General features: G+C 74.0%; 93 protein-coding genes and 1 riboswitch (2 of these 94 cut by a window edge). Of the genes, 51 read left to right on the top strand and 42 right to left on the bottom strand.

All coding sequences use genetic code 11. The features are described from left to right. Positions 1 to 906 carry the 5' portion of a family 43 glycosylhydrolase gene (locus tag ACH4S9_RS21865; protein ID WP_398373607.1) on the bottom strand. It extends 207 nt beyond the left edge of the window, so 906 of the gene's 1,113 nt are visible here — the first part of the coding sequence; its start codon is at positions 904 to 906; its stop codon lies beyond the left edge, outside the window. A gap of 223 nt (positions 907 to 1,129) precedes the next feature. Here ACH4S9_RS21865 and ACH4S9_RS21860 point away from each other — a divergent pair, with 223 nt between their 5' ends. The 5 genes from ACH4S9_RS21860 to ACH4S9_RS21840 all read left to right on the top strand — a co-directional run bounded on the left by ACH4S9_RS21860 (position 1,130) and on the right by ACH4S9_RS21840 (position 6,866). Beyond that, complete coding sequence (locus ACH4S9_RS21860; RefSeq protein WP_385349428.1) at positions 1,130 to 3,106, top strand: glycoside hydrolase family 127 protein; 1,977 nt, start codon at positions 1,130 to 1,132, stop codon at positions 3,104 to 3,106. Between the two features lie 128 nt (positions 3,107 to 3,234). Next, the gene (locus ACH4S9_RS21855; RefSeq protein WP_311728710.1) at positions 3,235 to 3,471 is read left to right on the top strand and encodes a hypothetical protein; all 237 of its coding nucleotides are present in this window, start codon (positions 3,235 to 3,237) and stop codon (positions 3,469 to 3,471) included. Between the two features lie 201 nt (positions 3,472 to 3,672). Next, entirely contained in the window at positions 3,673 to 4,497 is an 825-nt protein-coding gene (locus ACH4S9_RS21850; protein ID WP_385349463.1) for a hypothetical protein, read from the top strand. Between the two features lie 218 nt (positions 4,498 to 4,715). Next, positions 4,716 to 5,759, top strand: coding sequence for a LacI family DNA-binding transcriptional regulator (locus ACH4S9_RS21845; RefSeq protein ID WP_311728711.1), 1,044 nt, complete (start codon positions 4,716 to 4,718; stop codon positions 5,757 to 5,759). 138 nt (positions 5,760 to 5,897) lie between these two features. Beyond that, a complete protein-coding gene (locus ACH4S9_RS21840) occupies positions 5,898 to 6,866 on the top strand; it encodes an acetylxylan esterase (RefSeq protein WP_398373606.1) in 969 nt (322 codons plus the stop codon). 72 nt (positions 6,867 to 6,938) lie between these two features. Here ACH4S9_RS21840 and ACH4S9_RS21835 read toward each other — a convergent pair whose 3' ends face one another. Continuing rightward, the gene (locus tag ACH4S9_RS21835) at positions 6,939 to 8,741 is read right to left on the bottom strand and encodes an ABC transporter ATP-binding protein (RefSeq protein WP_398373605.1); all 1,803 of its coding nucleotides are present in this window, start codon (positions 8,739 to 8,741) and stop codon (positions 6,939 to 6,941) included. Positions 8,742 to 8,855: 114 nt separating this feature from the next. Between ACH4S9_RS21835 and ACH4S9_RS21830 the strand changes: the two genes are divergently transcribed. Further along, on the top strand, positions 8,856 to 9,299 hold the full coding sequence (locus tag ACH4S9_RS21830; protein WP_311728714.1) for a MarR family transcriptional regulator: 444 nt from the start codon (positions 8,856 to 8,858) through the stop codon (positions 9,297 to 9,299). Between the two features lie 75 nt (positions 9,300 to 9,374). Here ACH4S9_RS21830 and ACH4S9_RS21825 read toward each other — a convergent pair whose 3' ends face one another. After that, positions 9,375 to 10,748, bottom strand: a complete 1,374-nt coding sequence (locus ACH4S9_RS21825) for a cation:dicarboxylate symporter family transporter (RefSeq protein ID WP_385349435.1) — start codon at positions 10,746 to 10,748, stop codon at positions 9,375 to 9,377. Between the two features lie 198 nt (positions 10,749 to 10,946). Between ACH4S9_RS21825 and ACH4S9_RS21820 the strand changes: the two genes are divergently transcribed. Further along, on the top strand, positions 10,947 to 11,600 hold the full coding sequence (locus ACH4S9_RS21820) for a phosphoribosyltransferase (protein WP_398373604.1): 654 nt from the start codon (positions 10,947 to 10,949) through the stop codon (positions 11,598 to 11,600). 36 nt (positions 11,601 to 11,636) lie between these two features. On the opposite strand, the gene ACH4S9_RS21815 is transcribed toward ACH4S9_RS21820, so the two are convergent. After that, a complete protein-coding gene (locus tag ACH4S9_RS21815) occupies positions 11,637 to 12,374 on the bottom strand; it encodes a L,D-transpeptidase family protein (protein WP_311728719.1) in 738 nt (245 codons plus the stop codon). 157 nt (positions 12,375 to 12,531) lie between these two features. Between ACH4S9_RS21815 and ACH4S9_RS21810 the strand changes: the two genes are divergently transcribed. Further along, entirely contained in the window at positions 12,532 to 14,418 is a 1,887-nt protein-coding gene (locus ACH4S9_RS21810) for an ABC transporter ATP-binding protein (RefSeq protein WP_398373657.1), read from the top strand. Then, positions 14,415 to 16,196: an ABC transporter ATP-binding protein gene (locus tag ACH4S9_RS21805; protein WP_311728720.1), complete on the top strand. Its 1,782-nt coding sequence runs from the start codon at positions 14,415 to 14,417 to the stop codon at positions 16,194 to 16,196. Before ACH4S9_RS21810 ends, ACH4S9_RS21805 begins: the two co-directional genes overlap by 4 nt. 55 nt (positions 16,197 to 16,251) lie before the next feature. On the opposite strand, the gene ACH4S9_RS21800 is transcribed toward ACH4S9_RS21805, so the two are convergent. Beyond that, positions 16,252 to 17,043, bottom strand: a complete 792-nt coding sequence (locus ACH4S9_RS21800; RefSeq protein WP_311728721.1) for a metal-dependent hydrolase — start codon at positions 17,041 to 17,043, stop codon at positions 16,252 to 16,254. A 271-nt stretch (positions 17,044 to 17,314) separates the two neighbouring features. On the opposite strand from ACH4S9_RS21800, the gene ACH4S9_RS21795 reads away from it, so the two are divergent. Together ACH4S9_RS21795 and ACH4S9_RS21790 are read left to right on the top strand one after the other, a co-directional pair. Next, on the top strand, positions 17,315 to 19,828 hold the full coding sequence (locus tag ACH4S9_RS21795; protein WP_311728722.1) for a DUF3516 domain-containing protein: 2,514 nt from the start codon (positions 17,315 to 17,317) through the stop codon (positions 19,826 to 19,828). A gap of 106 nt (positions 19,829 to 19,934) precedes the next feature. Then, positions 19,935 to 20,795, top strand: coding sequence for an acyl-CoA thioesterase II (locus tag ACH4S9_RS21790; protein ID WP_311728723.1), 861 nt, complete (start codon positions 19,935 to 19,937; stop codon positions 20,793 to 20,795). Here ACH4S9_RS21790 and ACH4S9_RS21785 read toward each other — a convergent pair. Together ACH4S9_RS21785 and ACH4S9_RS21780 are read right to left on the bottom strand one after the other, a co-directional pair. Beyond that, positions 20,732 to 21,736 (bottom strand): DUF6397 family protein, encoded by a 1,005-nt coding sequence (locus ACH4S9_RS21785; protein ID WP_398373603.1) that lies wholly within the window; start codon positions 21,734 to 21,736, stop codon positions 20,732 to 20,734. The two genes, ACH4S9_RS21790 and ACH4S9_RS21785, sit on opposite strands and share 64 nt — an antisense overlap. A 190-nt stretch (positions 21,737 to 21,926) precedes the next feature. After that, positions 21,927 to 22,337 carry a roadblock/LC7 domain-containing protein gene (locus ACH4S9_RS21780; protein WP_352131514.1) on the bottom strand — a complete coding sequence of 137 codons (411 nt, stop codon included), beginning with the start codon at positions 22,335 to 22,337 and terminating at the stop codon, positions 21,927 to 21,929. A gap of 124 nt (positions 22,338 to 22,461) precedes the next feature. On the opposite strand from ACH4S9_RS21780, the gene ACH4S9_RS21775 reads away from it, so the two are divergent. After that, positions 22,462 to 22,890, top strand: a complete 429-nt coding sequence (locus ACH4S9_RS21775) for a PPOX class F420-dependent oxidoreductase (protein WP_311728727.1) — start codon at positions 22,462 to 22,464, stop codon at positions 22,888 to 22,890. Between the two features lie 29 nt (positions 22,891 to 22,919). On the opposite strand, the gene ACH4S9_RS21770 is transcribed toward ACH4S9_RS21775, so the two are convergent. Beyond that, a complete protein-coding gene (locus tag ACH4S9_RS21770) occupies positions 22,920 to 23,372 on the bottom strand; it encodes a YbhB/YbcL family Raf kinase inhibitor-like protein (protein WP_311728728.1) in 453 nt (150 codons plus the stop codon). A 94-nt stretch (positions 23,373 to 23,466) separates the two neighbouring features. Then, positions 23,467 to 23,901 carry a roadblock/LC7 domain-containing protein gene (locus ACH4S9_RS21765; protein ID WP_398373602.1) on the bottom strand — a complete coding sequence of 145 codons (435 nt, stop codon included), beginning with the start codon at positions 23,899 to 23,901 and terminating at the stop codon, positions 23,467 to 23,469. 225 nt (positions 23,902 to 24,126) lie between these two features. Between ACH4S9_RS21765 and ACH4S9_RS21760 the strand changes: the two genes are divergently transcribed. Both ACH4S9_RS21760 and ACH4S9_RS21755 read left to right on the top strand, forming a co-directional pair. Then, positions 24,127 to 24,744: a class I SAM-dependent methyltransferase gene (locus tag ACH4S9_RS21760; protein WP_398373601.1), complete on the top strand. Its 618-nt coding sequence runs from the start codon at positions 24,127 to 24,129 to the stop codon at positions 24,742 to 24,744. Between the two features lie 113 nt (positions 24,745 to 24,857). After that, a complete protein-coding gene (locus tag ACH4S9_RS21755; protein ID WP_311728732.1) occupies positions 24,858 to 25,394 on the top strand; it encodes a PadR family transcriptional regulator in 537 nt (178 codons plus the stop codon). A gap of 86 nt (positions 25,395 to 25,480) precedes the next feature. On the opposite strand, the gene ACH4S9_RS21750 is transcribed toward ACH4S9_RS21755, so the two are convergent. Both ACH4S9_RS21750 and ACH4S9_RS21745 read right to left on the bottom strand, forming a co-directional pair. Beyond that, positions 25,481 to 29,257, bottom strand: a complete 3,777-nt coding sequence (locus ACH4S9_RS21750) for a hypothetical protein (protein WP_398373600.1) — start codon at positions 29,255 to 29,257, stop codon at positions 25,481 to 25,483. A 266-nt stretch (positions 29,258 to 29,523) separates the two neighbouring features. Beyond that, on the bottom strand, positions 29,524 to 29,709 hold the full coding sequence (locus tag ACH4S9_RS21745) for a hypothetical protein (protein ID WP_311728735.1): 186 nt from the start codon (positions 29,707 to 29,709) through the stop codon (positions 29,524 to 29,526). Between the two features lie 202 nt (positions 29,710 to 29,911). Here ACH4S9_RS21745 and ACH4S9_RS21740 point away from each other — a divergent pair, with 202 nt between their 5' ends. The 3 genes from ACH4S9_RS21740 to ACH4S9_RS21730 all read left to right on the top strand — a co-directional run bounded on the left by ACH4S9_RS21740 (position 29,912) and on the right by ACH4S9_RS21730 (position 35,879). Further along, on the top strand, positions 29,912 to 32,914 hold the full coding sequence (locus tag ACH4S9_RS21740; RefSeq protein ID WP_398373599.1) for an SNF2-related protein: 3,003 nt from the start codon (positions 29,912 to 29,914) through the stop codon (positions 32,912 to 32,914). Further along, positions 32,911 to 34,263, top strand: coding sequence for an SWF or SNF family helicase (locus ACH4S9_RS21735; protein WP_398373598.1), 1,353 nt, complete (start codon positions 32,911 to 32,913; stop codon positions 34,261 to 34,263). Before ACH4S9_RS21740 ends, ACH4S9_RS21735 begins: the two co-directional genes overlap by 4 nt. A 548-nt stretch (positions 34,264 to 34,811) precedes the next feature. Next, a complete protein-coding gene (locus ACH4S9_RS21730) occupies positions 34,812 to 35,879 on the top strand; it encodes a pectinesterase family protein (RefSeq protein ID WP_398373597.1) in 1,068 nt (355 codons plus the stop codon). 200 nt (positions 35,880 to 36,079) lie between these two features. On the opposite strand, the gene xylA is transcribed toward ACH4S9_RS21730, so the two are convergent. Continuing rightward, positions 36,080 to 37,252, bottom strand: coding sequence for a xylose isomerase (gene xylA / locus ACH4S9_RS21725; protein ID WP_358842445.1), 1,173 nt, complete (start codon positions 37,250 to 37,252; stop codon positions 36,080 to 36,082). 105 nt (positions 37,253 to 37,357) lie between these two features. Here xylA and xylB point away from each other — a divergent pair, with 105 nt between their 5' ends. Further along, on the top strand, positions 37,358 to 38,821 hold the full coding sequence (xylB, locus tag ACH4S9_RS21720) for a xylulokinase (protein ID WP_398373596.1): 1,464 nt from the start codon (positions 37,358 to 37,360) through the stop codon (positions 38,819 to 38,821). A gap of 78 nt (positions 38,822 to 38,899) precedes the next feature. Next, a complete protein-coding gene (locus tag ACH4S9_RS21715; RefSeq protein ID WP_398373595.1) occupies positions 38,900 to 40,132 on the top strand; it encodes an ROK family protein in 1,233 nt (410 codons plus the stop codon). 116 nt (positions 40,133 to 40,248) lie between these two features. Here the strand turns inward: ACH4S9_RS21715 and ACH4S9_RS21710 are convergent, their stop codons facing one another. Next, positions 40,249 to 41,109 (bottom strand): phosphatidylinositol-specific phospholipase C/glycerophosphodiester phosphodiesterase family protein, encoded by an 861-nt coding sequence (locus ACH4S9_RS21710; protein WP_311728742.1) that lies wholly within the window; start codon positions 41,107 to 41,109, stop codon positions 40,249 to 40,251. A gap of 257 nt (positions 41,110 to 41,366) precedes the next feature. On the opposite strand from ACH4S9_RS21710, the gene ACH4S9_RS21705 reads away from it, so the two are divergent. Together ACH4S9_RS21705 and ACH4S9_RS21700 are read left to right on the top strand one after the other, a co-directional pair. Further along, on the top strand, positions 41,367 to 42,620 hold the full coding sequence (locus ACH4S9_RS21705; RefSeq protein ID WP_385351720.1) for a phosphodiester glycosidase family protein: 1,254 nt from the start codon (positions 41,367 to 41,369) through the stop codon (positions 42,618 to 42,620). A gap of 71 nt (positions 42,621 to 42,691) precedes the next feature. Continuing rightward, on the top strand, positions 42,692 to 43,510 hold the full coding sequence (locus tag ACH4S9_RS21700; protein WP_385351741.1) for an ATP-grasp domain-containing protein: 819 nt from the start codon (positions 42,692 to 42,694) through the stop codon (positions 43,508 to 43,510). Here ACH4S9_RS21700 and ACH4S9_RS21695 read toward each other — a convergent pair. From ACH4S9_RS21695 to ACH4S9_RS21680, 4 genes are all read right to left on the bottom strand, one after another. Then, complete coding sequence (locus ACH4S9_RS21695; RefSeq protein ID WP_311728743.1) at positions 43,491 to 43,685, bottom strand: hypothetical protein; 195 nt, start codon at positions 43,683 to 43,685, stop codon at positions 43,491 to 43,493. The genes ACH4S9_RS21700 and ACH4S9_RS21695 overlap by 20 nt on opposite strands. 197 nt (positions 43,686 to 43,882) lie before the next feature. Continuing rightward, positions 43,883 to 45,031 (bottom strand): acyl-CoA dehydrogenase family protein, encoded by a 1,149-nt coding sequence (locus tag ACH4S9_RS21690; RefSeq protein ID WP_398373594.1) that lies wholly within the window; start codon positions 45,029 to 45,031, stop codon positions 43,883 to 43,885. Continuing rightward, positions 45,028 to 46,233: an acyl-CoA dehydrogenase family protein gene (locus tag ACH4S9_RS21685; protein ID WP_398373593.1), complete on the bottom strand. Its 1,206-nt coding sequence runs from the start codon at positions 46,231 to 46,233 to the stop codon at positions 45,028 to 45,030. Before ACH4S9_RS21685 ends, ACH4S9_RS21690 begins: the two co-directional genes overlap by 4 nt. Next, complete coding sequence (locus ACH4S9_RS21680; protein WP_398373592.1) at positions 46,230 to 47,234, bottom strand: NADPH:quinone oxidoreductase family protein; 1,005 nt, start codon at positions 47,232 to 47,234, stop codon at positions 46,230 to 46,232. The genes ACH4S9_RS21685 and ACH4S9_RS21680 overlap by 4 nt, the downstream gene beginning before the upstream one ends. A 290-nt stretch (positions 47,235 to 47,524) precedes the next feature. Here ACH4S9_RS21680 and egtA point away from each other — a divergent pair, with 290 nt between their 5' ends. From egtA to ACH4S9_RS21655, 5 genes are all read left to right on the top strand, one after another. Beyond that, positions 47,525 to 48,778, top strand: a complete 1,254-nt coding sequence (gene egtA, locus ACH4S9_RS21675) for an ergothioneine biosynthesis glutamate--cysteine ligase EgtA (protein WP_398373591.1) — start codon at positions 47,525 to 47,527, stop codon at positions 48,776 to 48,778. Continuing rightward, entirely contained in the window at positions 48,775 to 50,112 is a 1,338-nt protein-coding gene (egtB, locus tag ACH4S9_RS21670; protein ID WP_398373590.1) for an ergothioneine biosynthesis protein EgtB, read from the top strand. Before egtA ends, egtB begins: the two co-directional genes overlap by 4 nt. Before the next feature lie 46 nt (positions 50,113 to 50,158). Further along, a complete protein-coding gene (gene egtC, locus ACH4S9_RS21665; protein WP_311728748.1) occupies positions 50,159 to 50,914 on the top strand; it encodes an ergothioneine biosynthesis protein EgtC in 756 nt (251 codons plus the stop codon). After that, positions 50,911 to 51,876: an L-histidine N(alpha)-methyltransferase gene (gene egtD, locus ACH4S9_RS21660; RefSeq protein WP_358842455.1), complete on the top strand. Its 966-nt coding sequence runs from the start codon at positions 50,911 to 50,913 to the stop codon at positions 51,874 to 51,876. Before egtC ends, egtD begins: the two co-directional genes overlap by 4 nt. A 290-nt stretch (positions 51,877 to 52,166) precedes the next feature. Next, entirely contained in the window at positions 52,167 to 53,417 is a 1,251-nt protein-coding gene (locus tag ACH4S9_RS21655; protein WP_385347409.1) for a transglycosylase family protein, read from the top strand. Here ACH4S9_RS21655 and ACH4S9_RS21650 read toward each other — a convergent pair. After that, positions 53,407 to 53,979 carry a TIGR00730 family Rossman fold protein gene (locus tag ACH4S9_RS21650; RefSeq protein WP_358842457.1) on the bottom strand — a complete coding sequence of 191 codons (573 nt, stop codon included), beginning with the start codon at positions 53,977 to 53,979 and terminating at the stop codon, positions 53,407 to 53,409. The genes ACH4S9_RS21655 and ACH4S9_RS21650 overlap by 11 nt on opposite strands. Further along, positions 53,976 to 54,719, bottom strand: a complete 744-nt coding sequence (locus ACH4S9_RS21645) for an isopentenyl transferase family protein (RefSeq protein WP_398373589.1) — start codon at positions 54,717 to 54,719, stop codon at positions 53,976 to 53,978. Before ACH4S9_RS21645 ends, ACH4S9_RS21650 begins: the two co-directional genes overlap by 4 nt. A 209-nt stretch (positions 54,720 to 54,928) precedes the next feature. On the opposite strand from ACH4S9_RS21645, the gene ACH4S9_RS21640 reads away from it, so the two are divergent. After that, on the top strand, positions 54,929 to 55,651 hold the full coding sequence (locus ACH4S9_RS21640; RefSeq protein ID WP_398373588.1) for a transketolase: 723 nt from the start codon (positions 54,929 to 54,931) through the stop codon (positions 55,649 to 55,651). 38 nt (positions 55,652 to 55,689) lie between these two features. After that, positions 55,690 to 57,330 (top strand): B12-binding domain-containing radical SAM protein, encoded by a 1,641-nt coding sequence (locus ACH4S9_RS21635; protein ID WP_398373587.1) that lies wholly within the window; start codon positions 55,690 to 55,692, stop codon positions 57,328 to 57,330. Here ACH4S9_RS21635 and ACH4S9_RS21630 read toward each other — a convergent pair. Next, the gene (locus ACH4S9_RS21630) at positions 57,317 to 59,251 is read right to left on the bottom strand and encodes an ABC transporter ATP-binding protein (protein WP_398373586.1); all 1,935 of its coding nucleotides are present in this window, start codon (positions 59,249 to 59,251) and stop codon (positions 57,317 to 57,319) included. The two genes, ACH4S9_RS21635 and ACH4S9_RS21630, sit on opposite strands and share 14 nt — an antisense overlap. A 180-nt stretch (positions 59,252 to 59,431) precedes the next feature. Here ACH4S9_RS21630 and ACH4S9_RS21625 point away from each other — a divergent pair, with 180 nt between their 5' ends. Beyond that, complete coding sequence (locus ACH4S9_RS21625; protein ID WP_385347419.1) at positions 59,432 to 60,502, top strand: SGNH/GDSL hydrolase family protein; 1,071 nt, start codon at positions 59,432 to 59,434, stop codon at positions 60,500 to 60,502. On the opposite strand, the gene ACH4S9_RS21620 is transcribed toward ACH4S9_RS21625, so the two are convergent. Both ACH4S9_RS21620 and ACH4S9_RS21615 read right to left on the bottom strand, forming a co-directional pair. Continuing rightward, a complete protein-coding gene (locus tag ACH4S9_RS21620) occupies positions 60,497 to 61,420 on the bottom strand; it encodes an SDR family oxidoreductase (protein WP_311728757.1) in 924 nt (307 codons plus the stop codon). The genes ACH4S9_RS21625 and ACH4S9_RS21620 overlap by 6 nt on opposite strands. Beyond that, entirely contained in the window at positions 61,417 to 62,208 is a 792-nt protein-coding gene (locus tag ACH4S9_RS21615; protein WP_361185468.1) for an SDR family oxidoreductase, read from the bottom strand. The genes ACH4S9_RS21620 and ACH4S9_RS21615 overlap by 4 nt, the downstream gene beginning before the upstream one ends. A 79-nt stretch (positions 62,209 to 62,287) precedes the next feature. Between ACH4S9_RS21615 and ACH4S9_RS21610 the strand changes: the two genes are divergently transcribed. The 4 genes from ACH4S9_RS21610 to ACH4S9_RS21595 are packed head-to-tail and all read left to right on the top strand — an operon-like array spanning position 62,288 to position 65,704. Further along, a complete protein-coding gene (locus tag ACH4S9_RS21610; RefSeq protein WP_311728760.1) occupies positions 62,288 to 63,052 on the top strand; it encodes an enoyl-CoA hydratase family protein in 765 nt (254 codons plus the stop codon). A 20-nt stretch (positions 63,053 to 63,072) separates the two neighbouring features. Continuing rightward, positions 63,073 to 63,921 carry a CoA-transferase gene (locus ACH4S9_RS21605; protein WP_311728761.1) on the top strand — a complete coding sequence of 283 codons (849 nt, stop codon included), beginning with the start codon at positions 63,073 to 63,075 and terminating at the stop codon, positions 63,919 to 63,921. Beyond that, a complete protein-coding gene (locus ACH4S9_RS21600) occupies positions 63,918 to 64,655 on the top strand; it encodes a CoA-transferase (RefSeq protein WP_311728762.1) in 738 nt (245 codons plus the stop codon). Before ACH4S9_RS21605 ends, ACH4S9_RS21600 begins: the two co-directional genes overlap by 4 nt. Continuing rightward, the gene (locus ACH4S9_RS21595) at positions 64,655 to 65,704 is read left to right on the top strand and encodes a nitronate monooxygenase (RefSeq protein WP_311728763.1); all 1,050 of its coding nucleotides are present in this window, start codon (positions 64,655 to 64,657) and stop codon (positions 65,702 to 65,704) included. The genes ACH4S9_RS21600 and ACH4S9_RS21595 overlap by 1 nt, the downstream gene beginning before the upstream one ends. On the opposite strand, the gene ACH4S9_RS21590 is transcribed toward ACH4S9_RS21595, so the two are convergent. From ACH4S9_RS21590 to ACH4S9_RS21580, 3 genes are read right to left on the bottom strand one after another with little or no spacing between them, the layout of a single operon-like run. After that, on the bottom strand, positions 65,688 to 66,845 hold the full coding sequence (locus tag ACH4S9_RS21590) for an acetyl-CoA C-acetyltransferase (protein WP_358842467.1): 1,158 nt from the start codon (positions 66,843 to 66,845) through the stop codon (positions 65,688 to 65,690). The two genes, ACH4S9_RS21595 and ACH4S9_RS21590, sit on opposite strands and share 17 nt — an antisense overlap. A 30-nt stretch (positions 66,846 to 66,875) precedes the next feature. Then, on the bottom strand, positions 66,876 to 67,499 hold the full coding sequence (locus ACH4S9_RS21585) for a TetR/AcrR family transcriptional regulator (RefSeq protein WP_311728765.1): 624 nt from the start codon (positions 67,497 to 67,499) through the stop codon (positions 66,876 to 66,878). 26 nt (positions 67,500 to 67,525) lie between these two features. Beyond that, entirely contained in the window at positions 67,526 to 68,335 is an 810-nt protein-coding gene (locus ACH4S9_RS21580; RefSeq protein WP_398373585.1) for an SDR family oxidoreductase, read from the bottom strand. A 59-nt stretch (positions 68,336 to 68,394) separates the two neighbouring features. On the opposite strand from ACH4S9_RS21580, the gene ACH4S9_RS21575 reads away from it, so the two are divergent. The 4 genes from ACH4S9_RS21575 (at position 68,395) to ACH4S9_RS21560 (ending at position 75,489) form a co-directional block, all read left to right on the top strand. Continuing rightward, positions 68,395 to 69,567, top strand: coding sequence for an acyl-CoA dehydrogenase family protein (locus ACH4S9_RS21575; protein WP_398373584.1), 1,173 nt, complete (start codon positions 68,395 to 68,397; stop codon positions 69,565 to 69,567). A gap of 43 nt (positions 69,568 to 69,610) precedes the next feature. Then, a complete protein-coding gene (locus ACH4S9_RS21570; RefSeq protein WP_361185453.1) occupies positions 69,611 to 70,615 on the top strand; it encodes an acyl-CoA dehydrogenase family protein in 1,005 nt (334 codons plus the stop codon). Between the two features lie 145 nt (positions 70,616 to 70,760). Then, positions 70,761 to 71,765, top strand: a complete 1,005-nt coding sequence (locus ACH4S9_RS21565; protein ID WP_311728769.1) for a LacI family DNA-binding transcriptional regulator — start codon at positions 70,761 to 70,763, stop codon at positions 71,763 to 71,765. Between the two features lie 184 nt (positions 71,766 to 71,949). Continuing rightward, positions 71,950 to 75,489, top strand: coding sequence for a BTAD domain-containing putative transcriptional regulator (locus ACH4S9_RS21560; RefSeq protein ID WP_398373583.1), 3,540 nt, complete (start codon positions 71,950 to 71,952; stop codon positions 75,487 to 75,489). On the opposite strand, the gene ACH4S9_RS21555 is transcribed toward ACH4S9_RS21560, so the two are convergent. Next, on the bottom strand, positions 75,474 to 76,286 hold the full coding sequence (locus ACH4S9_RS21555; protein WP_398373582.1) for a PaaX family transcriptional regulator C-terminal domain-containing protein: 813 nt from the start codon (positions 76,284 to 76,286) through the stop codon (positions 75,474 to 75,476). The two genes, ACH4S9_RS21560 and ACH4S9_RS21555, sit on opposite strands and share 16 nt — an antisense overlap. Positions 76,287 to 76,373: 87 nt before the next feature. On the opposite strand from ACH4S9_RS21555, the gene ACH4S9_RS21550 reads away from it, so the two are divergent. From ACH4S9_RS21550 to ACH4S9_RS21540, 3 genes are all read left to right on the top strand, one after another. Then, positions 76,374 to 78,020 carry an acyl-CoA dehydrogenase family protein gene (locus ACH4S9_RS21550; protein ID WP_398373581.1) on the top strand — a complete coding sequence of 549 codons (1,647 nt, stop codon included), beginning with the start codon at positions 76,374 to 76,376 and terminating at the stop codon, positions 78,018 to 78,020. Positions 78,021 to 78,125: 105 nt separating this feature from the next. Continuing rightward, entirely contained in the window at positions 78,126 to 78,812 is a 687-nt protein-coding gene (locus ACH4S9_RS21545) for a hypothetical protein (protein WP_398373580.1), read from the top strand. A 32-nt stretch (positions 78,813 to 78,844) separates the two neighbouring features. Next, positions 78,845 to 79,600, top strand: a complete 756-nt coding sequence (locus ACH4S9_RS21540) for a hypothetical protein (RefSeq protein ID WP_311729056.1) — start codon at positions 78,845 to 78,847, stop codon at positions 79,598 to 79,600. Here ACH4S9_RS21540 and ACH4S9_RS21535 read toward each other — a convergent pair. Together ACH4S9_RS21535 and ACH4S9_RS21530 are read right to left on the bottom strand one after the other, a co-directional pair. Continuing rightward, entirely contained in the window at positions 79,578 to 80,867 is a 1,290-nt protein-coding gene (locus ACH4S9_RS21535; RefSeq protein WP_385347444.1) for a cytochrome P450, read from the bottom strand. The genes ACH4S9_RS21540 and ACH4S9_RS21535 overlap by 23 nt on opposite strands. 65 nt (positions 80,868 to 80,932) lie before the next feature. Further along, positions 80,933 to 81,784 carry a metallophosphoesterase family protein gene (locus ACH4S9_RS21530; protein ID WP_385347446.1) on the bottom strand — a complete coding sequence of 284 codons (852 nt, stop codon included), beginning with the start codon at positions 81,782 to 81,784 and terminating at the stop codon, positions 80,933 to 80,935. A gap of 105 nt (positions 81,785 to 81,889) precedes the next feature. Here ACH4S9_RS21530 and ACH4S9_RS21525 point away from each other — a divergent pair, with 105 nt between their 5' ends. Further along, positions 81,890 to 82,351 (top strand): universal stress protein, encoded by a 462-nt coding sequence (locus ACH4S9_RS21525; protein ID WP_398373579.1) that lies wholly within the window; start codon positions 81,890 to 81,892, stop codon positions 82,349 to 82,351. Positions 82,352 to 82,407: 56 nt separating this feature from the next. Here ACH4S9_RS21525 and ACH4S9_RS21520 read toward each other — a convergent pair whose 3' ends face one another. Then, positions 82,408 to 82,626: a dodecin gene (locus ACH4S9_RS21520; protein ID WP_361185439.1), complete on the bottom strand. Its 219-nt coding sequence runs from the start codon at positions 82,624 to 82,626 to the stop codon at positions 82,408 to 82,410. 221 nt (positions 82,627 to 82,847) lie between these two features. Here ACH4S9_RS21520 and ACH4S9_RS21515 point away from each other — a divergent pair, with 221 nt between their 5' ends. Beyond that, complete coding sequence (locus tag ACH4S9_RS21515; RefSeq protein WP_398373578.1) at positions 82,848 to 84,851, top strand: toxin C-terminal domain-containing protein; 2,004 nt, start codon at positions 82,848 to 82,850, stop codon at positions 84,849 to 84,851. Then, the gene (locus tag ACH4S9_RS21510) at positions 84,836 to 85,717 is read left to right on the top strand and encodes a hypothetical protein (RefSeq protein WP_385347451.1); all 882 of its coding nucleotides are present in this window, start codon (positions 84,836 to 84,838) and stop codon (positions 85,715 to 85,717) included. Before ACH4S9_RS21515 ends, ACH4S9_RS21510 begins: the two co-directional genes overlap by 16 nt. 10 nt (positions 85,718 to 85,727) lie before the next feature. Here ACH4S9_RS21510 and ACH4S9_RS21505 read toward each other — a convergent pair whose 3' ends face one another. From ACH4S9_RS21505 to ACH4S9_RS21485, 5 genes are all read right to left on the bottom strand, one after another. Further along, the gene (locus ACH4S9_RS21505; protein ID WP_385347453.1) at positions 85,728 to 86,762 is read right to left on the bottom strand and encodes an NAD-dependent epimerase/dehydratase family protein; all 1,035 of its coding nucleotides are present in this window, start codon (positions 86,760 to 86,762) and stop codon (positions 85,728 to 85,730) included. A gap of 37 nt (positions 86,763 to 86,799) precedes the next feature. Continuing rightward, a complete protein-coding gene (locus ACH4S9_RS21500; protein WP_361185433.1) occupies positions 86,800 to 88,647 on the bottom strand; it encodes a transketolase in 1,848 nt (615 codons plus the stop codon). Positions 88,648 to 88,666: 19 nt separating this feature from the next. Then, positions 88,667 to 89,992 carry an NAD(P)/FAD-dependent oxidoreductase gene (locus ACH4S9_RS21495; protein WP_398373577.1) on the bottom strand — a complete coding sequence of 442 codons (1,326 nt, stop codon included), beginning with the start codon at positions 89,990 to 89,992 and terminating at the stop codon, positions 88,667 to 88,669. Between the two features lie 129 nt (positions 89,993 to 90,121). Next, positions 90,122 to 91,336, bottom strand: a complete 1,215-nt coding sequence (locus ACH4S9_RS21490) for an FAD-dependent monooxygenase (protein WP_311729046.1) — start codon at positions 91,334 to 91,336, stop codon at positions 90,122 to 90,124. Between the two features lie 820 nt (positions 91,337 to 92,156). Beyond that, complete coding sequence (locus tag ACH4S9_RS21485; RefSeq protein WP_398373576.1) at positions 92,157 to 93,023, bottom strand: Fpg/Nei family DNA glycosylase; 867 nt, start codon at positions 93,021 to 93,023, stop codon at positions 92,157 to 92,159. Positions 93,024 to 93,234: 211 nt separating this feature from the next. Here ACH4S9_RS21485 and ACH4S9_RS21480 point away from each other — a divergent pair, with 211 nt between their 5' ends. From ACH4S9_RS21480 to ACH4S9_RS21470, 3 genes are all read left to right on the top strand, one after another. Beyond that, complete coding sequence (locus ACH4S9_RS21480) at positions 93,235 to 94,422, top strand: hypothetical protein (RefSeq protein ID WP_398373575.1); 1,188 nt, start codon at positions 93,235 to 93,237, stop codon at positions 94,420 to 94,422. Positions 94,423 to 94,529: 107 nt separating this feature from the next. Beyond that, complete coding sequence (locus tag ACH4S9_RS21475) at positions 94,530 to 95,576, top strand: LacI family DNA-binding transcriptional regulator (protein ID WP_398373574.1); 1,047 nt, start codon at positions 94,530 to 94,532, stop codon at positions 95,574 to 95,576. 145 nt (positions 95,577 to 95,721) lie between these two features. Continuing rightward, positions 95,722 to 97,179, top strand: coding sequence for a lipase maturation factor family protein (locus tag ACH4S9_RS21470; protein WP_398373573.1), 1,458 nt, complete (start codon positions 95,722 to 95,724; stop codon positions 97,177 to 97,179). Positions 97,180 to 97,195: 16 nt separating this feature from the next. Here ACH4S9_RS21470 and ACH4S9_RS21465 read toward each other — a convergent pair whose 3' ends face one another. Beyond that, the gene (locus ACH4S9_RS21465; RefSeq protein WP_398373572.1) at positions 97,196 to 99,040 is read right to left on the bottom strand and encodes a BTAD domain-containing putative transcriptional regulator; all 1,845 of its coding nucleotides are present in this window, start codon (positions 99,038 to 99,040) and stop codon (positions 97,196 to 97,198) included. Positions 99,041 to 99,346: 306 nt separating this feature from the next. Between ACH4S9_RS21465 and ACH4S9_RS21460 the strand changes: the two genes are divergently transcribed. Then, complete coding sequence (locus ACH4S9_RS21460) at positions 99,347 to 99,598, top strand: hypothetical protein (RefSeq protein ID WP_311729040.1); 252 nt, start codon at positions 99,347 to 99,349, stop codon at positions 99,596 to 99,598. Between the two features lie 13 nt (positions 99,599 to 99,611). On the opposite strand, the gene ACH4S9_RS21455 is transcribed toward ACH4S9_RS21460, so the two are convergent. Both ACH4S9_RS21455 and cobN read right to left on the bottom strand, forming a co-directional pair. Next, positions 99,612 to 100,067 carry an NUDIX domain-containing protein gene (locus ACH4S9_RS21455; RefSeq protein ID WP_398373571.1) on the bottom strand — a complete coding sequence of 152 codons (456 nt, stop codon included), beginning with the start codon at positions 100,065 to 100,067 and terminating at the stop codon, positions 99,612 to 99,614. Then, positions 100,064 to 103,702 carry a cobaltochelatase subunit CobN gene (gene cobN, locus ACH4S9_RS21450; protein WP_398373570.1) on the bottom strand — a complete coding sequence of 1,213 codons (3,639 nt, stop codon included), beginning with the start codon at positions 103,700 to 103,702 and terminating at the stop codon, positions 100,064 to 100,066. Before cobN ends, ACH4S9_RS21455 begins: the two co-directional genes overlap by 4 nt. A gap of 31 nt (positions 103,703 to 103,733) precedes the next feature. Beyond that, positions 103,734 to 103,893, bottom strand: a riboswitch (cobalamin riboswitch). Positions 103,894 to 103,944: 51 nt separating this feature from the next. Between cobN and ACH4S9_RS21445 the strand changes: the two genes are divergently transcribed. Genes ACH4S9_RS21445 through ACH4S9_RS21435 form a run of 3 tightly spaced genes read left to right on the top strand, consistent with a single transcriptional unit; the run spans position 103,945 to position 107,707 of the window. After that, a complete protein-coding gene (locus tag ACH4S9_RS21445) occupies positions 103,945 to 105,567 on the top strand; it encodes a nitrite reductase (RefSeq protein WP_398373656.1) in 1,623 nt (540 codons plus the stop codon). Further along, on the top strand, positions 105,564 to 106,214 hold the full coding sequence (locus tag ACH4S9_RS21440; protein WP_398373569.1) for a precorrin-8X methylmutase: 651 nt from the start codon (positions 105,564 to 105,566) through the stop codon (positions 106,212 to 106,214). The genes ACH4S9_RS21445 and ACH4S9_RS21440 overlap by 4 nt, the downstream gene beginning before the upstream one ends. After that, the gene (locus ACH4S9_RS21435) at positions 106,211 to 107,707 is read left to right on the top strand and encodes a precorrin-2 C(20)-methyltransferase (protein ID WP_398373568.1); all 1,497 of its coding nucleotides are present in this window, start codon (positions 106,211 to 106,213) and stop codon (positions 107,705 to 107,707) included. Before ACH4S9_RS21440 ends, ACH4S9_RS21435 begins: the two co-directional genes overlap by 4 nt. 48 nt (positions 107,708 to 107,755) lie before the next feature. Here the strand turns inward: ACH4S9_RS21435 and ACH4S9_RS21430 are convergent, their stop codons facing one another. Then, positions 107,756 to 108,514, bottom strand: a complete 759-nt coding sequence (locus ACH4S9_RS21430) for a cobalt-precorrin-6A reductase (RefSeq protein WP_398373567.1) — start codon at positions 108,512 to 108,514, stop codon at positions 107,756 to 107,758. 53 nt (positions 108,515 to 108,567) lie between these two features. Between ACH4S9_RS21430 and ACH4S9_RS21425 the strand changes: the two genes are divergently transcribed. Next, complete coding sequence (locus ACH4S9_RS21425) at positions 108,568 to 109,719, top strand: cobalt-precorrin-5B (C(1))-methyltransferase (protein ID WP_398373566.1); 1,152 nt, start codon at positions 108,568 to 108,570, stop codon at positions 109,717 to 109,719. 560 nt (positions 109,720 to 110,279) lie between these two features. Here the strand turns inward: ACH4S9_RS21425 and cobM are convergent. The 4 genes in view from cobM to ACH4S9_RS21405 are tightly spaced (at most 59 nt apart) and all read right to left on the bottom strand, a layout consistent with a single transcriptional unit that may run on beyond the window. Next, positions 110,280 to 111,023, bottom strand: coding sequence for a precorrin-4 C(11)-methyltransferase (gene cobM / locus ACH4S9_RS21420; protein WP_311729032.1), 744 nt, complete (start codon positions 111,021 to 111,023; stop codon positions 110,280 to 110,282). Continuing rightward, complete coding sequence (gene cbiE, locus ACH4S9_RS21415) at positions 111,020 to 112,240, bottom strand: precorrin-6y C5,15-methyltransferase (decarboxylating) subunit CbiE (protein ID WP_398373565.1); 1,221 nt, start codon at positions 112,238 to 112,240, stop codon at positions 111,020 to 111,022. Before cbiE ends, cobM begins: the two co-directional genes overlap by 4 nt. Before the next feature lie 59 nt (positions 112,241 to 112,299). Then, positions 112,300 to 113,085: an acyltransferase gene (locus ACH4S9_RS21410; RefSeq protein WP_358842495.1), complete on the bottom strand. Its 786-nt coding sequence runs from the start codon at positions 113,083 to 113,085 to the stop codon at positions 112,300 to 112,302. A 38-nt stretch (positions 113,086 to 113,123) separates the two neighbouring features. Continuing rightward, positions 113,124 to 113,563, bottom strand: partial view of a (2Fe-2S)-binding protein gene (locus ACH4S9_RS21405; RefSeq protein WP_398373564.1) — the 3' portion only. The gene runs 295 nt beyond the window's last position; the window shows 440 of its 735 coding nt (coding positions 296–735); its start codon lies beyond the right edge, outside the window; the stop codon is at positions 113,124 to 113,126.

Here is a 113,563-nt window from a genome sequence, read left to right as displayed (position 1 = left end):
GACCGTGAAGGAGTTGTGTCCAGGGCCGTACTGCTTGGTGGTGTCATTGCTGGTGAAGACCGGTGTCGGGCTCTTGGCCCAGGACGCGGGGGCCAGCAGGTCACTGCCCGCGGAGGCGGTCAGCAGCCCCATGCAGTAGTTGCTGTCGGTGGCGCTCGCGGAGTACGTCAGAAACACCCGGCCGTTCCGCTGGAGGACCGAAGGGCCTTCGTTGACCTTGTAGCCGCGGGTCTCCCAGTCGTATGTCGGGCGTGAGATCTCCACCTGCGGGCCGGTGATGGTCCACGGGTTCGCCATCCGGGCGATGTAGAGGCTGGAGTTGTTGCCGACGTCCGGGTTGGACTGGGCCCAGACCAGATGGCGGGTGCCCTGGTGGACGAAGGTGGAGGCGTCGAGGGAGAAGGTGTCCAGCGGGGTGGCGATCCGGCCCTTCTCGGTCCAGGTGCCGGTCACCGGGTTGGCGCTCGCGTTCTCCAGCACCCACATCCGGATCTTCCAGACGTCGTTGGCGGGCGCGGCGGCGAAGTAGACGTACCACTTGCCGTCGATGAAGTGGATCTCCGGCGCCCAGATGTGGGCGCCCATGTCGCCGCTCGCGTGCTTCCTCCAGATCACCGACTCGGCGGCGGTGGCCAGGCCGTTCAGGGTTCTGGAACGGCGCAGGACGATGCGGTCGTACTCGGGTGCGGTGGCGGTGAAGTAGTAGTAGCCGTCGGTGTGCCTGACGATGTGCGGGTCGGCCCGCTGGAGGACGAGGGGATTGCGGTACGGCTCCGCCCGGCGCCCGCCCGGCGCGGCGTCCCGGTCCGCGGCATGGGCCAGGCCGGGCGCGCCCACGACGGCGCCCACGGCGAGGGCGCCTTTGAGGACCAGCCGGCGGCCGGGTTGCTGTTCACTGCGGCTCATGTCTGTCTCCCGATGACGGACCCCCGTGATCGATTTTGTTCGGAGATTAAGGCTTCTGATGAGTTCTGACAGGCCCTGTGGGAGGTGCGAAACTTTCGAAAACACTGTGGATCGGCCTCAGTTCACTCGTCGAGACTGAAGGCTTGTTGCGGAGACCAGGCTTACCTAGGCTCGCCGCAACAACCGGTTTCCAGAGCTGTGACCAGGAAGAAGTGGTGGGCAGATGACCGCAGGACCGATCCGGCTCTCCGAGGGGGCGCACACCGCGCTGCGCCCGGCCACCGCGGCCCGTATCACCGGCGGCTTCTGGGCGGCCAGGCGCCGCGTCAACGCCGAGGTGAGCATCGCGCAGGGGCCGCGCAGGCTCGAGGAGGCCGGCAACCTGGACAATCTGCGCGCGGCCGCCGGGGCGAAGTCGCCGGGGTTCACCGGCGACTTCCAGTTCCAGGACTCCGATGTGCACAAGTGGCTGGAGGCCGCGTCCTGGCAGCTGGCCGACGGGGCGGCGGGCGCGGCCGGGACGGCAGGGACGGTCGGCGGGGAACTGGCCCGGGAGGTCGGCCGGTTGATCGAGCTGGTGGCGGCCGCGCAGGACACCGACGGCTACCTCCAGACGTACTACCAGGTCAGACCGGGCGCCCAGCGCTGGTCCGAACTGCACTGGGGACATGAGCTGTACTGCGCGGGCCATCTCATCCAGGCCGCGGTCGCCCACCACCGGGCCACCGGAGGCGCCGAACTGCTCGATGTGGCGGTGCGGTTCGCCGATCACATCGACGCCACCTTCGGCCCCGGCAAGCCGGTGGACGCGGTGTGCGGACACCCGGAGATCGAGACCGCGCTGGTCGAGCTGTACCGGGAGACGGGCGAGCGGCGCCATCTCGACCTCGCCGCCTACTTCATGGACCGGCGGGGACAGGGCACCCTCGGCGACGGCGCCGAGGACCGGGAGGCCGACCGCCGCCCCGGCGCCCCCTATTGGCAGGACCACGCCCCGGTGCGGGACGCGACCGAGGTCACCGGGCACGCCGTGCGCCAGTTGTATCTGCTCGCCGGGGCCGCGGATCTGGCGGCCGAGACCGGCGACGCGCGGCTACGGGAGGCGCTGGTGCGGCTGTGGGAGGACATGGCCGCCACGAAGGCCTATCTGACCGGCGGCGTCGGCTCCCGGCACGACCTGGAGGCGTTCGGCGACGCGTACGAACTGCCGCCGGACCGGGCGTACGCCGAGACCTGCGCGGCCATCGCCTCGATCCAGTTCGGCTGGCGCATGGCGCTGCTGACGGGCGAGGCCCGCTACAGCGATCTGATCGAGCGCACCCTGTACAACGGATTCCTGTCGGGCGTCTCGCTGGACGGGGACCGCTGGCTGTACGTCAATCCGCTCCAGGTCCGCGAGGACTACACCGGCCCGCACGGCGACCAGGGGGCGCGCCGCACGGAGTGGTTCCGCTGCGCCTGCTGCCCGCCGAACGTGATGCGGCTGCTGGCCTCGCTGCCGCACTACGTGGCCAGCGGCGACGCGGACGGCCTTCAGCTGCACCAGTACGCCTCGGGCTCATACGCGGCGGGCGGCGGAGCGGTGCGGGTGGGCACCGGCTACCCCTGGGAGGGCCGGATCGCGGTCGTGGTGGACGAGGTCCCCGGAGACGGCGAGTGGACTCTGTCGCTGCGCGTCCCGCACTGGGCGGACAAGTACGGCGTGACGGTGAACGGCGAGCCGGTGGCCCCGCGCGCCGAGAACGGCTGGCTGCGGCTGCGGCGTCGCTGGCGGCCGGGCGAGACGGTGGTGCTCGACCTGCCGCTGCGCCCCCGGCTCACCCGTCCCGACCCCCGGGTGGACGCGGTGCGCGGCTGCGTCGCGATCGAGCGCGGGCCGCTCGTGTACTGCCTGGAGGAGCCGGACCAGCCGGACGGGCTGCGGCTCGACCGCGTCCGGCTCGACCCCGCGGCGACGCCGACCGCCAGGCATCGGCCGGAGCTGCTCGGCGGGGTCACCGCGATCACCGCCGGAGCGCTGCGCCCCCGGATCCGGCCCGAGGGCTGGTGGCCGTACGCCGACGCCAAGGCGCCCGGCGCGGCCGGCTCGGCCGGCGGACCGGGCTCCCCCGCGGCCGAGCCGGTCCGGGTGACGGCGATCCCCTACTACGCGTGGGCCAACCGCGAGGCCGGCGCGATGCGGGTGTGGATCCCGGTGTAAGGGCTTGTGCGGACGACCCGCTCGACGGGCCCTCGTACGAGCCGTGGAACTCACCGTACGGCCCGGACGTTGTCCGGCCGAGGAACACGGTCTTGTGCCCGAGGGCACCGGCGAACGGGAGGTGCGCCTTGAGCACCGGCTCCACAGACCGGGGAGCGGACCCCGGCGACCCAGGCGACTGGGACGATGTCGTGCTGGACGAGGAGTTCATACGGGGCGCGGAGGTGTCCGAGCCCGCCGCGCGCACCCGGATGCTGACCGCCCGCTGGCGGCGCCGCGCGCCCGAGCCTCAGCCGTGGCGCGCCGACGAGCCCCCGGCGGGCTGGTTCTGGAGCAAGCGCCGCAAGCGGCGACGGCGGCGCTAGCAGCGGCGGTGGCGATCGCGCCGGCGGTGGCAACAGGGGCGGCGATTTTCGGCGGGCAGGGCAGCAACGTTTCGATGAGCGGCGGCGACCAACCGTCGCGGGCCGGCACGTACCCGTACCGCCCCTCCACGGGGGCGTGCCGCCCGCGTCCACTTCCCGACCCGGAAGCGAGCCGCCATGCCGCTCTTGAGAAAACTCCGAATGCTCCTGGTCGCCGTGGCGGCCGGGGCGCTGTCCGTCATCGGCTTCTCCGCCCCCGCGGTGGCCGCCCCCTCGGCGACGGCCGACACCTGGAACCCGCCGAGCAACCTCGTCCAGCCGCTGAACGAGGTCTGGAAGCACGTCGAGTCCACCTACCCGAACCTGTACGGCTTCAAGAACTACGGCTGGGACCAGGTGATGGCCAACAAGGGCAGCCTGAACTACTGCGTCCGCTGGGAATCCGACCAGCCCGTCAGTGCCGCGCTGCGCGACCAGATCCACACCGCCCTCAAGCGGCAGTCCAAGAAGTGGATCGACTCCGTCGCGGGCTTCGAGGGCTTCCCGTACAACGACGTCCCGGTCAAGATCGTCGGCTGGGCCGTCAAGAACCGCTCGACCCTCCAGTGGACCGACAACTCGGTCGACATCTACACCGGGCTGGAGAGCGAAGGCGCGCCGCAATGTTCCCCCGACTGCGGCCGCTTCTTCCACCAGGACGGCAACTACTCCAAGTGCCCCGGCGGCGCGGCGCGCCACTACGACCAGTCGCTGTGGCTCACCAAGGGCTTCGGCGGCGGCGCGGGCGGCGACTGGGGCCAGCGCATCGGCAGTGAGTACATGGTCGGTGCGGTGAACCAGGACAACATCCACATCCTGCTCCACGAGATCGGCCACACCTACGGTCTGGACGACTTCTACGACTGGACCCCGACCGGTGTCGGCGGCTTCCTGATGCAGGCGGGGACGGCCGACCGCATCACCGAGTTCGACAAGTGGATGTACCGCGACTTCTGGCGCCATCTGAAGAGCCGGTACGGCCTGTAGCACCCGTACCGCGGCCCCGTACGCCCCCCAGCGTACGGGGCCTGTCCTCGGTTTTTCGAAAGTTTCGAGCGATGTTGAATCCTCAATTCCGAGGGCTTCCCCGTTGACTTGGGGCGCCTTAATGTAGGGACCGGTTGCTATCCGGTCAACATCTCGGGCGCTAAGCGCCCGTATTCGAAACTTTCGCATCAACCGGTGGGGACGGAAGGGGATTCTCGATGGCGCGATCCTCGGGGTCGACGGGTCCTACCCTGGCGGTCATCGCCCGCGAGGCGGGGGTGTCGGTGCCGACCGCCTCGAAGGTGGTCAACGGCCGGGAGGACGTCGCCCCGGACACCCGGCGCCGGGTCACCGAGGTGCTGGACCGCCTGGGGTATGTGCGCAGGCCCCGCTTCGAGGCGTCCAAGCCGCCGGCGCTGATCGACCTGGTGGTGCACTCGCTGGACACCGCGTGGTCGGGGGCGGTGCTGCACGGCGTGGAGCAGGCCGCGTACGACGCGGGTCTCGACGTGGTGGTGTCGGCCGGGCTCACCCGCACCCGCGGCGGCCGTCCCGAGCGGGGCTGGCTGGACAAGCTGTGCGCCCGCGGCAGTGCCGGGGTGCTGTTCAACCTCGCCGAGCTGACGCCCACCCAGTACGCGTGGCTGGACGAGCACCGCATCCCGTTTGTGATGATCGACCCCGTGCTGGACCCGCCTCCCGGGGTGCCCTCCGTCGGCGCCGCCAACTGGCAGGGCGGGGTGAGCGCGACCGAGCATCTGATCGGCCTCGGGCACCGGCGGATCGCGGTGATCGGCGGATACCGGCGGAAGCAGTGCAGCAGCGCCCGGGTCGCCGGATACCGCTCGGCGATGTCGGCGGCCGGGCTGCGCGTCCCGCCGGACTATGTGCGGTACGGCAACTTCGACGAGGGCGTCTCCCGTCAGCGAATGTGCGAGCTCCTGGAGCTGCCCGAGCCGCCCACCGCCGTCTTCACCTGCTCCGACCAGATGGCGCTCGGCGTGTATCAGGCGCTGGCGGAGCGAGGGCTGCGGGTGCCGGACGACATCAGTGTGGTGGGCTTCGACGATCTGCCGCAGGCCCGCTGGGTCACGCCCGCGCTCACCACGGTGCGCCAGCCGCTGTCCGAGATGGCGGCGACGGCGCTGCGCAGTCTGCTGCGGCTGATGTCGGGCGAGGTGCCCGAGGGCACCCGGACGGAGCTGTCCACCCGGCTGGTGGTCCGCTCCAGCACCGCGCCTCCGCCCGGCGTTCTCTCGTGACCGAGAAGTCGAACACTGACCGGACATCCGGACGATCATGTACGGCGATGAGCGACAGCGCTATGGTAAGCGCTTACCAGAGCTCTGCGCCCGACCCGCCCGCACCGTCGCACCACTCACCCGGGAGGTACCTCCGCCGTGTTCGTCGATATGCCCCTGGACCAGCTGCGCGCCTATCGGCCGTCCCTGCCCGAGCCCGAGGGCTTCGACGCCTTCTGGGACCGCACCCTCGCCGAGGCGGGCGAGCACGCCCTGGACTCGGTGTTCACCGAGACGGACACGGGGCTGGCGCGACTGCACACCTACGATGTGGAGTTCTCCGGCTTCGGCGGGCACCGGATACACGGCTGGCTGCTGGCGCCGCGCGAGGCGACGGGCCCGCTGCCGTGCGTGGTGCAGTACATCGGCTACAGCGGCGGGCGGGGCCTGCCGCACAACTGGCTGCTGTGGCCCTCGGTGGGCTACGCGGTCTTCGTCATGGACAGCCGTGGCCAGGGCACGTCCCCGAACAACCCCGGGACCACGCCCGATCCGGTCGGCGGCACCGGGCCCGAGGCCGCCGGCAAGATGACCAAGGGCATTCTGTCCCCGGACGACTACTACTACCGCCGTCTTTACACCGACGCGGTGCGCGCTGTGGCGGCCGCCCGCGAGCACCCGCTGGTCGACGCGGCGCGGATCGTCGTCAGCGGCGGCAGCCAGGGTGGCGGTCTGGCCCTGGCGGCGGCCGGGCTGGTGCCCGATCTGACCGGGGCGCTGGTCGATGTGCCGTTCATGACGCATATCCGCCGCGCCATGGAGATCACCGACGCGGACCCGTACGGGGAGGTGGCCCGGTTCTGCGCCGGCCGCCGGGATCTGGCGGATCAGGTCCTGGCCACGCTGGACCACTTCGACGGGCTCAACTTCGCCGCCCGCGCCAACGCCCCCGCGCTCTTCTCGACCGCGCTGCGCGACGCGGTCACCCCCACGTCCTGCGGGTTCGCCGCGTACAACCACTACGCGGGCGACAAGGACCTGAAGGTGTGGGCCTTCAACGGCCACGAGGGCGGGGGCGTGCACCAGCAGGCCGAGCAGATCGCGTTTCTGCGCGGCCTGTTCGGGTGAGCGGGCGCGGCCCCGCCGATCCCTCCCGGGAGCGGAGCGGAGCGGACCGGCCGGGGCTCACCTGGCGGGGGCTCACCTGGCCGGGGCCGCGAGGCTCTCGTCGCGCCGCACCAGGGCGGCGTACCGCCCGCCCATGACCAGCAGTTCGTCATGGCTGCCCCGCTCGGCGATGCGGCCGCCGTCGAGGACCACGATCTGGTCGGCGTCCCGGACGGTCGACAGGCGGTGGGCGATGGTGATCGTGGTCCGCCCGGCGGAGAGGGTGTCGATGGCCTCCTGCACGGCGTGCTCGGTGCGCGTGTCCAGGGCGCTGGTGGCCTCGTCGAGGATGAGGACGGGCGGGTCGCGCAGTACGGTCCGGGCGATGGCCAGGCGCTGCTTCTCACCGCCGGAGAAGCGGTAGCCGCGCTCGCCGACGAGGGTGTCATAGCCCTCGGGCAGCGAGGCGATGTGATCGTGGATCTGGGCGGCCCGCGCGGCCGCCACGATCTCCTCGTCCGTGGCGTCGGGCTTGGCGAAGCGCAGATTGTCGGCCACGGAGGCATGGAAGAGATAGGTCTCCTGGGAGACCACTCCGACCGCGCGCGAGAGGGTGTCGAAGTCGAGGTCGCGAACGTCCACTCCGTCGATCAGAACCCGGCCGCCGGTCACGTCGTAGAGCCGCGGCACCAGATAGCTGAGGGTGGTCTTGCCGGAGCCGGTCGGTCCGACCACGGCCAGGCTGCCACCCGCCGGGACGGTCAGGTCGATGGAACTGAGCGCGCCCTTCTCGCCCTGCTCGTATGAGAAGTCGACATGGTCGAAACGGACTTCACCGCGCACCTTCTCCAACCGCACGGGCTCGGCCGGCTCGGTGATGTCGATCGGCAGGTCCAGGTACTCGAAGATGCGCTGGAAGAGGGCGAGGGAGGTCTGGATGTCCACTCCGGTGGACAGCAGGCTGACCGTGGGGCGGAACAGCCCCTGCTGGAGCGATACGAAGGCGACCAGTGTGCCGATGGAGACCGTGGGGCCACCCGAGTCCAGGACCATGCCGGCGGCCCAGTAGATGATGGCGGGCATGGCGGCCATGACGATGCCGATGGTGGACATCCGCCAGCGCCCGGCCATGCTGGAGCGCACCTCCAGGCCGACCAGGCGCTCGGACTCCCCAGCGAACTCCCGCGTCAGCGACTCGGACCGGCCCATCGTGCGGCCGAGCAGGATCCCGCTCACCGACAGGGACTCGGTCACCATCGCGGACATGGAAGCCATCTGCTTCTGGCGCTGCGAGGTGATCCGCTTCCGCTCGCGCCCGACCCGGCGGCTGATCAGGACGAACGCCGGCAGCAGGAGCAGCGAGACGACGGTCAACCGCCAGTCGAGGGCGAGCATCGCGACGACCGTGGCGACGACGCTGGTGAGGTTGGAGACCAGTGAGGTCGCGGTGGAGGTGACGGTGGCCTGCATGCCGCCGATGTCGTTGGCGATCCGGGACTGCACCTCGCCGGTGCGGGTGCGGGTGAAGAAGGCGAGCGGCATGCGCTGAAGCCGGTCGTAGACCGCGGTGCGCAGATCGTGCATGACGCGCTGGCCGACGGTCGTGGAGATCAGTGTCTGAAGCACGCCGAAGACGCTGGTGACGACAGCGGCGGCGATCATGCCGAGGGCGAGCAGGGTCAGCAGTCCGGTGCGGCGATCGGGAATCGCGGTGTCGAGGATCTCGCGGAGGAGGAACGGCGAGGCGACGGAGACCAGCGCGGAGGCGGCGACGAGCAGGCCGACAAGGGCCAGGCGGCCGCGGTAGGGGCGGAAGAGTCCGAGGATGCGCCGCAGCTGGGCGGGCTGGTCGGGGTCGGCGGCAGGTGGGGTCCACGGGGATGTGTCGTGGTGCATGGGCTCCTTCAGGGCAGGGGCGGACGACCTGTGGCCGCTGACGGCGCGGCCTTTCAGAGCATAGCTCATTGTTACCTATACTCACAATGAACCTTGTCCTGATAGACTGCGATCATGCCCACGCCCGAGACCTCAGGCATCCTCGCGGAGCAGCTGCTGCGCCTGACCCGCAGACTGCACCGCGCCCAGAAGCGGCACATGGAACCGCTGGGCATCACCCCCGCCCAGTCCCGGCTGCTGCGCACGGTCGCCCACTGCGACCGGCCGCCGCGCATGGCGGACCTCGCCCAGCGGCTCGAGGTGGTCCCGCGCGCCGTGACCACGCTGGTGGACGCTCTGGAGGCGCACGGCTCGGTGCGCCGTGCGCCCGATCCGGAGAACCGCCGGGTGGTGCGCGTCGAGCTCACCGACACCGGCCGCGCCACGCTCCGCGCGCTGCGCGACGCGCGCCGGGCCGCCGCGGAGGACATCCTGGCCCCCCTGTCCGACCGGCAGCGCGATGTGCTCGGCGAGCTGCTGGACACGCTCGCCGGCACACCCGATCAGGGCCGCTACTGAGGCGCCCGTCGCCGGGACGCGCTGCACCCGCCCCGAGACGCCGCGCCCGGTGCCGCCGCGCCCGGCGACGTCGGCTCAGCGCCCGGACGCGGGGGACGCCGCGGGCGGGGCGGCCTCGGCCGATGCCGCGTCCTGCGCGGGCTCCTCATCGACGGCCGGCTCCTCCCCCGCCAGCACACGCTTGGCCTTCGCCGCGTCCAGCGCGCCCTCCCAGCGCGAGACGGCGAAGACGGCGACACAGTTGCCGAGCAGATTGGTCGCGACCCGCATCGAGTCCATGATCCGGTCCACGCCGAGCAGCAGCGCCACGGCGGCCGCGGGGATCACCCCCAGGGCGGAGGCGGTCGCCGAGAGGGCGAGGAAGGCCGAACCGGGCACGCCCGCCATGCCCTTGCTGGTGAGCATCAGCACGAGGACGACGGTGATCTGCTGCCCCAGGCTCAGATCCACGCCGACCGCCTGGGCGATGAACAGCGTGCCGATGGACAGATAGATGGAGGCGCCGTCCAGGTTGAAGGAGTATCCGGTGGGGAGGACCAGCCCCACCGCGTCGTCCCGGCACCCGGCCGCGCGCAGCTTCTGCATCACCCGCGGCAGCACGGTCTCGCTGGAGGCGGTGCCGAGGGCCAGCAGCATCTCCTCGCGGGTGTACTTGACGAACTTCCACAGGCTCAGCCCGGTGATCGCCTTGAGCGCGAGGCCGAGCAGCGCCAGGAAGAGCAGCGCGACGCCGTAGCAGAGCGCGATCAGCTTGCCGTAGGTCGTCAGGGCCCCCATCCCGTACTGGCCGACCAGGTGGGCCATGGCGCCGAAGACCGCCAGCGGGGCGAGCCTCATGATGAAGCCGACGATCGCGAAGACGACTTCCTGAGCCTGCTCGACGGCCGGCAGGATCGCGGGCACCTTCGTCTTGCCCAGGTGCAGCAGCGCCGCGCCCACCAGACAGGCCAGCACGAGCACTTGGAGCAGGGAGTTCTGGGCGAAGGCTCCGACTGCGCTCTCCGGCAGCGCGTCCAGGACGAACTGGGAGGTCGAGGGCAGATGCCCGCCGCCGGTCTTGTCGTCGACGGCGGAGGAGTCGAGCGAGGCGGGGTCGACGTGCATTCCGGCGCCGGGGCCGGTCAGATTGGCCGCCAGCAGACCAAGGACCAGCGCCACGGTGGAGGCCACCTCGAACCAGATGAGGGCCTTGAGCCCGATCCGCCCGAAGGCCTTGAGGTCCCCCGCCTTGGCGATCCCGGCGACGACGACGCAGAAGACCAGCGGGGCGATCACCGCCTTGATCAGACGCACGAATCCGTCACCGAGCGGTTGGACGGCCGTGCCCACGTCCGGCCAGAGGCGCCCGACGGCGATTCCGAGCACGAGAGCGCAGGCGACCTGCGTGAACAGCGAGGTGCGCAGCAGTCTCAGGGCGCGCAGGGGAAGGGATGGTGCGGCGAGCGGCACGTGAACACCTCCGGGCTCGTTTTCTGAGATGCGGAAAATAAATTCCGCGATGCGCCACTATGGCGGAGCGCGAGGTTCCACGGAAGAGCCGCGTGTAACAAGCGGGAAAATCCTCCCCGCGCATACCGCCCCGGCCGGTGGGCACCCGGGTGCGAGGAGCGTCCGCCGGGGACGACCGCAGAAGGGAGACGCGGGACGATGCGTTTTCGCGACCGGAGACAGGCCGGGCGGAAGCTGGCCGAGCGGCTGTGCGAGCCGCCGCGCGGCGAGCGGTTGCGACGTCCCGTGGTGCTGGCGCTGCCCCGGGGCGGCGCGCCGGTGGCGGACGAGATCGCCCAGGCGCTGCGGGCGCCGTTGGACGTGCTGGTGGCCCGGAGGATCGGCGCCCCGTTCAACCCCGAGCTCGGGGTGGGCGCGCTCGCCGGGGATGATCCACCGCTGTACGACGAACGGGCGCTGGCCCTGCTCGATCTGACGCCGGCCCAGCTCGCCCCGTGGGCCCGGGAGGAGCGCACCGAGCTGCGCCGCCACGAGCAGCTCTACCGCCGTGGACGCCCGCCCGCCGAGATACGGGACCGCACGGTGATCGTCGTGGACGACGGGCTGGCCACCGGCTTCACCGCACGGGCCGCGCTGCGCTCCGTACGCCGGCGCGAGCCCGCCCGGGTGATCCTCGCGGTGCCGGTGTGCTCGCCGGAGGCCGCCGCGGCGGTCCGCCCCGAGGCGGACGACCTGGTGTTTCTGGACCAGCCGGACCCGTTCCAGGCGGTCGGCCTGTGGTACGAGGACTTCGCGCAGGTCCGTGACGAAGAGGTGATCGACGTGGTGCGCGCCTCCCTCGCGCCACGCTGAGCGGGTGCCGCGCGGGCCCGGCCCGCGGCCGTTGGCTCACCCGGCCAGGTGGGCCTTGTCCCCCATCACCACGACCGGGTGCAGCTCGGGGTCCAGGTTCTTCAGCAGATACTCCATGCCGGACTTGGACAGGCTCACACACGCCGAGGTGCCGCTGCCGTGGTCCATGTGCAACCAGATCGATCCGCCCTTGCTCTGCCCCTCGGGCCGGGTCGGATCGAGCGGTGAGGTGCCCTTGACGCGGTTGTAGTCAATGGCGATGACATAGTTGAAGTCATTCCAGTGTGTCTTCGGCCAGTAGTGCGGGGCGGCGAAGGCCGCGGCCTGGGAGTACGGCAACCGGGCCCCCGGGTCGGCCAGCACCCCGCCCGCGTCGCTGAGCGTGTAGACGCCGACCGGGCTGCGCTTGTCGCCCTCGTGATGCTCCGTCGTCCAGCCCCGCTTGCCGTTGTGCCCGGCCCAACTGCGGGTCCGCTGCCAGTTCTTGCCCTGCTTCGAGTACAGCACGACGGTCGCGTCCGCGGAGTTCACGCCCTTGCCGTACACCGCGACGACCTGCCGCGCGTCGGCCGGGATCTTCGCCTGGAGGGCGTCGCCCACGTCCGGGATGCGGGTGGGATCCGGCGCGGGTGAAGCGCTGCGCAGCGCCTGCTTGCCCTGGGCGCCGCCCTTGTCGCCGTCGCCGCCCGCCCCGCCACCGCAGGCCGTCAGCAGGATGAGGGCGGCGCCGGTGGCGGCCGCGGCGCGCAGGGAGGGGGTGCCGGAAATTCGCATGTCCCCCATCGTCCCACTCCCGCATCGCGATGGCGTACACGGGATTGGCGTGTTCCGTGTCCCGGCCCGGGAAAATCAGTTGAATGCCTCGGGGGTGGGGCGCGAGTCTTTCACGGCTCTTTGCCTGCCCGTCACCCCGCCCGAGCCCTGGGACACCATGCACATTCGCGATCTTCCGTACGACGATCCCGGTCGACCCGACGTCCGGTCAGGACCCCACTTCCTGTGGTGGCTGGGCCGAAATCAGCTGGGCGGGCAGGTGAAGGCGGCTCTGTGGGGTCTGCTGCACATGGCCGCCCTGGTGTCCTTCCCCGTGGCCATCGGCTTCGCCGTGCAGGCGGTCGTGGACCGCTCGGGCGCGCGGCTGGCGCTGGCCGGCGGGCTGATGGCCGGGCTGACCGGGCTCACCGCGCTCGGCGACACCATGCTGCACCGGGCGGCGGTCACCAACTGGATCACGGCGGCGGCACGGGTGCAGCAGCTCCTGGCGCGCAAGGCGGTCGAGCTGGGCTCGGCGCTGACGCGGCGGGTGGCGGCGGGTGAGGTGGTGGCCGTCTCCACCGGCGATGTCGAGAAGATCGGCTGGTTCGTGGAGGCGCTGTCCCGCTTCACGGCGGCCGCGATCACCACGGTGGCGGTGTGTGTGGCCCTGGTCGTCTACCAGCCCGCGCTGGGGGTGGTGGTGGCCCTCGGCGTGCCGGCCCTGGCGCTGGCGGTCTTCCCTCTGCTGCCCCGGGCCACCCGGCGGGCGGACGAGCAGCGGGAGAAGGCCGGCCGGGCGACCGAGCTGGCCTCGGACACCGTGGCGGGGCTGCGGGTGCTGCGCGGCATCGGCGGCGAGGAGCTGTTTCTCGACCGCTACCGGCGGGCCTCGCAGGAGGTGCGGACGGCGGCGGTGCGCAGCGCCCGCATGTGGGCGCTGATCGCCGCCGTCCAGATCGCCCTGCCGGGGCTGCTGATGATCGGCGTCGTCTGGTACGGGGCGACACTCGCCCGGGAAGGGCAGATCACGGTGGGCGAGCTGGTCACCGTCTACAGCGCGGTGACCTTTCTCCTCTTTCCGCTGCGGAACTTCGAGGAGATCGCGATGGCGTACTCCTTCTCCCGGCCTTCCGCGCGGCGCGCCGCCCGGGTGCTGGGGCTGCGGCGCTCCTCGCCCGGCGCCGAGGCCCCCGGCGTCGGCGCCACGGCCGACGGGCCGGACGGGGAGAGCCTCGACGGCGATCTGTACGACCCGGCGAGCGGGGTGCTCGCGCCCGCCGGGCAGCTGACCGCGGTGGTCTGCGGAGACCCGGACCTGGCGGGGCGGCTGGCCGACCGGCTCGGCGGGCACCCCCCGGACGACGGAGGCGACGACGACGCGGCGGAGGCGGAGGCCGAACCGGCTCCGTCGGCGCTGCTGGGCGGCGTCCCGCTGGACAAGGTACCCCTGGCCGCCGCGCGCCGGGCCGTGCTGGTCCAGGACAAGGACCCGGTGCTGCTGTCGGGCACGCTCGCCGAGCTGCTCGATGTGCCCCGCTCGGGGGCGGTCACGGTGCCGGAGGCGCTGGAGGCGGCCCAGTGCGGCGATGTGCTGGACGCACTCGCGCAGGCGTCGGTGGACGGCCCGGGCGCGGCGGATCCGCTGCGGGCGCGGATCACCGAGCGCGGCCGTTCGCTGTCGGGCGGCCAGCGGCAGCGGCTGGCGCTGGCCCGTTCGCTGGTGACCGACCCCGAGGTGCTGGTCCTCGACGAGCCGACGTCCGCGGTGGACTCGCACACCGAGGCACGGATCGCACAGGGCCTGCGGCGGCTGCGGACGGGGCGGACCACCGTGGTCTTCACCTCCAGCCCGCTGCTGCTGGACCGGGCGGACCGGGTGGTGTTCGTGCGGGACGGCAAGGCGGCGGCCGCGGGCGGCCACCGCGAACTGCTGAGCACCGAGGGCGCGTACCGCGCGGTGGTCACCCGCGAGCCGGAGGACGCGGACGCGGATACCGGCCTGGGAACCACCACCGGGACCGGGGCCGTGGGGCGGATCGACAGAATCGAGGAGTCGGCATGATCGGAGTGGCCCCACCGGCCTATGACCCGGCCGCACCGCAGTCGGCGACGACGCTGCCGGTCGGCTCCCCCGCCACCGTGCGGACCTACGTACGCGAGCTGCTGCGGCGGCACCGGACGGCCTTCGCCGTGCTGATGGCGGTGAACGCGACCGCCGTGATCGCCTCGATGGTCGGCCCGTATCTGCTGGGCGGGCTGGTCGAGGACATCTCGGCGGGAGAGCGTGAGCTGCACATCGGACGCACCGTCGCGCTGTTCGCGGTGGCGCTCGCCGTGCAGACCGTGTTCGTCCGGCTGGTGCGGCTGCGCGGCGCGATGCTGGGCGAGCGGATGCTGGCGGATCTGCGCGAGGACTTCCTCGTACGGTCGGTGGGCCTGCCGCCGAGCGTGCTGGAGCGGGCCGGGACCGGCGATCTGCTGTCCCGGATCACCACCGACATCGACCGGCTGGCGAACGCGATGCGTGAGGCGGTGCCGCAGCTGGCCATCGGGGTGGTGTGGACCGGGCTGCTGCTCGGCGCGCTGACCGTGACGGCGCCGCCGCTGGGGCTGGCGGTGCTGGTAGGGCTCCCGGTGCTGGTGATCGGCTGCCGCTGGTACTTCCGGCGCGCGCCGAGCGCCTACCGCTCGGAGGCCGCCGGATACTCCGCGGTGGCCGCGTCCCTCACCGAGACGGTGGACGCCGGGCGGACCATCGAGGCGCAGCGGCTGAGCGACCGGCGGACCGCCCTGTCCGAGCGCCGGATCCGCGAGTGGACCGCCTGGGAGCGGTACACCCTGTGGCTGCGCAGTGTGCTGTTCCCGGTGATCAATGTGACGTACTCGCTGATCACCGGTTCGGTGCTGATGATCGGCGGCGCCTGTGTGCTGCGGGGCTGGATGACGGTCGGCGAGTTGACGACGGGGGCGCTGCTGGCACAGATGCTGGTGGAGCCGGTCGGGCTGATTCTGCGCTGGTACGACGAGCTCCAGGTGGCGCAGGTGTCGCTGGCCCGGCTGGTGGGGGTGCGGGAGATCGAGCCGGACTCGGCCGACGACACGGTGGCGCCCGGCGGCCGCCATGTGCGCGTGGACGAGGTGCGGTTCGGGTACCGGGCCGACAGCGATGTGCTGCACGGGGTGACGATGAGCGTACGGCCGGGGACGCGGCTGGCGCTGGTCGGGCCGTCCGGCGCGGGCAAGTCCACGCTGGGCCGGCTGCTCGCCGGGATCTACGCGCCCCGGGTCGGCACCGTGACGCTGGGCGACGCCGAGCTGGCCCGGATGCCCGCGGAGCGGGTGCGCGAGCATGTCGCCCTGGTCAACCAGGAGCACCATGTCTTCGTGGGGTCGCTGCGCGACAATCTGCTGCTGGCCCGCACCGCCGCGGCGGACACCGAGCTGTGGGCGGCCCTGACCGCGGTGGACGCCGACGGGTGGGCGCGGGCGCTGAAGGACGGTCTGGACACCGAGGTCGGGTCGGGCGGGCTGGCCCTGACCCCGGCGCAGGCCCAGCAGATCGCCCTGGCCCGGCTGGTGCTGGCCGACCCGCACACGCTGGTGCTGGACGAGGCCACCTCGCTGCTCGATCCACGGGCGGCGCGGCACCTGGAGCGGTCCCTGGCCCGGGTGCTGGAGGGCCGCACCGTGGTCGCCATCGCCCATCGGCTGCACACCGCGCACGACGCGGATCTGATCGCGGTGGTCGAGCAGGGCCGGATCAGCGAGCTGGGCAGCCATGACGAACTGGTCGCGGCGGACGGCGCCTACGCGGCGCTGTGGCGCTCCTGGCATCAGTAGCCCGCCTCCCCGGCGGCGCGGCGCCCCCGCGCCGCCGGGCCCGGTGTCCTCGGCGTCAGATGACGCCGAGGGCGCCCAGGCCGCTCAGGCCGCCCAGCACCATGAAGACCGGCATCAGCACCTTCACCTCGACCCAGCTGCCCGCCCGGAACCGCATCCCCTTCGGGGGCCCGACCGGGTACCACCGCTTGCGGCCTATCGGTATGGGCCACAGGATCGGGCAGCCGGAGACGGTGAGCGCGTCCCCGATGTCGTGCACCAGCGCGCCCAGGACGATCGGCAGGCCGAGCCACAGGTACTCCTGACCCGGCTCGGTGAACAGCCAGTCGGCGCCGTTGCCCGGCTTGTGCAGCACATCGGCGAGGATCCAGGCGCTGGTCGCGCCGAGCAGCCACACCAGCACATCGCTGGAGACCCGGGCCATCCGCCACAGCAGACCCTCGACGGCCAGCACCATATGGACGAAGAGGATCGCGAGCACCGCCCAGCGGCCGCCGATCATGGCGAGCACCGAGGCGCCCCCGCCGATCAGCACCGCCCACAGCCAGGTGTGGGTGAGTGTGCGATGGCCGCCCGAGCGGCGCGGGTCGCCCTGCTTCTTGGTCGCCTTGTAGACCGCGTGCGAGAGTTTGTCGGTCACTTCGCACAGGGTTCTCGAGACCGGCCCGAACGAGCGGGATATCGTCGCCGCCTTGTGGTCGAGGTCGGGGGCGAGTGCCGCCCCGGCGCAGATCAGAGCGCCGACGACAAGCACCGGCCAGGGCATCGCATGGCCCGCCGCCGCGGTCGCCGCGCCCACCCCCAGCCAGGCCGCCGCCCCGGACAGCGAATGCGCCGGTCCCATCATGGTCTTAACCCCGCCCCTGTTCATGCCCGCGTACGCGCGGGAGTTCGGTCTGTTCAGAAGTTCTCTAGGGCTCGGTTCGCCTCCAGGGCGCCTCAGCCCCTGTCGACGGTCGACCGTGCTCGGCCCTTCGTTCCTCAGGGCCTCCGCGCGCTCTCCCTTTCGACAGCGGCGCGCCCCTTCGGCTCACTCGCCCGGCACAGCCTAGCGGCGAGCGATCTTCGTCCCGCCAGCCGGTTCCCGGCTCGCGCGGGAAAGCAGGCAGTATAGGGGGGTGACTCTTATCGATCAGCTGCCGAGCGACGCCGACCCCGACGCCCTTTTCGAGGCGTTTTCGACGTGGGTCGAGGAGCGGGGCATCTCGCTCTACCCCGCCCAGGAGGAAGCGCTGATCGAGGTGGTGTCCGGGTCGAACGTCATCCTGTCCACCCCCACCGGCTCGGGCAAGAGCCTGGTGGCGGCGGGCGCCCACTTCGCCGCGCTCGCCCGGGACGAGGTCACCTTCTACACCGCGCCCATCAAGGCCCTCGTCTCGGAGAAGTTCTTCGAGCTGTGCAAGATCTTCGGCACCGAGAACGTCGGGATGCTCACGGGCGACGCGTCGGTCAACGCGGACGCGCCGGTGATCTGCTGCACGGCCGAGGTGCTGGCCTCCATCGCCCTGCGGGACGGCAAGGACGCCGACATCGGCCAGGTCGTGATGGATGAGTTCCACTTCTACGCGGAACCGGACCGCGGCTGGGCCTGGCAGATCCCGCTGATCGAGCTGCCCCAGGCCCAGTTCGTACTGATGTCGGCGACGCTCGGCGATGTGACGCGGTTCGAGGAGGACCTCACCCGGCGCACCGGGCGGCCCACCACCGTGGTGCGGTCCGCGACCCGGCCCGTGCCGCTGAGCTATGAGTACCGCACCACTCCGCTGACCGAGACGCTGACCGAGCTGCTGGAGACCCGGCAGGCGCCCGTCTACATCGTGCACTTCACCCAGGCGGCCGCGGTGGAGCGCGCCCAGGCGCTGATGAGCATCAACATGTGCTCGCGGGCGGAGAAGGACGAGATCGCCGCGCTCATCGGCAACTTCCGTTTCACCACCAAGTTCGGCCGGAATCTGTCCCGCTATGTGCGGCACGGTATCGGGGTGCACCATGCCGGGATGCTGCCGAAGTACCGGCGGCTGGTGGAGAAGCTGGCACAGGCCGGGCTGCTCAAGGTCATCTGCGGTACGGACACGCTGGGCGTGGGCGTCAACGTGCCCATCCGCACGGTCTTGTTCACCGCGCTGACGAAGTACGACGGCCAGCGGGTGCGCACGCTGCGGGCCCGGGAGTTCCACCAGATCGCGGGCCGGGCCGGGCGAGCCGGGTTCGACACCGCGGGCTTTGTGGTGGCGCAGGCGCCCGAGCACGTCATCGAGAACGAGAAGGCGCTGGCGAAGGCCGGGGACGATCCCAAGAAGCGGCGCAAGGTGGTGCGCAAGAAGGCGCCCGAGGGGTTCGTCAGCTGGGGGCAGAACACCTTCGAGAAGCTGATCGCCTCCGAACCCGAGCCGCTCACCTCCCGGTTCCGGGTCACCCACGCCATGCTGCTGTCGGTCATCGCCCGGCCCGGCAACCCCTTCACGGGGATGCGGCGCCTCCTGGAGGACAACCACGAGCCGCGCCGCAATCAGCTGCGCCACATCCGCCGCGCCATCGCGATCTACCGATCGCTGCTGGACGGCGGCGTGGTGGAGCAGCTCAAGGAGCCCGATGCCGAGGGGCGGACGGTGCGGCTGACGGTGGATCTCCAGCAGGACTTCGCGCTGAACCAGCCGCTGTCCACCTTCGCGCTGGCCGCCTTCGAACTCCTGGACCCCGAATCCCCCTCCTACGCCCTGGACATGGTCTCGGTGGTCGAGTCGACCCTGGACGATCCGCGCCAGATCCTGGCGGCGCAGCAGAACAAGGCGCGCGGCGAAGCGGTGGCCGCGATGAAGGCGGACGGCGTCGAGTACGAGGAGCGCATGGAGCGGCTCCAGGACGTCTCGTACCCCAAGCCGCTGGAGGAGCTGCTGTTCCACGCGTACGGCCTCTACCGCAAGAGCCACCCCTGGGTCGGCGACCACCCGCTGTCGCCCAAGTCGGTGATCCGCGACATGTACGAGCGCGCGATGACGTTCACCGAGTTCACCTCGTTCTACGACCTGGCGCGGACCGAGGGCATCGTGCTGCGCTACCTCGCCGGCGCCTACAAGGCCCTGGACCACACCGTGCCGGACGATCTGAAGTCCGACGACTTCCAGGACCTCATCGCCTGGCTCGGCGAGATGGTGCGTCAGGTCGACTCCAGCCTCCTGGACGAGTGGGAGCAGCTCGCGAACCCCGAGGAGGAGTCCGCGGAGGAGGCCCAGGAGCGCGCCGACCAGGTCCGGCCGGTCACCGCGAACGCGCGCGCCTTCCGGGTTCTGGTGCGCAACGCGATGTTCCGCCGGGTCGAGCTCGCCGCGCTGGACAAGGTGGCCGAGCTCGGCGAGATGGACGCGGACTCCGGCTGGGACGAGGACGCGTGGTCGAGGGCGATGGACACCTACTGGGAGGAGTACGAGGACCTGGGCACCGGCCCTCAGGCGCGCGGCCCGAAGCTGCTGCGGATCGAGGAGCAGCCGGAGCACGGGCTGTGGCAGGTGCGGCAGACCTTCGACGACCCGAACGGGGACCACGACTGGGGCATCTCGGCCGAGGTCGACCTGGCCGCCTCCGACGAAGAGGGGCGTGCGGTGGTGCGGATCACCGACGTGGGCCAGTTGTAGCCTCCCAGGCGTCCCGGCCCGACACGCCACGGGCCCAAGCGCCATGGCCCCATACGTCGCGGGGCCGGGCCCCGCGACGAGCACCACCAGTGAAGGAGCACCACCGATGACCAATCCCGCCGAGCGTCTGGTCGATCTGCTGGACCTGGAGCAGATCGAGCTGAACATATTCCGCGGCCTGAGCCCCGACGAGTCGCTCCAGCGGGTGTTCGGCGGGCAGGTGGCCGGGCAGGCGCTGGTGGCCGCGGGGCGGACCACCGACGGGCAGCGCCCGGTGCACTCCCTCCACGCGTACTTCCTGCGCCCGGGGCGGCCGGGCGTGCCGATCGTGTACCAGGTGGAGCGCGTCCGCGACGGCCGCTCCTTCACCACACGCCGGGTCGTCGCGGTCCAGCAGGGACGGACGATCTTCAATCTGACGGCCTCCTTCCATCTTCCCGAGCCGGGCATCGAACAGCAGCTGCCGATGCCCGAGGTGCCTGAGCCGGAGAGCCTGCCGAAGCTCGCCGACGAGATCCGCGAGCATCTCGGGACGCTCCCCGAGGCGCTCGAGAGAATGGCGCGCCGCCAGCCCTTCGACATCCGCTATGTGGAACGGCTGCGCTGGACGCCCGAGGAGCTCAAGGGCGCCGAGCCGCGCAGTGCGGTGTGGATGCGCGCGGTCGGCCCGCTCGGCGACGATCCACTGGTGCACACCTGCGCGCTCACCTACGCGAGCGACATGATGCTGCTGGACGCGGTGCGGGTGCCGGTGGAACCGCTGTGGAGCCGGCGCGGCTTCGACATGGCCTCGCTGGACCACGCCATGTGGTTCCACCGCCCCTTCCGCACCGACGAGTGGTTCCTCTACGACCAGGAGTCGCCGATCGCCACCGGCGGCCGGGGGCTGGCCCGCGGCCGGATCTACGACCGGGCCGGCCGGCTCCTCGTCTCCGTCGTACAGGAGGGGCTCTTCCGCCCCTTGTAGGGAGCCATGGGGCCACCCTCCGCGCCCCGGCGCCCGCCGACGAGACGGTGCCAGAGCCCGCGGGGGCGCCCCGGGGACAGGGCGGGCGGCGCGGGATCGCCGTCGGGCAGTGTGAGCACGCCGACAGACGGGACCGGATCACCGTCCGGCGCCGCCGCCTCGTCCGGCGGCCGCGGGGCGGGGCGCGCCCGCCGGGCGTCCCGCACACAGGTGTCCAGCGCGGCCCGGCAGCGCCGGATCTCGGTGGGGTCGCCGACCGTCACCACGGCCGCGATCACCTCCGCCGCCAAGCCGGTCCCCGAGGCCACCGGGGCGAGCCGGGGCATCAGCGCGCGCACATACGCGCGCTCGGCCGGGTCGGTGAGCGTCGCGTCCAACTCGGCGGGGGCCAGCACCGCGGCCCACACCGCGGCCCGCTCCCAGGGGTCCTCGGTCCGGATGAGCAACTGCTCGATACGGCGGCCGCGCCATCGGGCGGCCCGCTGGTCCTCCCCGGCGCTGAGAGTGGCGCGCAGCCCGGCCGGGATGCGGCCGGTCAGCAGCGCGGGCTCCCGCTCCGCGAACGCGCGGAGCTCCGCGGCCGGGTAAAGCCACACCACGGCTCGGTACCGGTTGACGTAAAAGCGGACCGGGGTGAAGAAGCCACCGCGCGCCAGCCGGGAGAACCGCCCCGGGCTGATGTCCAGCAGCTCGGCTCCCTCCGCCGTGCCCACAACACGGAGCCGCGCGCGCAACGCGCTCGGGAAGCCCTCGGCGGCCGCGAGCCGCAGCAACTCCGCACGCCCCACCCGTCGCCCCATGGCGCCCACGGCCACGGTGAGCACCTCGCCGAGCTGGACGGCCAGCTCGAACTCGCCGAGCTTGAGCCCCAGTTCCCTCGCGGCCCTGTCGAACGCGACGGTCTCCTCGATGCCGTCCGGCACCGCCGGCACCGCCGGCACCGGCCCGCTCCGCAGCTGCCGGCGCGACCTCTGGCCAGACCCCTGGCTCGACCTCGGGCGCGACTTCTCGCCCGTCCTCTGACGTTCCTCCACTACCACGACGGCCCTCCCCCGCGACTGGTCAATCACTGACAGTGACGACGATAGCCGCTGGGCAAGGCAGCCCATCAGGCCTGTGGATAACTCCGGATCACAGCCCGCTGGGCGCCCCGCTCTCCTGTCTCGCCTCGACGCCCAGGTGCTCCCCCACCCTGTTGACCAACAGCGCCATCTCGTACGCGACCTGGCCGACGTCGGCGTCCGGACCGCTGAGCACGCACAGACAGCTGCCGTCGCCGGCGGCCGTCACAAACAGCACGCCCTCCTCGAATTCGACCATCGTCTGCCGCACCCGCCCCGTGCGGAAATGGTGCCCGGACCCCTTGGCCAGGCTGTGTAAGCCCGAGGCGACCGCGGCCAGGTGCTCGGCGTCCTGGCGGACGAGCGATGAGCTCGCGCCCGTCACCAGCCCGTCGTTCGACAGCACCAAGGCGTGCCGTATCTGTGCGATCCGCTCGGTCAGGTCGTCCAACAGCCAATCGAGCCCTTTGCTGAGTGCCATACCGTTCCTCCCCGTCCGGCCATCCACCACAGCTGCCGGGCCAGCCTTTCTCACCTCCGCTCTCCGGGCAACCCGGCCCGCCTGTCGGCGCGCCGATGTGCGCCGCTTGACACAAGATGGAGACATGGCACGGAAAATGACCAAGGATCAGTGGCAGAAGTTCGTCTCGGAGGGCACTCGCACCGCGAAGTTGTCGACGGTGCGCGACGACGGCAGCCCGCATATCGCGCCCGTGTGGTTTCTGCTCGACGGCGACGACCTCGTCTTCAACACAGGCCAGGACACCGTCAAAGGCCGCAACCTGGCCCGGGACGGACGGGTCGGCCTCTGCGTGGACGACGACCGGCCCCCGTTCGCGTTCGTCACGCTTCAGGGGCGCGCCGAGCTCAGCGACCGGCTGGAGGAGGTCCGTGACTGGGCCACCCGGATCGCGGCGCGGTACATGGGCGAGGACGTCGCGGAGCAGTACGGCGCCCGAAACGGCGTCCCGGGCGAGCTGCTGGTGCGGGTCCGTATCGAGAAAGTCATCGCCCTCGCCGGAGTCGCCGACTAGCCCGATTCGGCCGAAAACCATTGGGTGTCTCAGCGCTGATAGAGGCCGACCAGTGTGCCGCTCGCGAGCTGGCTGCGGTCGACGGCCTGGTGCACCTCGTGGGCGGAGGCCTCGTCAGGGAGGACCAGCGGTTCGGGAAGGGCGTACAGCCGGAAGAAGTACCGGTGCGCCCGGTCGCCCTCGGGCGGGTGCGGCCCGCCCCAGCCCTCCTGGTGGTATCCGTTGGTGCGCGACAGCCCGCCCGCCGGTATCTGCCCGGCGCCCACCCCGCCGCTGCTGGGGGCGATGCCGGTGACCAGCCAGTGGACGAACGTCCCCGACGGCGCGTCCGGGTCCTCGCACAGCAGGGCCAGCTCGGCCGTGCCGGCGGGGACACCGGACCAGGTCAGCGGCGGTGAGAGGTCATCCCCGTCCTTTGTGTAGCGGCGCGGGATCGGGTCGTGGTCGTCGAACGCGGCGCTGTTGAGCTCGATTCCAGCCATGAGTTCGCGAGTACCCGCGCGGAGGGCCGGCAAGCAGCGCCCTCCGCGCGGCCTCCGTGTGCCGGGGACACGGAGGCCGCGTGGCGTGAGCCGGTCAGGCGGGGGCGGCGGGGGTCTCCGGGAGGCACGGGTGGGTGCGCAGATGCTCCTCGATACGCTCGACGAGCCGGGCCGTCTCCGAGGCGATCAGCGCGGGGTCGGCGGTGGCCGCGCTCAGGACGGCCAGGCACGAGCCCTCGCCCGCCGCCGCGACGAAGAGGTTGCCGACCCCCGTCTCCACCATGGTCTGGCGCGCCGCACGGCCTCGCCGTCGGCCCGCCGCGCCGACGACGAGGCCGTGGAACCCGGAGGCCATGGCGGCCAGCTGCTCGGCGTCGCGTCGATTGAGCCCGCGGGAGGAGCTCACCGTCACTCCGTCGCCGAAGAGCACGACGGCGTGTCGTACGTCCCCGACACGGAGCACCAGATCGTCCAGAAGGCAGTCGAGACCGTCCGGGAAGCGGGCGGCGATTCGGCGGTGCTCGGTCATGGCCGTCTCCCTCTGTCGGGTTCCGCGAGACTCTGCCGGACGCTAGCCGGGAGGGGGCGCACAGAGGGGGCGCATTCGGAAGATGCTGGAATTTGACAGGGACAGACGACAGAACGATCGGTCGATGCTCGAACGTGCACAATATTCGGGTTCTCGCTCAGGGTTTTCCCTCAGCTTCCTCATGATCTGTCCCGTCCGACGATCCGCGCCCGTCCGAGGAGCCGCATGAGCCGCCAGCACACCCCCGCCGACCACCTGGCCAAGGCCCGGGACTTCTTCGCCCCGAGGGCCGCCGACTGGGACGCCCGTTTCCCCGACGACGGCCCCGCCTACGCCGCCGCCATCGCCGAGATCGGCCTGCGCGCCGGGGACGCGGTGCTCGACGCCGGCTGCGGTACCGGCCGCGCCCTGCCCGCGCTGCGCGCGGCCGTCGGCCCCGCCGGGACGGTCCTCGGCGCCGACGTCACACCCGCGATGCTGGCGGCCGCCGTACGCGCCGGACGACACCGGGACGCCGGGCTCGCCCTCGCCGACGTCACCAGGCTGCCGCTGCGCGACGGCTGTCTGGACGCGGTGTTCGGCGCCGGGCTGATCTCCCACCTTCCCGAGCCCGAGGCCGGGCTGCGGGAGCTCGCGCGGGTGGTGCGCCCCCAGGGCAGGCTCGCGCTGTTCCACCCCGTGGGGCGGGCGGCCCTCGCGGCCCGGAAGGGCCGCCCGATCACCCCTGACGACCTGCGGGCCGAGCCCAATCTGCGCCCGCTGCTGGCCCGTTCAGGCTGGGCGCTGACCTCGTACACGGACCGGGACACACGCTTCCTGGCCCTCGCCGTCCGCCAGGGCTGAGCCGTCCGCCAGGGCTGAGCGGTGTGTCGGAGCTGAGTCGGCAGGCAGGCCTATACATCCATGACGATGTATTACCCGATCGAGGTACAACGCCCGTGCGTCACAATGCGCACATGCTGGAACTCGCCATCCTGGGCTTTCTCTGCGACACGCCACTGCACGGCTATGAGCTGCGCAAGCGAATCGCCGCGCTGACCGGGCACGTCAAGCCGGTGGCCGAAAGCACGCTGTACCCGGCGATCAAGCGTCTGGAGAGGGCCGGGCTGCTGGCCCGCGAGACCCAGCCGGGCGCCGGGGCCGCGCCCCGGCATGTGCTGACCCTGACCACCGCGGGCCGCGCCGAACTCCGCCTGCGCCTCGCCCGGCCGGCGCACGCCGACATCACCGACGAGAGCCGCTGGTTCACGCTGCTCGCGTTTCTGCGGCACCTGGAGGACCCGGCGGCGCAGGCGGAGGTGCTGGAGCGCCGGCTGGAGTTTCTGCGGCAGCCCACGAGCTTCTTCTACGACGGCGGCCGGCCGCTGCGCGCGGAGGAGGTCGAGGACCCCTTCCGGCGCGGCATCCTCACCATCGCCCGCGCCACCAGCCAGGCGGAACAGTCCTGGCTGCGCCGCACTTTGGAGTCGCTGCGGGAGACCGGCGGCGCCTGACGGCGCCCCGGCGGGCGGGCCCGCAAGAGGAGGCTGCCGTGCCCGGCGCGCGCGGCCGGTGCGTGGGGCGCCGCCGCCGGTCGCGGTCATCGGCGTCGGCACGGGTCGACGAGGAGCGCCGCCTCGGCCGTATCCGGGTCGGCGTGCCCGCACAGCGCGTCCAGTTCCGCCCGCCACGGGTCCTGCCAGCCGTTCCTGGCGCCCATGGCCTTCACCAGGACGAGGGCGGTCAGCCCGCCGGGGGCGTCGCCGCGCTCGCGCAACACGCCGACGACACTGCGCACCGCTGCCCGCACACGCTCGTCTTCATGGTCGAAGGCGAAGTGGTCGAAGAAGTGCAGGCGATCCGGCCGCTCCTGGACCAGCGACAGATAGCGCTCCCAGCGGCCGAGGCCGGGGTCGCCCCTGCTGAGCCCGGCACAGGCCAGGCTCAGCACAGCGCTGGTCGCCTGGCGGCGCAGCCCGGCGGCCAGGAGCGCGTCCACCACGGCGTCGCCCTGCGCGAGTTCACCGGTCGGGAGTTCGCCCGCCGACTCCTGGACGAGCCTGCTGATGACGGCGGACCCGCAGTCCGCGAGCCGCCGCAGCGCGTCGGCGCGGCTCGCGCGTCCGCTCCCCTCACCGGCGCCGGTTTCGGTGCGTGTGCGGGCGACCAGCGTCTCGAATACGCGGCGCAGGGCGGCGCCCCCTTCGTCTCCGGGCAGCCGCCCGAGCGCGTCCACCGCGGCGCGCCACACCCTCGACGGCCGGTGCGTGGCGACAGCGGCGGCCGTCAGCGCGCCGACCCCGTCCTCGAACCCGCCGGCCGCCCCGACCGCCACGCAGTGCGGCAGCGCGGCGCAGGCGGCCCGGGCCGCCGCGTCGTCCCCGGTGCGGACCACCCCGGCGAGGAAGGACGCGTACGCCGAGCGGGTACGGATGCCCGCCGCCTCCGGATCGCTCACGATCACGGCCTCGCGGACGGCGGACTCGTGCACCTGCTCCGTCAGCCGGTCGGCCACGCCCGGCGCGTCGACGCGGGCGAGGAGCGAACGGGCGAGCACCACCCGCACGTCCCGGTGCTGCCCGGGCTCGTCCCAGGCCGCGAGCAGCGCGGCGAACGCGCCGTCACCCGGCAGCTCGGCCAGCGCGCGGGCGGCCTCCTTACGGCTGCCGACCGGCGTCGTCACCAAGCGCGCCACGGGTGCCAGCAGCGCGACCGCCCTCCGGTCGGGTACGCCGCCCAGCAGGCGCCGCACCCCCGCCATGGCAGCCCTCCCCCGCGCTCCCCCGGTTCCGGCGTGTCGGAGGAGGAAAGAGAGGACGTCGGGCGGCGTGTGAGGGGCGTCGGCGACCGGGCCGTAGGCGTCGAGGGCGGGCGTGTCCGAATCCGCTACGGCGTTCGGGGCGGCCCCCTCGGGCACGTCGTCGGGCACGTCCTCGAGCGCCTCGCGGACGGGCGCCACGCCGTCGCTCGCCTGGCCGCCTGTCCTGTCGCCACCGAGCATCCGGCCCGGACCCGGCACGTCTCGCGTGGCGGAGTCGCGCGGGGTCGGGTCGGGCCGGGGGTCCGTGCGCGTCGGCGGCGTGGCGACGTTGTGCGCGTGGAGCGCCGCGCTCTCGCTCAGTGCGGTCAGCGCCGCCGCGGCCACGGGCTGCGGCGCGCCGGACGCCAGGTCCGCCAGGAGCGCCGGGTCGCGCACCAGAGCCGCCGCGTCCGCGCGGGCGCGCGGCGGAGCCTCGTCGTCGGCCGCCACCGCGGCGAGATGGGTGGCCAGCAGGTGGCGCGCCCGCGCGGTCCACCGGCCGGTGAGGGAGCACGGCAGGCGCGGCACCCAGCAGTTGGCGGCGCGCCCCGACAGCTGACCGCGCAGCCCGTGGCGGGCGGCGCGCAGCACGTCCTCCAACAGGTCGGTGCGGCGGGTGGCGAGGGTGCGCAGCACCGGTTCCAGCGTGGCGAACGATACGTCGGCGGCGACCAGTTGGGCGCAGCGGCGCTCTCGCGTGGCAGGAGCCGCGAGCCACGCCACGGCCGCGCGCACGGCCGACCCGGGATCCTCGCCGTCGAACGCGGTATGGCCCACGAACGCGTCCAGCTCCGGCAGAGCTGGGAGGTGGGGCGTGAGGAGTTCGGCGAGGGGCACGAGCCGGGAGGTGGGGAGGCGTCTCTCCGCCCGGCCGTCCGCCCGGTCCACGTGTGCGGGGGGACACGGCCGTCGGTCGGCGGCATCGCCGAGCGGGTCGGGGGCCGTTCCGGCCCAGATGGCCGCCGCCGCGCGGGCATCGAGCCTCAGCGGTGCGACCGGGCCGCGCCGGCGCGGATCGCCCACGACCTGGCACAGCAGGCGGGCCACGCGCGCCGCCCGTTCGGCGTCTCCCCTGGCCGCCGCGCTCTCCGTGGTGCGGCGCAGCCACCGTTCGGCGGCGGCGACCGTGGCGGACGTGGAGTCGCGGGAGTGGACGGTGGTCAGCGCCGCGTCGCGCAGCACGCTCAGCGGTACCGCGGTCAGCATCCGGGGCGACGCGCCGGCGACCTGCCCCAACGCGGCGAGCCGTACCTCCTCGCGGTCGTGCCAGGCCCGCTCGCAGGCCGCCACGGTCCGCGCGAAGGCCGCGGGGTCGGCGTTGAGCTCGGCGCACGCGATGAGCGTGCGCCAGGCGAGTGCGCGTTCGTACGGGCGGTGGCTCGCCGCCCCCTCGAGCAGGATCGGTTCGGCGTCGGCGAGCGGAACCACCGCGAGGAGCTGGTTGCGCAGCAGCGGCGACCGGTCCGCCCGGGCGAGAACGGGGCGCATGAGATCCGCGCGGTCCGCCGGGTCGAGCGCGGCGAGGGCGTTGAGCCTGGTCCTCCGGCCGGGGCCGCGCGCGGGGAGCCGGGCTTCGACGACGCGGCGCCGCGCGGCGGCGGGGAGCAGGGCGAGCAGGGGGTCGGGGGTGATGTCCAGCCGGTCGGCGCGGTACCGGCGGAATCCGCCGAAGCTCGCCTCGGCCAGTTCGGCCAGTTCCTCGGGGGTGAGGGCGCGCAGGGCCCGCAGCACGGACCGCGGCAGCGGCCCGGTGGGCGGACGGAGGGCAGGCGTCCGTTCCGACCCGCCGCGGTGGTCGGCGTCCGTGCGGTCCGCGGCGCGCCGGAGGATCGCCAGCACCTGCCGAGGTTTGCGCAGGAGCGCCACCGTGCCGCGGCCGTCGATGAGCGCGGGCGCTCGTTCGAGGAGCAGCAGCCCGGCGTCGGTGTCGCGTTCCGCGACGGCGGCGGCCAACAGGCGGTGGCGGCGGGCGAGTCGGCGCCGACCGTAGTCGTCACGCGCCTGGTAGTCGGCCGCCAGCCGGGCGGCGACGGCCGCCGGGGCGGTGCGGGCGAGGGTGTGCAGGACGCCGATCGGCGGGTCGAGACGGGGCAGCCACTCGGCCGCCACGCCGGGTGAGCAGGCAGGGAGGAGCCGGGCCGCGTCGGTGGGGCCGTACGCGGTGTGCGCCCGCGGCAGCAGCCGGTCGGCGAGGCCGGTACGCCGCCCGACGCGCAGAACGCGGTATGTCTCGTGGCGTACGGACCGGCTCTCGTCCAGGGCGAGTCGGGCCAGGGCCGCTTCGGGCACCGGCAGGCGGATGGCCGCGGACAGGGCGCGGCGGCGCAACAGTGGGTCGGCGAGCGCGGCGGCCACGGCGTCGAGGTCGCGGCGGGCGACGGCGAGGAACAGCGCGAGGTGCCGGTCATCCGGCTCGGGAGAGGAGTCGAGGGCTGCGCGCAGGGTGGCGCAGGCGTCCGGGGAGAGCGTGCGGGCGTACCGCGCCAGGGCGCTCATCCGGGCGGGGAAGGGCAGCGGGTCGAAGTGCGCCCGGAGCCAGGAAGGGGTCAGCGGCTGAGGAGTTTCGTATGCGGCCATGGCGATCACCGAGAGGTCGCGAGGCCGTCCTTTCCATGCGTCATGGCGAGCATGCTCGCCCAGCACCGGCCGACCGCACAAGTGACTTACGGAACGGGGACGGGGTCCGGGTGACCCGCGATCGGTGTTGCGCGGTCACTCCAAGGCGCGTGTCACCCCGGGCCCCGAGCTCGGCCGGCGGCCCTGCTCCACCCCGCCGCGGCCCGCCGCTCCCTTCTCCCCGTTTCCATCCGGGAATTCGCCATCAGGGCGCGCGAAAGGGCCGGTCAGCGCCCCAGCTCCTTGCGCGACACACGGCGCAGCCTGCGCCGCTGAGAGGGGTCGAGCACCAGATACGCCAGCGTGGGAACACCGACGATCACCAGCACTGCCGCCCAGAACGGCAACAGCTGACACAGCAGGATCACTCCCACCGCCGCGCCCCCCGCGACGGCCACAGCGCGCTTGGACATCTCCCTCTGCCTCCTTCGCGGCTCATGCCGCTTCACTTGTGTCAACGGACGTCGGCCGCGTCCGGTTCCTGAGTGCGAAGCATCCACCGGAGCGCGAAGGGCCCAGGTGAGACGGTTCACAACGGACGCCCGCCCCGGCGGGCCCCTCGTCGGGTACTCTCGACCGCTCCCGCTAGTCAAATTTGAGGAATGTGTCAGCTCCGTGACACCACGCACCGTGGCAACGCCCTCCGAGATCGCCGAACTCAGCCGCTGCACCACCGTCTTCCTCCCCGCCGACCCGGCACGCACCGGACGCGTCGCCTTCTGGCGGCCGGACGGCCCGGACCCCACCGGGCCGGGCACCCCCGAAGAGATCACCGTCGTGGTCCCGGCCACCTCCGATGAGGTCGATCAGGCCGATGGTGCCGAAGGAGACCCGGGCGTCCGTACCCGCGCCGTACGGGCCCTCGTCCTGCCCCTGAGCGAGGCGCTTCCGGTGCTCACCCGCGCCCGCGCACGCGCCGCGCACACCGCTTCCCCACCCGCCGATCCCACAGCGGCCTTCTGGGGCACCGCCGCGGTGCTCGCCCTCCAGCTCGCCGCGCGCGGACGGCTGCTGCCCGGGCTCACGGCCACCGACCACGACGCGTGGCGCGTCGGCCCGCTGGCCGAGGAGGATCTGCGGCGGGTGCGTGAGCTGGCGGCGGCCATGCCTCCCGCCGCCCACGCCGTGCCGCTGCCCGGCACCGACCCGCTGCGCCTCCCGGAGCCGGAGCGGCACGTCCGCGCGTTTCTCGACGCGGTCGCGGACGGGCTGCCGCGCTCGCCCGCGGCGGCCCTGGCCGCCGGCGGTCCGGCGTTCGCCGCGGCGAAGCCGCAACGCCTGCCCGAGCAGCGGGCCTGGGCGGCGGACCTCGCCGCCGGGCACGACGCCGGTGTCCGGCTGTCGCTTCGGATCGAGCTGCTGGACGGCGACCTCGGCGGCGACCTCGGCGGCGACGGCGACCACGGCCTCGTCCACGGCCGAAGCCACGACGGGAACCGCGACCGGGCCCCGTCCCCCGGCCCGCGCTTCCGTGCCGTCCTCCAACTCCACAGCCTCGCCGACCCGACCCTGGTGGCGGACGCCGCCGACGTATGGGCGGGCGCGTCGCCCGCCGCCGCGGCCCTCGGCCCCCGCGCCCGCATGGACGCGCTGCTGACGCTGCGCCGGGCCGTCCGCGCCTGGTCACCGCTCGCCCCGCTGCTGTCCGCCGCCGTACCCGAGGCGCTCGACCTCGCCGACGAGGACGTCGTCGAGCTGCTCGGCCCGGCGGCCGCGGCGCTGGACGCGGCGGGGGTCCAGGTGCACTGGCCCAAGGAGCTGGCCCGGGGCCTGACCGCGCGTGCCGTCGTCGGCCCGCAGGGGCGCGTCGACGGCGAGGGTCCGGACACCGCCGGATCCGGGCTGCCCTCGTATCTGTCGGCCGACGCGCTGCTCCGCTTCAGCTGGCGGTTCGCCGTCGGCGACCGGGAACTCACCCGGGCGGAGCTGGACCGGCTCGCCGAGGCCGCCCGTCCGGTGGTGCGGCTGCGTGACCGATGGGTCGTCATCGACCCGGAGGCGGTCCGCCGCGCCCGCGGCCGCGAGGACCGTGACATCACCACCGCCGACGCGCTCGGCGCCGTCCTGACCGGCCGGGCCGAGGCCGACGGCACCGGCGTCGAGGTGCGGGCCGCCGGCTGGCTGGCCACGCTGCGGGACCGCCTCGCCGACCCCGAGGGCCCGGCGCACGGGCCCGTCGCCCCGCCCGTGGGCCTGGCCGCCACGCTGCGCGACTACCAGCTGCGCGGCCTGGGCTGGCTGAGCCGGATGACCTCGCTGGGCCTCGGGGGCACGCTCGCCGACGACATGGGCCTCGGCAAGACCATCACCCTGATCGCCCTTCATCTCCACCGCCAGGACGTCCCCGAGGCCGCCGGGCCCACCCTCGTGGTCGCGCCCGCCTCCCTGCTGGGGAACTGGCAGCGCGAGATCGAACGCTTCGCGCCCGGCACCCCGGTGCGCCGCTTCCACGGCGCCGCGCGCACCCTGGAGGACCTGGCGGACGGCGAGTTCGTCCTCACCACGTACGGGACGATGCGGCTCGACGCACGGCGGCTGGCCGAGGCCGTGCCCGGCGGCTGGGGCCTGGTGGTGGCCGACGAGGCGCAGCACGTCAAGAACCCGTACTCGGCGACCGCCAAGCAGCTGCGCGCCATCGGCGCCAAGGCCCGCGTCGCGCTCACCGGGACCCCGATCGAGAACAACCTCTCCGAGCTGTGGGCGATCCTCGACTGGACGACGCCCGGGCTGCTCGGCGGCCACGGGTGGTTCCGCGCCCACTACGCCCAGCCCGTCGAGAGCGGAAGCGACCCGGCCGCCGCCGAGCGCCTGGCGAAGCTCGTCCGCCCGTTCCTGCTCCGGCGCCGCAAGTCGGACCCGGGCATCGCGCCCGAGCTGCCGCCGAAGACCGAGACGGACCGCGCCGTGGCGCTCACCAAGGAGCAGGCCGGGCTGTACGAGGCGGTGGTGCGCGAGATGCTCGCCGAGATCTCCGGCACCGCCGGGCCGGCCCGGCGCGGGCTCATCGTCAAGCTTCTGACCGGCCTGAAGCAGATCTGCAACCACCCCGCGCAGTATCTGAAGGAGGACCAACCCGTCGTCCCCGGCCGGTCGGGAAAGCTGGAGCTGCTCGACGAACTGCTGGACACCATCCTCGCCGAGGGCGCGAGCGTCCTCGTCTTCACGCAGTACGTCCGGATGGCGCGGATCCTCGAGGAACATCTGGCGGCGCGCGGCGTCGCCGCGCAGCTGCTGCACGGAGGCACGCCGGTGGCGCGCCGCGAGGAGCTCGTGGACCGCTTCCAGCAGGGCGAAGTGCCGGTGTTCCTGCTGTCGTTGAAGGCGGCGGGCACCGGCCTCAACCTCACCCGGGCCGAACATGTCGTGCACTACGACCGCTGGTGGAACCCGGCCGTGGAGGCGCAGGCCACCGACCGCGCGTACCGGATCGGGCAGACCCAGCCGGTGCAGGTGCACCGGCTGATCACCGAGGGCACGGTGGAGGACCGGATCGCCGCGATGCTCGAGCGCAAGCGGGAGCTGGCGGACGCGGTGCTCGGCGCGGGGGACGCGGCGCTGACCGAACTGACCGACGCCGAGCTGGCGGAGCTCGTGGAGCTGAGGGGGACCGAGCGATGACCGATACCGGGAACGTCCGGGAGGGGTACGACGAGCGCGAGCGCGTCTTCGAGGCCCTGCCGCCCGCCCGCGGCCGCGGCTTCGCCCGCACCTGGTGGGGCCGGGCGTGGCTCAAGGCGCTGGAGGACACGGCGCTCGACGGTGAACAGCTGGGGCGCGGGCGCAAGCACGCGCGCGAGGGGGCGGTCGGGGCGGTGTGCGTGCGGCCGGGCCGGATCACCGCGGTGGTACGGGACCGCGACCACACGCCCCACCGCTCCGATGTGCTGCTCCAGGAGTTCGGCGAGGCCGAGTGGGAGCGGCTGCTGGACGTGGTCGCCGACCGGGCCGGGCATATCGCCGCCCTGCTCGACCGGGACATGCCCCCGCAGCTCGTCGAGGACGCGGCGGCCGCGGGCGTCGAACTGCTCCCGGGCATCGGCGATCTGGAGCCGGAGTGCGGATGCGAGGCGTGGGACCACTGCCCCCACACCGCCGCGCTCTGCTACCAGGTCGCCCGGCTGTTGGACGAGGACCCCTTCGTACTGCTGCTGATGCGCGGCCGCGGGGAGCGCGAGCTCCTGGACGAGCTCCAGGTGCGCAGCGTGGCGCGCGCCGCCGGGCGCGCGCCGGGCGGCGCGGCCGAGGAGGGCGCCGGCCGGGCCCCGGAGGGCATACCCGCGCGGGAGGCGTTCGCCGCGACCGCCTCCCTGCCACCGCTGCCCGCGCCCCCGCCGACCGTGGCCGAGCCCGGCCGGCCGCCGGCGCTGAGCGGCGGCGGCGACCCGGCGCCCGGCCTGGACGTCGTCGCGCTGGAGTTCCTGGCGGCGGACGCCGCGGTGCGCGCCCGGCGGCTGCTGGCCGAGGCGCTGGCGCCGGGCCACGCCACGGCCCCGCCGCCGAGCGCGCTCACGCCCTGGCAGGACGCGGTGCGGCTGGCCGCCGCCGGGCCTCCGGCCGGTATCGCCGACCGCCTCGCCGCGGGCTGCGGCCGCGACCGCGGCGAGCTGGCGCGCGCCGTGCGCGCCTGGGGACACGGCGGACCGGCCGCGCTCACCGTGCTGGACGAGGAGTGGAGCCCGGCCGACGAGGCGCTGGCACGCGCCCGCGCCTCGCTCACCACCGCCTGGGAGGGAGAGGAGCGGGCGCCGCGGCTGCGGGCGGTGGGCAGCAACCGCTGGACGGTGGTCGGCGCGGACGCGCAGCTGCGTTACAGCCGGGACGGGCGCTGGTGGCCCTACCGCAAGGAGCGCGGCCGCTGGTGGCCCGCCGGGCCGGCGGACCACGACCCGGCGGCGGCGCTGGCGTCCCTCGAGGCGCCGTCCCCGCGCGGGGCCGGGATGGTGGGGGCGGCGGCGGGCGCGGGCTGACGGCGCCGCGCGGTCGGGGTGTCCGGCAGCGCGATCCTTTCCTCGGCCCTTCCGGCAGCGTCGATGTGCGGCTCCGCCGCGTGGCGGGGGCCACCCCTGGACCCCGACCCCAGGGCCGGCGTACAGGGCCAGGGCCCGCGAAGGGGCGGGACGGGGCCGCCGCGCCGACACACGACTCCGCCGCACGGTCGCATGGCCGCCGCGCGGCCGCCGCAGGCGTCAAGAACCGCCGGACTCCCCCGGCACCGCGCCGTCCGCGAAGCGGCGCGCCCACCGGACCTCGGCCGGCCGACCGGCACGACGCGGCGGATGGGGCCCACTTGGCGTGCGCACCGCCGGGGTGAACTGCGCGCTCCGTCGCCCGAGGGCTCCGCGAAGCCCGGCGAGACCGGCCCGAGCCGCGGCCGGGAACCACAACGGCAGCCAGCGGACATCGGAAGAGCCGGGCCGCGAGCGGCCCACCGCACCCCGGCAACCTTTCCGCCTCACGCGGCAACCGCAGAGCATCCGCATGTCCGGCACGTCTCCACGGGACGGAGTCACCCCCCATGTCCACAACGGACCGGCGCCCTAGGCGGCGCCTCACTGGACCGCTCGTCAGCGCTCCCCTCGCCCTGGTCACGGGCGCCGCACTGATGGCAGCGGGCGCCCCGGCAGCGCACGCGAAGGCCGCGGCGACGATCGTCGTCGCGAAGGACGGCAGCGGCAATTACACGACCGTGCAGGCCGCGGTCGACGCGGTCCCGGCGAACAACCCCTCCGCCGTGACCATCTCCGTGAAGCCCGGCACGTACCGCGAGACCGTGAAGATCCCCGGCAACAAGCCGCACATCCGGCTGGTGGGCACCACCAGCAGCAAGAACGACGTGACCATCGTCTACAACAACGCCTCGGGCACCCCCAAGCCCGGCGGCGGCACATACGGCACCAGTGGCAGCGCGACCTTCGCCGTCGAGGCCGACGACTTCCAGGCCCGCAATCTCCAGTTCGTGAACGACTTCAACGAGGCGAACACCAGCATCACCGACAAGCAGGCGGTGGCGCTGCGCACCGCGGGCGACAAGATAGTCCTGGACAACATCGGGGCCCTGGGCGACCAGGACACCCTGCTGCTGGACTCCGCGAGCAAGGACAAGGTCGGCCGGGTGTACGTCAACAACGCCTGGATCCAGGGCAACGTCGACTTCATCTTCGGCCGCGCCTCCGCCGTCATCACCAAGTCGACGATACGGCTGGTCAAGCGGTACGACGGCAGCTCGGCCGGGTATGTGGCCGCGCCCTCGACCGCGGCCGGCAAGCACGGCTTCCTGATCATCAACAGCAACGTCACCGGCGATGTCAGCGACCGCAGCCACTACCTGGGCCGCCCCTGGCACGCGGGCGGCGACGCGAGCCTCGATCCGCAGACCGTCGTCCGCAACACCTCCCTGAGCGCCGCGGTCCGGACCACCCCGTGGACCGACATGAGCGGGTTCTCGTGGAAGGACGACCGCTTCGCCGAGTACAAGAACACCGGGGCGGGCTCCGGACCGGCGAGCACCGACCGGCCGCAGCTGAGCGACTCCCAGGCCGCGGACTACGAGATCGCGGACTGGCTGGGCGACTGGACGCCCTGACGGGCTCCGGCCCCACAGACCCGGCCGCCGGTCCCGTCGGGGGGCTGGACCGGCGGCCGAACCTGCCCGCAGCACGCGCGGAACGACGGCCGGACCTGCGCGCGACACGCGCGGACCGGCAGCCAGACCTGTCCGCAACACGCGCGGGCAGGCGGCCAACCCGCCCGCGGCACGCGCGGGCCGGCCGCCGGGCGGCGCGGTCAGCCGCGGGCGCGCAGGAGGTGGTCCATCGCCAGCTGGTCCAGGCGCTCGAAGGCCATGCCGCGCTCCGCCGCGGCGTCGACATCGAACTCCTCGAAGGCCGTGCGGTCGGCGAGCAGACCGGCCACGGTCTCCCCCTCGCCCAGCGTCGGGCGCGCCAGTTCGTCCAGGCGCGAGGCGCGCAGCGCCTCCTGGACCTCCGGGTCGGCCCGGAAGGCCGCGGCGCGCTCCTTGAGGATGAGGTAGTTGCGCATGCACCCGGCCGCGGAGGCCCAGACGCCCGCGATGTCCTCGGTGCGCGGCGGCTTGAAGTCGAAGTGGCGCGGGCCCTGGTAGCCGGCCGACTCCAGGAGGTCGACGAGCCAGAAGGCGGCCCGCAGGTCGCCCGCCCCGAAGCGCAGGTCCTGGTCGTACTTGATGCCGGACTGGCCGTTGAGGTCGATGTGGAAGAGCTTGTCCGCCCACAGCGCCTGGGCGATGCCGTGCGGGAAGTTCAGCCCGGCCATCTGCTCGTGGCCGACCTCGGGGTTGACGCCGAACAGCTCGGGCCGCGCCAGCCGCTCGATGAAGGCGAGGGCGTGGCCGACGGTCGGCAGGAGGATGTCGCCGCGCGGCTCGTTGGGCTTGGGCTCGATGGCGAACCGCAGGTCGTAGCCCTGCTCGGTGACATAGTCCGCGAGCAGGTCGAAGGCCTCCTTCATCCGGTCGAGCGCGGCGCGCACGTCCTTGGCGGCGCCGGACTCCGCGCCCTCGCGCCCGCCCCAGGCCACATAGGTCTTGGCGCCCAGCTCGGCGGCGAGGTCGATGTTGCGGATGGTCTTGCGCAGCGCGTAGCGGCGTACGTCGCGGTCGTTGGCGGTGAACGCGCCGTCCTTGAAGACCGGGTGGGTGAAGAGGTTGGTGGTGGCCATGGGCACGGTCATGCCGGTGGCGTCCAGGGCCTGCCGGAAGCGCTTGATGTGCGACTCGCGCTCGGTCGCGGAGGCGCCGAAGGGGATCAGGTCGTCGTCGTGGAACGTTACGCCGTACGCGCCGAGCTCGGCGAGCCGGGTCACGGACTCGACGGGGTCGAGGGCCGGGCGGGTGGCGTCCCCGAAGGGGTCCCGGCCCTGCCAGCCGACCGTCCACAGACCGAAGGTGAACTTGTCCTCGGGGGTGGGGTTGTAACTCATCGCGGCTCCCTCGCCTATTTCGTCATGGCACTTTACAAATTAGTATGCGCGAGTGCCCCGAGGGAAGCCCCGCTCGGGGACAGGGACGTGAAGGAGGAGAGCACGATGGCAGCAGCAGCCGTGCCCGTGCCGGAGGGACCGCTGGTCGTCGGCGTGGACAGCTCCACGCAGTCCACCAAGGCGCTGGTCGTCGACGCCGCGACCGGCCAGGTCGTCGCGCGCGGCCAGGCGCCGCACACCGTCGGCGGCGGGGCGGGGGGTGACGGCAAGGAGAGCGACCCGGAGCAGTGGTGGCGGGCGCTGGCCGAGGCGCTCGGCCAGTGCGGGGCGCACGCCCGGCAGGCGGCCGCCATCTCGGTCGGCGGCCAGCAGCACGGCCTGGTCACCCTGGACGCGGCGGGCCGCCCGGTGCGCCCGGCGCTGCTGTGGAACGACGTGCGCTCGGCCCCGCAGCGCGACCGCCTGGTCGAGGAGCTGGGCGGGCCGAAGGTGTGGGCGGAGCGGATCGGCAGCGTGCCCGCGCCCGCCTTCACCGTCACCAAGTGGGCCTGGCTGAAGGAGATCGAGCCCGAGGCCGCGCGGGCCACCGCCGCCGTGCGGCTCCCCCACGACTACCTCACCGAACGGCTCACCGGCCAGGGCACGACCGACCGCGGCGACGCCTCCGGCACCGGCTGGTGGGCGTCGGCGACCGAGTCGTACGACGGGGAGATCCTGGAGCGCGTCGGCCTCTCCCCCGAGCTGCTGCCGCGCGTGCTGCGGCACGGCGAGGCGGCCGGGACCGTACGGCACCTCCCCGGCCTGCCGCTGCCCGCCGGCGCCCTGGTGGCCACCGGCACGGGCGACAACATGGCGGCGGCCCTGGGCCTCGGGCTGCGGCCCGGGCAGCCGGTGCTGAGCCTGGGCACCTCCGGCACCGTCTACGCCGTCTCGGGGCGCCGGCCCACCGACCCCACCGGGGTGGTCGCGGGGTTCGCGGACGCACGCGACGCCTGGCTGCCGCTGGCCTGCACGCTCAACTGCACGCTGGCCGTGGACCGGATCGCCGCCCTGCTCGGCCGCGACCGCGAGGCGGTGGAGCAGGGCGGCTCAGCCGTTCTGCTGCCGTTCCTCGACGGCGAGCGCACCCCCGACCTGCCGCTGGCCTCCGGGCTGCTGTACGGGCTGCGCCATGACACGACGCCGGGGCAAGTGCTCCAGGCGGCTTACGACGGGGCCGTGTTCGCCCTGCTCACCGCGCTCGACGAGGTCCTGGACGCGGACGCCGCGACGGACGCTCCGCTGCTGCTCATCGGCGGCGGCGCCAAGGGCGCGGCGTGGCGCGAGACCGTACGCCGCCTCAGCGGCCGGCCCGTCCAGGTGCCACGGGCCGAGGAACTGGTCGCGCTCGGCGCCGCCGCCCAGGCCGCGGGCCTGCTGCTGGGCGAGGACCCGGCGGCGGTGGCCCGGCGCTGGAAGACGGCGGACGGGCCGTCGTGGGAGGCGGTGGAGCGCGACGAGGCGGCGCTGGAGCGCCTGGGCGGGGTCCTGTCCGATGCCGACGCGCTGCTGCGCAGGGCCACACCGTAGGGTCGGGGCCGGGCCACGGAGGTACCGCGCGGGGTCCAGGACCGCCAGGACCAGCAGGAACGAGGGGAGAACGGTCAGGTGGCAGCGCCACTGCCCAACACTCAGCAGGCGATGCGCAGACGCAACCTCTCCCTCGTCCTGCATGCCGTGGCCGCGCACGGCCCGCTGTCCCGGGCCGCCGTCGCGGCCCGGATCGGGCTGACCCGGGCCGCCGTCTCGACCCTGGTGGACGAGCTGGCCCGGGACGGGCTGCTGGTGGAGCTCGGGCCGTCCCGGCCGGGCACGGTCGGCCGCCCCGGCAGCGCGCTCCAGCTCAACGAGCGCGGGCCGGCCGGGCTCGGCGCGGAGATAGGCGTGGACCATCTGGCGGTGTACGCGATGGACCTCGGCAGGCGGGTACGGGCCAGGGCCCAGGTCGAGTCGGCGAACCGGGGCCGGGCGCCGGGCCCCGTGCTCGAGCGGCTCGCCGGGCTCGTACGGCGTGTCGCGGCGGAGGCGGAGGGCGAGGGGCTGCGGCCGGTGGGGCTCGCGGTGGCGGTGCCGGGCCTGGTGGCGCGCGAGTCCTGTGTCGTGGTGCGCGCCCCGAACCTCGGCTGGTCGGGCGTGGACGTGGGCGCCGCGCTGCGGGAGGCCCTGCCGGGCGGCGCCCTGACCGTCGACAACGAGGCCAACCTGGGCGCGCTCGCGGAGCTGTGGCTCGGCGGCCACGACCCCGCGCCGCGTGACTTCGTGCATGTCTCGGCCGAGATCGGCATCGGCGCCGCCGTCGTGATCGACGGGCGGCTGCTGCGCGGGACACACGGTTTCGCTGGCGAGCTGGGGCATGTGCCGGTGCGGCCCGAGGGGCCGGAGTGCGCGTGTGGCGGGCGCGGCTGTCTGGAGCAGTACGCGGGCGAGGAGGCGGTGCTGCGGGCCGGGGGCCTGAGCCCGGAGCAGGCCGCCGCCGAACACCGGGCCCCGGGTGGCCGGATCGCCCTGCTGGCCCGGCACGCGGCGGACGGCGACCCGCGCGTGCGGAGCGCGCTGCGCGGGGCGGGCGCGGCGCTCGGCATCGCCCTGGCGGGCACGGTGAATCTGCTGGACCCGCAGAAGGTGGTGCTCGGCGGGGCGCTCACCCCGCTGTCGCCCTGGCTGCTGCCCGCCCTGGAGCGGGAGCTGGCGCGGCGGCTCACGGATCCGGCCCGGCCGGGCCAGGGCGTGGTGACCGTCTCCCGGCTGGGCTCCGACGGGCCGGTGCTGGGCGCGGCGGGCTCGGTGGTGCAGGCGGTCCTGGACGACCCGGCGGCGTTCAGGGAGCAGCGCGGCGCGTAGGTCTCGCGGGGCACGGCGTGCGGGGCGTCGCCCGACTGGCCCACACGCGCCTCACGGGGAGGCGCGTGTGTTGATCATACGATCTGCCAGTGACTGCCGTGAGCCCGCGACGCGGGTCAGTGAGCGCCGCGCAGGAAGTCCTCCAGGCCCGCCAGGTCGTCGGTGTTGATGTAGTCGACGTCGGCGGCGAGGAGTTCGCGCCACAGCGCCTCGCGCTCCGGCCCCGCCACATCGGGGGTGGCCCAGAAGCGGACGCGCTGGCCGTTCGCATGCGCCGAACCCACGATCTGACGCAGCTTCTCCCGCTCGGCCGGCGGCATCTCGCCGGAGCCCAGCCAGCCGAAGCTCTGCGTCCAGTTGCTGCTGATCAGCGGGATGAAGGAGGCGGGCACGCCGGTGCCCTGGTCCTCGAGACGCCCGTCGTAGAAGGCGTGGCGCACCCGCTCGGCCTCCATGGGGGCCCGCGCGCCGCGGTCGCCGGAGATCACGGCGGTCACCGCGGAGCGGCGCACCCGGCCCCCGACGCCGCCGTGGGCGCTGCTCAGGATCGAGTGGTAGGGGCGCAGGCGCTTGGCGAGTTCCAGGTAAGTGGGCTCGCCCGCGGTCTTGATGTCGATGAGCAGTTGCAGCGTCAGGTCGTGGCCGCGGTAGACGCGTCCGCCGTTCTGCTTGACGCGTCGCGCCAGCGGGTCGAGGTAGAGGGCCTCCAGGGTGCGGGTGGGGTCGAGGTCCGCCGCGTCGTGGGCGACCAGCAACTGCCCGTCCACCAGCCAGATGTCGGCCTCCACGCTCCCGAAGCCGTGCGAGAGCGCGTCGAGCAGCGGGCGCGGGTGCTCGTAGTCGTTGTGCGCGTGGGCTCTGGCCAGCGGCGGCTTGCCCCTGCCGGATCCCGAACTCGCGTATGCGGGGGCGGCTATCCCGCCCGCGACGGCTGCTCCGAGGGTGACGACAAAGGCACGGCGCGTGCGGCGGACCATGAGGGCCTCCCGGCTCTTGCCCCGGCGCGGGGCCGGGGTTGCTCGACGGACGCCAGTGAGTATCGGGGCGGCGTGGGCCGCTTGGGCAGGGGCGTGCGAAGAGTTCCTCCGGTGGTCTCCGGCCATTTCCGCGCCGTTCCCGTCACAAGCGCGGCTCAAGCCGAAGCGGTGCCCGGGACCGGGCGGTTGACGGGAGGTGCACGATGGCGGTGAGGAGTCGCTCAAGGTCCGGGCGGGTGCGTAGGCGGTCCGGGCGAATGCGTACGGCGGTGGCGGTGGCTCTCGCGTGGGGCGTGCTGGCCGGTGCCGGCCGGGCCGGGGCGGGTCCCGCGCCCACGGCCCGCGCCGCGCCGCGCTACCTGGAGCGCTCCGCACCGGCGCCGGGCGTGGAGTACCGCGAGTTCACGCTGGCCACCTCGCACGGCACGGCGCTGGGCCATCTGCTCACCGTCGACCTGCGGGAGCCGGGGGTATCGCTGGGACTGCTCCACCCCGACGCGGTCGCCTCGCGCTCCCGGGTCTCGGACATGGCCGCCGAGCGCGCCGCGGTCGCCGCCGTGAACGGCGACTTCTTCCACATCACCGAGACCCAGCACCCCGGTGTGGAGGCGACGGGCGCCGCGGTGGGCCCGGAGGTCTCGGCCGGGCAGCTGCTCAAGTCGGCGGTGCCCCAGGGCCAGCGATTCGGCCCGGCGCCGCCGCCGGGCACCTCGACGGAGGACGTGGTCGGCGTCGGCACCGACCGGATCGCCCGCGTGGGCCGGCTGACGCTGCGCGGCACGGTGACGGCGGAGGGGCGGGGCACCCGGCCGCTGCGCGGACTGAACCAGTACGCGGTGGCGGTGGACGGCATCGGGGCGTACACCTCCGGCTGGGGCGGCGCGTCCCGGGTGCGGGCCGCCTGCGGCGTGGACACCTCCCGGTCGGCGCCGTGCAGCGCGGAGACCTATGAGGTGACGGTCCGTGCGGGTCTGGTCGCACGGCGGGCGGTCACGCCCGGCAAGGGGCCCATCCCGGAGGATTCGTTCGTGCTGGTGGGGCGGGAGGCGGGGGCGCGGGCGCTGCGCGAGCTGCGGCTGGGCGAACCGGTGCGCTTCGAGTACGGGCTGCGGGAGACCCACCGCCCGCCGTTCGCCTTCGCGCTCGGCGGTTTCCCGATCGTGCGCGACCGTCACAGACTCGACGGGCTCGACCCGCTCACCGGGGCGGTGCGCACCGCGGCGGGCATCGGCGAGGGCGGGCGTCTGCTGTATCTGCTGGTGCTGGACGGCGAGATGACCTACCGCGCCGGGCTGACCCTCAGCGAGCTCGCGGATGTGATGCTCGCCCTCGGGGCCGACGATGTGGTCAACCTCGACGGGGGCGGCTCCTCCACGCTCGTGGTGCGGGACGCGGACAGCGGGCGGGCGACCGTACGCAACCACCCCTCGGGCGGCACCGAGCGGCCGGTCCCCAACGGGATCGGGGTGTTCACCCGCCCCGCCCCCGAGACGACCACCGACCGCCCCTGAGACGACCGGACCGGTGCGATCCGGGTGGTCCGCGCGGGGAGGCGGCCGATACGGTGAGCCGCGTGGTGCGGCTGCTTCTGACCTCGGCTCAGCGTACGAGCACGGCGGGCCTGCTGAGCGAGGCGGCGGCCCGGCGCGGAATGGACGTCCTGGTGCTTTCGGGCCCGCGCGGGCTCGACGAGGCGGCGGGCCGGCCGGTGCACTGGTACGGCGGCCCGCGCACCGCCGACCGGGTGGCCGCCCGGCTCGGCCTCGGGCTGCTCGAGCCGCCGGACGCCTGGCTCGCCCGGCTGCCGCGGGAGTTCACGGGCCGGAAGGTCGAGTTGACCACGCTGGCGGCGGCGCGGGCCGCCCGCGGCCCGGTGTTCGTCAAGCCGCCCAGCGACAAGTCGTTCCCCGCCGCGGTCTACGGACACGGCTCACGGCTGCCCCGTTCCGGGGAGGGCGTCGGCCCGCACACCCCCGTGCTGGTCTCCGAGGTGGTGATGTTCGCCGTCGAGTACCGGCTGTTCGTGCTGGAGGGGTGGATCGCCGCCGGGAGCCGGTACGCCGCCCACGGGCGGCTGGACGTCGCCGCGCTGGACCGGGACCCGCACGAGCGGGCGGTGCGCGGGTTCGCCGGGCGGCTGCTCGCCGCCGTGGGGGACTCGCTGCCCAGCGCGGTCACGCTGGACGTCGGGCTGGTGCGGGACCCGGATACGGGGCGCGAGCGGTGGGCGGCGGTCGAGGCGAACATGGCGTGGTTCTCCCACTCGTACGCCGCCGAGGCCGACGCCGTGCTGGACGTCGTGCTGCGCGCCGCCGGGCCGCGGGCCCTGGTCGCCCCCGCCGACCGGGGGTTTCTGCGTCCTGCGGCCGGGGCCCCGCCGGTCAGGGCCGCACGCTGCTGACCACGTCCGCGGTGGCCGCCAGCCCCTCGGAGATGGTGGGCGCGATGCTGCTGCTGGCCAGGTAGAAGCCCAGGGTGACGCAGACCAGCGCATGCGAGACACGCAGCCCTCCGCTCCGCAGGAAGACCACCGCCAGGATCAGCAGCAGTAGGACCACGGAGATCGAAATGGCCATGGCGAGCCTCCTCAGGCGCTTCATGAGGATCGGAATCCGGCCGCCAGTCTGGCCCAGACACCCCCTTGACCCGCGCCATCTCGGGTGCTCCATACGGGTGCCGATCACGGGTGCGAACCCCCGGGCCGCCCCTGCCCGTACGCCCCGGCGCCCCCGTCCGCCCCCGGTCGGCGGGCACCGGCCGGGGGCGGCTCCGCTCAGCCGACGGGGGCGGGGAGGTCCACCAGCCCGGCCAGCGCCGCGCGGTGACGGCCGGGGGTGCCCAGCGCGATCTCGTCGCTCTTGGCCCGCTTGAGGTAGAGGTGCGCCGGGTGTTCCCAGGTCATGCCGGTCCCGCCGTGCAGTTGTACGCACTCCTCGGCCGCGTGCACCGCGACCCGCGCGCAGTACGCCTGGGCGACCGCCACCGCGACGGGGACCTCGGGGCTGTCCGTGGCGAGCGCGTCGGCGGCGTGCCGGGCGGCGGCCCGGGCGGAGACCAGCTCCAGCCAGAGCCCGGCCATCCGGTGTTTGAGCGCCTGGAACGAGCCAATGGGGCGGCCGAACTGATGGCGCTCCTTGGCGTGGCGGACGGTCTCCGTCAGACACCACTCGGCCAGGCCCAGCTGTTCGGAGGCGAGCAGCCCGGCCCCGGCCATCAGGGCCCGGCCGACCGCGTCCCGGGCGCGGTCGGGCCCGGCGAGGCGGCGCGCCGGGGCGTCGGCGAAGTGGAGCGCGGAGAGCGGCCGGGTGAGGTCGAGCGGGGTCAGCGGCTCCACGGTGACGCCCGGGGCGTCGGCGGCAGCGGCAGCGTCGACGGAATAGAGCCCGTATCCGTCGGGGCCCTCGGCGGGGACGAGCAGTATGTCCGCTCCGGCCGCGCCCGCCACGCCGCCGACCCGGCCGCTGAGGGCGCCGTCGCCGCGGGCGGTGACCGTGGCGCTCGGCGCGCCGCCGCCGGGCGCGGTGGACAGCGGCAGCGCGAGCGCGCCGACCGCGCGCCCCTCGGCGAGCGCGCCGAGCGGCCGGGCCACCCGCTCCTCGTCGGTGTCGCAGCCCAGCAGGGCCGTGGCGGCGAGCACGGCGCTGGTGAGGTAGGGGACGGGGGCGACGGCACGGCCCAGCTCCTCCAGCACGACCGCCGCCTCCCGCGCGGTGGCGCCCTGTCCACCGAGCTTGTCCGGCACCAGCAGCCCGGCCGTCCCCATCTCCACGGCCAGGGAGCGCCACAGCGCGGGGTCGTACGGGCGGGCGCTCTCCGCTCCGGCGAGGACGGCGGAGGGCGGGCAGCGATCGGCGAGCAGCGAGCGCACGGCGGAGCGCAGATCGTCCTCGGCCTCGGAGTAGAGCAGGTCCGGGGTGCTCATCGGGGCAGGTCCTTCCACGGGAGGTCCTTGTCGGTCCGGGGCTCGGACGGCAGGCCCAGGACGCGTTCGGCGATGATGTTGAGCAGCACTTCGGAGGTGCCGCCCTCGATGGAGTTGCCCTTGGCCCGCAGATAGCGGTAGCCCGCCTCGCGCCCGGTGAAGTCGACGAGCTCGGGGCGGCGCAGCGTCCAGTCGTCGTACAGCAGGCCCTCCTCCCCCAGCAGTTCCACTTCCAGGCCGCTGATCTCCTGGTTGAGGCGGGCGAAGGCGAGCTTCATCGCCGAGCCCTCGGGGCCTGGCTGGCCGACCGCGAGCTGCTGGCCGAGCCGCATCCCCGCCAGCCGGGCCGCCTCGGCCTCCACCCACAGCCCGAGCAGCCGCTGGTGCAGGTCGTGGGTGCGCAGCTCGGGCCGCTCGCGCCAGGCGCCGGCGACCTTGCCGATCATGCCGCCCTCGCGGGGGACGCGGCCCCCGCCGATGGCGACGCGCTCGTTCATCAAGGTGGTCTGGGCGACCTTCCAGCCCTCGCCGACCCCGCCGAGACGCCGGCTGTCGGGGATGCGCACACCGGTGAGGAAGACCTCGTTGAACTCCGCCTCGCCGGTGATCTGGCGCAGCGGGCGCACCTCGACGCCCGGGTCGGTCATGTCGCAGGTGAAGTAGCTGATGCCGCGGTGCTTGGGCAGGTCGGGGTCGGTGCGGGCGATGAGGATCGCCCAGCGGGCGAGGTGTGCGCCGGACGTCCAGACCTTCTGCCCGTCGACCACCCAGCTGTCGCCGTCGCGCACGGCCCGGGTGGCGAGGGCCGCGAGGTCGGAGCCGGCCCCCGGTTCGCTGAACAGCTGGCACCACACCTCCTCGCCGGTCCACAGGGGGCGCAGCAGGCGGGTGCGCTGCTCGTCGGTGCCGAAGCCGAGGATGGTGGGCGCGGCCATGCCGAGGCCGATGCCGATGCGGCGGGGGTTGTTGTCGGGCGCGCCCGCGGCGTCGAGGTCGGCGTCCACGACGGCCTGGAGCGCGCGGGGGGCGCCCAGGCCGCCGAGCCCCGCCGGGTAGTGGACCCAGGCGAGTCCGGCGTCGAAGCGGGCCCGCAGGAAGTCCAGGCGGCCGGTGGTGGCCACGGGGTGCTCGGCGAGCAGCCGCCGGACGCGGTCGCGCAGTTCGTCGGCGGTCACCCGCCCCGGTTCGGCGGTCGTGCTCACCGTCCCACCCCCTGGCGCTGCCCCGGGACGACCACGACGCGGCCGGTGGTGGTGCCGTCCGCGACGCGCTGGACGGCGTCGGCGGCCGCGTCGAGCGGGACCCGCTCGCTGACCAGGGGCCTGACCGCGCCCTGGGCGGCGAGCTTGGCCAGCTCCTCGTGGCAGGCGCGGACGGCGGCCGGGTCGTGGGTGTTGTACAGGCCCCAGTGGAGGCCGAGGATCGCGTAGTTCTTGATGAGGGCGTGGTTGAGGGCGGCCTGCGGGACCACGCCGCTGGCGAAGCCGACGACCACGATCCGGCCTTCGAAGGCCACGCACTTGACCGACTTGGCGAACGCGTCACCGCCGACCGGGTCGTAGATCACATCGGCGCCCCGTCCTCCGGTGGCCTCCTTGACGGCCGCCACGAAGTCCTCGCGCCGCCGGTCGACGACCAGGTCGCAGCCGAGCTCCCGGGCCACCTCGGCCTTGTCCGCACCACCGACGACGCCGATCACCCGGGCGCCGTGGGCCTTGCCGAGCTGGACGGCGGCGCTGCCCACGCCGCCCGCGGCGGCGTGCACCAGCAGTGTCTCCCCGGGCTCCAGCCGGGCCCGGCGGTGCAGGCCGAACCAGCCGGTCTGGTAGCCGATGTGCAGCGCGGCGGCCTCGGCGTCGTCCAGCGCGTCGGGGGCGGGCAGGGCGGCCGCGGCGCTGACGACCGTGGTCTCGGCGAAGCCGCCGGCGGGCAGCGCGGCGGTGGCGATGACGCGGTCGCCCGGGCGGCCCGGGGCGCCCTCGCCGACGGCCAGGACCTCGCCGCACACCTCGACGCCGGGGGTGAACGGCAGCGGCGGGCGCACCTGGTACTGCCCGCGGCAGAGCAGGGCGTCGGGGAAGTTGACGTCGGCGGCCCTGACCCGCAGCAGCAGCTCCCCGGGCCCGGCGACCGGCTCCGCCACCTCCTCCAGGCGCATCACCGCGCGCGGCTCGCCCGTCTCGTGCACTCGCCATGCCTGCATACCGGTGGCCTCCCACACGCTGTCGGTCGGCGCGGTCCCCGCGCCGAAACCGCATACTAACCAGTCGGTACGAACGGGGGAACCGTCCTGCGGGGCACGCCAGGACCACTCCGCCGGGCGGCCGATGAACTCCTGTGCGACGCTGGACGGGCCCTGAGGCTGGACGGGCCCTTGAGTCGAACACCACTCACAGGTGAGGGTGGGCGACGGCTCATCGACTCGCACCACGGCGAGCCACTGCCGAGCCGATATGGCTGCCGAGCCCATAAAAAGGCGGACGGGAGACGACGGTGCCCGAGAACCAGGCGATCAGCGAAGCCGAGGCGGAGGCCCGAATACGGGGCATCTGTTTCAAGACCGGACCGCCTCGGCGGTTCGGTGTCGAGCTCGAATGGCTTGTGCACGACGCGCACGACCCCGCGCGCCCGGTGGAGACCGCCCGGCTGGACGCCGCGGTGACCGCACTGCGCGGGCTTCCGCTCCGGTCCGCGCTCACCTTCGAACCGGGCGGCCAGCTGGAGCTCAGCTCCCTCCCGGCCGACTCGCTCACCGACCTGGTGGAGTCCGCCGCCGCCGATCTGGCGCTCGTACGCCCCCTCCTCGCCCGCCTCGGCCTCGGCATCGCCGGCCACGGGCACGACCCCTGGCGCCCGCCGCGGCGGTTTCTCACCACTCCCCGTTACGCCACGATGGAGACCTACTTCGACCGCCGGGGACCGGCCGGGCGCACGATGATGTGCAACACCGCCTCCGTGCAGGTGTGCGTGGACGCCGGCCATGAGGAGCCGGGCCCGCTGGGCGTCGGGCGGCGCTGGCGGCTGGCCCATCTGCTGGGGGCCGTGCTGACCGCCGCCTTCGCCAACTCCCCGCTGCGTATGGGCGCCCCGACCGGCTACCGCTCGACCCGGCAGGCCGTGTGGGCCGCGATGGACCCGGGCCGGACGCTGGCGCCGCCCGCGGGCCCGGACCCGCGCGCCGCCTGGGCCGGGTATGTGCTCGACGCGCCCGTCATGGCCGTCCGGGACGGCGCGGGGGCGTGGTCCGTGCCGTACGGCCTCACCTTCCGCGACTGGATCCGCACGGGCGCGCCCCGGCCGCCCACCCGGGACGACCTCGACTACCACGTATCGACGCTCTTCCCGCCCGTCCGGCCCCGCGGCCACCTGGAGCTGCGCATGATCGACGCGCAGCGCGACGACGGCTGGATCGTCCCCCTGGCCGTCACCGTGGCCCTCTTCGACGACCCCCAGGCGACGGAAACCGTCTACCGTGTGGTGAAGCCCCTCGCCGAGACGGCGGGCCCGCAGCCCGCGCCGGCCAATCCGCTGTGGCGCGCCGCCGCCCGGCACGCTCTCGCCGACCCCGAGCTCCGCGCCGCCGCCGCCGTCTGCTTCGCCACGGCCCTGGAGGCGCTGCCCCGGCTCGGGGCCTCCCCCGCGATCACCTCCGCCGTGGCCGCCTTCACCGACCGCTATGTCGCCCGCGGCCGGTGTCCGGCCGACGATCTGCTCACCCCCGCCACCGGGAAGGAGTACCGGCCATGACGACCGCTTCCGGACCCGACACCGACCCCGAGGCGCTGCGGAGGCGCGCCGAAGCGGCGCTGCGGGGGGCGCGCGAGCGCACCCGCACCCTCACCAGCTGCGTCGACGAGCACGACCTCACCGCCCAGCACTCCCCGCTGATGTCGCCGCTGGTCTGGGATCTGGCGCACATCGGCAACCAGGAGGAGCAGTGGCTGCTGCGGGCGGTCGCCGGGCAGGATGCGCTGCGCCCCGAGATCGACTCGGTGTACGACGCCTTCGAGCACCCGCGCGCCGAGCGCCCCTCGCTGCCGCTGCTGCCGCCCGCCGAGGCCCGCGGATATGTCGCCGATGTACGCGGCCGGGTGCTCGACGTGCTCGAGCGGATCCCGCTGCGGGGCGGGCCACTGCTCGACGCCGCGTTCGCGTTCGGCATGATCGCGCAGCATGAGCAGCAGCACGACGAGACGATGCTCATCACCCACCAGCTGCGGCGCGGGCCCGCCGCGCTGGCCGCTCCGCCCCCGCCGGACGCCGCGGACGGCGCATCGCTGCCGTCGGAGGTGCTGGTCCCCGGCGGTCCGTTCACCATGGGCACGTCCACCGAGCCCTGGGCCCTGGACAACGAGCGCCCGGCGCACCGCCGGGTGGTCCCCGCCTTCTTCATCGACACCGCCCCGGTCACGGCCGGAGCCTTCGCCCGGTTCATCGAGGACGGCGGCTATCAGCGGCGGAGCTGGTGGACCGGGCCGGGCTGGCGTCACGTCCGCGAGCACCGCCTGAGCGCGCCGCTGTTCTGGCGGCGGGAGGGCGGGCAGTGGCTGCGCCGCCGGTTCGGGGTGACGGAGCCGGTGCGGCCCGAGGAGCCCGTGGTACATGTGAGCTGGTACGAGGCCGACGCCTATGCCCGCTGGGCGGGGCGGCGGCTGCCCTCCGAGGCGGAGTGGGAGAAGGCCGCCCGGCACGACCCGGCCGCCGACCGGTCCCGGCGCTACCCGTGGGGCGACGCCGACCCCACCCCGGACCACGCCAACCTGGGCCAGCGCCATCTGCGCCCGGCCGCGGCCGGCAGCTATCCGCGCGGCGCCTCGCCGCTGGGCGTCCGGCAGCTGATCGGCGATGTGTGGGAGTGGACGGCCAGTGACTTCCTGCCCTACCCGGGGTTCCGTGCCTTTCCGTACCGCGAGTACTCGGAGGTCTTCTTCGGCGACACCTACAAGGTCCTGCGCGGCGGCTCCTTCGCGGTGGACGCGGTCGCCTGCCGCGGCACGTTCCGCAACTGGGACCTGCCGGTCCGCCGCCAGATCTTCTCCGGCTTCCGCACCGCCCGCGACGCGGGGCCCGGTGAGGCGTGAACGCTGCCCGGAACGGACCCACCCGGATCGGAAGGGGGTGATGCCGATGTGCCGGCATCTCGCCTACCTCGGACCCAGCAGGCCCGTGGGGGAACTCCTCATCGCGCCCCCGCACGGGCTGTACCGGCAGTCTTACGAGCCACGGCGGCAGCGGCACGGCAGGATGAACGCCGACGGGTTCGGCGTCGGCTGGTACGCGGAGGGCGATCCGGTGGCCGCCCGCTACCGGCGCGCCGGGCCCATCTGGGCCGATCTGTCGTTCGCCGATCTGGCCCGGGTGACGCGCACCGGCGCGCTGCTCGCCGCCGTGCGCAACGCCTCCGAGACGAGCGCCGACGGGGAGGCGGGCGCCGCCCCCTTCGCCTCGGGCGCCTGGCTGTTCAGCCACAACGGCAGGGTCGAGGACTGGCCCCACTCCGTGGCCGAGCTGACCACCACCCTGCCGCCCGCCGATCTGCTGCGGATGGAGGCGCGCTGCGACGCCGCGTTCCTGTGGGCGCTGACGCTGCACCGGCTGCGCCTGGGCCAGGACCTGCCCACGGCGCTGGGCGAGACCACCGGCACGGTGGCCGCCGCCGCGCCCGGGTCACGGCTCAATCTGCTGCTGACCGACGGCGAGACCATCGCCGCCACCGCCTGGGGCGACACCCTCAGCTATCTGGCCGAGCCGGGCCACAGCGTGGTGGTCGCCTCCGAGCCCTACGACGACGACCCGCGCTGGACCGATGTCCCCGACCGCACCCTGCTCTCCGCCACCCGCTCCGATGTCCAGCTCACCGCACTCAAGGAGGCTTCCCTGTGAGCCCCTTCACCCTCACTCGCACCCTGCCCGCCGACGCCACGGCCGCCGCGCTCCGCGCCGATGTGGCCGAGGGCCTGACCCGTACCCCCAAGCAGCTGCCGCCGAAGTGGTTCTACGACGCCCGCGGAAGCGAGCTGTTCGAGCGGATCACCGAGCTGCCCGAGTACTACCCGACCCGCGCGGAGCGGGAGATCCTGGTCGCCCGGGCCGCGGAGATCGCCGCCGCGACCGGCGCCCGTACCCTCGTCGAGCTGGGCTCCGGCTCCTCCGAGAAGACCCGCCATCTGCTCCGCGCCCTGCCCGAGCTGCACGCCTATGTGCCGGTGGACGTGAGCGAGAGCGCGCTGACCCTCGCGGGGCGCGCCCTGCTCGCCGAGCACCCGGAGCTGACGGTGCACGCGCTGGTCGCCGACTTCCTGGAGGGGCTCACCCTGCCGTCGGACACCCCGGGCCCACGCCTGGTGGCGTTCCTCGGCGGCACCATCGGCAATCTGCTGCCCGTCGAGCGGGCCGGTTTCCTCGCCTCGGTCAGCGCCCTGCTCGTGCCCGGCGACTCGCTGCTGCTGGGCACCGACCTGGTCAAGGACGAGGCCACACTGGTCGCCGCGTACGACGACGCGCAGGGCGTCACGGCGGAGTTCAACAAGAATGTGCTGGCCGTCCTCGACCGGGAGTTGGGCGCCGACTTCGACCCGGCGGACTTCGACCATGTGGCGCTGTGGGACGCCGAGCGGGAGTGGATCGAGATGCGGCTGCGGGCCCGCGGCGCGGTCACCGCGAAGATCCCCGCGTTGGACCTCGCGGTCCATCTCGCGCCCGGGGAGGAGATCCGCACCGAGGTCTCCGCGAAGTTCCGGCGGGAGCGGGTGCGGGCGGAACTCGTCGCGGCGGGGCTCGAGCCGCGGCGGTGGTGGACCGACCGCGCGGGGCGGTTCGCGCTGTCGCTGGCGGTCAAGGGGTAGCCCCCGAGCCGGTCCGGGCGCGGGCCGTGACTCGCGGCTCGCGCCCGCCGCGCCGAAGGGGGCGCACAACTCCGCTGTCACCGCGCCCCTTTGGGCCACTACGCTCCGTCCCGCCCACAACACCCAACGAAATAATGTGATCCACATCACATCGTGATGGCGAGGCCGCAGCGTAGCGCGCTATGACCCCTATTCGTGACCCAACTCCCTCTTGTTGTGGCGAAATCCACACCCCTAATCTTTGGCGCGCCCGGCAGCGCGCCGCGAAGGCGCATGACAAGGAGCCGTCCATGGCCTTACGCGGACGCCACCGCCGCTACAAGCCCAACCGCATCTCCCGCGCCTCGCTCAGCGTCACGGCGAGCGGCGCCGGTCTCGCCCTGCCCCTGGTCGGAGCGACCGGCGCGAGCGCGGCGAGCGAGGAGACCTGGGACAAGCTCGCCCACTGCGAGTCCACCGAGAACTGGGACATCAACACCGGGAACGGCTTCTACGGAGGCCTCCAGTTCACGCAGTCCACCTGGGCGGCGTACGGCGGGACCGCCTACGCGCCCCGGGCCGACCTGGCCTCCAGGGACCAGCAGATAGCCATCGCCGAGAAGGTGCTCGACGCCCAGGGCCCCGGCGCCTGGCCGAGCTGCTCGGGGCGGGCCGGGCTGGCCCGCGGCGACGCGGAGCCGCACAGTGCGGCCAAGGCCGTCAACGCGTCGGTGACCAAGGGGCAGCAGGCCGCGCAGCCCCGGCGCGCCGAGCCGGCCAAGCAGACGAAGCACGACACGCCGACGCCCACCAGCCTGCCGGGCCGTACCACCGCCAAGGACAGCAAGTATGTGGTGATCAGCGGCGACTCGCTGTCCCGGATCGCCAACCGGCACGAGGTCGGCGGCGGCTGGCAGGCGATCTACCAGGCCAACCGCGAGACCATCGGCGGCGATCCGGATCTGATCTACCCGGGCCAGAGACTAGCCCTGGACGGCTCCCGGGCCAAGCCGCAGGCCAAACCCGAGGCACAGGCCAAGCCCAAGGCGAAGGCCAAGCCCAAGGCCGAACCGAAAGCGAAGCCGAAGACCGCCAAGCCGGAGAGCTCCCACCGGACCACCCCCAAGCCCCCGGCGGCCAAGCCCGCCACCGGCTCCGGCTTCACCCTGCCGGTCAGCGGGGTCAGCCCGACCACGGCCTACCGCGCGGCCGGGAGCAGCTGGTCCAGCGGCCATCACACCGGCATCGACTTTCCCGTGGGCATCGGCACCTCGGTCAAGGCCGTCAGCACCGGCCAGGTGGTCTCGGCGGGCTGGGCCGACGCGTACGGCTATGAGGTGGTCATCCGGCACCCGGACGGCAGATACAGCCAGTACGCGCATCTGTCGCAGCTGTCCGTCCGGGCGGGCCAACAGGTGAGCGGGGGCCAGCAGGTGGGCCGGTCGGGCTCGACGGGCAACGTCACCGGCCCGCATCTCCACTTCGAGATCCGCACCGGCCCCGGCTACGGCTCGGACATCAACCCGCTGGCCTATCTGCGCTCGCACGGCCTCAGCATCTGAGCCTTCGACGCTCGGCGAGCCGGGGCAGGACGTCCCGGGGGCGAGCGCAGACCACGATGCCGTCCACGTCGCGGTGCGATACGAACCCTTCGGCCGCGGCGTGGGCGAGAAAGGCGAGCAGCGGCTGGTAGTAGCCGCCGGTGTCGAGAAGGGCGCAGGGCTTGTCGTGCAGCCCGATCTGAGCCCAGGTCAGCGCCTCGAAGATCTCCTCGGCGGTGCCGAGGCCGCCCGGCAGGGCGACGAAGGCGTCGCCGAGTTCCGCCATGCGCGCCTTGCGCTGGTGCATGTCCGCCACGACCAGCAGCCGGGTGAGTCCGGTGTGGCTGATCTCGTGGCGCTCGAGGTGGCGGGGGATGACGCCCGTGACGGCGGCTCCCCCGCGCAGGGCGGCGTCGGCGACCGCCCCCATCAGACCCACCCGGGCCCCTCCGTACACCAGCTCGAGCCCGGCCTCGGCCACGGCCCGGCCGAACTCGGCCGCCGCTCGCAGATGGACCGGGCGGCAGCCGGAAGAGGCCCCGCAGAAAACCGTGACCCGGCGCAGGGGCGCCTCGGGGCTCACGCTGCGCCATAAATGGCCGAAGGTATTCCGTCGAAAACTTTCGAGAAGATTCTGTCCTGTAAAAAGCCGTGTTCGGCGTGGCGCTCCGCCACCATCCACGCCATCTTCTCCAGTTGCGCCTCGGAGAGCTCATATGAGGTCAGCGATTCCACGCCCACCGAATAGGTGGCGCACCATTCAAGAATCGCTTCGAGCCCGTTGACTGAGGCCGCGAAGAATCGATGGTCCGGGCTCGCCCAAAGGGCGGCCAGCTCTTCGAGCATGCTGCTCCCGGCCCCCTCGGGGACGAGCATCCGGCGCGCCCTGCGCGCCAGGCGGACCACATAGCCCTCCCGGTCCTGGATGTGCAGCAGCCGTACGGTCAGCCGGCAGTCAAGCTCCGGGAGCCGCTCCGCGAAGGCCTGGAGCAGCGAGATGGAGCCGCCCTCGACGATCACGAACCGGTGCTGCTCACCGAGTTGCTCCAGCTTGCGGACGAGCGCGTCCGCCGCCTCCTCGGCCGGGTAGTCCCCGTCGGCGACGGTCCGGTCGCCGAGCCAGGAACGCTCCACGTCCGCCGTCTCCTCACCGGCCCGGGCGCTGGTGGTGGCCAGGTCGGTGAAGCACTGGATCCGGTCGGCCACCACGATCGGAGCGCCCGTGATCCGGGCCAGCGCGGTGGCGGCCGCGCTCTTTCCGACGCCGGTGGGTCCGGCGATGACATGCACGAACTGCGGGCTTCCGCCAGGTGATCCAGCCATCGAAATCCCCTTCGCCGCAACTTTCCTGACGGTGAATCACGGTAACCCCGCTGGCCTCCTGCGCATCCCTAGCCAAGGCATCAAAACAGTAAACGAATGGGCAAGTAATTAAAGGTTGAATATTTAACGCCCTCCTTACTTGCCCGGGGCCACACTCCGGATCACACCATTCTCGGGCAGCCCGAATGGTATTCACGAGAGGACCGGGCATGACTCGACTGTCGGATCCGCCATCAGCAATTCTCGATCGATTCGGCAAGGGATGGGATCCGGACACGCTCTCGACCCTGGCCGGATCGGTTCCGGTCAACCTCGGCGCACCCGTCGAGCGCGTTCTGCAACAACTCGGGCCGGTTCTCGGCCACTCCGGGGGACGTACGGTGCTGGTCGGTTACGGCGCCTCGCCCGACACCGCGCCGCAGGACGTGGCGCTCTTCGGTACGCTCCCCGGCTGGAGCGTCCATGTGCCGGGACACCCCGACGAGGTCGGGCGGCTGCTGCGGGAGGCCGCGGCCGGCGACGGCAGCGCGTACATCCGACTCCCCGAACAAGGCAACGCCGAACCCCACGGCGCCTCGGGGGCGTTCGAGGTCATCAGGCTGGGCGCGGGCGGTGTGGTGCTGGCCGTGGGCCCCACGCTGGACACGGTGGTGCGCGCCACCGCCGGACTGGACCTGACCGTTCTGTACGCCTCGACGATCCGCCCCTTCGACGCGGTCGGCCTGCGCACCGCGGTGCTGGCCGCCGACCGGGCCGACGTCGTCCTGGTCGAGCCCCATCTGGCCGGCACCTCGGCGCGGTGTGTCGCCGAGGCCCTGGTGAACGTCCCGCACCGGCTCCGTGCCCTCGGCACCCCCTGGGACGCCGCGGCGCCCGCCCCCGTGCTCGACGAGGCGGGCATCGCCGCGGCGGTCAGGGCCTTCCTGCGCTGAAGGCGCCAAGCCGGCACACACTTCCCGGGAGGAAGCCGATGAACGTTCTCCTGATCTCCGGCATGGGGCCGGAGGTACCGAACAAGAAGCTTCTGGAGGGCTCCTCGTTCGAGGCGTTACTGGCCCCGGCGGGCCACCGCGCGGCCGCCGGGCGGCGCGAGGTGTTCGACCTGTCCCTCCTGCGCACGGCGGACGCGACAAGACGCCCGCTGCTGCGTCCGAGGCGCACCGGCGGCCGGGCCCGCGCGGTCAGCTCGGTGCGCCTCTCCGCACCCGTCGAGGAGGAACACGAGCCGGAGACGGCACCCCATCTGACCACCTTCACCCTTCAGTCGATCCTTCTGGCCGCCGGATTCGACCACGAGGTGTTCCCGATCGAGCGGATCTGGACCGGCTCCGCGGTGGAACCCCCGGCCGACGTGGACGTGGTGCTGCTCTCGACGACGTTCATCTGGGATCGCCGCACCCTCGCCAAGGCCGTGAGCTGGGTGGAGGAACGCTGCCCCACCGCGGTCCTGGTGCTCGGCGGGCAGTACAGCAACCTCAAGTTCCAGCGGATCCTGTCCGATCACCCCTTCGTCCGGTACATCGTCCGAGGCGACGCCGAGGCCGCCCTGCCCGCGCTGCTGCGCGCCCTGCGCACCAAGGGCGACGTGGCCGAGATCCCCAACCTGGTGTGGCGCGACCGCGACACGGACCGGCTGCGCATGACCCGGATCGAGTACATCGACCTGGACGCGCAGCCCTCGCCCAGCCCGGTCGGCACGCTCCCGGTCGTCCCCTACGAGTCCATGCGCGGCTGTCCGTTCAGCTGCAAGTACTGCTCCTTCCCCGCCGCGTCGCCGAAGTGGCGCTACAAGTCGGCCCAGAAGATCGCCGACGACTTCCTGCGCTACCGCCGCGAGAACGGGGCCGAGTACATCAAGGCCCTGGATTCGACGTTCACGGTGCCGCCGACCCGGCTGCGCGCGCTGCTGCCGCTGCTGGCGGAGGCGGACGTCGGCTGGGAGGCGTACACACGCGCCAACTCGATCCGGGACCGGGAGGTCGTGGCGGACCTTGAACGGGCGCACTGCCGCGCGCTGTCCATCGGCTTCGAGTCGATGAACGACACGACGCTGGGCTATATGCACAAGCAGGTCAAGGCGCGCGCCAACCGGACGGCCTTCGAGCTGCTCTCGGACAGCTCGATCCACTCCTTCGTCTCGTTCATCGTCGGCTATCCCGGTGAGACGCCCGAACTCTTCGAGGACACCCGGCGGTTCCTGGTCTCGGAGTACTCCGGCCAGTTCGCGCTCTACGTCTTCATGATGAACGACGAGACCATGCCGGTCTGGCAGGAGGCCGACCGCTTCGGCCTGGAGGTCTTCGACCTGGACGGCGAGGCGGAGGACTGGACCCACCACGGGATGGACAGCCGCACCGCCGCCCGGCTCCAGCTGGAGACCCTGCGCGAGGTGCGCTGGAAGAACGACCACGCGATCGCCCGGGTGTGGCAGCACGGCTTCGAGTCCCCCCTGCTGCCCGGCCGGTCGCCGGCGCGGAACGCGGTGGTGGAGAAGCTGGTGGACCGCCTCGGGATGCTGAGCGCCGACGTCCGCGACCCGGCCGAGGCCGCGCGCCGCAGGGACCGTCTGCTGTCCGAACTCGCCGGACACGGCGTGGTCACGGCCCGCTGAGGTCGTACTGACACGCCTGGAGATGGAACAGCTCGGCGTAGATGCCGCCCTGGTCCAGCAGCTCCTGCGGGGTGCCCGACTCGGTCACCCGCCCCTCGTGAAGGACGTGGATCAGGTCGGCGTGCCGGACGGAGGCCAGCCGGTGGGTGATCAGGACGACGGTCTGCCCCTCCCCCGCGAGGGCGCGGATCTGCTCGAAGACGGCGAGTTCCGCGCGGGCGTCGAGGGCGGAGGTGGGCTCGTCGACCAGCAGCACGGGGGCCGCGCGGTAGCGGGCGCGGGCGATGCCCAGCCGCTGCCACTGGCCGCCGGAGAGCTGGTGGCCGCCGCGGAACTCCCGGGCCAGCAGGGTGTCCCAGCCGTGCGGCAGCCCGGCGACGATGTCGTCGGCCCCGGCGTAGGCCGCCGCGCGGTCCAGGGCCGCGGCGCGGATGGGGGTCTCCGGGCTGCCGATCGCGACATTGGCCTTGGCGGTGAAGGGCCAGCGCTTGAAGTCCTGGTTGACCATGGCGATCCGGGAGAAGAGCTGCTCCCGGTCGGCCTCCGCGATATCGGTGCCGTCCCACAGGATCCGCCCCGAGTCCGGCATATGGAGTCCGGCGAGCAGCTTGACCAGGGTGGACTTGCCGGACCCGTTCTCGCCGACGAGCGCGACCACGCCCCCGCCGGGAATGGTGAGACTGACCTTGTCCAGTGCGGGCCGGTCGCTGCCGGGGTAGGTGAAGGAGACGGACTCGAAGCGGATCTCCTCCGGCTCCTTCGGCAGCGGCAGCCCGCCCTGGGGGATGGCGCACCGCTCGGCGTCCTCGCACAGCCGGTCCAGGTCCTGGACGAACAGCATCTCCTCGTAGAGCTGGTTGAGCTGGAGCACCAGCGTGGACAGGTTCTGCGAGCCGGTGCGGATGGCGATGACCGCGGTCCCCGCGACGGACAGCTCCATGCCGCCGGTGAGCAGCAGCCCGGCGAGCGCCGAGTACGTGGCGAGGGTCGCCGCTCCGGTGAACGCCGCGGCGATCAGCTCGGTGCGGGCCGCGGCGTCGGCCAGCCGGGTCTGCTCGGCCTCGGCGGACTCCGACATCCGGCGGAAGTGGCGCAGCAGGAAGCGGCCGACGCCGTGCACCCGGACCTCCTGCGCGGCCTCGCGCTCGGTGAGCAGCCGGCTGAGCAGATGGCCCGCGCGGGCGTGTTCGATCATGGTGTGGAAGGAGAGATAGCGGCGGCGGGCGATGCGCAGCGCGCTCCAGCTGCGCGGCAGGGCGATGAGCACCAGCAGCGGCAGCAGCACGGGGTGCAGCACCGTCAGCACCCCGGCCGCGGCGACGACCGCGAGCAGCCCGTTGACCACCGCCACGCAGTACCTGACCATGCGCCGGGCCGAAGAGGCCCCGTATTGGGCGGAGTCCAGCAGCCGGTGGAACTCCGCGTCCTCGATCGCGGACAGCTCCACCCGGGCCGCGCACTCCAGATACCGTTCGGTCGCGAGCCGTTCGACCTTGGGCTCCAGTCGGCCGGTTCCCGCCGTCGACGCGGAGGCCAGCAGCGCGCCGAGGACCGCCACCACGCCGACCACGATCAGGGACGGCAGGGCGCCCCGCAGCCGGTCGGCCGTGGCCCCGTCGGCCAGCAGCGCCGCCAGCGCGTCGTTCACCGCCACCAGGCTGAACGCCTGGCCGATGCCCTGGCCGAGTTCGGCCGCCGCGACCGTGCGCAGCGCCTTGCGGTCGGCGGCCCAGGCGAGCCGTACGGTGGAGCCCACCAGGCGCGGCAGCCTGCGGGCCATGGCCCATAACGACAGATGCAGATAGGCGTCGTCGTAGCGGCTGAATCCCATGTCGTACCGGAGCCGTCCGCCGAAGAGCAGTCGCTCGGACTCCGATGTCTCGTCAGTGGCCTGCTGGTTGCGTCGCCGCGGCCACGGCATCGCACCACCCCCTCCGCGTGCGCACCGCGTCAGTTTCCCGTAGCGGAGGGTCCATCCGCGATGCATTTCCGGTCGGCCTTCGGCGCTCCGTGGCACGATGTGCGAGGTACGGGCGTCGTGCGCCCGCCGTGGGGTGGGGTACGCGCCCTTCGCCCGACAGAAAACGGAGGAGAGTGCGGGGTGCGTCTGGCCCACGACGATCCGCGGCTGCGCTATCGGGGGGCGGTGTCGCTGGAGCGGGGCCCCGGCTGGACCGCGCCCTGGCGGCTGCCGCACCGGGAGGCCGCGCTCCATCTGCCCGAGGGCGGGCTGGGGCGGGCCGCGATGCCGTCGGGGGTGCGGGTGGCGCTGCGCACCGACAGCACCGGGCTGACCTGCCGCTACCAGGCGGATCCCGCGCCGAAGCTCAACGGACCGCCGGAGGTGGCCCGGCTGGATGTGCTGTGCGAGGGGCGGCACACGGCCACCGTCGAACTGCAAACGCACGGCCGGGACGCGGAGTTCCGGGTCGACGGGCTGGGCGGCCGGCCGGGAAGCCTGGCGACGGTCGAGCTGTGGCTGCCCTTCTACCACCAGTTCCGGCTGTGCGAGGTGGCGCTGGACGCGGGCGCGGCGGTCGAGCGCGACGGCGCCGAGGGGCGGCCGCGCTGGATCCACTACGGCAGCTCCATCTCGCAGGGGCGCGGCGCCGCCTCCCCGAGCCGGGCATGGACGGCCCTGGTGGCCCGGCGCGCCGGGTGGGAGCTGACCTCGCTGGCGCTGGGGGCGGCCTGCCAGCTTCAGCCGATGACCGCGCGGCTGATGCGGGACCTGCCGGCCGAGCTGCTCACCGTCTGCGTCGGGATCAACATCCAGGCACTGGGCAGCCACAACCGCGACTCGCTGACCTCGTCGCTCGTCGGCTTTGTGCAAACGGTGCGCGAGGGGCATCCGACGACCCCGTTCGCGGTGATGTCGAGCATCGTCGCGCCGGAGCGGGAGGAGGTGCCGGGGCCGTCCGGGATGACGATGCGCGAGTGCCGGGCGCACATACGGCGCGCGGTGGAGCTGCTGCGTGCGCACGGGGACACGAATCTGCACTATGTGCACGGCCCCGAGGTGTTCGGGCCGAGCTGTACGCGGCTGCTGCTGGAGCCCGAGGGCCTGGACCGGCTGCACCCCGCGCCCGCGGGCCACCCCGTCTTCGCCGCGCGCTTTCTGACGACCCTGCGCCGCGCGGGGTGCACCCCGGCGGGTCCGGCCCGCTCATGACGCCCCGTACACCGGGCGGGGCGGCTCGGCGTCGGCGAGCAGCTTCCGGGCGGCCTCGCCCGCCTCGGCCGGGGTCCAGCGGGCACCCTTGTCGGCGGTGGGGCCCGGCCGCCAGCCCTCCATGACGGTGATCCGCCCGGCCTCGGCCTCGAAGACCCGGCCGGTGACGCCCGCACTGTCGGCGGAGGCGAGCCAGACGACGAGCGGCGAGACGTTCCCGGGGGCCATCGCGTCGAAGGCGTCCGCCGCGTCCGGCGCTGCCATGGTCTCGGGATGAGTCCGCTCGGTCATCCGGGTGCGGGCGGCCGGGGCGATGGCGTTGACCTGGATGCCGTAGCGGCCCAGCTCGGCGGCGGCCACGAGGGTGAGCCCGACGATCCCGGCCTTGGCGGCGGAGTAGTTGCCCTGGCCGACGCTGCCCAGCAGCCCGGCCCCGGAGCCGGTGTTGACCACGCGGGCAGCCGGGGCGCGGCCCGCCTTCGCCTCGGCGCGCCAGTGAGCGGCGGCGTGCCGCAGCGGCAGGAAGTGGCCCTTGAGGTGGACGCGCACCACCGCGTCCCAGTCGTCCTCGTCCAGGTTGATCAGCATGCGGTCGCGCAGAAAGCCCGCGTTGTTGACCAGGCAGTCGAGCCGGCCGTAGGTGTCGAGGGCGGTGGCGACCAGCGAGGCCGCGCCGTCGGCGGTGGCGATGTCGCCGCCGTGCGCGACCGCCTCGCCGCCCAGCGCCCGGATCTCCCCGGCGACGTCCTGGGCCGGGCTGCCCCGGTCCGCCGCGCCGTCCCCGCCGTCCAGGGCCACGCCGAGGTCGTTGACCACGACCCTCGCGCCCTCGGCCGCGAGGGCCAGCGCGTGCGCGCGCCCCAGGCCGCGGCCCGCTCCGGTGACGACGGCGACCCGCCCCTCGCACAGTCCGGTCATCGTGAGTCCTCCCGCTGGTTGACGTTGGCGGCGTCGAGGAACGCCGGGCGTTCACCGCCGCCGTGGACGTGCAGGGCGGCGCCGCTGATGTACGCGGCGAGGTCGGAGGCGAGGAAGACGCAGGCGTCGCCCGCCTCGCCCGGCTCGGCCAGCCGCCCGAGGGGGACGGTGCGGCCGACGGCGGCGAGCCCGGCCTCGTCGCCGTAGTGCAGATGGGACAGTTCGGTGCGGACCATGCCCAGCACCACGGTGTTGACCCGCACCGTGGGGGCCCACTCCACGGCGAGGGAGCGGGCGAGGTTCTCGAGCCCCGCCTTGGCGGCTCCGTAGGCGGCGGTGCCGGGCGACGGGCGGGTCCCGCTGACGCTGCCGATCATCACGATGGAGCCGCCGCGCTGCTGATGCCGCATCACCTCATAGGCGGCGAGGGAGACGGTCAGGGGTGCGATGAGATTCAGCTCGACGACACGCGCGGCGCGGCGCGGCCCGGCGGCGGCGAGCAGTCCGAACGGGCTGCCTCCGGCGTTGTTGACCAGCAGGTCCAGCCGTCCGTACGAGTCGCGCAGCCGCGCGAAGAAGGCGCCGACGGCGTCCGGGTCCCGGACGTCGAGCGGCAGGAAGCGGGCGGTGCGGCCCGCCGCTTCGACGGGCCTCTCCCCGGGCCGGCGCGCGCAGACCACCACCTCGGCGCCCGCGGCGAGCAGCGCCCGCGCGATGCCCGCCCCCACGCCCCGCGTGCCCCCGGTGACGAGGGCGACGCGCCCGGCCAGATCGACGGTGACCGCCACGTGACACCTCCCGCTGCGCCCCGACCGCTGCTACCTTCTCGCCTAACAAATGTTTGGTGGAAAGGTAGCGGATCTGCTCATGGGTGTCTCCACCTCCGCCCCACACGCGGGCATCGCCGTCGTCACCGTGGACTTCCCACCCGTCAACGCCCTTCCCGTACAGGGCTGGTACGAGCTCGCCGCGGCCGTGCGCGGCGCGGGCAGCGACCCGGAGGTGCGCTGTGTCGTCCTCGCCGCCGCCGGCCGGGGCTTCAACGCGGGCGTGGACATCAAGGAGATGCAGCGCACCGAGGGGCATGGGGCTCTGATCGGCGCCAACCACGGCTGCTACGAGGCGTTCGCCGCCGTCTACGACTGCCAGGTCCCGGTCGTCGCCGCGGTGCACGGCTTCTGCCTCGGCGGCGGCATCGGCCTGGTCGGCAACGCCGACGCGATCGTCGCCAGCGACGACGCGACGTTCGGGCTGCCGGAGCTGGACCGGGGCGCCCTGGGCGCGGCCACCCATCTGGCCCGGCTGGTGCCGCAGCACCTGATGCGCGCGCTGTACTACACCTCGCGCACCGTGACCGCCGAGGAGTTGCACCGGCACGGCTCGGTGTGGCGGGTCGTGCCGCGCGCCGAGCTGTCGGCGGCGGCGCTGGCGCTGGCCCGCGAGATCGCCGCCAAGGACGGTGCGCTGCTGCGGCTGGCCAAGGCCGCGATCAACGGCATCGACCCGGTCGATGTGCGCCGCAGCTACCGCTTCGAGCAGGGCTTCACCTTCGAGGCCAACCTGAGCGGGATCGCCGACCGGCACCGCGAGGCGTTCGTGTCCGGCGTTTCCGAGGCGGGTGAGCGGCGTTGAGGCCCGGCAGCGGCAAACGCATGTCCCTGGAGGAGGCCGTCGGCCGGATCGAGAGCGGCATGACGGTCGGCATCGGCGGCTGGGGGTCGCGGCGCAAGCCCATGGCGCTGGTGCGGGCGCTGCTGCGCTCCCCGGTCACCGATCTGACCGTGGTCTCGTACGGCGGGCCGGACGTCGGGCTGCTGGCTGCCGCCGGGAAGATCCGCAAGCTGGTCGCCGCCTTCGCCACGCTCGACTCGATCCCGCTCGAACCGCACTTCAGGGCGGCGCGCGAGCGCGGGGAGCTCGAACTGGTGGAGCTGGACGAGGCGATGTTCATGTGGGGGCTGACCGCCGCCGTCCACCGGCTGCCGTTCATGCCGGTGCGGGCGGGGCTCGGCTCGGACGTGATGACGGTTAATCCGGGGCTGCGGACGGTCACCTCGCCGTACGAGGACGGGGAGGAGCTGGTGGCGGTGCCCGCGCTGCGGCTGGACGCCGCCCTGGTCCACCTCAACCGGGCCGACGCGCACGGCAACGGCCAGTACCTGGGCCCGGACCCGTACTTCGACGACCTGTTCTGCGAGGCCGCCGAAGCGGCATACGTCTCCTGCGAGCGCCTCGTCGACAGCGCGGAGTTCGCGGCGGCGGGCGGTCCGCAGACGCTGCTGGTCAAGCGCCACTCGGTGACCGGCGTGATCGAGACCCCGAACGGCGCCCACTTCACCTCCTGCGCCCCCGACTACGGGCGCGACGAGGCGTTCCAGAGCGCGTACGCGAAGGCCGCCGCGGACCCGGGCGCGTGGCGGGAGTTCACCGAGCGCTTCCTGAGCGGGGACGAGGGCGCGTACCAGACGGCGGTGGCGGCGTTCGCGGAGGAGGGCGCATGAGCACGGTCACCCGGGCCGAATACTGCGTGGTCGCCTGCGCGGAGGCGTGGCGCGGCGACGGCGAGGTCCTCGCCGCCCCGATGGGCGCCGTGCCGCGCGCCGGCGCCCAGCTGGCGCGGCTCACCTTCGCGCCCGACCTGCTGCTCACCGACGGCGAGGCGCTGCTGCTGGGCGCCGGGCCGGGGGTGGTGGAGGGCTGGCTGCCCTACCGCCAGCACCTCGCGCTGGTCACCGCGGGCAAGCGCCATGTGATGATGGGCGCCAGTCAGCTGGACCGGCACGGCAACCAGAACATCAGCTGCATCGGCGACTGGAAGCGGCCCCGGCGGCAGCTGCTGGGCGTGCGCGGCGCGCCCGTCAACACGCTGAACAACCCGACGAGTTACTGGGTGCCCCGGCACTCCCGGCGTGTCTTCGTCGAACGCGTCGACATGGTCTGCGGCGTCGGCTACGACCGGGCGGCCGCCGCCGGGCCCTCCGCCACCCGCTTCCACCGCATCCCGTGCGTCGTGACCGACCTCGCGGTCCTGGACTTCGCCACGCCCGACCGCACCATGCGGGTGCGCTCCCTGCACCCGGGGGTGAGCGCCGGTCAGGTGCGGGAGGCCACCGGCTTCCCGCTCGACATCGCGGACGACGTCCCGTACACCCGTGAGCCCACGGCGGCGGAGCTGCGGCTGATCCGGGAGGTCATCGACCCGGAGGGGCTGCGCGAGCGCGAGGTGCCCGCGTAATGGACACCCCGCTGACCGAACTCGTCGGTGTGCGCCATCCGATCGTGCAGACCGGCATGGGGTGGGTCGCCGGGCCGCGGCTGGTGTCCGCCACCGCCAACGCCGGTGCCCTCGGCATCCTGGCCTCCGCCACCATGACCCCGCACCAGCTGCGGTCGGCCGTACGGGAGGTCGGATCGCGCACCGACGCGCCCTTCGGCGTGAACCTGCGGGCGGACGCGGCGGACGCCGAGGAGCGGGTGCGGATCATCATCGAGGAGGGGGTGCGGGTCGCGTCCTTCGCGCTCGCCCCCACGCGCGAGCTGATCGTCCGGCTGAAGGACGCGGGCGTGGTCGTCATCCCGTCCGTCGGGGCCCGGCGACACGCCGAGAAGGTCGCCGCCTGGGGCGCGGATGCGGTCGTGGTCCAGGGCGGCGAGGGCGGCGGCCATACCGGGAGCGTCGGCACCGCCGTGCTGCTGCCCCAGGTCGTGGACGCGGTCGACATCCCCGTCGTGGCGGCCGGCGGCTTCTTCGACGGGCGCGGGCTGGTGGCCGCGCTCGCGTACGGCGCCGCGGGGATCGCCATGGGCACCCGCTTTCTGCTCACCTCCGACAGCACGGTCCCGGACCCGGTCAAGGCCCGCTATCTCGCGGCGTCGGTCGCCGATGTCACCGTCACCACGGCGGTCGACGGGCTCCCCCACCGGATGCTGCGCAGCGAGCTGGTCGCGTCCCTGGAACGGTCCGGGCGCGTCGCGGCGCTGACGCGGGCGCTGCGACACGCCGCGGCCTTCCGGCGGCTGTCCGGGCTGAGCTGGGCGCGAATGGTGCGGGACGGGCTGGCGATGAAGCACGGCAAGGAGCTGACCTGGAGTCAGGTGCTGCTGGCCGCCAACACGCCGATGCTGCTGAAGGCGTCGATGGTGGACGGCCGCACGGACAGCGGGGTGATGGCCTCCGGGCAGGTCGCCGGGGTGATCGACGACCTGCCGTCGTGCGCGGAGCTGGTGGAGCGGGTGATGGCGGAGGCGGCGGAGATCGTCGACCGCCTCACAGCCGCTCGATGATCGTCGTATTCGCCTGGCCGCCACCCTCGCACATCGTCTGCAAGCCGTAGCGCCCACCCGTGCGCTCCAGTTCGTGCAGCAGGGTCGTCATCAGCTTGGTGCCGGTGGCGCCGAGGGGGTGGCCGAGGGCGATGGCGCCGCCGTTGACGTTGACCTTCTCCGGGTCGGCGCCGGTCTCCCGCAGCCAGGCCAGCACCACGGGGGCGAAGGCCTCGTTGATCTCCACCAGGTCGATGTCGTCGATGGTCATGCCGGTCTTCTTCAGCGCGTGCGCCGTCGCCGGGATCGGCGCGGACAGCATCCGGATCGGGTCCTCGCCGCGCACCGAGAGGTGGTGGACGCGGGCGCGCGGCGTCAGGCCGTGTTCGCGCACCGCCCGCTCGGAGGCGATCAGCATCGCCGCGGCCCCGTCGGAGACCTGGGAGGACAGGGCGGCGGTGATCCGGCCGCCCTCCATGACCGGTTTGAGTCCGGCCATCTTCTCCAGGCTGGTGTCCCGGCGCGGGCCCTCGTCGGCGGTGACCTCCCCGTACGACACGAGCTCGCGGTCGAAGCGGCCCTCGTCCATGGCGCGGATCGCCCGCTGATGCGAGCGCAGCGCGAACTCCTCCATCGCCTCGCGGGTGATGCCCCACTTCTCGGCGATCAGCTCGGCGCCGTAGAACTGGTTGACCGGCCGGTCGCCGTAGCGCGCCCGCCAGCCCTCCGAGCCCGCGTAGGGGCCCTCGGTCAGCCCGAGCGGCACCGTCGCCTGGCGGCTGGCGAAGGCGATGGGCACCATCGACATGTTCTGCACCCCGCCCGCGACCACCAGGTCCTGGGTGCCGGAGAGAACCGCCTGCGCCGCGAAGTGGATCGCCTGCTGCGAGGAGCCGCACTGCCGGTCGACGGTCACGCCCGGGACCTCCTCGGGCAGCCCGGCGGCCAGCCAGCAGGTGCGCGCGATGTCCCCGGCCTGCGGGCCGACGGTGTCCAGGCAGCCGAGGACCACGTCCTCGACGGCGGCGGGGTCGGCGCCCGAGCGCTCCATCAGGGCGCGCAGTGCGTGCGCGCCGAGGTCGGCCGGGTGGACGGACGCAAGTCCGCCGTTCCGCTTGCCGACGGGGGTCCGTACCGCTTCGACGATGTATGCCTCGGCCATGATCCCTCCTGTCCGGTGGTGTCCCGGTGGTCAGGCCCGCGGGGTGACGCCGTCCAGGACCATCGACAGGTACTGGCGGGCGATCTCCTCGGGGCTGTGCTGTCCGCCCGGCCGGTACCACGAGGCGGCGACCCAGACGGTGTCGCGCAGAAAGCGGTACGCAAGCCGGATGTCGAGGTCCGCGCGGAAGACCCCCTCGGCCACCCCGCGCTCGAGCGTGCCCAGCCACGCCTCCTCGAACTTCCGCTGCGAGACGGTGAGATAGCCGAAGCGGGGCTGGGCGGAGAGGTGCTTGGACTCCTTCTGGTAGATGGCGACCGCCGCCCGGTGCCGGTCGATCTCCCGGAAGGACTCGGTGACGAGCGCCTCGATGGTCTCCCTGGGGCCGAGCCCGGCGCCGAGCACGGCCTCGTAACCGGCCCACAGCTCGTCCAGGAAGGTGGAGAGGATCTCGTCGACCATCGCCTCCTTCGAGTCGAAGTGGTAGTACAGGCTGCCCGCGAGCATCCCCACCTCGTCGGCGATGCGGCGCACGGTGGTCGCGTTGTACCCGTGTGCGGCGAACACCTCCGCCGCCGTCGAGAGCAGTTCGCGGCGTCGCTGGGGGGACGGGGTCACGGTGGTCTTCTTGCTGTTCTCGCTCGTCTTCGGCACCTGTCCATTCTCCCGGCCCCTCCGCCTCACGCGTGCTGGCTGCTGACGGACACCGTCTCGCCCGTCATGTACGAGGAGTAGCCGCTGGTCAGGAAGACGATGACGTTGGCGACCTCCCATGGCTCGGCGTACCGGCCGAACGCCTCCTTCTCGGTGAGCTCGGCGAGCAGTTCGGGGGTGGTCACCTTCACCAGGTGCGGATGCATGGCCAGGCTCGGTGAGACCGCGTTGACCCGTACGCCGTAGGCGGCGGCCTCGACGGCGGCGCAGCGGGTGAGCGCCATCACCCCGGCCTTGGCCGCCGCGTAGTGCGCCTGGCCGGCCTGGGCGCGCCAGCCGACGACGGAGGCGTTGTTGACGATGACGCCGCCGCGGCCGTCGGCCCTCATCCGGCGCAGCGCGGCGCGGGTGCAGCGGAAGGTGCCGCCCAGGGTGACGTCGATGACCTTGTGCCACTGCTCGTCGGTCAGCTCGGTCAGCTCGGCGGTGCCGCCGAGCCCGGCGTTGTTGACGAGGGCGTCGAGGCGGCCGTGGGTCTCCTCGGCGAGGTCGAGGAGCGCGGCCACCTGGTCCTCGTCGGTCACATCGCAGGCCGTCCCGGCGACCCGGTCCGCCCCGAACTCCCCGGCGAGCGCGGCGACGGTCTCCTTCAGGCGGCGGGCGTGGGCGTCGCCGATGACGACGCGGGCGCCCTCCTCCAGGAATCTGCGGGCGGTGGCGCCGCCGATGCCGCTGCCCGCCGCGGCCGTGATGACGGCCGTGCGGCCGGTGAGGAGGCCGTGGCCGGGGACATAGGGCGCTCGGTTGGCCTTGTTGCCCGCCTTGTTGTCCGTCACGGCGCCACGGTAACCTACCAAACACTTGTTAGGGAACCGGGAGGGAGGCGGGAGCCGCGGTGGATCTCGATCTGACCGAGCGGCAGCGGGAGTTCCGGGACGAGGCCCGGCGGTGGCTCGCGGCGCATGTGCCCGCCGAGCCGCTGCCCTCCCTGGAGACCGCCGAGGGCTTCGCCGCCCACCGGACGTGGGAGCGCACGCTCGCCTCGGGCCGCTGGTCGGCGGTGAGCTGGCCCGAGGAGTACGGCGGGCGCGGCGCCTCGCTGTTCGAGTGGCTGCTCTTCGAGGAGGAGTACTACGCGGCGGGGGCGCCCGGCCGGGTCGGCCAGAACGGGATCAGCCTGCTGGCCCCCACGCTCTTCGGGCACGGCACACCGGAGCAGCGGTCCCGGGTGCTGCCGCCGCTGGCCCGCGGCGAGGTCGTCTGGGCACAGGCCTGGTCCGAGCCCGAGTCCGGCTCGGACCTCGCGTCCCTGCGCTCCACCGCCGAGCGCACCGACGGCGGCTGGCTGCTGAACGGTCTGAAGACCTGGTCCTCGCGGGCCGCCTTCGCCGACGGCGCCTTCGGCCTCTTCCGCAGCGACCGGGACGCGTCGGCCCCCCATCGCGGGCTGACCTATCTGATGTTCCCGCTGCGCGCGCCGGGGGTGACCGTGCGCCCCATCGGGCGCCTCGACGGCAAGCCCGCCTTCGCCGAGCTCTTCCTCGACCAGGTCTTCGTGCCCGACGAGGACGTGATCGGCGGACCGGGCGAGGGCTGGCGGGTCGCGATGAGCACGGCGGGCAACGAGCGGGGGCTGACGCTGCGCAGCCCCGGGCGCTTCACGGCGGCCGCGCGCCGCCTGGCGGCGCTGTGGCGCGACCATCCGGCCACCGACAACTCGTCCGCGCTGCGCGACCGGGTGGCCGACGCGGTGATCCACGCCCGGGCGTACGAGCTGTTCGCGTACGCGGGCGCGTCCCGGCTGGCGGCCGGCGGCTCCCTGGGCGCCGAGTCGAGCCTCAACAAGGTCTTCTGGTCCGAGCTCGACATCGCCCTCCACGAAACGGCCCTGGACCTGCTCGGCCCCCACGGCGAACTCGCCGACTCCGCCCCCGACGCGCCCGCGCGCGGCGCCTGGGCCGACGGTTACACCTTCGCCCTGGCGGGCCCGGTGTACGCGGGCACCAACGAGATCCAGCGCGACATCATCGCCGAGCGGCTGCTCGGCCTGCCGAAGGGCCGCAGATGAGGCGCGGTCCCCTGCCGTCACGAGCGTGGAAGGGGCGGTACGGATGAGATTCCTGCTGGACCAGGAGCAGACGGAGTTCGGCCGCACCCTGGACCGGATGCTCTCCGCCGCCGGGACGGCGGAGGCGGTGCGGGCCTGGGCGCGAGGGGAGCGGGGGCCGGGCCGGGCGGTGTGGGGGCGGCTGGGCGAGGCGGGGGTGTTCGCGCTGGCCGTCCCGGAGGCCTACGAGGGCGCGGGACCGCTGCCGGTGGAGCTCGCCGTCGCGTATGTCGAGGCGGGCCGCCACGCGGTGCCGGGGCCGCTGGTCGAGACGGCCGCCGCGGCCGTCCTGCTCGCCGCGCTCGCGGAGCGCGGCGACGCGATCGCGGCGGGGAAGCACTGGCTGCCGCGGATCGCGGCCGGGCATGCGGTGGTCACCGTCGCCGCCCCCGCGGGCGGTCCGTACGCGCTGGACGCGGACGCCGCCGACGCGGTGTTCGTCGTCGAGGGCGAACGGCTGCGGACGGGCTCGGGGCACGGGCCGGTGCAGCCCTCGCTGGACCCGGCCAGGCGGCTGGCCGGGCCGCTGGGCGGCGGCGAGGTGCTCGCGAGCGGCCCGGCCGTCGCGGCGGCGGCCGCGCGCGCCGCGGACTGGGCCGCCTTCGCGACGGCCGCGCAGGCGCTCGGCACCGGGCTGGCGCTGCTGGAGCGAACCGTCGCATACGTCAAACAGCGCACCCAGTTCGGGCGCGAGATCGGCTCGTTCCAGGCGGTCAAGCACCGGCTCGCGGATGTCCTGATCGCCCTGGAGTTCGCCCGGCCGCTGCTGTTCGGGGCCGCGCTGGCGCTGGCCGACGGCGCCGACCGGGCCGCCGGGGCGGCGGTCGCGGCCGCCAAGGTGGCCGCGGGGGAGGCCGCGTACACGGCGGCCAGGACGGCGCTCCAGCTGCACGGCGCGATCGGCTACACGGACGAGTACGACCTGTCCCTGTGGATCCGCAAGGCCCGCGCGCTGCGCACCGCCTGGGGCTCCCCCTCCGTCTGCCGCGCCCGCGTCCTGGCGACGTGAGCAGTCCATCCCGGGCGGGCCCCGCCGGGAGCGGTCAGCCGGTGCCACTTCGGCCGAAGGGTGCCGTCCGCCGCGCCGGGTGATCCATGCTGTGACGAGCCGCCCCCACGGATCAGCGGCTCGACGAAGAACGAGGTATGTCCCCATGCACCGGACCCGGCCCACATTGGAGAGCGTGGCGCTGCACGCGGGCGTCTCGCGCGCCACGGTGTCCCGTGTCGTCAACGGCTCCACCCGGGTCGGCGAGGACGCCCGCGAGGCGGTGCAACGCGCCATCCGTGAGCTGGGATACGTCCCCAACCAGGCCGCCCGCAGCCTGGTCACACAGCGCACCGACTCCTTCGCCCTCGTGCTGCCCGAGGAGCCGGGCCGGGTGTTCTCCGACGACCAGTTCTTCCCCGGCGTCGTGCGCGGGGTGAGCCAGCGGCTGGAGGAGGCCGACAAGCAGCTGGTGCTGATGATGGCCCGCTCCTCCGCCGGCCGGGAGCGCATCGAGCGGTTCGCCCTGGGGCGCCATGTCGACGGGGTGATGGTCGCCTCCGTGCACGGAGCCGACCCGCTGCCCGTCGGCCTCGCCCGCATGGGCATCCCGGTGGTCTCCAACGAGCGGCTGCTCGGCCCGGTGTCCCTGCCGTACGTGGGCGTCGACAACGCCGGGGGCGCGGCCGCCGCCGTGCGCCATCTGGCGCGCTCCGGGCGCACCAGGATCGCCACCGTCGCGGGCCCGCAGGACATGGTCGCCGGGATCGACCGGCTGGCCGGCTACCGGGCGGCGCTGGCCGAGGCGCGGCTGTCCGGGGCCGTCGCCTTCGGCGACTTCACCCAGGAGTCGGGGGTGGTCGCGATGCGCGAGCTGCTGCGCGAAGACCCCGGCCTCGACGCCGTGTTCGTGGCCTCCGACCTGATGGCGGTGGGCGTGCTGCGGGCGCTGCGGCAGGCCGGCCGCCGGGTCCCGGACGATGTCGCCCTGGTCGGCTTCGACGACATCGAGACCGCCCGCTACACCGAGCCGCCGCTGACCACGGTCCGCCAGCCCATCACGCAGATCGGCCGGCAGCTGGCCCACCAGCTGCTGCGCCTGGCCTCCGGCGAGCAGATCGAACCATCACTCGTGCTGCCGACCGAGCTGGTCCTCCGCGAGACGGCCTGAGACGGCGGCCGTATCGGCGGCTCGGCCGTACGGCATTCGCCAAGTCCTCCGTATTCATGCCGCTTTCGGACCCCGGCGCGGCTCGCGCGAGGGACACCGTCGTGCGCGGCGCACCCTCGGAGAACCTGCAATAAAGCTAGAATCGGCTGGTCGGCCGAGACGTGGGACCGTCGGAGGGACGGCTGTGGAGTTCGGTCTGCTGGGCAGCGTCGAGGCGTACGCCGAGGGGCGGCCCCTCGATCTGGGTCATGCCCGGCAGCGCTGTGTGCTGGCGGCTCTGCTGGTCGACGTCGGCCGGCCGGTCACGGTCGAGCAGCTCATCGACCGCGTCTGGGCCGAGCGTCCTCCGCGCCGGGCGCGGGACACCCTCTACGGCTATCTCTCCCGGCTGCGGCAGATCCTGACCGCGGCCGAGGACAAGAGCGCCGAGGGCGTGGAGATCGTGCGGGGGTCCGGCGGCTATCTGATCGGCGTCGCGGCGACGGCGGTGGATCTGCACCGCTTCCGCGATCTGGTCACCCGGGCCCGCGCCTGCGAGCAGGACGACCACACGGCCGTCCGGTTCGGGCAGGCGCTCGCGCTCTGGCGGGGCGATGCCTTCGCCGGGCTGGACACACCGTGGATCAACACCCTCCGGCTCACCCTCGGCCGGGAGCGGCTCGCGGCCGAACTCGACCTCGACGACGTCCGGTTGCGCCTCGGCCGCCACTCCGAGCTGGTGGCCGCGGTGTCCGCCCGGGCCGCCGCGCATCCGCTGGACGAGCGGGTGGCCGGCCAGTTCATGCTCGCGCTGTACCGGTGCGGCCGCCCGGCGGAGGCGCTCGACCACTACCAGCGCACCCGGCAGCGGCTGGTGGAGGAGCTCGGCTGTGACCCGGGCCCCGCGCTGCGCACGCTGCACCAGCGCATCCTGGCCGCCGATCCGGGGCTGGCCGACCCCGCCGGGCCACACGGTCCGGCGCCCGTCCCCGAAGTTACCGTCCCCGAGGTGCCCGCTCCCGCGGCGCCGGGCCCTCGCCCGGGAGGCCGACTGGTGGGCCGCGCGGCGGAGTTGGCCGTCATCGACCGGGCGCTCGAGGACACCGGGGCCGATGTGCCGCGCGTGGTGGAGATCGTCGGTGAACCGGGCATCGGCAAGACACGGCTGCTGGGCGAGTTCGGCGAGCGCGCGCGGCGGCGGGGGTTCACGGTGCTGGCCGGGCGCGGCGCCGAGTTCACCCAGGCGCCGTACGGGGTGATCCTGGACGCGCTGGAGGACCACTGGGCCGCGGCGGACGCGTCCGGGACACCGTACGGCGCACCGGCGCCCGACGCGCCCGGCCCGCTCGGCGCGGTGTTCGCGGCCCGCGCCCCACTGCGCCCGGCCGGAGCGGAACCGGCGGCGGCCGGCGCACAGGTGACCGAGCGGCACGGGTTCCACCGGGCCGTGCGGGCCTCGCTCGAGGGCTTGAGTTCCGAGGCCGGGCTGGTGCTCGCCCTGGACGATCTGCACTGGGCCGACGAGGACTCGGTCGAGTTGATCGGCCATCTGTTACGGCACCCGCCCAGAACGCGGCTGCTGCTGGCGCTCGCCTACCGGCCCCGGCAGGCCCCGCCCCGGCTGCCCGCGGCGCTGGCCAGGGCCGGGGTGCTCGACCGGGTGGCCGGGATCCGGCTGGGGCCGCTGTCCGCGGCGGAGGCCGCAGAGCTGTGCGGCCCGGAGATGAACCGCCGCCGTCAGCGGGAGCTGTACGAGGCCAGCGGCGGCAACCCGTTCTATCTGGAGGCTCTGGCCAGGAGGCGGGAGCGGGTGGCGGCGGGCCCGGGGGCGGCCCCGGCCGTCGCCGAGGAGCCGGAGCGGTCCCTGAGCGCCACGCTGCTGGAGGAGCTGGAGGGGGTGTCGGCCGGGGCGCGGATGTCCGCGCAGGCGGCCGCCGTGCTCGGGGACTCCTTCGAGACCGACCTGGTGGCGATCGTCGCCGAGGCCGACGAGGCGCATGTCCTGGCGGCCGTGGACGAGCTCGCCGAGCGGGATCTGATACGGCAGGGGGGCGTCCCGCGGCGGTTCGCCTTCCGCCATCCGCTGGTGCGCGCCGCCGTCTACCACGGCGCGGGCGTCGGCTGGCGGATCGAGGCCCACGCCCGGGCCGCGCGCGGGCTGGCCTCGCGCGGCGCGCCCCTGGCCGCGCGGGCACCGCATGTGCAGCAGTCGGCCCGCGTGGGCGACGTACAGGCGGCGGAGGTCCTCGTCGAGGCGGCCGACGACATCCTCGCGGTCGCCCCGCTGACCGCCGCCGGGTGGATCGGCAACGCCCTGCGGCTGCTCGGTGAGCGCCCCGACCGGCCGCGTCCGGAGTGGCTGCTGAAGCAGGCCGACGCGCTGAGCGTGGCGGGCCATCTGCGGGAGAGCCGGGACATCCTGCGCACGGCCGCGTCCCTGCTGCCCGCCGAGGCCCGCGATCTGTCCGCCCAGGTGGCCGGGTCCCGGGCCACGGTGGAATGGCAGCTCGGCCGGTACCAGCAGGCGATCTCGCTGCTGACGCGCGAGTTGCGGAACGCCGACGGCCGCTCCCGCCGGGTCACGGCGGGCCTGGAGCTGGGCGTCGCCGCCGTGGCGCTGCGCACCGCCGACATCACCACGGCCGTCGACTGGGGCGAGCGCGCGCTGCGCACGCTGGCGGAGGACGGCGCGCCGATCCGGGTCACCACGGCCCGCGGGATGCTCGCCCTCGCCCACACGGCGGCCGGGGACACCGCGCGGGCCGACCACCACCTCGCCGAGGCGCTCGCGGCCATCGACGACACCGGTGACCACCAGCTGGCCGAGCATGTGCACATCCTGGCCGTAATCGGCTGGACGGAGATGTTCCGCGGGCGCCACACGTCCGCGCTGCGCCACCTGGACCGGGGCCTGGAGCTGTCCCGCGGCACCGGCAGGACCGCCCTGCTCGCCGACCTGTTCGCGGCCCGGGCCTATGTGCTGCTGGACCTCGGCCGGCTGCACGCGGCAGCGGCCGACGCCGAGGACGCGCTGGACGCGGCGGCCCTCACCGGCAGCCGGGAGCCCCGCTCCCTGGCCGACGTGGTCGGCGCCGCGGTCTCGCTGTGGCGGGGCGACTTCGCGGGGGCACTGAAGATCTGCGAGGAGTCGCTGTCGCAGGACGAAACCGAACCGGGCTTCAACCGGGCCGCGATCACCGGGATGCTCGGCCGGGCGCTGCTGGCCGGCGGCGATCCGGACGGTTGCGTCCGCTCGGTGACCGAGGCGGGCGACGGCCCGGAGCTGCTCAGGTTCGAGTCCCCCGCGCGCCCGCTGTGGTTCCGGGTGCTGACCACCGCGGAGCTGGCGCGCGGCGACGTGCCGGCCGCCGAGCGGTGGGCCCGCCGCGCGGCCGCCGTCGTGGCCCCCGACGGCCCGGCCGGAGAGCGCGGCTTCGCGCTGCTGGCCGAGGCCCAGGTGCGGCTGGCCGGCGACGACGCGGGGGCCGCCCGGGCCGCCCTCGAGGCCGCCGCGTCGTTCGGCGCGGCCCGGATGCCGCTGTACGAGGCCGAGGCCCGCGTCACGGCCGGTACGGCGCTGGCCGCGCTCGCCCGCCGCGACGAGGCGCTCTCCGAGTACGGGCGGGCCAAGGAGCTGTCGAGCGCCTGCGGGGCGTCCGCGCTGTTCGGCCTGGCCGACGACGCGTACCGCCGGACCGCCGCGCAGGTCGGACCGCACGCGCCCCGAGGTCAGTCCCCCGCGTAGCGGGGCAGCAGGGCCTGGAAGTCGCGCTCGAAGGCGTCGTAGCGGTGGCGCAGGCCGGCGCCCGGCCAGTCGGGGGGCAGCAGCCGGGCGGGCAGCACGGGGTCGGTGAGCAGATGGCGGAGGGACGCGGCCGCGACGGTGAACCGCTCGGCCGGGCCGTCCGCCCCGTCCAGGGCTGCCGCCAGCAGCCGGGCCCGCGCGGCCCAGCCGTCCAGGTTCCACAGCCGGGCCGCGAGCCGGGCCGGGTCGCCCTCGGGCTCGCCGGTCAGCCAGGCGCACTGCTCGGCGGCGACGGACGGGCGCGGCCGTACGAGGTTGGCGGGGCGCAGCCAGGTGCCCTCGCGCAGCTCGGCCAGGCGCAGGGCGGCCATGGCCTGGCGCAGCGCGGCCCGCTCGGGCGCGGCGCGGCGGTCGGTGGTGACGACCGCGATCTCCCAGCCGCCGTCCCAGCTCCGGGTGCGGGGGGCTCGGCTGTCGTCCTGCCGGGCCTGGCGGGCCAGGAGGCGGTCGGTGAGCCGGTAGGCACCGCCGCGCTGCTCCAGGTCGCCGGCGGCGACCATGCGGGTGAGCGCGACCCGGATGGTCCCCTCCGCGGTGCCGAACAGCGCGCCGACACGGACCAGGGCGCGGGCGGGCAGCTGCGGCGGGTGGTGGCCGAGCAGGGTGCTGAGCACGACCGAGCGGGCGGTCAGCGGGCGCAGCGCGAGGGCCCCGGGGGCGCCGTCCGCATCGGTGGCGCCAGGTACGGACCTGTCACGGGTATCAGGGGGTTCGCGGGTGCCACGGGTGTCGTCCATATGTGCTCGGAACCCTATCCATTACAGTTCTTTGTCGCGCATGATGGAAGTGTAAGAGAGCAAGGCCGCCGCGCACGAGGAGACGCCATGGGTGCCACGCATGAAGTCCTCAACCAGGCTCCGCCGCTGACCGGCTTCAGCACGGCCGACGACCCCGCGCTGCTGGAGGCCCTGCGGCGGGACGGAGCGGCCTGGGGCGAGCCGGAGGTGCGGGAGCTGGGCGCGCTGGCCGGGTCCGCCGAGGTGCAGGACTGGGCGCGGATGGCCGAGGAGCACCCTCCGGTGCTGCACACCCACGACCGGTACGGCCACCGCGTCGACGAGGTCGAGTACCACCCCGCGTACCACCGGCTGATGGCCGCCGCCGTGGACAGCGGGCAGCACGCCGCCGCCTGGGGCGACAGCCGCCCCGGGGCCCATCTGGCGCGCGCGGCCAAGTTCTATGTCTTCGCGCAGGCCGAGCCGGGCCACGGCTGCCCCGTCTCCATGACGTACGCCGCGGTCCCGGCGCTGCGCGCCGAGCCGGAGCTCGCGGCCGCGTACGAGCCGCTGCTTGCCTCCCGCGTCTACGACTTCGGGCTGCGCCCGCCGCTGGGCAAGCGGGGGCTGATCGCCGGGATGTCGATGACGGAGAAGCAGGGCGGCTCGGACGTGCGCGCCAACACCACCCGGGCCCTGCCCCAGGCCGACGGCAGCTATCTGCTGACCGGTCACAAGTGGTTCACCTCCGCGCCGATGAGCGACGTCTTCCTCACCCTCGCCCAGGCCGACGAGGGCCTGACCTGCTTCCTGGTGCCGCGCGTGCTGCCCGACGGGACGCGCAACGAGATGCGTCTTCAGCGGCTCAAGAACAAGCTCGGCAACCGCTCCAACGCCTCCTCCGAGGTCGAGTACGACGGCGCGGTGGCCTGGCGGGTCGGCGAGCCGGGCCGCGGGGTGCGCACCATCGTCGAGATGGTCAACGTGACCCGGCTGGACTGTGTGATCGGCTCGGCCGCCGGCATGCGGGCCGGGCTCCGGCAGGCGCTGCACCACACCGAGCACCGGCGGGCGTTCGGCGCGGAGCTGATCGACCAGCCGCTGATGCGCAATGTGCTGGCCGACCTGGCCGTCGAGTCGGAGGCCGCCACCACGCTGGCGATGCGGCTGGCGGCGGCCCTGGACCGGGCTCAGGCCGGGGACGAGACGGAGGCGGCGCTGCGCCGGCTGGGGCTGGCGGTGAGCAAGTACTGGGTGTGCAAGCGCGGCGCCGCACACGCGGCCGAGGCCCTGGAGTGCCTGGGCGGCAACGGCTATGTGGAGGACTCCGGCATGCCACGGCTGTACCGGGAGGCGCCGCTGCTGTCGATCTGGGAGGGCTCGGGCAATGTCGCGGCCCTCGACGTGCTGCGCGCGCTGGGCCGGGAGACGGGCGCGCTGGAGGCCTTCCTGGCCGAGGTGGACGCCGCCGCCGGGGCCGACGCGCGGCTGGACGCGGCCGTCGCCCGCCTCCGCGGCCTGCTGCCGCAGCTCGCCGACCCGCAGCGGGCCCAGCTGCTCGCCCGCCGCCTCGCCGAGCAGATGACGCTGGTCCTCCAGGGCAGCCTGCTGGTGCGGCACAGCCACCCGGCGGTGGCGGACGCCTTCTGCGCCTCGCGGCTCGACGGGGACTGGGGGCACGCCTTCGGCACCCTGCCGCCCGGGGTGGACACCGGCCCCATCCTGGACCGGGCGCGGCTCAAGGACGCGCGCTGAGAGCGGTCGCCGCCCAAGAGGGTGTTTTCCGCGTGATTCACCTATTCGAGGGAATCTATGCGGGCATACGGCTGCAACGGGCCCGATCAGCCGAAGATCTGCGTCGTGAACCGATGGCAACGCACATGGCGTTCAGGGATTCTCGCCACGGCCCTGGTGCTCGCCTCGATCTGGGCGGGCCCGGTAGCCGGGGCGGACGGGGCCGACGGGGCCGACGACCCGGCCGACGGCCCGCGGGTGGGGCTCCATCTCGAGGTCAAGGTGCGCATTCCGGGTGTTGACCTGATCTGGCCGGGGTGGTGGTGTCCGACGCCGACCCCCACCCCCACCAAGACCCCGACGCCCACACCCACGGACACCCCCACGCCGACCCCCACCCCGACGCAGACGTCGACGCCGCCCCAGACGCCGACGCCCACCCCCACGCAGACGACCGCGCCCACGCCGACGCACCGCCCCACCCACACCCCGGCGCCCACCCCGCCCGGGAAGCCGGCGGCGCCGTCCTCGGCCGCGCCGCTCCCCGAGCGCCCCGCGCGCCCGTCACCGTCCCGGCCGGCCCCCAAGAAGCCGCCCAGGACGGCGACGCCCAGCTCTCCGGCGCCGACCGGGCCCCCTCACAGCGCGGAGCTGCGCGCGTACCGCCCGCCCGCGCCCCGGCAGCAGGGCGGCGGCATCTCGTTGGTCACCTTCACCCTGCTGATCACCGCGCCCGCGGTGCTCGCGGCCGCCACCCTGCGCCCCCGCTCTCGCTCGCGCTCCGCGTCGCGCGGCGGCGGGCGGCGCGGCTGACGCCGACGCCGACGACCTGACGGAGGTTGCCCATGCCCGAATGGCTGATTCTGACTCTCGTGACGGCGGGGGTCTGCTCGCTCGTCGTGGCCGTCACCCTGCTCAACCAGCGGCGGGTCGCCGAGGACGACGACCCCTCCGGGACCCCCGATGTCATCGAGTACATGATCATGATGATCGGCGTGGTCTACGCCATCGTGCTGGGCCTGGCCATCGCCGGGGTCTGGGAGGCGAGAGGCGCCGCGCAGGACGGGGTGCGCACCGAGGCCCAGGCGCTGCACGAGGTGAGCGAGCGCGCGAGCGGCTACCCCGCGGCGGTGCGCGACCGCATCCGCGCGGACGCCAAGGCGTACGCGGACCATGTGGCGTCCAAGGAGTGGCGGGTGATGATCGACAAGGGCGAGCTCACCGACCGCGGCGCCGTGCTGCTGGCGGAGCTGCGGCGCGATGTCACCGACTACACGCCGCGCACCGAGCGGGAGTGGCACATCTACCAGCCGCTGGTGGACCAGGTCGCCGCGGTGGACGCCGCCCGCCAGGCGCGGGCGGCGAACGCCGGGCCGACGATGCCCAGGATGGTCTGGCTGGGGCTGCTCGTCGGCGCGGCGCTGGTGATCGGGCTGCTGTTCACGCTTCAGATCCGCCGTACGCCGCGCGAGCTGGCGATGGCGGCGATGTTCAGCGCGCTGATCGTCTTTCTGCTCTTCCTGGTCTGGGACTTCGACGCGCCCTTCGGCCGGTCGGTCGGGGACACGGCCGAGCCGTTCAAGGATCTGTTTCCCAGCTGACGGGAAGGTGCTTGAGGCCGTTCTGGAAGTTGGAGGTGAGCCGCACCGGCTCGCCTGCCCGGCGCAGTCCGGGCAGGCGGGTCAGGACGTTGCGCAGCATCGCCCGCATCTGGAGCCGGGCGAGGTGCGCGCCCAGGCAGAAGTGCGGGCCGTGGCCGAAGCTGACGTGGTCGTTGGGACTGCGGGTGATGTCGAAGCGGTCGGGGTCGGCGAAGACCGTCTCGTCGCGGTTGGCGGAGGCGTGGTAGACGACGACCTTGTCGCCGCGCCGGATGCGCTGCCCGCCCAGCTCCACCTCGCGGGTCGCGGTGCGGCGGAAGTCGATGACGGGCGGCCAGAAGCGCAGCATCTCCTCCACGGCGGAGTCGGTCAGCTCCGGGCGGGCCAGCAGGAGTTCATGGCTCTCGGGGTGGTCCAGCAGGGTCAGCAGCCCGCCGGGGATGCCGTTGCGCAGGGTTTCGTTCCCGGCCACGGCGAAGAGGAAGAACATGTTCTCGAACTCCTCCCGGCTCAGGCCGCCCTCCCGCAGCTGCGCCATCACGGTGCCGGGCCGGGGCCGTTCGGCCAGGGCGTGGGCGTAGGCGAACATGTCCGCGAGGGCCTCGCGGGAGCGCGGGTTCATCGGCCGCCCGTCCGGGCGGGTCAGTGACCGCGGCCGGTGGGCGAGCGCGGCGCGCCCCATCGGACTGAGCGGCGCGGCCTCGGCGGTGCTCGACGCGGCGTATTCGGTGTCCTGGTAGCCGATGACCCGGCTCGCCCAGTCGAACAGCAGCCGCCGGTCGCTCTCGGGCACGCCCATGACATGGGCCAGGGTCCACACCGGCAGGTCCGCCGCGAGCTCCACGAAGTCCGTCCCGCCCCGCGGCGCCACGGCCTCGACGAGCGCCCGCGCGCGTGCCTCGATGACGGCGTGGAGTTCGCGCACCGCGCGCGGGGTGAAGGCCGCCGCGACGACCCGGCGCGTCCGGGAGTGGTCCGGCGGGTCCTGGTTGAGCATCATCGCCCGGACGAACTCCAGGTCGGCGGGCGTGTCCGGGTCGCGGATCTGGGTGGCTCCCAGATGGGAGGAGAACACGTCCGGCGTGCGCAGCACCTGTTTGACGTCGGCGTGCCGGAAGACCGCCCAGAAGCCGGAACCCGCGGGCCACGCCCCGACCGCGGGTTCCTCGATCCAGCAGACGGGGCGGGTGGCGCGCGCCTGTGCGAAGAGCGCGTACGGGACACCGGCGGCGTAGGTCTCGGGAAGGAACACCGCGTCAGGGTTCACAGCCGTGACCGTACGGCGCCACCCGCCGGTGCCGTCAAGACGGGCGCGTACGCGACGCCGGCGGGTCAGGACACCGGCACCGGCAGCACCCGGCGCAGCGGGTCCTCCGGCAGCAGCCCGTGGCGCTTCCACTCCCTGGGGTAGCCGACGGAGACCTCCTGGAAACGCACCCCGTCCTCCACCGTGGTCCTGGGGATGTGCAGATGGCCGTAGACCACGGTCTCGGCCCGGAACCGCACATGCCAGTCGGCGCTGAGCTCGGTGCCGCACCACAGGGCGAAGTCGGGATAGCGCAGCACCTTGGTGGGGAGCCGGGTCATCGGCCAGTGGTTGATCAGCACGGTCCGCAGCTCGGGGTCGCAGGCCGCCAGCCGCGCCTCGGTCTCCTTGACGCGGGCCCGGCACCACGCGTCCAGGGTGGCGTACGGCTCCGGGTGGAGGAAGTGCTCGTCGGTGCACACGACCCCCGCCTCGTGCGCATGGGCGAGGGCCGCCTCCTTGGTCTCCAGGCCCTCGAGTCGGAACGAATAGTCGTAGAGGAGGAACAGCGGGGCGATGGTCAGCGGCCCGCCGATGCCCTCCCACAGCGGGTAGGGGTCCTCGGGGGTGACGATGCCCTTCGCCCGGCACATGTCGACCAGCGCCTGGTAGCGCCGCACGCCCCGCTCCTTCACCGGGTCCTTGGGGTGCGTCCACAGCTCGTGGTTGCCGGGCGACCAGATGACCTTGGCGAACCGCTCGCTGAGCAGCCCCAGCGCCCACTCGATGTCGGCGAACAGCTCGCCGACGTCCCCGGCGACGATCAGCCAGTCGTCGTCGGAGCCCGGCCGCAGCCGCTCCACGATCTCCCGGTTCTCCTGGTAGGCCACATGCAGATCACTGATGGCGAGAAGCTCGCCGCGGTGCGTTCCGCCCATCGATTCTCCTGTCGTACGGTGCCGGTCATGGTGGGTCGCGGCGCGTGGACGCCGCGGCCCGGGCCGGTTGATCACCTACCCGTCCCTGGCGCTAGCCTCGCAGATGTGGTGGACAAACTCCCCGCGTCCTTCGAACGCGGCACGGACGGCCCGAAAGTCATCGTGGTCGGAGTGGACGGCTCCGAATCCTCCTGGCGCGCCGCGGCGTACGCGGCCGGGCTGGCCCGGCGGCAGCACGCCCTGCTCGCCGTGGTCTATGTGCAGCCGGTGCTGGCCGCGGGCGCCGCGCTGGGGGCCTCGGTGGCCCAGACCACCGAGGCGGTCGCCGAGGAGCTGATCCAGGAGATCCGGGAGGCCACGGAGCGGCTGCGCGGGGTCTTCGAGGTGCGCTGGGAGTTCCACACGTTCCGCGGCGACCCGTACAGCGGCCTGGTGCAGGCGGCCGACAAGCTCAAGGCCGACGCCGTGGTGGTGGGCGCGTCCGAGCAGGCGGGGCACCGTCTCATCGGCTCGGTGGCGGTCCGGCTGGTCAAGGCCGGGCGCTGGCCGGTGACCGTGGTGCCCTGACCGGGGCGCCGGACGGCTGGCCGCACATCAGTGCGATCGACCGTGCCCGCCGGCCGTCAGGAGTCGGTGTCCTCGATACGGAAGCCGATCTTCAGCCCCACCTGGTAGTGCGCGATCCGCCCTTGTTCCATGTGTCCGCGAATCTCGGTGACTTCGAACCAGTCAAGCCCACGCAGGGTCTTCGACGCCCGATCGATGCCGTTCGTGATGGCGGCGTCGATGCCGTCCCCCGACGAACCGACGACCTCGACAACGCGGTATGTGTGATTGGACATGGTCCTTCCCCTCACCGTGGAGCTGCCCCTCCCACCGTGCATCACGCCGCCCCCGTCCGCGACTCGATGACGCGCGGGGCCACGGGTCGCGTCCCTGGCCATCAGGCCCTGTTGCTGCGAACATGGGCTTTCTGATCAGCAGTTGGGGCAGGGAGTCGCGCGAGTGACGCGATCACGTCGCGGCGGCGGTATCGACAGCACACGGGGGATCGGGGGATCTCATGACGGAGCCGGCACGCCCGGACGGCCAGCGGCCACCAGAGGGCCCGTCGCCACAGGGCGGCGCGTACGGTCCACCTCCGCCACAGGGCGGCGCGTTCGGCCCGCCCCCCGGCGCCTTCGGGCCTCCGCCGGAACCCCCGTACGCGCCCCCGCAGGGCACGCCGTACCCACCACCCCCGCAGCACTCCCCCTACGGACCGCCGCAGGCCGCACCGTACTGGGCCCCGCCGCCCCCACCGCCATCTCCGGGGCCGCACGGCGGAGCGCGGCGGCTGCTGCCCTCGGGGCGGCGCGGGCGCTTCCTGCTCTTCGGCGGGGCCGGTGCGCTGATCCTGGCGCTGGTGGCCGGGCTGCTGGTCTGGGACAACGCCTCGGAGTCGGGATCGGATGAGCCGCAGGCGAAGCGGAACGTGCCAAAGCTGAACCTGGCGCCGTTCCGGCAGGCGGTCGACAATCTTCTGCTGGCCCCCGGCCTGCGGTACGAAGAATCCTCGACAGCCGACACCATGAAGCGCGACGTCACCGTCACCGCCTCCGGCAGCCGCTTCGGCACCATGGGCCACGGCCAGAAGTCGCTCGACCGCGAGATCCTGAACGTGGGCGGCAAGACCTTCACCCGCTGGCGGGTGGACCCAGCGCCCGGCAAGGACGCCAAGCCCGGCAAGGAGGCTCCCGGCACATGGGACGCCGGGTACGGGAGCAGCGCCGACTCGGCGAAGGAAGTGGTCGAGCACCGGCCGTCCCCGGCCGCGCTGGCGACTCAGCTCTCCCGGGCCCTGGACGCCTTGGAGGGCACTCCGGCCCCGAGCAAGTCGGCTCGGCCGCCCCGCACGGTGCACGGCACACCGGCCCTCGCGGTGGACACCTCCGCGGGCCGGCTGCTCGTCACCGCGAAGAAGCCGCACCGCGTGCTGCGCCTGGAGACCTACGCCCCGTCCCGGCTGGGGGAACCCTCACCGAGCGGCACTGCCGGCAGGGTGAGCCTGACCGCGGCCAAGGATTCCCCCGAGGTGACGGACGGTCCTCTCGAAGGCAGTGATTCCCAGGGCATGGACCTGGCCCCGGTCACCGGGGACGCCGTCGACCCGATGCTCGACACCCTGGAGAAGCGGACCAAGGAACTCAACAAGGCCACCGACAGCGGCATCTCCCTCACACTCAGCGGCTCGGGATCGGTCAAGTGCGGCTCCGGGGGCTGCACCGCCGGCCAGAGCTTCACCGGACAGATCACCACCAGCGCGAGGAGCCGCCTGACGGACGGCAAGGTCACCGCCGTCATGAACGCCTCCTTCACCATCGACGGAAAGTCCGCCGGCGGGTGCACGAGCCGGCAGGGCACCTTCGCCGTCAGCGGCACCAGCGTCTCGGGCAACCTGTCCTGCTCCAACGCGGGCGCCGGCCCGACCTTCGCCTCGATCGAGGCGCAGAAGAAGGCGGAGGCCCGGGCCCGCTCCCGGGCCAACGGCGGCCGACCGGTCCAGTACCGCATCCCGTACACCGCCAGCACCCTGGTCACCGCCCGCGCGCTGGCGACGCTCGAGGTGAAGCGGCTCGTGGACCGGGTGAAGCAGGAGCGGAACAGCGCGAACTGCGCCAGGCCGCACAGTTTCGCCACCGGCACCCGGGCGCTCCTCACCGACGGCACCCGCCGCCCCGGCGAGGACATCCGCCCCGGTGATCGGGTGACGGCCGACAAACCCCGTAACAGCAACTGCAATCCGATCACACGTGAGTGGTCCGACGACATCGCCAAGTACCTGGGCTACAGAAACACCGGCAAGAAATCCGCCGCAGGACCCATGATCTGGGAGCACAAGAAGCCAGGGCGAACACTTCCGCGCTACATCACCTGGGACCGGACCGGGCACAAGGGAGGAATTTTCAAGGGCGCCAACTTCAAAAATCCCTTCCAGTCCACCAAGGACTCGGCCCGGGACGGCACCTACGATTTGGATGTCGGACCCAATGGAGAGATACGAGGCCTCAAGTGGATCGCGAAGTAGTCACCGAGCTGATTGCCGGCCCTCGTGACGAAAACGTGCGAGACGCGCTTGACGAAGCCGAAGGCTGGGGTTCTTACGCCGCGGAGTTGCGTGGGGTGCTCGGGGCCGTGATCGAGGCGAGCGGCGCCGACACTCTCGAGGTCAGCGAGTTGTTCGTCGGCCAGCCGCTGCCCGACGAGCTCTCCGCGCTCCGCAACGGGCTGGAGATCAGCCCGCGGGAGGCTGTGGACCTTGCCGTGGGCATGGCGGCCGGTCGCGGTCCCTACTGCCGGCTGACCAGCACGGATCAGCTGCGCATCGAATCGGGATGGAATGGTTTCGTACATCTCCTTATGACGCCGGAAATGGCCGGCCGGATGGCGGGCCTGCACGGCGACGACGTGAGTCTCGAATGGCGCACCGCGGCACCGGAACCCGCGGACGGGTCACGGATCGTCGACAGGCCGGCCGATGCGGAATTCTGGGCCGCCGTACGAACAGCTACCGCGGAGCTGACCCTGCTGTGCGAGCGCTGGGCGCACGGCGCGTGCGGCTACCGATGGTTCCGGGTGACCTCTGAAAACTCCGCCGAGGTGGCCGAAGCCGTCCGCCCTCGCTCACTGCTGTGTGTCGTGTCCGACCCCGAATTGCGGCTCGACGCGGATCTGCTGGACGACGACTTCACGGCCTTCAAGGCTCCATTGACGCCAGGAGAGTTGACCTACCGTTCCTATCCGGGTGGCGCGGATTCTCTCGCCGAAATCACCGACGAGGGCTTCACGTTCATGCTCAAGGATTCCGCCATGGAGAACTGGCGCGCCGTCGTGCCGGACTCCGACGGAGTGGTCAGAGCGCGATGGGAGGATTTCAGGGAAGAGGACGGGTAGCCGTACCCCCTCAGCCGCCCGGGGCCGCGTGTCCCACCAGCGGTGCCGTCTCCATGCCGACGTCGTGGCGCAGACCGTGCAGGAACTCCTCGATCGTCTCCGCGGAGGTGCGCCGCGGCTGCCACCCCAGTTCGTCCCGGGCGCGGCCGGCGTCCATCAGCGGCAGCCGCAGCGCGGCGTCGAACAGCTGGGGCGCGGCGGGGAGCAGGCGTAGGTGCCAGGCGGCGGCCAGTGCCGAGCGGGCGGCGACGCGTGGCGTCCGGACCACCCTGGCGCCCACCATCTCGGCGAGCACCCGCGCGTCGAGCGGGGGTTCGGCGGCCAGGTTGAAGGCGCCGCGCACATCCCGGCCGATCGCCAGCCGGTAGGCCTCGGCCGCGTCGTCGGTGTGCAGGGCCTGAAGCAGCAGGCCGCGGATGTCGGGCACCACCGGCAGCAGGGCGGGGCGCACCAGCCGACGGGGCAGGAACGGGCCCAGGAACAGGCGGCGCTGCTCGGCCGCTGACTGCTCCTTGAAGAGGAAGGCGGGGCGCATCCGCACCACCCTCACCTGCGGATGCTCGCCCTCGTAAGCGTCCAGCACCCGCTCCAGGTACGCCTTTTCGCGGCAGTACGCGGCCTCGGGCCAGCCGTGGGTGGGCCAGGACTCGTCCACCCGGCGATCCTGGGGGCCGGGCGAGTACGCCCCCACTGAGGACGCGTGGACCAGCACCGGCACCTCCGCGGCCGCGACGGCCTCGAAGAGGCGGATACTGCCGAGGACGTTGGTCCGCCAGGTGGTCACCGGCGCGTGGCTGGGCTGGATGAGCCAGGCCAGGTGGATCACGGCGTCGGCGCCTTGAAGGGGCCGGACCAGGTCGTCCGCCTCCTCCGCGATATCGGCCCGGACCCAGGTCACCTTCGGCGGCGTCCAGGCGGGGACGCGGCGGGCGATCCCCACGACGGAGGCGACGTCCGGGTCCTCGCCGAGCGCCCGGAGGACGCTGGTGCCGGTGTTGCCGGTGGCGCCGACCACCACCACACGCTTTCCGCGCTCGTTGCTCATGGTCCGCTCCTCGTGAAGTCCAGTGGGCGGTTGTACGTCAGGTCGCCGCGCCGACCAGTTCGCGGGCGGCGGCGGCGATGGCCTCCGCGTCGATCCCGGCCTCGGACAGTTGCTGTTCCGGGGTGGCGGAGACCGGCATGGTGCGCACGGCGAGCCTCACCGTGCGGGGCGCCGGGCGGCCGTCGCAGAAGGCCTCGAGCACCGCGTCCCCCAGCCCGCCCTCGGGGTGGTGGTCCTCGACGGTGATCAGGCGCCCCGTCAGCTCGGCGGCGGCCCGCAGGGTCTGCGCGTCCACCGGCTTGACCGAGTACAGGTCGATGACGCGGACGGGGATGCCCTCCCCGGCGAGCCGGTCCGCGGCGGCGATCGCCTCGGGCACGGTCACCCCGGCCGCGGCGACGGTCACCCGGTCGCCGTCCGTGGCGCGCACCAGCTTGCTGCCGCCGATCGGGAAGCGCTCGGAGGGCGGGTAGAGGACCGGGGTCCTGCCGCGGGTGGTGCGCAGATAGCGGATGCCGGACTGCTCGGCCATCGCGGCGGTCAGCTGGGCGGTCTGGTTGGCGTCGCACGGGTACAGCACGGTGCTGCCGTGCACCGCGCGGAAGGCCGCCAGGTCCTCCAGGCCCATCTGCGAGGGGCCGTCCTCGCCGATGGCCACCCCGGCGTGCGAGCCGACCAGGTTGAGGTCCGCCCGGCTGATGGCGGCCATCCGTACGAAATCGTAGGCGCGGGTGAAGAAGGCCGCGAAGGTGGACGCGTACGGGAGCCATCCGCACGCCTGCATCCCGACGGCGGCGGCCACCAGTTGCTGTTCGGCGATGTAGCACTCGAAGAACCGCTCGGGGTGCTCCTTGGCGAAGAACTCGGTGCGCGTGGAGTCGCCCACCTCGCCGTCGAGCACGACCACATCGCCGCGGGCCGTGCCGAGGGCGGCCAGCGCCTGCCCGAACGCGTCCCGTGTGGCGACCCGCTCGCCGGGGTCGAACCGCGGCAGGCTCAGATGCCCGTCACCGGGCGGCGGCCCGGCGCTCACCGCGGGCGGGCCGAGCACCGGCACGGCCATCTCCCGTACGCCGCCGAGCTCGGCGACCGCCTCCTCGGGGTTCGGCAGCGGCTTGCCGTGCATGCCCTCCCGGTTCTCCACCGAGGCCACGCCCCGGCCCTTGACGGTGTGGGCGATGATCGCCGTGGGCCGGCCGACCGTGGACGCCGCCTCGCCGTAGGCCCGGTCGACGGCGGCGACGTCATGGCCGTCGATCTCGATGGTGTGCCAGCCGAAGGCGTGCATACGGCGCGCGTAGGCGCCCAGGTCCCACTCGTGGCGGGTGGGCCCGTGCTGGCCGAGCCGGTTCACGTCGATGATGGCGGTGAGGTTGTCGAGGTGTTCGTAGCAGCCGTGCTCGAAGGCCTCCCACACCGACCCCTCGGCCAGCTCGCTGTCCCCGCACAGCACCCATACGCGGCTGTTGGCCCCGTCCGGCCTCTCCAGGCGTTTATGGGCGAGCGCCAGCCCGACGCCGACGGGCAGCCCCTGCCCCAGCGAGCCGGTGGCCACGTCCACCCACGGCAGCCGCGGCGTGGGGTGTCCCTCCAGCAGGCTGCCGAGCTTGCGGAAGGTGAGGAGTTCCTCGTCGCTGATCGCCCCGGCGGCCTTGAACATGGAGTAGAGCAGCGGTGACGCGTGCCCCTTGGAGAAGACCAGGTGGTCGTTGCCGGGGTGGCGGGGCTGCTCGAAGTCGTAGCGCAGGTGGTTGGCCAGCAGGACGGCCATCAGGTCCGCGGCCGACATCGACGAGGTCGGATGTCCGGACCCGGCGGCCGCCGCGGCCCGCACCGAGTCCACCCGGAGCTGCTGCCCGAGCTCGCTGAGCAGGTGGTCTTGCATAGCACTCCTTCCGGGTCCGTCAGCGGTCGGCCGGGGCCCTGCGGGGCAGCCGGGGCCGCTCGGGCGCCTCGGTGTCCAGCGGCACCGCCCAGGAGGGCACCAGGCCCAGCTGTACGCCCTGGGGCGGCAGCGCCGTGTCGATCAGCCAGTCGGCGGCGACCCGGACGCGGTTGCCGGGCATCGCCATGAGGTGGTAGCCGTGGGTGACCAGGCTCGCGAGCGGCCCGGACAGCGGCACACGCAGCGGGTTCGCGGCGGCCTGTACCCCGCCGAGGTCGACGGTGAACCCGAGGTCGTGGTGTTTGTAGGGGCGCCGCGAGCCGTGCCCCAGTGAGGCGGCGACATTGCGGCCCGCCACCCTGCCCTGCCGCTGGGCGTGCTGCGCGGTCATCGGCGTGTACCGGCCCGGGCGGGTCAGATCGGGCACCGCCGCCGCGTCCCCGCAGGCCAGCACCTCGGGGTGGCCGGGCACGGCCAGATACTGGTCGACGCACAGCCGTCCCTGGGCGGTCGGCTGACCGATGTCGTCCACCAGCGGGTCGGGCCGGACGCCCACGCACCAGATCAGCGACCGGGTGGCCACGAACTCACCGGTGTCGAGCAGCACGCCGTCCGCGGTGGCCTCCTTGACCGAGGTGCCCGTACGGATGTCCACCCCGCGCCTGGACAGCACCCGGTGCGCGGTGTCGGACAGCCTCCGGTCGAGCTCGGGCAGCACCCGGTCGGCGATGTCCACCAGCAGCCAGCGCGGCCGCGGCGCGTCGCGCAGCCCCGCGTTGTGGCGGGCGAGCGCGTCGGTGAGCAGCACGCCGTGGGCGGCCACCTCCGTGCCCGTGTACCCCGCGCCGACCACCACGAAGGTGCACCGGGCGGCCCGTTCCGCGGGGTCGTCGGCGGCGCCGGCCAGCTCGATCTGGCGGATCATGTGGTCGCGGAGGTAGAGCGCCTCGGGCATGCCCCGGAAGCCGTGCGCGTGCTCGGCCACGCCGGGGATCGGCAGCAGCTTGTTGACGCTGCCGACGGACAGGATCAGCCGGTCGTAGTCCGTCCCGGCGGACCGGCCCTCCGGGTCCGTCCAGCCGACCCGCCGCTCGGCGAAGTCGACGGAGCCGACCTCGCCGAGCACCAGGCGGACCCGGGGCAGGGTCTGGGTGAGGGAGACCGAGACCCGGCGGGGTTCGAGCACCCCGGCCGCCACGTCCGGCAGCAGTGGCAGATACAGGAAGTAGTCGTTGGGGTTGACCAGGACGATCTCCGCCTCGTCCCGCAGGGTGCGGGAGAGCGTACGGGCCGCCTGGTAGCCGGCGAATCCCGCGCCGACGATCACGATGCGGACTCGGTTCACTCGGGGCTCCCGTGCGTACGGATCTCACGGAACGCACCAAGTGCCCCCGGGTCCCGTCCCCAAACGCCGGGCCCGGCCTCAGGAGTGAATTCCCGAGGCCGGGCCGCCGCGCTCGCTCCGGCCGTCCCGTCAGCGACGGGCTCGCGCCACCTCTCCGGGGACGGGCTCGTCCCAGTCGATGCGGTAACCGGTCAGCCAGTCCGTGGCGCCGTCGGTGCCCGCCCGGTCGAGCTTGCGCGGCAGCATCGCGTCCCGCAGGGCCCGGCCGACGGGCCCGGGCGCGGTGCGGCGGACCAGGCCCGCGCTGGTCGCCACCGCCCGCTCCACCCGCTCGCGGCGCAGCCTCTCGTACGCGGCGAAGGCCGGCCGGGGGCTGCGCAGGTCGCGCAGGCACTTGGCGAGCACGACGCCGTCCTCGATGGCCAGGGACGCGCCCTGGGCGGCGTTCGGCGCACAGGCGTGCACCGCGTCGCCCACCAGGACCATCGTCTCGTCGGACCAGGTGGGCGTCGAGGCGATGTCATAGGCGTTGGTGGCGACGATGGACTCGCCGCTCGCCCGGATGATGTCGGCCGCGGGGGTGTTGTCCTCCGCGAACAGAGCGGCGAGCTGCTCGCGCCACTGCTCCGGGGTGGTCGCCGCGAGTTCGTCCTTGGACAGCTCGGTGCCGGGGGTGTTGGCGAACCACCAGACCTCGCCGTCGGGGGCCGTGGTGCAGCCGAAGAAGGCGCGCTTGCCGTAGATCATGGCGTAGGTGTCGGGGTCCGGGGGCGACGCGGCGTCCCGGGCGTAGCCGCACACCGTGTGCTGGCCGGTGAAGCGCGGCCGGGGCGCCGCGGCTTCGATGGTCCTGCGGATGAGGGAGTGGATTCCGTCGGCGCCGACGAGCAGGTCCCCCTGCGCCCGCCCGCCGTCCGCGAAGGACGCCACCACGCGCCCGTCGGGGCCGGTCTGGGCGGCCAGCAGGCGCTTGCCGTGCTGGACGCGGACACCTCGGCGCTCCGCCTCCTCGCGCAACACCCGCCCCAGGGTGGCGCGTTTGATCGTACGGGCGCCGAGGGCGCCCTCCTCGGAGCCGGCCATGGGCCGCCCGCCGAGCCGTTTGCCCGTGTTGCTGATGAAGTCTGAGCGGCCTGCCGGGAAGGAGTTGTCCAGCACCGGCCGGTGTGCGCCGATGGTGCGCAGCGCCTCCATCCCGTTGGCGGAGACGAGCAGGAACGCACCCGTGTCGGTGGCCTCGGTGGGGTACGCCTCGTACACGGCCGCGTTGATCCCGGCCTTGCGCAGGGCGATCGCGGTCACGGTTCCGGCGATTCCGCCACCGATGATCAGGGCATTGGTCATGGTGCTCCGTGGAGTGGAGTGGGGGGACAGAGGGTGGTGCGGGTGTCTCTCGGCACACCGCTATCAGGGTCGGCCGACGACCGTCCAGTCCCCGGCCGATGTCTTCGCCGGGTCCCGCGTGGAACGGCGGCATCCTAAGGTGTCATCAACGGTCAAATGTGGGGGGAGGGGGCAACTGTGCGATGGCGCAAGGTGCTTCGCGGGGGCCTGGTCGCCGTGTCGGCCGGCGCCCTGCTCGGCGGCTGTTCGTCAGGGGCCGACGGGGCGGGCCCCAAGGACCGCGGAACGCCTTCGGACTTGGGGGTGCCGCCGTCGGGGAGCGTCGCTCCGAAGGCGTCGGCAGCGCCCCTTCGAGAGCGGTCCGGACACCTGGGCGGTGCTGGACGAGACGTGTGTGTGGCAGCGCGAGAAGCTGCCACCGGGGGTGCTGGCCAGTCTGTCGCAGCGCAGCGTGCTGCCGGCCAAGAGCCCCGCCAAGGGGCCGGTGCGGGTGATGACGGTGGTGTCGGTGCACGCCGACACCGACAGCGCGGACCAGGAGATGGCGACCACGCTGGAGGAGGTGGTGCTCCCCCGGCTACCGCTGGGCGGTGCCCCCTGCCCGGAGCAGCGGCTGAACCAGGACGAGCGGATCATTTCGCTGTTGTCCTCGGGCGCCCCGTGGGGGCGGCGGGGACAGGAGACCGCGGACGACCAGATCTGGGGCACCTCGCGGATCGGGCCGGTGACCGTCAAGGGAGCCAAGGGAGGCGGTTCCGTTTCCTGGGCGACGACAAGACCGCGACGCGCCCCTGAGGCGGGCGCTGTTTGCACAGCCGCGCTACTTGAGCAGCCGGGACAGCCGCCGGTCGGCGAGCGGCTTCCCGCCGGTCTGGCAGGTGGGGCAGTACTGGAGGGAGGAGTCCGCGAAGGACACCTCGCGCACCATGTCGCCGCACACCGGGCACGGCTGGCCGGTGCGGCCGTGCACCCGCATGCCGCTGCGCTTCTCCGCCTTCAGATCGCGCGCCGCCGACCCCAGGGAGCGCTCGACGGCGTCGCGCAGCGTGGTGCCCATCGCCTCGTACAGCCGGGTGACCTCCTCCTCGGTCAGGTCCCCGGCCATCCGGTAGGGCGACATCCGGGCGGCGTGCAGGATCTCGTCGGAGTAGGCGTTGCCGATCCCGGCGATGACGCTCTGGTCGCGCAGCACGCCCTTGATCCGGTGGCGCACCCCGCGCAGCAGCCCCGCGAACACCTCCGGGGTCATGGACTCCGCCAGCGGGTCCGGCCCCAGCCGGGCGATGCCCTCCACCTCCTGGGGGTCGCGCACGCAGTAGACGGACAGCGCCTTGCGGGTGCCCACCTCGGTCAGGTCGAAGCCCGCGCCCTCCGGGCCGGCCAGGCGCAGCCGCAGCGCCAGCGGGCCCTTGCCGGGGCGGGGCGGCGCCTCCGGAAGGCCGTCCCGCCAGCGCAGCCAGCCCGCCCTGGCGAGATGGAAGACCAGATGCGGGCCGTCAGTGGCCAGGTCGAGGAACTTGCCGTGGCGGCGGACGGCTGTGACGGTGCGCCCTTCGAGATCGGTCAGCGGCGGGTCGTACGTCTTGAGGACGCTGACCGCGGCGGGGTGGACGCGGGCGATCTGCCGGCCGACGGCACGCTCGGCCAGGATCCGGGCCAGGGCCTCCACCTCGGGCAGTTCCGGCATGGGACCAGTGTGCCGCAGCGGCCGGCCGCCCGCCGCCGGGCGGGCCGGCCCCTCCGGTCACCCCTCCAGCCGTGCTGAGCTGCGGGTCCGACGGCCCGCCCCTACGCTGACCGCAGAGCCGGACCGGGCGCCGCGCACCGGCTCGGCACGCCCGTGCCGCCCCGCTTCCCGCCGTACCGCGGCTCTCCCGTTCCGCACGGAGGCTCCCCCCATGATCGACACCGCACAGCATGAGCGGCCCGCACTGCGTCACGCACGGTTTCCGTTCCATTACGAGCAGTACCAGGGCGGCAGCCCGGAGGCGGAGCGGCTGGTCTTCGACAAGCTGGCGCGCGAGCTGGCGGGCGTGCGGCGGGGGAACCAGCACGGTGGCCCCGCGCACCTTCTGCGCACCGTCCACGCCAAACCGGCGCTCGGTGTGGACAACGCCCGGATCCGCTTCCACGACGACCTCCCCGAGGCGCTGCGGGTCGGCTACGCACAGCCGGGCGCCGAGTATCCGGCCGCGGTGCGGCTGGCCGACGCGAGCGGCGCCGAGCGGCCGGACGCCGCGCCGGATCTGCGCGGGATGGCCGTGCGGGTGCAGGCCGGGCCCGGGGGGACGCACGATCTGCTGACCACCAGCTTCCCGGTCTCGTACGCCGCGGACGCGCGCGAGTACGTCGCCTTCGCCAAGGCCATGGGGGACGCGGGCAGCGCCGCCGAGCGGGTCTTCGGGCTGCTGGTGAAGCTGCCGCTGGCCGTCGGCTGGTCCACCGCCGCCCGGATGCGCCGCCATGTGCACACCGCCACCCGGCACATGGTCGGCTCGCTGGCCCGCGAGACCTTCTGGAGCTGTGGCGCGATCCTGTGGGGCGACGCGGGGCCGGTCCGCTACCGGCTGCGCCCCGCCCCCGGCTCCACGCCCGCCCCGCCGCCGGACCGCGGCGATCCCGGCTATCTCCACCGGGAGCTGACGCAGCGCCTGTCCACCGGCGACGTCTGCTTCGAGCTGTGTGTGCAGCGGTATCTGGACGAGCGCCGCACCCCGGTCGAGGACGGCTCGGTGGAGTGGCAGGAGAGCGACGCGCCCGTCGTCCCGGTGGCCGTGCTGACCGTGCCGCGCCAGGACCTGGAGGGGGCCGAGGCATGCTCGGCGGCGCACCGGGTGGAGCGGCTCGCCTTCAACCCCTGGCACACCACGGAGGAGTTCCGTCCGCTGGGCAACCTCAACCGCGCCCGCAGGGCCGCGTACGAGGCGAGCGGCGCCCAGCGGCCGGGGCCGCGCTTCCCCACCGCGACGCCGCGCCGCGACGCCGTGCTGTCGCTCCCGGTGCGCGCGGCCTTCGGCCTGGTCGACCGCTGCGTGCCCTGGCACCGGCTGCCCCTTCCGCCGGTGTACCGGGGCGGCGGGTCCTGAGCGGAAGTCCTGAGCGAGGCCCCGCGAAAATCCACCTTGACCGGTTTACCGACGCGGTAAGGTGTGGCGTTCGTCGCGAGCGGCAGCCGAGCAGCGGGAGTCGGTGCATGGACAGCGAGGTCACGGCGGGCCCACCGCGGCGCGTCACCATCAAGGACGTGGCCGCGCGGGCCGGGGTCTCCAAGGGCGCGGTGTCGCTGGCCTTCAACGACCGCCCCGGGGTCTCCCAGGCCACCCGGGCCCGGATCTTCGAGGCCGCCCGGGAGCTGGGCTGGGCACCCCATCTCTCCGCCCGGTCGCTGTCCAACGCGCGGGTGGACACCGTGGGCCTGGCCATCGCCCGGCCGGCCCGGATGCTGGGGCTCGAGCCGTGGTTCATGGAGTTCGTCTCGGGCATCGAGAGCGTGCTCGTCGAGCGGCACTGCTCGCTGCTGCTGCGGCTGGTGCGGGACGTCCGGGAGGAGATCGAGGTCCAGGAGGCGTGGTGGCGGGGGCGCCAGATCGGCGGGTCGATCCTGGTGGACCTCCACGACGAGGATCCGCGCGTCCCCGCGCTGCACCGGCTCGGGCTGCCCGCCGTCGCGGCCGGACACCCCTCCCTGGCCGGCGGGTTCACCTGCGTATGGACGGACGACGGCAGCGCCGTCGTCGAGGCGGTGCGCTATCTGGCGGCGCTGGGCCACCGGCGGATCGCCCGGGTGAGCGGCCCGGCCTCGCTCGGGCACAGCGTGATCCGCACCGCCGCCTTCGAGGCCGCGGTGCGGGAGTTGGGCCTGGCCGACGGGCGCACGGTCGCCACCGACTTCTCGGGGGAGGAGGGGGCGCGCGCCACGCGGGCGCTGCTGGCCTCGGCCGACCGGCCGACCGCGGTCATCTACGACAACGACATCATGGCGGTGGCCGGGCTGTCGGTGACCGCCGAGATGGGTCTCTCGGTGCCCGCGGACGTCTCGCTGCTGGCCTGGGACGACTCCCAGCTGTGCCAGCTCACCCGCCCCACGCTGTCGGCGATGAGCCACGACGTCTTCGGCTTCGGGGCCGAGGTCGCCCGCCGGCTGTTCGATGTGCTCGACGACGCGGCGCCCGGCACCCATCAGTCGCCCACCCCGGCCCTCACCCCGCGCGGCAGCACCGCCCCGCCACGGCGCCCCTGAACCGGTTAAGCGCGGACCGGCGACGGGCGCGCGCCGACCGGATGAACTACGCCCGCCCCGGGGCCCGCCGGGCCGCGCCCCTCGGGCCCAGGTGGTACGGATAGCCGGACGCCCAGGCACTGACGAGCCCAGGGAGCGGTTCCGCATGGAGTGGTTCACCTCATCCGACTACTGGCTGAGCCGGCTGGTCTTCCAACGGGGGCTGGCGGCCGTCTATGTGGTCGCCTTCCTGGTCGCGGCGAACCAGGGGCGGGCCCTGATCGGCGAGCGGGGGCTGACGCCGGTGCCGTGGTTCGTCGCGCGGATGCCGTTCGGGCGCTCCCCCAGCCTCTTCCAGCTCCACTTCTCGGACCGCTTCTTCACCGGCTGTACCTGGCTGGGAGCGGCGCTGGCCGCCGCGGTGGCGGCGGGGGCCGCGGACCGGGTGCCGCTGTGGGCCGCGATGCTGATGTGGCTGGTGCTGTGGCTGCTGTATCTGTCGATCGTCAATGTCGGGCAGGTGTGGTACGGCTTCGGCTGGGAGTCGCTGCTGCTGGAGACCGGCTTCCTGGCCGTCTTCCTCGGCAACGCCGACACCGCGCCGCCCGTCCTGGTGCTGTGGCTGCTGCGCTGGCTGGTGTTCCGGGTCGAGTTCGGCGCCGGGCTGATCAAGATCCGGGGCGACCGCTGCTGGCGGCAGCTGACCTGTCTGTACTTCCACCACGAGACACAGCCCATGCCTGGCCCGCTGAGCTGGTTCTTCCACCGGCTGCCGAAGCCCGTGCACCGGATCGAGGTGGCGGCCAACCACGTCGCCCAGCTCCTTGTGCCGCTCGCGCTGTTCACGCCGCAGCCGGTGGCGAGCGTGGCCGGGGGCGTGATCGTGGTCACCCAGCTGTGGCTGGTGGCGTCCGGCAACTTCTCCTGGCTCAACTGGCTGACCATCCTGCTGGCCCTCGCCGCGGTCGACGGGCGGCGCGCCGCCCGGGCGCTGGGGCTGCCCGAGCCGCCGCCGCTCGCCGCTACCCCGGTGTGGTTCGAGACCCTGGTGCTGGCCGCCACCGCCCTGGTGGTGGTGCTCAGCTACTGGCCCGCCCGCAACCTGGTGTCGGGCCGGCAGCTGATGAACTACTCCTTCAATCCGCTCCACCTGGTCAACACCTACGGGGCCTTCGGCAGCGTCAACCGCGCCCGGTTCGAGGTGGTGATCGAGGGCACCGACGCGCCGGTGCCCACGCCGGACGCGGTGTGGAAGGAGTACGAGTTCCGGGGCAAGCCGGGCGATGTGCGCCGGATGCCGCGCCAGTTCGCCCCGTACCATCTGCGGCTCGACTGGATGATGTGGTTCGCCGGGATCTCGCCCGGCTACGCCCGGTCCTGGTTCGGCCCGCTGGTCACCAAGTTGCTGGAGGGCGACCGGAGGACGCTCAGGCTGCTGCGGGTGTGCCCCTTCCCCGACGCGCCGCCCACGCACATCCGCGCGCGTCTGTTTCTCTACCGCTTCACGACCTGGAGCGAGTTGCGGACCACGGGGGCGTGGTGGCACCGCACACTGATCCGCGACTTCATGCCGCCGGTCACCCTCGACCGGCCGGGCGGCCGACCGGGTGGGGAGGGCCGCTGAGCCCGGGCCTTGGGCGTCAGAAGCCCATGAAGTGGCGCACCGCGGGCACCGCGCGACCGGCCACCATGCGCTCCAGCGCGTAGGCGCGGACCAGTTCCCGGAAGCGGTACTGCCGCCGGCCCGCCGCCCGCTCCCCCGCGACCTCCACCAGCGAGGCGTCGACCAGCCGCATCAGCACCACATCGGCCGTGGTGGTGTCCGTGCCCAGCGCCCGCGCTCCCTCCCCGGCGGTGAACAGCGGGCGCGGGATCACGGCCAGCCGCAGAAAGGCCGCCTGGGCGTCCCCGTCGAGCTTGCGGAAGCAGCTGTCCAGCCGGTCGTAGAGGTCGAGGCCCAGCGCCGAGAACTCGGAGAGCCGGTGCTGCCCCTTGGCGGATCGTATCTTCGCCAGCACGTGGGCGACGCTGACCGACCGCATCGCCGTCAGCCGCTCGCCGAGGAAGGTGATGGCCAGCGGCAGCCCGTCCACGACCCGCACCACCTCCGCGACGGCCTGGGGCTCGGCGTCCGTGCGCTCGCGCCCGATCAGCCGGGTGAGCAGCCGCTCGCCCTCCGCGGTGGACAGACAGCCCAGCGCCACGGTCCGCGCCCCGCGCAGCCCGTACAGCAGGGAGCGGCTGGTGATCAGCACGGCGCAGCCGGTGCCGCCCGGGAGCAGCGGTTCGACCTGCTGGGGCGAGTCGGCGTCGTCCAGCACCAGCAGCACCCGGCGGTCGGAGCTCCAGGTGCGGAACAGCGCGGTCCGCCCGGTCGGCGTGGCCGGGATGTCGCGTGGCGCCACGCCGATCGCCCGCAGGATGTGCTCCATCCCCTCCGCCGCGGTGGCCGGGACGGGCTGCGATCCGCCCAGCGGGACGTACAGCTGTCCGTCGGGGTAGCGGGAGCGGACCGCGTGGGCGAGGTGGATGGCGGTGGCCGTCTTGCCGACGCCCGCCATACCGACCAGGGACACCACGGGCAGGCCGGTGCCGTCGCCGTGGGCCGCCAGCAGGTGGCCCGCCTCGTCGAGTTCGGCCTGCCGCCCGGTGAAGTCGACGGTGTCCCGGGGAAGCTGGGCGGGCGGGGGATGGGCGCGGCGCGGCGGCGGCAGCGGGGCAGGCGGCGGATCGAGCGACGGGTCCCCCACGAGCATGGAGCGCTGGAGCCGCTGGATCTCGGGGCCCGGCTCCAGGCCCAGCTCGTCGATCAGCTGGCGGCGCAGGTCGTGGAAGACCTTGAGCGCCTCGCCGCGCCGCCCCGAACGGTAGAGCGCAAGCATCAGTTTGGCGTGGATGCCTTCGTGGAGGGGCCCGGAGGCGGCGAGGACCTTGAGTTCTCCGGTGAGTTCATGGTGCCGGCCGAGCCGGAAATCGGCGTCGATGCGCATCTCCAGGGCGCGCAGCCGGCGCTCCTCCAGCTCGGTCGCGTGCGCTTCGAGCAGTGGGCCGCGGTCCACATTGGCCAGGGCGCTGCCCTGCCACAGCCCCAGGGCCCGGTTCAGCAGAACCCTGGCCTGTCCCGGGTCCCCCGCGGCGCGCGCCTCCCTGCCCTCTTCGACCAGGACGCGAAACGAAGTGAGGTCGATCGCGCTTTCCGGAACACGGACGACATAGCCGCTCGGCCGGGTCTGGAGAAAAGACTGTCCGCCGTCATCGGGGCGGGCCAGGCCGCGGCGGAGTTCATAGATATAGGTGTGTACGGCGCGCAGGGCTTTGTCCGGGGGGCTGCTTCCCCAGAGTTCGTCGATGAGGGCCTTGGTGGGCACGACCTCGTTGTGCCGCAGTATCAGCAGGGCCAGGGCCCGGCGGAGCTTGGGAGCGGTCGGCGTCAGGACACGGGCGTCGGCCAGGACTTCGAAGTTGCCCAGAACCTGAAACCTCATTCGCGAACCCCCGGTTCATGGTGGTCTCACAAGGCCCTGACCGTGCCCCCGTATTCAGGTCGCAGCCGAGCATACCTGCGGCCTGCGCGATCAGTAGATCGTCACCTTTATTCGTCTCAATCGTGCCCGTGCCTGGTGATACGCGATCGCGGACCAGTTCGACGCGCATATCTCCGAATCGATTTCCCCGGTTTTCGAGTTCGAGTCGCTCGATGAGATGTGCGAGACCGCCCCGGTCCGGGTGAGCTCCACGGAAAGCGGGTGACCGCGCCGGGCGCGGCGCGTTGGCCTGACATGACGACGACGATGCGACGCCGTTCTCTCTCACAGCCGAGCAGAGCGCTGGACCGGAGCACCGCGGGCGGCGAAACGCTCCACCAGAGCACCTGTGTGCCCATCTACGCCGCACTGGTCGAGCGCTGGGCCTCCGCGGGACGGGCGGTGCCGGGGCGCTACGACCGGGAGTGGGCCGAGCTGGTGAACTGCCCGGCCTGGCCCGAGCGGGTCCGCTCCGCCTCCCGCCCCGCCACCTCCCCGGTGTCCCTCAAGCACCCCTGACGCGCGGGCCGCGTCACCGGTGGCGGACGCGGCCCTCCGCCACCAACCGGCGCAGCACCTGACGCAGCGCGGGGGCGCAGCGGTCCGCCTCCTGCGCCGTCAGCCAGGCCAGCTCCGCGATCTCACGGCCCGGTGTCGGCTCGCCCTCCGCCTCGCCCGTGTAGCAGGTCATCCGCAGCCGTCGGCCGCCCTGGCCGTGCGCCTCGTCCTCGATGACGTAGACCTCCGACATGGCTGACATGGCCGGCATGGCCGGCCCGGCCGTGGTCGCGGGAACGGCGGTCAGGCCGAGTTCCTCGGCGAGTTCCCGGGCCAGCGCCCGCGGCCCGTCCTCCCCCGGTTCGAGCTTGCCGCCGGGCAGGTAGAACGCGTCGCGGCCGCGGGTGCGCACCGCAAGCAGCCGCCCATCGCGTACACAGACCCAGGCCACCGACTCCAGCGGCGCCGTCCCACTCCCCCCGTTGGTCACTCGGTCTCGTCCTCCCCGCCCTCCAGGCCGCCCTCGGTCTCCAGATACAGCTCCCGAACCGCCGCCAGGATCTCGGGGTCGGGCTGCTCCCACAGGCCGCGGCTCTCCGCCTCCAGCAGGCGCTCGGCCATCCCGTGCAGCGCCCACGGGTTGGCCTCCTGGAGGAAGGAGCGGTTCTCGGGGTCCAGGAGGTAGCTCTGGGCGAGCTTGTCGTACATCCAGTCGGCGACCACGCCGGTGGTGGCGTCGTAGCCGAAGAGGTAGTCGACGGTCGCGGCGAGTTCGAAGGCGCCCTTGTAGCCGTGGCGGCGCATCGCCTCGATCCAGCGCGGGTTGACCACGCGGGCGCGGAAGACCCGGGAGGTCTCCTCGTGCAGGGTGCGGGTGCGGACGGTCTCGGGGCGGGTGGAGTCGCCGATGTACGCGGCCGGGGCGGTGCCCTTGAGCGCGCGCACCGTGGCGACCATGCCGCCGTGGTACTGGAAGTAGTCGTCCGAGTCGGCGATGTCGTGTTCGCGGGTGTCGGTGTTCTTGGCCGCGACCGCGATCCGTCGGTAGGCGCTCTCCATCTCCGCGCGGGCCGGGCGGCCCTCCAGCCCGCGGCCGTAGGCGTAGCCGCCCCAGACCGTGTACACCTCGGCGAGGTCGGCGTCGGTGCGCCAGTCGCGGCTGTCGATGAGCTGGAGCAGGCCCGCGCCGTAGGTGCCGGGGCGGGAGCCGAAGATACGGGTGGTGGCGCGGCGTTCGTCGCCGTGTTCGGCGAGGTCGGCCTTGGCGTGGGCACGGATGTAGTTGTCGCCCTCGGGCTCGTCGAGGGAGGCGGCGAGGCGTACGGCGTCGTCGAGCAGCGCCACGACGTGCGGGAAGGCGTCACGGAAGAAGCCGCTGATGCGCAGCGTGACATCGACCCTGGGGCGGCCCAACTGGTCGAGGGGGACGGGTTCGAGTCCGGTGACACGCCGCGAGGCGTCGTCCCACACCGGGCGGACGCCCAGCAGCGCGAGCGCCTCGGCCACGTCGTCGCCCGAGGTGCGCATCGCGCTGGTGCCCCACAGCGACAGGCCGACGGAGCGCGGCCACGCGCCGTCGTTGTCGCGGCGGTAGCGCTCCAGCAGCGAGTCGGCGAGCGCCTGGCCGGTCTCCCAGGCCAGGCGGCTGGGCACGGCCTTGGGGTCGACGGAGTAGAAGTTACGGCCCGTCGGCAGGACGTTGACCAGGCCGCGCAGCGGTGAGCCGGAGGGGCCCGCGGGCACGAAGCCGCCGTTCAGCGCGTGCACCGCGTGGTCGATCTCGTCGGTGGTGGCGGCCAGCCGCGGCACGACCTCCCGGGCGGCGAAGTCGAGGATCGCGGCGACCGCGTCCCGCTGCGCGTCGGGCAGGCCCAGGCACGCCTTCTCGGTGGCCTCCGGGGCCCAGTCGGCGTCCTCCATGGCCTGGACGAGGGCGCGGGCCCTGTCCTCCGCCTCGTCGGTGTCGGTGCGGCCGGCGGCCGACTCGTCGAGGCCCAGTGCCTCGCGCAGCCCGGGCAGCGCCGTGGTGCCGCCCCAGATCTGCCGGGCGCGCAGAATGGCCAGGACGAGGTTGACGCGCTCGGGGCCGGAGGGGGCGGCGCCCAGGACATGCAGTCCGTCGCGGATCTGGGCGTCCTTGACCTCGCACAGCCAGCCGTCCACGTGCAGCAGGAAGTCGTCGAAGCCGTCGTCCTCCGGCCGCTGCTCCAGGCCGAGGTCGTGGTCGAGCCGGGCGGCCTGGATGAGGGTCCAGATCTGGGCCCGGATGGCGGGGAGTTTGGCCGGGTCCATCGCGGAGATGGCGGCGTACTCGTCCAGCAGCTGCTCCAGGCGCGCGATGTCTCCGTAGGAGTCGGCGCGGGCCATGGGCGGCACGAGGTGGTCGACGAGGGTGGCGTGGGCGCGGCGCTTGGCCTGGGTGCCCTCGCCGGGGTCGTTGACCAGGAACGGGTAGATCAGCGGCAGATCGCCCAGCGCGGCGTCGGGGCCGCAGGCGGCGGACAGGCCCGCGTTCTTGCCGGGCAGCCACTCCAGGTTGCCGTGCTTGCCCAGGTGCACCATGGCGTCGGCGCCGAAGCCGCCGTCGGCCCGGGGGGTGGCGATCCAGCGGTAGGCGGCCAGGTAGTGGTGGGAGGGCGGCAGATCGGGGTCGTGGTAGATGGCGATCGGGTTCTCGCCGAAGCCGCGCGGCGGCTGGATGACGACGAGGAGGTTGCCGCGGCGCAGCGCGGCCAGCACGATCTCGCCCTCCGGGTCGCGGCTGGTGTCGACGAACATCTCGCCCGGCGGCGGCCCCCAGTGCTCCTCCACCGCCTCGCGCAGCTCCTGCGGCAGCCGGGCGTACCAGCGGCGGTAGTCGGCGGCGGGGATCCGGACCGGGTTGCGGGCCAACTGCTCCTCGGTGAGCCAGTCCTGGTCGTGGCCGCCCACCTCGATCAGGGCGCGGATCAGCTCGTCGCCGTCGCCGGAGGCGAGGCCGGGCAGCGCGTCGGGCCCGTCCTCGGGGCCGAGGTCGAAGCCCTCGGCGCGCAGTCGGCGCAGCAGGGCGACGGCGCTGGCGGGGGTGTCCAGGCCGACCGCGTTGCCGATGCGGGAGTGCTTGGTGGGGTAGGCGGAGAGGACGAGCGCGAGGCGCTTGTCACCCGCGGGTATGTGGCGCAGCCGGGCGTGTCGTACCGCGATCCCGGCGACACGCGCGGCGCGCTCGGGGTCGGCGACGTAGACGGGCAGGCCGTCCCGGTCGGTCTCCTTGAAGGAGAACGGCACGGTGATCAGCCGTCCGTCGAACTCCGGGACGGCGACCTGGGTGGCCGCGTCCAGGGGCGAGAGGCCCTCGTCGTTCTCCTCCCAGGCGGCGCGCGGGCCGGTCAGGCACAGCGCCTGGAGCACCGGGACGTCCAGCGCGGCCAGCGCCCCCGCGTCCCAGGCCTCGTCGTCGCCGCCGGCCGACGCCTCGGCGGGCCGGGTGCCGCCCGCGGCCAGCACGGTGGTGACCACCGCGTCGGCCCCGGCGAGGGCCTCCAGCAGCTCGGGCTCGGGCGCGCGCAGGGAGGCGACGTACAGCGGGAGCGGGCGGGCCCCGGCGTCCTCGACGGCCCGGCAGAGCTCCTCGACGAAGGCGGTGTTGCCGCTCATGTGGTGGGCGCGGTAGTAGAGCACCGCGACCCGCGGGCCGGTGACACCCTCGCGCGCGGTGCGCTCCAGCGCGCCCCAGGAGGGCGCGGGGGCGGGCGACTCGAAGCCGTGGCCGGTGAGCAGGACGGTGTCGGACAGGAAGCGGGCCAGCTGACCGAGGTTCCCGGGCCCGCCGTGCGCGAGGTAGGCGTGGGCCTCGGCGGCGATCCCGACGGGGACCGTGGAGGCCTCCATGAGCTGGGCGTCCGGGGCCTGTTCTCCGGTCAGGACCACGACCGGGCGGTCCCCGGCGAGCAGCGTGTCGAGCCCCTCCTGCCAGGCGCGCACCCCGCCGAGCAGCCGTACGACGACGAGTTCGACGCCGTCGAGGAGCGCGGGGAGGTCGTCCAGCGGGAGCCGGGCGGGATTGGCGAGCCGGTAGGGCACCGGGGTCGGTGCCGAGCGGGCGCTGAGCAGGTCGGTGTCGGACGTCGACAGCAGCAGGATCATGCGACGGCAGGCCTTCCTCGGGGTCCGCGCCCCGGGCGGGTTCGAAGACGGCGGGAGTTCCTGGCTCGCCCGGCCGCCGCGTACCGGCTGCCGCGCTCACAGTGGCGGGACCGCGCCGGATTTCCACCGGCTTCCTACCCTTGTGCCGTCTTGTGCAGTGGCGGGCCGGGACCGACCCGCCGGTGAGCATAGTAGGGCTTCTCGACCTGCCACGGGGCGGTGAGGCGAAGCGGATCGTCGGTATGCTCGCCGCCATGCCCCTCCCCCCGACAACCGCCCCACCAGGGGATGAAACCCCCGTGCGCGGGCGCGACGACGCGTGTCCCGGCGCGCTGCGGCTGCACCCGGCGGACGACGGCGCGCTGGCCCGGGTGCGGGTGCCGGGCGGGCTGCTGACGGCACGTCAGGCGCTGGTGCTGGCAGGCGTGGCCGAGGAGTTGGGAGACGGCCGACTGGACCTCACCTCCCGGGGCAATCTCCAGCTGCGCGGACTCGACGCGGGGTGCGGGGCCGGCCTCGCGGCCCGGCTGCGGGCGGCCGGGCTGCTCCCGTCGGACCGCCACGACCGGGTGCGCAACATCGTGGCGTCCCCGCTGTCCGGGCTGGACGGGGCCGGGCACGCGGATGCCCCGGCGTGGGCGAGGGCGCTGGACGCGCTGCTGTGCGACGAGGTGCCCGCGGGGTCCGGATTCGCCGAACTGGCGGGGCTGTCGGGCCGGTTCCTGTTCGCTCTCGACGACGGGCGCGGCGATGTGTCGGCGCTGGGCGCGGATGTGACATTGATCGCAACTCCGGACGGCGAGGCGGTGCTGCGGCTCGGCTCCGCCGGGGGTCACGGACTCGCGCGCGCGGATTCCACCGCACCGAACGCCGCCGACTCCCCCGACGCGACGGACCGCCCTGACGCGACGGACCACTCCGGCGCGACGGACCACTCCGGCGCGCCGGGCGTCGCGGCGCGCCGGGCCGGGCGGGCAGCGGGCGACGACACGCCGAGCAGGGCGCGGCCGCCGGGTCCCCCCGGGCTCGGTGACGGCCCCTCGGGCGCCGAACTCCTGGTGCGCGCCGAGGACGCGCCGCGCGCGGCCGCGCTGGCAGCCGTGGCGTTTCTCGACGCGGTGCGCGCGAGCGGCACACGGGCCTGGCGCGTCCGCGAGCTGCCGGCGCGACACGCCGTGACGGCCGACCGGTTGGCCGGGCGACTCGCCGCAGCGGGGATCCAGGCCACACCCCTCGGCCCCCAGTCCCCGACCACCACAGCGGGCACACCCGCCGCCGACCCCACGCCCGCCGTCGGGCTCGTCGTCGGGCCTGACGGGCGGTGCGCGGTGTCCGTCGCCGTCCCGCTGGGGCGGCTCTCCGCCACGCAGTGGCGGCTGCTGGCCGGGCTCGCCTCCCGGGGCGGCTCGGGCGAGCTGCGTGTGACACCCTGGCGCGGCGTGGTGCTGCCCGGCTTCTCCCCTGACGAGGCACGGGCCGCGCTGCGGGAACTCGCCGACGCCGGGCTGGTGGCCACGCCGCACTCCCCGTGGCTCGGGATCGCCGCGTGCACCGGGCGGCCCGGCTGCGCCAAGTCCCTGGCCAATGTGCGCGCCGACGCGGCGCGCGCGGTGGCGGGCGCCGCGTCCGGCGACGGCCGCCCGGACCCGCCGCCGGACCAGGGCCCGCCGCCGGGCCGTCCGCCCGTGTACTTCTCCGGCTGCGAGCGGCGCTGCGGCCACCCCGGCGGCCGATGGGTCGACGTGCTGGCGACGGGCGACGGCTACCGGGTCGCCGTGCGAGACCCCGGAGGGTCCACGCCCGGCGTGGACGTGACAGCAGACCAATTGGCCGGCGCCGTGGCGTCGGCCCGTGGAGCGACATGATCGAGGGCACAGTGTTCGACTACGAGAAGGACGGCGCGGCCATATACCGCGCCTCCTTTGCCACCATCCGCGCCGAGGCGGACCTGGGCGGCCTTCCCTCCGACGTCAGCCAGGTCGCGGTACGGATGATCCACGCCTGCGGCATGGTCGACCTCGTCCAGGACCTCGCGTACACCCCCCAGGTGGTCGCCCGCGCCCGCGCCGCGCTGCGCGCCGGGGCGCCCGTGCTCTGCGACGCGCACATGGTGGCCAGCGGCGTGACCCGCAAGCGGCTGCCCGCGGACAACGAGGTGCTGTGCACCCTGTCCGACCCCGCGGTGCCCGAACTGGCCCGGCGCATGGGCACCACGCGCAGCGCCGCCGCGCTGGAGCTGTGGCGCGACCGGCTGGAGGGCGCGGTCGTGGCCATCGGCAACGCGCCCACCGCGCTGTTCCGGCTGCTCGAGATCATCGAAGAGGGTGGGGCCGGCGCGCCCCGCCCGGCCGCCGTCATCGGCGTGCCGGTCGGCTTCATCGGCGCGGCCGAGTCCAAGGATGCGCTGGCCGGGCACCCGGCCGCGCTCGACCACCTGGTGGTGCGCGGCCGGCGCGGCGGTAGTGCCATCGCCGCGGCCGCGGTCAACGCGATTGCGAGCGAGGAAGAGTGAGCGAGCACCAGACCGGCCGGCTGTACGGCGTGGGTCTCGGCCCCGGCGACCCCTCGCTGATGACGGTGCGGGCCGTGGAGGTCATCGCCGAGGCCGATGTCGTCGCGTACCACAGCGCCCGGCACGGCCGCAGCATCGCGCGCTCCATCGCCGAGCGCCATCTGCGCCCCGACCACATCGAGGAGCGCCTGGTCTACCCGGTCACCACCGAGACCACCGACCACCCCGGCGGCTACCGCGGCGCGATGGAGGAGTTCTACGCGGACGCCGCGGCCCGGCTGGCCGCCCACCTGGACGCGGGGCGAACGGTCGCGGTGCTCGCCGAGGGCGATCCGCTCTTCTACGGCTCGTATATGCACATGCACAAGCGCCTGGCCGACCGCTACCCCACCGAAGTCGTCCCCGGCGTCACCTCCGTGAGCGCGGCCGCCGCCCGGCTCGGGGCGCCGCTGGTGGAGGGCGAGGAGGTGCTGACGATCCTGCCCGGCACCCTCCCGGAGGAGGAGCTGACCGCGCGTCTGGCCACCACCGACGCGGCCGCGGTGATGAAGCTCGGCCGGACCTTCCCGGCGGTGCGGCGGGCGCTGGAGCGCTCGGGGCGGCTGGCGGAGGCCCGGTACGTGGAGCGGGCCACGATGGACGCGGAGCGCACCGCGCCGCTGGCCGAGGTGGACCCCGAGTCGGTGCCCTACTTCTCGGTGGCACTGCTGCCGAGCCGGATCGGGGCCCAGGCCCCGGCTCGCCCGGGCGAGGTCGTGGTGGTGGGTCTCGGCCCGGCGGGCCCGCTGTGGCTGACCCCCGAGGCGCGCGGCGAACTGGCCGCCGCCGAGGACCTGGTCGGCTACACCACCTATCTGGACCGGGTGCCGCGGCGCCCGGGGCAGCGGCGGCACGCCTCGGACAACAAGGTGGAGGCCGAGCGGGCCGAGTTCGCGCTCGACCTGGCCCGGCGCGGGCGGCGGGTCGCCGTGGTCTCCTCGGGAGACCCGGGCGTCTTCGCCATGGCCACCGCCGTGCTGGAGGCGGCGGCCGGGGACCCGTACCGCGAGGTGCCGGTCCGGGTGGTGCCTGGCATGACCGCGGCCCACGCGGCGGCCGCCCGCGCGGGCGCCCCGCTCGGCCACGACTATGCGGTGGTCTCACTGTCCGACCGGCTCAAGCCCTGGGAGGTGATCGCCGAGCGGCTGCGCGCCGCCGCGGCCGCCGACCTGGTGCTCGCCCTGTACAACCCCGGCTCGCGCAGCCGGATCTGGCAGGTCGGCAAGGCACGCGAGCTGCTGCTCGAACACCGCGCGCCCGACACGCCCGTCGTGGTCGCCCGGGACGTGGGCGGCCCGGAGGAGCGGGTACGGATCGTGGGACTCGCCGACCTCGACCCCGGCCAGGTCGACATGCGCACCATCCTGCTGGTCGGCTCCTCCCAGACCCGCACGGCCCGGCGCGGCGACGGCACCGAGATCGTCTGGACGCCACGCCGGTACCCGGAGCGCTGACCCGCCGGGCGACTCGCCGGTCGGGCGACCCTCCGGCCGGGCGGGCGGTCAGCTCAGGGTGGCGCGCAGCCACGCCAGCGCGGCCGCCGGGTCGGGCGCGACGGACACGCCGTCCGGGGCCGCGGGGCGCCGTACGACGACGACCGGCAGCCCGGCCTCGCGCGCCGCGGTGAGCTTGGCCGCGGTGGCACCGGCGCCGCTGTCCTTGGTGACCAGGGTGTCGATGCGGTGGCGGCGCAGCAGCTCCGCCTCCCTCTCCAGGGTGAACGGGCCGCGGTCCAGGAGCACTTCCATGCGCGGCGGAACCGGTGGCTCGGGGGCGTCGACGGAGCGCACCAGGAACCACTGCTCGGTGAGCTGGGCGAACGCGGCCAGGCCCATCCGCCCGGTGGTGAGGAAGATCCGCCGCCCCAGGGCGGGCAGCAGCCGGGCCGCCTCGTCCAGCGACCCGGCCCAGTGCCAGCGGTCCCCCGGGCCCGGCACCCAGCCGGGGCGGCGCAGGGCGAGCAGGGGAACATGGACGTCGGCGGCCGCACGGGCCGCGTTGAGACTGATCGTGCCGGCGAAAGGATGGGTGGCGTCGATGAGCGCGTCCACGTGCTGCTCGCGCAGCCAGCGAGCCATGCCCTCGGGCCCCCCGAACCCGCCGATCCGCACCTGCCCGGCGGGCAGCCGTGGCTGGGCGACACGCCCGGCCAGCGAGCTGGTGACGCGCAGCGCGGGGTCGTCGGCGAGCTCCTCGGCGAGTCGGCGCGCTTCGGTGGTGCCACCGAGGATGAGCACATGGCGCACTGGCGCGCTGTTCATCGGGGGCCTTTCGTCGTCCGTACGCCCGTCATCGTATGCGGGGCGGTCGGCCCGTGGCTGAGGCGGAGACGGAGGTCAAGGCGGCGGGCGGCGGGCGCGGGGCGCAGCTGGAGCGTTCTGGGCTGCGGCACGGTTGGACCACCGGGGCATGTGCCACCGCCGCGACCACGGCCGCGTACACCGCGCTGCTGTGCGGGGAGTTCCCGGACCCGGTGACGGTCGAGCTGCCCAAGGGGCAGCGGCCCGCGTTCGCCCTCGCGGGCGAGGAGCTGACGGCGGACCGGGCGATGGCCGCGGTGGTCAAGGACGCGGGCGACGACCCGGACGTCACGCACGGCGCGGTCGTGCGCGCCACGGTGCGGCTGCTGCCGCCCGGCGGCGGCGTGGTCTTCCGGGCCGGGCCCGGGGTCGGCACGGTGACCCGCCCCGGCCTGCCGCTCGCGGTCGGCGAGCCCGCGATCAACCCCGTGCCCCGCCAGATGATGCGGGACCACATCGCCGCGGTCGCGGCCCGGCACGGCGGGGCCGGTGATGTGGAGGTCGAGATCTCGGTGGACCACGGGGAGGAGATCGCCCGCAGCACCTGGAATCCGCGCCTGGGCATCCTCGGCGGCCTGTCGATCCTCGGCACGACGGGCATCGTGGTGCCGTACTCCTGCTCCGCGTGGATCGACAGCATCCGGCGCGGGGTGGACGTGGCGCGCGCGGCGGGGCGTACGCATGTGGCGGGGTGTACGGGCTCGACCTCCGAGAAGGTGGCGGTCGCCGTGCACGGGCTGCCGGAGGACGCGCTGCTGGACATGGGCGACTTCGCGGGGGCGGTGCTGAAGTATCTGCGCCGTCATCCGGTGGACCGGCTGACCGTCGCCGGGGGCTTCGCCAAGCTCTCCAAGCTGGCCGCAGGACATCTGGATCTGCACTCCTCGCGCTCACAGGTGGACAAGGGCTTCCTCGCGGAGCTGGCCCGCCGTGGCGGGGCGGACGAGGAGCTGGCGGCGGCGGTGGCGGCGGCCAACACCGGCCTGGAGGCGGTGCAGTTGTGCATGGCGCGCGGGGTGCCGCTCGGCGATCTGGTCGCGGCGGCCGCCCAGGACACGGCGCTCGGTGTGCTGCGCGGGGCGCCGGTGTCCGTGGACGTCCTCTGCATCGACCGCGCGGGCACGATCGTCGGCCGCGCGGTGCCCCGGGGCCCCCGGGAGCGGTGACCCGACACGCGCTCTCGGGCTGGGGGTGTCCGACGGTTCTCGACGCCTGCGGCGGGCCCCTTCCCCGCCCCGCCCCTTCCCGAACCGGGGCGCTGCCCCAGACCCCGGGGTCCAGGGGCGGAGCCCCTGCCACGCGGCGGAGCCGCACATCGACACTGCGTTTGCGGCACCGCCGCACGCTGGGCACCGCCGCACGGGGGGCGCCGCCGCATGTGGGGCACCGCACCGCAGGGGCACCGCCGCATGTGGGACGCCGCACCGCAGCGGCACCGCACCGCAGGGGGACACCGCGCCGCACGTGGGGCACTGCACCGCAGCGGCACTGCACCACAGGGGGGCACCGCCGCACAGGGGGCACCGCCGCACGCGGAGCACCGCACCGCAGGGGCACCGCCACACGCGGGGGCGCCGCACCGCAGGGGCACCGCGCCGCACGTGCGGCACCGCCGCACGCTGGGCACTTGCCCCGCAGGGGGGCACCACCGCACCGCAGCGCAGCGCAGCGGCACCGCACCGCACCGCACCGCAGGGGCATCGCACCGTAGCCGCCGCGGCGCCGCCTAAGGCCGCTCGCGGCGGGCCGAGTAGAGGTGGCTGTCGCGGAACTGCTCCGCGCCCAGCGTGCGGCCCACCATGATGACCGCGGTGCGCACCACGCCCGCCTCCTTCACCCGGTCCGCGATGTCGCCCAGCGTGCCGCGCAGCACCAGTTCGTCGGGGCGGCTGGCCCGGGCGACCACCGCCGCCGGGCAGTCGGGGCCGTAGTGCGGCAGGAGTTCGGCCACCACCCGGTCCACGTAGCGGGCGGCCAGGTGCAGCACGATCAGCGCCCGGCTGCGGCCGAGGGTGGCGAGGTCCTCGCCGTCCGGCATCGGGGTGGCCTGCTGGGCGACGCGGGTGAGGACGACGGTCTGGCCGACGGTCGGCACGGTCAGCTCGCGCCCGAGCGCGGCCGCGGCGGCGGCGAACGCGGGGACGCCCGGGATCACCTCGTACGGCACCCCGTGCGCGTCCAGCCGCCGCATCTGCTCGGCGACGGCGCTGAACACCGACGGGTCGCCCGAGTGCAGCCGGGCCACGTCCTCGCCCGCCCGGTGGGCCGCGACCAGTTCGTCGGTGATCTGGTCGAGGTTGAGCCGGGCGGTGTCGACGAGGCGGGCGTCCGGCGGGCACTCGGCGAGGAGTTCGCGGGGGACCAGGCTGCCCGCGTACAGGCACACCCGGCAACGGGCCAGGGTGCGGGCGCCGCGCACGGTGATCAGGTCGGCGGCGCCGGGGCCCGCGCCGATGAAGTACACGGTCATGGGGAAGTCTCTCCTTCGGCGGGTTTGGCCGCGGCCCACTGGGTGACGGGCATCGCCTGCCGCCAGCCGGTGAAGCCGCCGACGGGGGCGGCGTGTGCGACGGCGATCCGGACCAGCTCCCCGCCGTGCCGCCGGTACCACTGGGCGAGCAGGGCCTCCGACTCCAGCGTCACGGTGTTGGCGACGAGCCGCCCGCCGGCCGGCAGCGCCGCCCAGCAGGCCTCCAGCAGGCCGGGCGCGGTCAGGCCGCCCCCGATGAACACCGCGTCGGGGGTGGGCAGACCGGCCAGGGCGCCGGGCGCGGCGCCGGTGACGACGCGCAGCCCCGGCACGCCGAGGGCGGCGGCGTTGCGGCCGATGCGCATCGCCCGTACGGGGTCGCGCTCGATGGACACCGCGGCGCAGGCGCGGTGGGTGCGCAGCCACTCCACGGCGATCGAGCCGGAGCCGCCGCCGACGTCCCACAGCAGTTCGCCGGGGGCGGGGGCCAGGGCGGCGAGCGTGGCGGCGCGCACGTGACGCTTGGTCAGCTGGCCGTCGTGCTCGTACGCCTGGTCCGGCAGTCCGGGGACGGCGGACAGGCGCAACGCATCTGCGGCCGGGGCGCAGTCGAGGGCGATGACGTTGAGGGCGTCGCCGGGGGTGTGGTGCCAGTGGTCGGCGGTGCCGTCGAGGTGGCGCTCGCGCTCGCCGCCCAGTTGCTCCAGGACCCGCATCCGGCTCGGGCCGAAGCCGCGGTCGCGCAGCAGCGCGGCGACCTCGGCGGGGGTGGCGGCGCCCGCGCCGAGGACGAGCAGCCGCCGCCGGGGGTAGAGGGCACGGGCCAGGGAGGCGAGGGGCCGTCCGACGAGGCTGATCACCTCGGTGTCCTCGACCGGCCAGCCGAGCCGCGCGCAGGCGAGCGAGATGGACGACGGGTGGGGCAGCACCCGCAGCCGGTCGGCGCCCAACTCCTCCGCCAGGGTGCGGCCGATCCCGAAGAACATGGGGTCGCCGCTGGCCAGCACGGACACCCGCTGCCCGGCGTGGGCCGCGAACAGCCCGGGTACGGCGGGGCGCAGCGGCGAGGGCCAGGGCACCCGTTCGGCGGGGCACTCCGGTGGCAGCAGATCGAGTTGGCGGTGTCCGCCGAGTACCACCTCGGCCGCGCGCAGCGCCTCCCGCCCCGCGGGGCCGAGCCCGTCCCAGCCGTCGGCGCCGATGCCGATCACGGTCACGGGGGAAGGGGGCGGGCTCACAGGTGTTACCTCGTCGGTCGGGGACAGTCCCCGAAACTCTACTGACCTGCTACGACGTCCGTGTCCCCGGCTCCGTCCCGCTGTTCGCGCGCTCGCTCCCGCTCGGCGAGGGCGAGCAGTTGCTCGACCGTGGTGTCCTCGCTGATCGGCACCGGCGCGGGCGTGCGCAGCGGCGGCTGCCAGCCGGATTCCGGGGCCCAGCGGCGTATGATCCGGGCGGGCGCCCCGGCCACCACGGCGTGATCGGGCACCTCGCCCCGTACGATCGCGCCCGCCGCGACCACCACGTTGCGGCCGAGCCGCGCCCCGGGCAGGATCACCGCGCCCGCGCCCAGCCAGCTGCCGGAGCCGATGTGGACGGGGGCCGAGCGCGGCCACTGCCGGCCGATGGGCTGGTCGGGGTCGTCGTAGGAGTGGTTGTCACTGGTGACATAGACGTACGGGCCGCAGAAGACGTCGTTGCCGAACTCCACGGTCCGGGAGGCGATCACATGGCTGCCGCGGCCCAGGACCACGCCGTTGCCGAGCCGCAGGACGGGGTCGGGGCCCAGGTCGAGGCCCGGCATCATGCCCGCGGTGAGCGTCACGTGCTGGCCTATGACGCAGTGGTCGCCGAGCTGGATCCACGGCTCCCCGAAGATGGTGCCCTGGGGGAACGCGAGACGGGTGCCGACGCCGAAGCGGGCGAAGCGGTACGGGCCGGGGCGGTCGGCCGTCACCGCGCCGGCTCGCTGTACGGCGCGCCATCCGCGGTGGACCAGGCGGGAGGTGAGGCGCCCGGGCCGGCCCCGCCAGGATGAGAACAGGTTCTCGTTCTTCGGCATTCGCACACCGTATCCGCCCCGCCGCGGGCCCGTCTGCCTCACCCCGGGGCTCGGCGCAGCACGCAGTCGCCGCACAGCCCGCCACCGGGCACCCGGTAGTAGAGGCAGCAGGTGCGGCGCCGGAAGGCGGGCGGGGGTGAGGTCAGGGTGCCGGTGTCGCGCAGCGGCGGGTGGGCGAGCTGGGCGCGGGCCAGCTCGGTGGCCCGCTCCGCCGCCTCCGGGAGGCCGTGCGCGTGGCACCAGTCGTGCAGGACCCGCAGCGAACCGGCCAGCGCCGAGGCGGCGTTGCCCCACAGCAGCCGCCCCGAGACCCGGTACGCCCGGGTGACGGCGGCGTGCAGCGGCAGCAGCTGGGCGTACGCCGCGTCGCCCACCTGGCCGGCGAGCCCTCCGGGTTCGCCCATGACCGACGGCGTCCCGGGCCACCACAGGTCGTCGGGGGCGGTGCGCCCGGGGTGCCACCACAGCCGGTCGGGGC

This window comes from Streptomyces sp. NPDC021225 (assembly GCF_044332865.1).
Classification (GTDB): Bacteria; Actinomycetota; Actinomycetes; order Streptomycetales; family Streptomycetaceae; genus Streptomyces.
Note: the sequence above shows the minus strand (reverse complement) of the source record. Positions and strands in the feature narration are given on the sequence as shown.

Bases quoted from the DNA above. Each gene is read 5' to 3' on its own strand.
- ACH4S9_RS21860 (WP_385349428.1), top strand. From the start codon at position 1,130: ATGACCGCAGGACCGATCCGGCTCTCCGAGGGGGCGCACACCGCGCTG.
- ACH4S9_RS21850 (WP_385349463.1), top strand. From the start codon at position 3,673: ATGCTCCTGGTCGCCGTGGCGGCCGGGGCGCTGTCCGTCATCGGCTTC.
- ACH4S9_RS21845 (WP_311728711.1), top strand. From the start codon at position 4,716: ATGGCGCGATCCTCGGGGTCGACGGGTCCTACCCTGGCGGTCATCGCC.
- ACH4S9_RS21835 (WP_398373605.1), bottom strand. From the start codon at position 8,741: ATGCACCACGACACATCCCCGTGGACCCCACCTGCCGCCGACCCCGAC.
- ACH4S9_RS21830 (WP_311728714.1), top strand. From the start codon at position 8,856: ATGCCCACGCCCGAGACCTCAGGCATCCTCGCGGAGCAGCTGCTGCGC.
- ACH4S9_RS21820 (WP_398373604.1), top strand. From the start codon at position 10,947: ATGCGTTTTCGCGACCGGAGACAGGCCGGGCGGAAGCTGGCCGAGCGG.
- ACH4S9_RS21815 (WP_311728719.1), bottom strand. From the start codon at position 12,374: ATGCGAATTTCCGGCACCCCCTCCCTGCGCGCCGCGGCCGCCACCGGC.
- ACH4S9_RS21810 (WP_398373657.1), top strand. From the start codon at position 12,532: ATGCACATTCGCGATCTTCCGTACGACGATCCCGGTCGACCCGACGTC.
- ACH4S9_RS21805 (WP_311728720.1), top strand. From the start codon at position 14,415: ATGATCGGAGTGGCCCCACCGGCCTATGACCCGGCCGCACCGCAGTCG.
- ACH4S9_RS21800 (WP_311728721.1), bottom strand. From the start codon at position 17,043: ATGATGGGACCGGCGCATTCGCTGTCCGGGGCGGCGGCCTGGCTGGGG.
- ACH4S9_RS21790 (WP_311728723.1), top strand. From the start codon at position 19,935: ATGACCAATCCCGCCGAGCGTCTGGTCGATCTGCTGGACCTGGAGCAG.
- ACH4S9_RS21780 (WP_352131514.1), bottom strand. From the start codon at position 22,337: ATGGCACTCAGCAAAGGGCTCGATTGGCTGTTGGACGACCTGACCGAG.
- ACH4S9_RS21775 (WP_311728727.1), top strand. From the start codon at position 22,462: ATGGCACGGAAAATGACCAAGGATCAGTGGCAGAAGTTCGTCTCGGAG.
- ACH4S9_RS21770 (WP_311728728.1), bottom strand. From the start codon at position 23,372: ATGGCTGGAATCGAGCTCAACAGCGCCGCGTTCGACGACCACGACCCG.
- ACH4S9_RS21765 (WP_398373602.1), bottom strand. From the start codon at position 23,901: ATGACCGAGCACCGCCGAATCGCCGCCCGCTTCCCGGACGGTCTCGAC.
- ACH4S9_RS21760 (WP_398373601.1), top strand. From the start codon at position 24,127: ATGAGCCGCCAGCACACCCCCGCCGACCACCTGGCCAAGGCCCGGGAC.
- ACH4S9_RS21755 (WP_311728732.1), top strand. From the start codon at position 24,858: ATGCTGGAACTCGCCATCCTGGGCTTTCTCTGCGACACGCCACTGCAC.
- ACH4S9_RS21750 (WP_398373600.1), bottom strand. From the start codon at position 29,257: ATGGCCGCATACGAAACTCCTCAGCCGCTGACCCCTTCCTGGCTCCGG.
- ACH4S9_RS21745 (WP_311728735.1), bottom strand. From the start codon at position 29,709: ATGTCCAAGCGCGCTGTGGCCGTCGCGGGGGGCGCGGCGGTGGGAGTG.
- ACH4S9_RS21735 (WP_398373598.1), top strand. From the start codon at position 32,911: ATGACCGATACCGGGAACGTCCGGGAGGGGTACGACGAGCGCGAGCGC.
- ACH4S9_RS21730 (WP_398373597.1), top strand. From the start codon at position 34,812: ATGTCCACAACGGACCGGCGCCCTAGGCGGCGCCTCACTGGACCGCTC.
- xylA (WP_358842445.1), bottom strand. From the start codon at position 37,252: ATGAGTTACAACCCCACCCCCGAGGACAAGTTCACCTTCGGTCTGTGG.
- xylB (WP_398373596.1), top strand. From the start codon at position 37,358: ATGGCAGCAGCAGCCGTGCCCGTGCCGGAGGGACCGCTGGTCGTCGGC.
- ACH4S9_RS21710 (WP_311728742.1), bottom strand. From the start codon at position 41,109: ATGGTCCGCCGCACGCGCCGTGCCTTTGTCGTCACCCTCGGAGCAGCC.
- ACH4S9_RS21705 (WP_385351720.1), top strand. From the start codon at position 41,367: ATGCGTACGGCGGTGGCGGTGGCTCTCGCGTGGGGCGTGCTGGCCGGT.
- ACH4S9_RS21695 (WP_311728743.1), bottom strand. From the start codon at position 43,685: ATGGCCATTTCGATCTCCGTGGTCCTACTGCTGCTGATCCTGGCGGTG.
- ACH4S9_RS21690 (WP_398373594.1), bottom strand. From the start codon at position 45,031: ATGAGCACCCCGGACCTGCTCTACTCCGAGGCCGAGGACGATCTGCGC.
- ACH4S9_RS21680 (WP_398373592.1), bottom strand. From the start codon at position 47,234: ATGCAGGCATGGCGAGTGCACGAGACGGGCGAGCCGCGCGCGGTGATG.
- egtB (WP_398373590.1), top strand. From the start codon at position 48,775: ATGACGACCGCTTCCGGACCCGACACCGACCCCGAGGCGCTGCGGAGG.
- egtC (WP_311728748.1), top strand. From the start codon at position 50,159: ATGTGCCGGCATCTCGCCTACCTCGGACCCAGCAGGCCCGTGGGGGAA.
- ACH4S9_RS21655 (WP_385347409.1), top strand. From the start codon at position 52,167: ATGGCCTTACGCGGACGCCACCGCCGCTACAAGCCCAACCGCATCTCC.
- ACH4S9_RS21645 (WP_398373589.1), bottom strand. From the start codon at position 54,719: ATGGCTGGATCACCTGGCGGAAGCCCGCAGTTCGTGCATGTCATCGCC.
- ACH4S9_RS21640 (WP_398373588.1), top strand. From the start codon at position 54,929: ATGACTCGACTGTCGGATCCGCCATCAGCAATTCTCGATCGATTCGGC.
- ACH4S9_RS21635 (WP_398373587.1), top strand. From the start codon at position 55,690: ATGAACGTTCTCCTGATCTCCGGCATGGGGCCGGAGGTACCGAACAAG.
- ACH4S9_RS21630 (WP_398373586.1), bottom strand. From the start codon at position 59,251: ATGCCGTGGCCGCGGCGACGCAACCAGCAGGCCACTGACGAGACATCG.
- ACH4S9_RS21620 (WP_311728757.1), bottom strand. From the start codon at position 61,420: ATGACCGGACTGTGCGAGGGGCGGGTCGCCGTCGTCACCGGAGCGGGC.
- ACH4S9_RS21610 (WP_311728760.1), top strand. From the start codon at position 62,288: ATGGGTGTCTCCACCTCCGCCCCACACGCGGGCATCGCCGTCGTCACC.
- ACH4S9_RS21605 (WP_311728761.1), top strand. From the start codon at position 63,073: ATGTCCCTGGAGGAGGCCGTCGGCCGGATCGAGAGCGGCATGACGGTC.
- ACH4S9_RS21600 (WP_311728762.1), top strand. From the start codon at position 63,918: ATGAGCACGGTCACCCGGGCCGAATACTGCGTGGTCGCCTGCGCGGAG.
- ACH4S9_RS21595 (WP_311728763.1), top strand. From the start codon at position 64,655: ATGGACACCCCGCTGACCGAACTCGTCGGTGTGCGCCATCCGATCGTG.
- ACH4S9_RS21590 (WP_358842467.1), bottom strand. From the start codon at position 66,845: ATGGCCGAGGCATACATCGTCGAAGCGGTACGGACCCCCGTCGGCAAG.
- ACH4S9_RS21570 (WP_361185453.1), top strand. From the start codon at position 69,611: ATGAGATTCCTGCTGGACCAGGAGCAGACGGAGTTCGGCCGCACCCTG.
- ACH4S9_RS21565 (WP_311728769.1), top strand. From the start codon at position 70,761: ATGCACCGGACCCGGCCCACATTGGAGAGCGTGGCGCTGCACGCGGGC.
- ACH4S9_RS21555 (WP_398373582.1), bottom strand. From the start codon at position 76,286: ATGGACGACACCCGTGGCACCCGCGAACCCCCTGATACCCGTGACAGG.
- ACH4S9_RS21550 (WP_398373581.1), top strand. From the start codon at position 76,374: ATGGGTGCCACGCATGAAGTCCTCAACCAGGCTCCGCCGCTGACCGGC.
- ACH4S9_RS21540 (WP_311729056.1), top strand. From the start codon at position 78,845: ATGCCCGAATGGCTGATTCTGACTCTCGTGACGGCGGGGGTCTGCTCG.
- ACH4S9_RS21530 (WP_385347446.1), bottom strand. From the start codon at position 81,784: ATGGGCGGAACGCACCGCGGCGAGCTTCTCGCCATCAGTGATCTGCAT.
- ACH4S9_RS21520 (WP_361185439.1), bottom strand. From the start codon at position 82,626: ATGTCCAATCACACATACCGCGTTGTCGAGGTCGTCGGTTCGTCGGGG.
- ACH4S9_RS21515 (WP_398373578.1), top strand. From the start codon at position 82,848: ATGACGGAGCCGGCACGCCCGGACGGCCAGCGGCCACCAGAGGGCCCG.
- ACH4S9_RS21505 (WP_385347453.1), bottom strand. From the start codon at position 86,762: ATGAGCAACGAGCGCGGAAAGCGTGTGGTGGTGGTCGGCGCCACCGGC.
- ACH4S9_RS21500 (WP_361185433.1), bottom strand. From the start codon at position 88,647: ATGCAAGACCACCTGCTCAGCGAGCTCGGGCAGCAGCTCCGGGTGGAC.
- ACH4S9_RS21490 (WP_311729046.1), bottom strand. From the start codon at position 91,336: ATGACCAATGCCCTGATCATCGGTGGCGGAATCGCCGGAACCGTGACC.
- ACH4S9_RS21485 (WP_398373576.1), bottom strand. From the start codon at position 93,023: ATGCCGGAACTGCCCGAGGTGGAGGCCCTGGCCCGGATCCTGGCCGAG.
- ACH4S9_RS21480 (WP_398373575.1), top strand. From the start codon at position 93,235: ATGATCGACACCGCACAGCATGAGCGGCCCGCACTGCGTCACGCACGG.
- ACH4S9_RS21475 (WP_398373574.1), top strand. From the start codon at position 94,530: ATGGACAGCGAGGTCACGGCGGGCCCACCGCGGCGCGTCACCATCAAG.
- ACH4S9_RS21470 (WP_398373573.1), top strand. From the start codon at position 95,722: ATGGAGTGGTTCACCTCATCCGACTACTGGCTGAGCCGGCTGGTCTTC.
- ACH4S9_RS21465 (WP_398373572.1), bottom strand. From the start codon at position 99,040: ATGAGGTTTCAGGTTCTGGGCAACTTCGAAGTCCTGGCCGACGCCCGT.
- ACH4S9_RS21460 (WP_311729040.1), top strand. From the start codon at position 99,347: ATGCGACGCCGTTCTCTCTCACAGCCGAGCAGAGCGCTGGACCGGAGC.
- cobN (WP_398373570.1), bottom strand. From the start codon at position 103,702: ATGATCCTGCTGCTGTCGACGTCCGACACCGACCTGCTCAGCGCCCGC.
- ACH4S9_RS21445 (WP_398373656.1), top strand. From the start codon at position 103,945: ATGCTCGCCGCCATGCCCCTCCCCCCGACAACCGCCCCACCAGGGGAT.
- ACH4S9_RS21440 (WP_398373569.1), top strand. From the start codon at position 105,564: ATGATCGAGGGCACAGTGTTCGACTACGAGAAGGACGGCGCGGCCATA.
- ACH4S9_RS21430 (WP_398373567.1), bottom strand. From the start codon at position 108,514: ATGAACAGCGCGCCAGTGCGCCATGTGCTCATCCTCGGTGGCACCACC.
- cobM (WP_311729032.1), bottom strand. From the start codon at position 111,023: ATGACCGTGTACTTCATCGGCGCGGGCCCCGGCGCCGCCGACCTGATC.
- ACH4S9_RS21410 (WP_358842495.1), bottom strand. From the start codon at position 113,085: ATGCCGAAGAACGAGAACCTGTTCTCATCCTGGCGGGGCCGGCCCGGG.